The organism is Curtobacterium sp. VKM Ac-2889, assembly GCF_015350855.1.
In the GTDB taxonomy this organism is placed as follows: domain Bacteria; phylum Actinomycetota; class Actinomycetes; order Actinomycetales; family Microbacteriaceae; genus Curtobacterium; species Curtobacterium poinsettiae.
Genome location: NZ_JADKSC010000001.1, coordinates 1 through 115,343, shown reverse-complemented (window position 1 = coordinate 115,343; position 115,343 = coordinate 1). Strand labels below are relative to the sequence as shown.

Annotated in this window: 99 protein-coding genes and 1 tRNA gene (1 of these 100 running past the window's edge); 63 read left to right on the top strand and 37 right to left on the bottom strand. The window is 71.6% G+C overall.

Annotated features, from left to right (window positions below; genetic code table 11):
• The 4 genes from ITJ50_RS00500 to ITJ50_RS00485 all read left to right on the top strand — a co-directional run.
• A protein-coding gene (locus ITJ50_RS00500; RefSeq protein WP_194589684.1) for a class I SAM-dependent RNA methyltransferase crosses the window boundary here: on the top strand, positions 1 to 755 show its 3' portion. It extends 505 nt beyond the left edge of the window; 755 of the gene's 1,260 nt are visible here — the last part of the coding sequence; the start codon falls outside the window, past its left edge; its stop codon occupies positions 753 to 755.
• Between the two features lie 176 nt (positions 756 to 931).
• The gene (locus tag ITJ50_RS00495; protein ID WP_017888757.1) at positions 932 to 1,651 is read left to right on the top strand and encodes a response regulator transcription factor; all 720 of its coding nucleotides are present in this window, start codon (positions 932 to 934) and stop codon (positions 1,649 to 1,651) included.
• A 5-nt stretch (positions 1,652 to 1,656) separates the two neighbouring features.
• Positions 1,657 to 2,892 carry a sensor histidine kinase gene (locus ITJ50_RS00490; RefSeq protein WP_194589683.1) on the top strand — a complete coding sequence of 412 codons (1,236 nt, stop codon included), beginning with the start codon at positions 1,657 to 1,659 and terminating at the stop codon, positions 2,890 to 2,892.
• Positions 2,889 to 3,938, top strand: a complete 1,050-nt coding sequence (locus ITJ50_RS00485) for a hypothetical protein (RefSeq protein WP_071252227.1) — start codon at positions 2,889 to 2,891, stop codon at positions 3,936 to 3,938. Before ITJ50_RS00490 ends, ITJ50_RS00485 begins: the two co-directional genes overlap by 4 nt.
• Before the next feature lie 600 nt (positions 3,939 to 4,538).
• Here ITJ50_RS00485 and ITJ50_RS00480 read toward each other — a convergent pair.
• Both ITJ50_RS00480 and ITJ50_RS00475 read right to left on the bottom strand, forming a co-directional pair.
• Entirely contained in the window at positions 4,539 to 4,793 is a 255-nt protein-coding gene (locus ITJ50_RS00480; RefSeq protein ID WP_017888760.1) for an acyl-CoA carboxylase subunit epsilon, read from the bottom strand.
• Positions 4,793 to 6,388: an acyl-CoA carboxylase subunit beta gene (locus ITJ50_RS00475; protein ID WP_017888761.1), complete on the bottom strand. Its 1,596-nt coding sequence runs from the start codon at positions 6,386 to 6,388 to the stop codon at positions 4,793 to 4,795. Before ITJ50_RS00475 ends, ITJ50_RS00480 begins: the two co-directional genes overlap by 1 nt.
• Positions 6,389 to 6,462: 74 nt before the next feature.
• On the opposite strand from ITJ50_RS00475, the gene ITJ50_RS00470 reads away from it, so the two are divergent.
• The 3 genes from ITJ50_RS00470 to ITJ50_RS00460 all read left to right on the top strand — a co-directional run bounded on the left by ITJ50_RS00470 (position 6,463) and on the right by ITJ50_RS00460 (position 9,194).
• A complete protein-coding gene (locus tag ITJ50_RS00470) occupies positions 6,463 to 7,263 on the top strand; it encodes a biotin--[acetyl-CoA-carboxylase] ligase (protein WP_056070837.1) in 801 nt (266 codons plus the stop codon).
• Positions 7,264 to 7,267: 4 nt separating this feature from the next.
• Positions 7,268 to 7,816, top strand: coding sequence for a PH domain-containing protein (locus ITJ50_RS00465; protein ID WP_017888763.1), 549 nt, complete (start codon positions 7,268 to 7,270; stop codon positions 7,814 to 7,816).
• A gap of 70 nt (positions 7,817 to 7,886) precedes the next feature.
• Positions 7,887 to 9,194 carry a UDP-glucose dehydrogenase family protein gene (locus ITJ50_RS00460; RefSeq protein ID WP_194589682.1) on the top strand — a complete coding sequence of 436 codons (1,308 nt, stop codon included), beginning with the start codon at positions 7,887 to 7,889 and terminating at the stop codon, positions 9,192 to 9,194.
• Between the two features lie 71 nt (positions 9,195 to 9,265).
• Here ITJ50_RS00460 and ITJ50_RS00455 read toward each other — a convergent pair whose 3' ends face one another.
• Complete coding sequence (locus ITJ50_RS00455; RefSeq protein ID WP_194589681.1) at positions 9,266 to 10,468, bottom strand: glycosyltransferase; 1,203 nt, start codon at positions 10,466 to 10,468, stop codon at positions 9,266 to 9,268.
• Between the two features lie 48 nt (positions 10,469 to 10,516).
• Between ITJ50_RS00455 and ITJ50_RS00450 the strand changes: the two genes are divergently transcribed.
• A complete protein-coding gene (locus ITJ50_RS00450) occupies positions 10,517 to 11,740 on the top strand; it encodes a polysaccharide pyruvyl transferase family protein (RefSeq protein ID WP_159556674.1) in 1,224 nt (407 codons plus the stop codon).
• 206 nt (positions 11,741 to 11,946) lie between these two features.
• Here ITJ50_RS00450 and ITJ50_RS00445 read toward each other — a convergent pair whose 3' ends face one another.
• On the bottom strand, positions 11,947 to 12,945 hold the full coding sequence (locus tag ITJ50_RS00445; protein ID WP_228499948.1) for a GH25 family lysozyme: 999 nt from the start codon (positions 12,943 to 12,945) through the stop codon (positions 11,947 to 11,949).
• 125 nt (positions 12,946 to 13,070) lie between these two features.
• Positions 13,071 to 14,354: an acyltransferase family protein gene (locus tag ITJ50_RS00440; RefSeq protein WP_017888768.1), complete on the bottom strand. Its 1,284-nt coding sequence runs from the start codon at positions 14,352 to 14,354 to the stop codon at positions 13,071 to 13,073.
• 106 nt (positions 14,355 to 14,460) lie between these two features.
• Here ITJ50_RS00440 and ITJ50_RS00435 point away from each other — a divergent pair, with 106 nt between their 5' ends.
• Both ITJ50_RS00435 and ITJ50_RS00430 read left to right on the top strand, forming a co-directional pair.
• Positions 14,461 to 16,332, top strand: a complete 1,872-nt coding sequence (locus ITJ50_RS00435) for a hypothetical protein (RefSeq protein ID WP_139179874.1) — start codon at positions 14,461 to 14,463, stop codon at positions 16,330 to 16,332.
• A 101-nt stretch (positions 16,333 to 16,433) separates the two neighbouring features.
• A complete protein-coding gene (locus ITJ50_RS00430) occupies positions 16,434 to 17,465 on the top strand; it encodes a lysylphosphatidylglycerol synthase domain-containing protein (protein ID WP_194589680.1) in 1,032 nt (343 codons plus the stop codon).
• Between the two features lie 278 nt (positions 17,466 to 17,743).
• Here the strand turns inward: ITJ50_RS00430 and ITJ50_RS00425 are convergent, their stop codons facing one another.
• Both ITJ50_RS00425 and ITJ50_RS00420 read right to left on the bottom strand, forming a co-directional pair.
• A complete protein-coding gene (locus tag ITJ50_RS00425) occupies positions 17,744 to 19,300 on the bottom strand; it encodes a DUF2142 domain-containing protein (RefSeq protein WP_194589679.1) in 1,557 nt (518 codons plus the stop codon).
• A 15-nt stretch (positions 19,301 to 19,315) separates the two neighbouring features.
• Positions 19,316 to 19,804 carry a GtrA family protein gene (locus ITJ50_RS00420; protein ID WP_017888771.1) on the bottom strand — a complete coding sequence of 163 codons (489 nt, stop codon included), beginning with the start codon at positions 19,802 to 19,804 and terminating at the stop codon, positions 19,316 to 19,318.
• Positions 19,805 to 19,917: 113 nt separating this feature from the next.
• Between ITJ50_RS00420 and ITJ50_RS00415 the strand changes: the two genes are divergently transcribed.
• The 6 genes from ITJ50_RS00415 to ITJ50_RS00390 all read left to right on the top strand — a co-directional run bounded on the left by ITJ50_RS00415 (position 19,918) and on the right by ITJ50_RS00390 (position 25,930).
• Positions 19,918 to 21,054: a 5-(carboxyamino)imidazole ribonucleotide synthase gene (locus ITJ50_RS00415; protein ID WP_017888772.1), complete on the top strand. Its 1,137-nt coding sequence runs from the start codon at positions 19,918 to 19,920 to the stop codon at positions 21,052 to 21,054.
• Positions 21,055 to 21,260: 206 nt separating this feature from the next.
• Positions 21,261 to 22,916 carry a glycoside hydrolase family 6 protein gene (locus ITJ50_RS17220; RefSeq protein WP_214518762.1) on the top strand — a complete coding sequence of 552 codons (1,656 nt, stop codon included), beginning with the start codon at positions 21,261 to 21,263 and terminating at the stop codon, positions 22,914 to 22,916.
• A 50-nt stretch (positions 22,917 to 22,966) separates the two neighbouring features.
• On the top strand, positions 22,967 to 24,067 hold the full coding sequence (locus tag ITJ50_RS00405; protein WP_052481762.1) for a hypothetical protein: 1,101 nt from the start codon (positions 22,967 to 22,969) through the stop codon (positions 24,065 to 24,067).
• Positions 24,068 to 24,076: 9 nt separating this feature from the next.
• A complete protein-coding gene (purE, locus tag ITJ50_RS00400; RefSeq protein ID WP_259575879.1) occupies positions 24,077 to 24,589 on the top strand; it encodes a 5-(carboxyamino)imidazole ribonucleotide mutase in 513 nt (170 codons plus the stop codon).
• Between the two features lie 61 nt (positions 24,590 to 24,650).
• Positions 24,651 to 24,923 carry a hypothetical protein gene (locus ITJ50_RS00395; RefSeq protein WP_056070860.1) on the top strand — a complete coding sequence of 91 codons (273 nt, stop codon included), beginning with the start codon at positions 24,651 to 24,653 and terminating at the stop codon, positions 24,921 to 24,923.
• Between the two features lie 239 nt (positions 24,924 to 25,162).
• Positions 25,163 to 25,930, top strand: a complete 768-nt coding sequence (locus ITJ50_RS00390; protein ID WP_017888776.1) for a family 16 glycosylhydrolase — start codon at positions 25,163 to 25,165, stop codon at positions 25,928 to 25,930.
• Positions 25,931 to 25,943: 13 nt separating this feature from the next.
• On the opposite strand, the gene ITJ50_RS00385 is transcribed toward ITJ50_RS00390, so the two are convergent.
• The 5 genes from ITJ50_RS00385 to ITJ50_RS00365 form a co-directional block, all read right to left on the bottom strand.
• Positions 25,944 to 27,086, bottom strand: a complete 1,143-nt coding sequence (locus ITJ50_RS00385) for a glycosyltransferase family 4 protein (protein WP_056071081.1) — start codon at positions 27,084 to 27,086, stop codon at positions 25,944 to 25,946.
• Positions 27,087 to 27,290: 204 nt separating this feature from the next.
• Positions 27,291 to 28,142 (bottom strand): dTDP-4-dehydrorhamnose reductase, encoded by an 852-nt coding sequence (gene rfbD, locus ITJ50_RS00380; protein WP_017888778.1) that lies wholly within the window; start codon positions 28,140 to 28,142, stop codon positions 27,291 to 27,293.
• Positions 28,143 to 28,153: 11 nt separating this feature from the next.
• On the bottom strand, positions 28,154 to 29,140 hold the full coding sequence (gene rfbB / locus ITJ50_RS00375) for a dTDP-glucose 4,6-dehydratase (RefSeq protein ID WP_017888779.1): 987 nt from the start codon (positions 29,138 to 29,140) through the stop codon (positions 28,154 to 28,156).
• A gap of 90 nt (positions 29,141 to 29,230) precedes the next feature.
• On the bottom strand, positions 29,231 to 32,185 hold the full coding sequence (locus tag ITJ50_RS00370; protein ID WP_194589678.1) for a hypothetical protein: 2,955 nt from the start codon (positions 32,183 to 32,185) through the stop codon (positions 29,231 to 29,233).
• Positions 32,175 to 33,116, bottom strand: coding sequence for a glycosyltransferase family 2 protein (locus tag ITJ50_RS00365; RefSeq protein WP_017888781.1), 942 nt, complete (start codon positions 33,114 to 33,116; stop codon positions 32,175 to 32,177). Before ITJ50_RS00365 ends, ITJ50_RS00370 begins: the two co-directional genes overlap by 11 nt.
• Before the next feature lie 85 nt (positions 33,117 to 33,201).
• Between ITJ50_RS00365 and ITJ50_RS00360 the strand changes: the two genes are divergently transcribed.
• From ITJ50_RS00360 to ITJ50_RS00350, 3 genes are read left to right on the top strand one after another with little or no spacing between them, the layout of a single operon-like run.
• Entirely contained in the window at positions 33,202 to 33,810 is a 609-nt protein-coding gene (locus ITJ50_RS00360; protein WP_194589677.1) for a dTDP-4-dehydrorhamnose 3,5-epimerase family protein, read from the top strand.
• A 10-nt stretch (positions 33,811 to 33,820) separates the two neighbouring features.
• A complete protein-coding gene (gene rfbA, locus ITJ50_RS00355; protein WP_017888783.1) occupies positions 33,821 to 34,684 on the top strand; it encodes a glucose-1-phosphate thymidylyltransferase RfbA in 864 nt (287 codons plus the stop codon).
• Between the two features lie 8 nt (positions 34,685 to 34,692).
• Positions 34,693 to 36,540: a glycosyltransferase family protein gene (locus ITJ50_RS00350; protein WP_194589676.1), complete on the top strand. Its 1,848-nt coding sequence runs from the start codon at positions 34,693 to 34,695 to the stop codon at positions 36,538 to 36,540.
• Between the two features lie 191 nt (positions 36,541 to 36,731).
• On the opposite strand, the gene ITJ50_RS17215 is transcribed toward ITJ50_RS00350, so the two are convergent.
• From ITJ50_RS17215 to ITJ50_RS00320, 6 genes are all read right to left on the bottom strand, one after another.
• Positions 36,732 to 37,133 carry a DUF805 domain-containing protein gene (locus ITJ50_RS17215; RefSeq protein ID WP_194589675.1) on the bottom strand — a complete coding sequence of 134 codons (402 nt, stop codon included), beginning with the start codon at positions 37,131 to 37,133 and terminating at the stop codon, positions 36,732 to 36,734.
• Positions 37,134 to 37,283: 150 nt separating this feature from the next.
• A complete protein-coding gene (locus tag ITJ50_RS00340; RefSeq protein WP_042538805.1) occupies positions 37,284 to 38,138 on the bottom strand; it encodes a glycosyltransferase family 2 protein in 855 nt (284 codons plus the stop codon).
• Positions 38,135 to 39,286, bottom strand: coding sequence for a glycosyltransferase family 1 protein (locus ITJ50_RS00335; RefSeq protein ID WP_323749870.1), 1,152 nt, complete (start codon positions 39,284 to 39,286; stop codon positions 38,135 to 38,137). The genes ITJ50_RS00340 and ITJ50_RS00335 overlap by 4 nt, the downstream gene beginning before the upstream one ends.
• Before the next feature lie 74 nt (positions 39,287 to 39,360).
• A complete protein-coding gene (locus ITJ50_RS00330; RefSeq protein WP_194589673.1) occupies positions 39,361 to 40,377 on the bottom strand; it encodes a glycosyltransferase family 2 protein in 1,017 nt (338 codons plus the stop codon).
• Between the two features lie 59 nt (positions 40,378 to 40,436).
• Entirely contained in the window at positions 40,437 to 41,666 is a 1,230-nt protein-coding gene (locus tag ITJ50_RS00325) for an ABC transporter ATP-binding protein (RefSeq protein WP_017888789.1), read from the bottom strand.
• A 3-nt stretch (positions 41,667 to 41,669) separates the two neighbouring features.
• Positions 41,670 to 42,572, bottom strand: coding sequence for an ABC transporter permease (locus ITJ50_RS00320; RefSeq protein WP_017888790.1), 903 nt, complete (start codon positions 42,570 to 42,572; stop codon positions 41,670 to 41,672).
• Between the two features lie 189 nt (positions 42,573 to 42,761).
• Between ITJ50_RS00320 and ITJ50_RS00315 the strand changes: the two genes are divergently transcribed.
• Positions 42,762 to 43,367 carry a hypothetical protein gene (locus tag ITJ50_RS00315; RefSeq protein ID WP_194589672.1) on the top strand — a complete coding sequence of 202 codons (606 nt, stop codon included), beginning with the start codon at positions 42,762 to 42,764 and terminating at the stop codon, positions 43,365 to 43,367.
• Positions 43,368 to 43,444: 77 nt separating this feature from the next.
• The gene (locus ITJ50_RS00310) at positions 43,445 to 45,937 is read left to right on the top strand and encodes a hypothetical protein (protein WP_052481761.1); all 2,493 of its coding nucleotides are present in this window, start codon (positions 43,445 to 43,447) and stop codon (positions 45,935 to 45,937) included.
• 80 nt (positions 45,938 to 46,017) lie between these two features.
• Here ITJ50_RS00310 and ITJ50_RS00305 read toward each other — a convergent pair whose 3' ends face one another.
• A complete protein-coding gene (locus tag ITJ50_RS00305; RefSeq protein WP_194589671.1) occupies positions 46,018 to 47,304 on the bottom strand; it encodes a glycosyltransferase family protein in 1,287 nt (428 codons plus the stop codon).
• Between the two features lie 138 nt (positions 47,305 to 47,442).
• Here ITJ50_RS00305 and ITJ50_RS00300 point away from each other — a divergent pair, with 138 nt between their 5' ends.
• Together ITJ50_RS00300 and ITJ50_RS00295 are read left to right on the top strand one after the other, a co-directional pair.
• On the top strand, positions 47,443 to 49,929 hold the full coding sequence (locus ITJ50_RS00300; RefSeq protein ID WP_042538799.1) for a glycosyltransferase: 2,487 nt from the start codon (positions 47,443 to 47,445) through the stop codon (positions 49,927 to 49,929).
• The gene (locus ITJ50_RS00295; RefSeq protein WP_194589670.1) at positions 49,926 to 50,672 is read left to right on the top strand and encodes a polyprenol monophosphomannose synthase; all 747 of its coding nucleotides are present in this window, start codon (positions 49,926 to 49,928) and stop codon (positions 50,670 to 50,672) included. The genes ITJ50_RS00300 and ITJ50_RS00295 overlap by 4 nt, the downstream gene beginning before the upstream one ends.
• A gap of 155 nt (positions 50,673 to 50,827) precedes the next feature.
• Here the strand turns inward: ITJ50_RS00295 and ITJ50_RS00290 are convergent, their stop codons facing one another.
• On the bottom strand, positions 50,828 to 52,114 hold the full coding sequence (locus ITJ50_RS00290) for an O-antigen ligase family protein (RefSeq protein ID WP_194589669.1): 1,287 nt from the start codon (positions 52,112 to 52,114) through the stop codon (positions 50,828 to 50,830).
• Positions 52,115 to 52,221: 107 nt separating this feature from the next.
• Here ITJ50_RS00290 and ITJ50_RS00285 point away from each other — a divergent pair, with 107 nt between their 5' ends.
• Positions 52,222 to 53,574: a hypothetical protein gene (locus ITJ50_RS00285; protein WP_194589668.1), complete on the top strand. Its 1,353-nt coding sequence runs from the start codon at positions 52,222 to 52,224 to the stop codon at positions 53,572 to 53,574.
• Positions 53,575 to 53,587: 13 nt separating this feature from the next.
• Here the strand turns inward: ITJ50_RS00285 and ITJ50_RS17710 are convergent, their stop codons facing one another.
• Positions 53,588 to 54,967 (bottom strand): O-antigen ligase family protein, encoded by a 1,380-nt coding sequence (locus tag ITJ50_RS17710; protein ID WP_017888797.1) that lies wholly within the window; start codon positions 54,965 to 54,967, stop codon positions 53,588 to 53,590.
• A 66-nt stretch (positions 54,968 to 55,033) separates the two neighbouring features.
• Here ITJ50_RS17710 and manA point away from each other — a divergent pair, with 66 nt between their 5' ends.
• The 5 genes from manA to ITJ50_RS00255 all read left to right on the top strand — a co-directional run bounded on the left by manA (position 55,034) and on the right by ITJ50_RS00255 (position 62,271).
• Positions 55,034 to 56,242 carry a mannose-6-phosphate isomerase, class I gene (manA, locus tag ITJ50_RS00275; RefSeq protein ID WP_017888798.1) on the top strand — a complete coding sequence of 403 codons (1,209 nt, stop codon included), beginning with the start codon at positions 55,034 to 55,036 and terminating at the stop codon, positions 56,240 to 56,242.
• Between the two features lie 126 nt (positions 56,243 to 56,368).
• Positions 56,369 to 57,331, top strand: a complete 963-nt coding sequence (gene galE, locus ITJ50_RS00270; RefSeq protein WP_031260600.1) for a UDP-glucose 4-epimerase GalE — start codon at positions 56,369 to 56,371, stop codon at positions 57,329 to 57,331.
• Positions 57,332 to 57,519: 188 nt separating this feature from the next.
• Positions 57,520 to 57,852 carry a WhiB family transcriptional regulator gene (locus tag ITJ50_RS17705; RefSeq protein WP_416354611.1) on the top strand — a complete coding sequence of 111 codons (333 nt, stop codon included), beginning with the start codon at positions 57,520 to 57,522 and terminating at the stop codon, positions 57,850 to 57,852.
• Positions 57,853 to 58,027: 175 nt separating this feature from the next.
• The gene (locus ITJ50_RS00260; protein WP_140449320.1) at positions 58,028 to 60,865 is read left to right on the top strand and encodes a glycosyltransferase; all 2,838 of its coding nucleotides are present in this window, start codon (positions 58,028 to 58,030) and stop codon (positions 60,863 to 60,865) included.
• Complete coding sequence (locus tag ITJ50_RS00255) at positions 60,862 to 62,271, top strand: DUF5719 family protein (RefSeq protein ID WP_159556652.1); 1,410 nt, start codon at positions 60,862 to 60,864, stop codon at positions 62,269 to 62,271. The genes ITJ50_RS00260 and ITJ50_RS00255 overlap by 4 nt, the downstream gene beginning before the upstream one ends.
• A 95-nt stretch (positions 62,272 to 62,366) precedes the next feature.
• On the opposite strand, the gene ITJ50_RS00250 is transcribed toward ITJ50_RS00255, so the two are convergent.
• Positions 62,367 to 62,807, bottom strand: coding sequence for a metallopeptidase family protein (locus ITJ50_RS00250; protein ID WP_017888803.1), 441 nt, complete (start codon positions 62,805 to 62,807; stop codon positions 62,367 to 62,369).
• 59 nt (positions 62,808 to 62,866) lie between these two features.
• On the opposite strand from ITJ50_RS00250, the gene ITJ50_RS00245 reads away from it, so the two are divergent.
• Positions 62,867 to 63,082, top strand: coding sequence for a DUF3499 family protein (locus ITJ50_RS00245; RefSeq protein ID WP_017888804.1), 216 nt, complete (start codon positions 62,867 to 62,869; stop codon positions 63,080 to 63,082).
• A 102-nt stretch (positions 63,083 to 63,184) separates the two neighbouring features.
• Complete coding sequence (ahcY, locus tag ITJ50_RS00240) at positions 63,185 to 64,663, top strand: adenosylhomocysteinase (RefSeq protein WP_017888805.1); 1,479 nt, start codon at positions 63,185 to 63,187, stop codon at positions 64,661 to 64,663.
• Between the two features lie 116 nt (positions 64,664 to 64,779).
• On the opposite strand, the gene ITJ50_RS00235 is transcribed toward ahcY, so the two are convergent.
• Positions 64,780 to 65,649, bottom strand: coding sequence for an RDD family protein (locus ITJ50_RS00235; protein ID WP_017888806.1), 870 nt, complete (start codon positions 65,647 to 65,649; stop codon positions 64,780 to 64,782).
• Positions 65,650 to 65,691: 42 nt separating this feature from the next.
• Between ITJ50_RS00235 and ITJ50_RS00230 the strand changes: the two genes are divergently transcribed.
• Positions 65,692 to 66,690: a stage II sporulation protein M gene (locus ITJ50_RS00230; RefSeq protein ID WP_194589667.1), complete on the top strand. Its 999-nt coding sequence runs from the start codon at positions 65,692 to 65,694 to the stop codon at positions 66,688 to 66,690.
• A gap of 13 nt (positions 66,691 to 66,703) precedes the next feature.
• Here the strand turns inward: ITJ50_RS00230 and ITJ50_RS00225 are convergent, their stop codons facing one another.
• From ITJ50_RS00225 to ITJ50_RS00205, 5 genes are read right to left on the bottom strand one after another with little or no spacing between them, the layout of a single operon-like run.
• Positions 66,704 to 68,056 carry a DUF58 domain-containing protein gene (locus ITJ50_RS00225; RefSeq protein WP_194589666.1) on the bottom strand — a complete coding sequence of 451 codons (1,353 nt, stop codon included), beginning with the start codon at positions 68,054 to 68,056 and terminating at the stop codon, positions 66,704 to 66,706.
• Positions 68,056 to 69,063: an AAA family ATPase gene (locus ITJ50_RS00220; protein WP_371831414.1), complete on the bottom strand. Its 1,008-nt coding sequence runs from the start codon at positions 69,061 to 69,063 to the stop codon at positions 68,056 to 68,058. The genes ITJ50_RS00225 and ITJ50_RS00220 overlap by 1 nt, the downstream gene beginning before the upstream one ends.
• Before the next feature lie 5 nt (positions 69,064 to 69,068).
• Positions 69,069 to 70,328: a DUF4350 domain-containing protein gene (locus ITJ50_RS00215; protein ID WP_194589665.1), complete on the bottom strand. Its 1,260-nt coding sequence runs from the start codon at positions 70,326 to 70,328 to the stop codon at positions 69,069 to 69,071.
• Positions 70,325 to 70,966, bottom strand: coding sequence for a DUF4129 domain-containing protein (locus ITJ50_RS00210; RefSeq protein WP_194589664.1), 642 nt, complete (start codon positions 70,964 to 70,966; stop codon positions 70,325 to 70,327). The genes ITJ50_RS00215 and ITJ50_RS00210 overlap by 4 nt, the downstream gene beginning before the upstream one ends.
• On the bottom strand, positions 70,963 to 72,237 hold the full coding sequence (locus ITJ50_RS00205; RefSeq protein WP_194589663.1) for a glycerophosphoryl diester phosphodiesterase membrane domain-containing protein: 1,275 nt from the start codon (positions 72,235 to 72,237) through the stop codon (positions 70,963 to 70,965). The genes ITJ50_RS00210 and ITJ50_RS00205 overlap by 4 nt, the downstream gene beginning before the upstream one ends.
• Before the next feature lie 331 nt (positions 72,238 to 72,568).
• Here ITJ50_RS00205 and mtrA point away from each other — a divergent pair, with 331 nt between their 5' ends.
• From mtrA to secA, 6 genes are all read left to right on the top strand, one after another.
• Complete coding sequence (gene mtrA / locus ITJ50_RS00200; RefSeq protein WP_017888813.1) at positions 72,569 to 73,243, top strand: MtrAB system response regulator MtrA; 675 nt, start codon at positions 72,569 to 72,571, stop codon at positions 73,241 to 73,243.
• Positions 73,244 to 73,248: 5 nt separating this feature from the next.
• Entirely contained in the window at positions 73,249 to 74,955 is a 1,707-nt protein-coding gene (gene mtrB / locus ITJ50_RS00195; protein ID WP_017888814.1) for an MtrAB system histidine kinase MtrB, read from the top strand.
• Positions 74,955 to 76,637, top strand: a complete 1,683-nt coding sequence (locus ITJ50_RS00190; protein WP_194589662.1) for a GerMN domain-containing protein — start codon at positions 74,955 to 74,957, stop codon at positions 76,635 to 76,637. The genes mtrB and ITJ50_RS00190 overlap by 1 nt, the downstream gene beginning before the upstream one ends.
• 97 nt (positions 76,638 to 76,734) lie before the next feature.
• Positions 76,735 to 77,397 carry a ComF family protein gene (locus tag ITJ50_RS17700; RefSeq protein ID WP_156463840.1) on the top strand — a complete coding sequence of 221 codons (663 nt, stop codon included), beginning with the start codon at positions 76,735 to 76,737 and terminating at the stop codon, positions 77,395 to 77,397.
• Positions 77,398 to 77,556: 159 nt separating this feature from the next.
• Entirely contained in the window at positions 77,557 to 78,273 is a 717-nt protein-coding gene (gene hpf, locus ITJ50_RS00180) for a ribosome hibernation-promoting factor, HPF/YfiA family (RefSeq protein ID WP_017888817.1), read from the top strand.
• A 171-nt stretch (positions 78,274 to 78,444) separates the two neighbouring features.
• Positions 78,445 to 81,225 (top strand): preprotein translocase subunit SecA, encoded by a 2,781-nt coding sequence (gene secA / locus ITJ50_RS00175; RefSeq protein ID WP_194589661.1) that lies wholly within the window; start codon positions 78,445 to 78,447, stop codon positions 81,223 to 81,225.
• Positions 81,226 to 81,314: 89 nt separating this feature from the next.
• Here secA and ITJ50_RS00170 read toward each other — a convergent pair whose 3' ends face one another.
• The gene (locus tag ITJ50_RS00170) at positions 81,315 to 81,755 is read right to left on the bottom strand and encodes an Rv3235 family protein (RefSeq protein WP_194589660.1); all 441 of its coding nucleotides are present in this window, start codon (positions 81,753 to 81,755) and stop codon (positions 81,315 to 81,317) included.
• A gap of 118 nt (positions 81,756 to 81,873) precedes the next feature.
• Between ITJ50_RS00170 and ITJ50_RS00165 the strand changes: the two genes are divergently transcribed.
• Positions 81,874 to 83,376: a sensor histidine kinase gene (locus ITJ50_RS00165; protein WP_042538784.1), complete on the top strand. Its 1,503-nt coding sequence runs from the start codon at positions 81,874 to 81,876 to the stop codon at positions 83,374 to 83,376.
• Positions 83,377 to 83,549: 173 nt separating this feature from the next.
• Here the strand turns inward: ITJ50_RS00165 and ITJ50_RS00160 are convergent, their stop codons facing one another.
• On the bottom strand, positions 83,550 to 83,798 hold the full coding sequence (locus tag ITJ50_RS00160; RefSeq protein ID WP_017888820.1) for a WhiB family transcriptional regulator: 249 nt from the start codon (positions 83,796 to 83,798) through the stop codon (positions 83,550 to 83,552).
• A gap of 261 nt (positions 83,799 to 84,059) precedes the next feature.
• Between ITJ50_RS00160 and ITJ50_RS00155 the strand changes: the two genes are divergently transcribed.
• On the top strand, positions 84,060 to 84,491 hold the full coding sequence (locus ITJ50_RS00155) for a hypothetical protein (protein ID WP_017888821.1): 432 nt from the start codon (positions 84,060 to 84,062) through the stop codon (positions 84,489 to 84,491).
• Between the two features lie 79 nt (positions 84,492 to 84,570).
• On the opposite strand, the gene bcp is transcribed toward ITJ50_RS00155, so the two are convergent.
• Positions 84,571 to 85,041, bottom strand: coding sequence for a thioredoxin-dependent thiol peroxidase (gene bcp / locus ITJ50_RS00150; RefSeq protein WP_042538782.1), 471 nt, complete (start codon positions 85,039 to 85,041; stop codon positions 84,571 to 84,573).
• A 95-nt stretch (positions 85,042 to 85,136) separates the two neighbouring features.
• Between bcp and ITJ50_RS00145 the strand changes: the two genes are divergently transcribed.
• Positions 85,137 to 85,209 (top strand) — tRNA-Lys (locus tag ITJ50_RS00145).
• A 138-nt stretch (positions 85,210 to 85,347) separates the two neighbouring features.
• Here ITJ50_RS00145 and ITJ50_RS00140 read toward each other — a convergent pair.
• The gene (locus tag ITJ50_RS00140; RefSeq protein WP_228499959.1) at positions 85,348 to 85,998 is read right to left on the bottom strand and encodes a YigZ family protein; all 651 of its coding nucleotides are present in this window, start codon (positions 85,996 to 85,998) and stop codon (positions 85,348 to 85,350) included.
• Between the two features lie 100 nt (positions 85,999 to 86,098).
• On the opposite strand from ITJ50_RS00140, the gene ITJ50_RS00135 reads away from it, so the two are divergent.
• From ITJ50_RS00135 to ITJ50_RS00105, 7 genes are all read left to right on the top strand, one after another.
• Positions 86,099 to 86,539, top strand: a complete 441-nt coding sequence (locus tag ITJ50_RS00135; RefSeq protein WP_017888824.1) for a hypothetical protein — start codon at positions 86,099 to 86,101, stop codon at positions 86,537 to 86,539.
• Complete coding sequence (locus ITJ50_RS00130) at positions 86,536 to 86,997, top strand: ImmA/IrrE family metallo-endopeptidase (RefSeq protein ID WP_159556636.1); 462 nt, start codon at positions 86,536 to 86,538, stop codon at positions 86,995 to 86,997. The genes ITJ50_RS00135 and ITJ50_RS00130 overlap by 4 nt, the downstream gene beginning before the upstream one ends.
• Complete coding sequence (locus ITJ50_RS00125; protein WP_194589658.1) at positions 86,994 to 87,920, top strand: hypothetical protein; 927 nt, start codon at positions 86,994 to 86,996, stop codon at positions 87,918 to 87,920. Before ITJ50_RS00130 ends, ITJ50_RS00125 begins: the two co-directional genes overlap by 4 nt.
• A gap of 157 nt (positions 87,921 to 88,077) precedes the next feature.
• On the top strand, positions 88,078 to 88,290 hold the full coding sequence (locus ITJ50_RS00120) for an SCO4848 family membrane protein (protein WP_017888827.1): 213 nt from the start codon (positions 88,078 to 88,080) through the stop codon (positions 88,288 to 88,290).
• Positions 88,291 to 88,439: 149 nt separating this feature from the next.
• Positions 88,440 to 89,117: a response regulator transcription factor gene (locus ITJ50_RS00115; protein WP_017888828.1), complete on the top strand. Its 678-nt coding sequence runs from the start codon at positions 88,440 to 88,442 to the stop codon at positions 89,115 to 89,117.
• Entirely contained in the window at positions 89,110 to 90,519 is a 1,410-nt protein-coding gene (locus ITJ50_RS00110; protein WP_159556632.1) for a sensor histidine kinase, read from the top strand. The genes ITJ50_RS00115 and ITJ50_RS00110 overlap by 8 nt, the downstream gene beginning before the upstream one ends.
• 48 nt (positions 90,520 to 90,567) lie before the next feature.
• Positions 90,568 to 91,245: a PepSY domain-containing protein gene (locus ITJ50_RS00105; RefSeq protein WP_194589657.1), complete on the top strand. Its 678-nt coding sequence runs from the start codon at positions 90,568 to 90,570 to the stop codon at positions 91,243 to 91,245.
• 10 nt (positions 91,246 to 91,255) lie between these two features.
• Here the strand turns inward: ITJ50_RS00105 and ITJ50_RS00100 are convergent, their stop codons facing one another.
• Together ITJ50_RS00100 and ITJ50_RS00095 are read right to left on the bottom strand one after the other, a co-directional pair.
• Positions 91,256 to 91,555 carry a hypothetical protein gene (locus tag ITJ50_RS00100; RefSeq protein WP_042538775.1) on the bottom strand — a complete coding sequence of 100 codons (300 nt, stop codon included), beginning with the start codon at positions 91,553 to 91,555 and terminating at the stop codon, positions 91,256 to 91,258.
• A gap of 79 nt (positions 91,556 to 91,634) precedes the next feature.
• Entirely contained in the window at positions 91,635 to 93,179 is a 1,545-nt protein-coding gene (locus tag ITJ50_RS00095) for an amino acid permease (protein WP_017888832.1), read from the bottom strand.
• A gap of 138 nt (positions 93,180 to 93,317) precedes the next feature.
• Here ITJ50_RS00095 and ITJ50_RS00090 point away from each other — a divergent pair, with 138 nt between their 5' ends.
• A complete protein-coding gene (locus tag ITJ50_RS00090; RefSeq protein ID WP_056070955.1) occupies positions 93,318 to 94,487 on the top strand; it encodes a mechanosensitive ion channel family protein in 1,170 nt (389 codons plus the stop codon).
• 188 nt (positions 94,488 to 94,675) lie between these two features.
• On the opposite strand, the gene ITJ50_RS00085 is transcribed toward ITJ50_RS00090, so the two are convergent.
• On the bottom strand, positions 94,676 to 94,864 hold the full coding sequence (locus ITJ50_RS00085; RefSeq protein ID WP_042538771.1) for a hypothetical protein: 189 nt from the start codon (positions 94,862 to 94,864) through the stop codon (positions 94,676 to 94,678).
• A gap of 93 nt (positions 94,865 to 94,957) precedes the next feature.
• On the opposite strand from ITJ50_RS00085, the gene ITJ50_RS00080 reads away from it, so the two are divergent.
• Entirely contained in the window at positions 94,958 to 96,109 is a 1,152-nt protein-coding gene (locus ITJ50_RS00080) for an SLC13 family permease (RefSeq protein WP_042538770.1), read from the top strand.
• Positions 96,110 to 96,127: 18 nt separating this feature from the next.
• Here ITJ50_RS00080 and ITJ50_RS00075 read toward each other — a convergent pair whose 3' ends face one another.
• Complete coding sequence (locus ITJ50_RS00075; protein ID WP_042538769.1) at positions 96,128 to 97,099, bottom strand: magnesium transporter CorA family protein; 972 nt, start codon at positions 97,097 to 97,099, stop codon at positions 96,128 to 96,130.
• 114 nt (positions 97,100 to 97,213) lie between these two features.
• The gene (locus tag ITJ50_RS00070; protein ID WP_194589656.1) at positions 97,214 to 99,967 is read right to left on the bottom strand and encodes a hypothetical protein; all 2,754 of its coding nucleotides are present in this window, start codon (positions 99,965 to 99,967) and stop codon (positions 97,214 to 97,216) included.
• A gap of 238 nt (positions 99,968 to 100,205) precedes the next feature.
• On the opposite strand from ITJ50_RS00070, the gene otsA reads away from it, so the two are divergent.
• The 13 genes from otsA (at position 100,206) to ITJ50_RS00005 (ending at position 114,935) form a co-directional block, all read left to right on the top strand.
• Entirely contained in the window at positions 100,206 to 101,798 is a 1,593-nt protein-coding gene (gene otsA, locus ITJ50_RS00065; protein WP_017888838.1) for an alpha,alpha-trehalose-phosphate synthase (UDP-forming), read from the top strand.
• Positions 101,791 to 102,573, top strand: a complete 783-nt coding sequence (gene otsB, locus ITJ50_RS00060) for a trehalose-phosphatase (RefSeq protein WP_017888839.1) — start codon at positions 101,791 to 101,793, stop codon at positions 102,571 to 102,573. Before otsA ends, otsB begins: the two co-directional genes overlap by 8 nt.
• A gap of 70 nt (positions 102,574 to 102,643) precedes the next feature.
• Entirely contained in the window at positions 102,644 to 104,338 is a 1,695-nt protein-coding gene (gene ilvD / locus ITJ50_RS00055) for a dihydroxy-acid dehydratase (RefSeq protein WP_194589655.1), read from the top strand.
• 45 nt (positions 104,339 to 104,383) lie between these two features.
• Positions 104,384 to 106,207 carry an acetolactate synthase large subunit gene (locus ITJ50_RS00050; protein ID WP_031260624.1) on the top strand — a complete coding sequence of 608 codons (1,824 nt, stop codon included), beginning with the start codon at positions 104,384 to 104,386 and terminating at the stop codon, positions 106,205 to 106,207.
• Positions 106,204 to 106,704 (top strand): acetolactate synthase small subunit, encoded by a 501-nt coding sequence (ilvN, locus tag ITJ50_RS00045; protein ID WP_017888842.1) that lies wholly within the window; start codon positions 106,204 to 106,206, stop codon positions 106,702 to 106,704. The genes ITJ50_RS00050 and ilvN overlap by 4 nt, the downstream gene beginning before the upstream one ends.
• Before the next feature lie 70 nt (positions 106,705 to 106,774).
• A complete protein-coding gene (gene ilvC / locus ITJ50_RS00040) occupies positions 106,775 to 107,800 on the top strand; it encodes a ketol-acid reductoisomerase (protein WP_017888843.1) in 1,026 nt (341 codons plus the stop codon).
• Positions 107,801 to 108,009: 209 nt separating this feature from the next.
• Positions 108,010 to 109,200: a mannitol-1-phosphate 5-dehydrogenase gene (locus ITJ50_RS00035; RefSeq protein WP_194589654.1), complete on the top strand. Its 1,191-nt coding sequence runs from the start codon at positions 108,010 to 108,012 to the stop codon at positions 109,198 to 109,200.
• 73 nt (positions 109,201 to 109,273) lie between these two features.
• Positions 109,274 to 109,738: a hypothetical protein gene (locus tag ITJ50_RS00030; RefSeq protein WP_042538764.1), complete on the top strand. Its 465-nt coding sequence runs from the start codon at positions 109,274 to 109,276 to the stop codon at positions 109,736 to 109,738.
• Positions 109,735 to 110,115, top strand: coding sequence for a hypothetical protein (locus ITJ50_RS00025; RefSeq protein WP_194589653.1), 381 nt, complete (start codon positions 109,735 to 109,737; stop codon positions 110,113 to 110,115). Before ITJ50_RS00030 ends, ITJ50_RS00025 begins: the two co-directional genes overlap by 4 nt.
• A 217-nt stretch (positions 110,116 to 110,332) precedes the next feature.
• Positions 110,333 to 111,922, top strand: coding sequence for a phosphoglycerate dehydrogenase (serA, locus tag ITJ50_RS00020; protein WP_056070972.1), 1,590 nt, complete (start codon positions 110,333 to 110,335; stop codon positions 111,920 to 111,922).
• 13 nt (positions 111,923 to 111,935) lie between these two features.
• Positions 111,936 to 113,009, top strand: coding sequence for a 3-isopropylmalate dehydrogenase (locus ITJ50_RS00015; RefSeq protein ID WP_031260625.1), 1,074 nt, complete (start codon positions 111,936 to 111,938; stop codon positions 113,007 to 113,009).
• A 15-nt stretch (positions 113,010 to 113,024) separates the two neighbouring features.
• A complete protein-coding gene (locus ITJ50_RS00010) occupies positions 113,025 to 114,134 on the top strand; it encodes a branched-chain amino acid aminotransferase (protein WP_017888850.1) in 1,110 nt (369 codons plus the stop codon).
• Positions 114,135 to 114,164: 30 nt separating this feature from the next.
• Complete coding sequence (locus tag ITJ50_RS00005; RefSeq protein ID WP_017888851.1) at positions 114,165 to 114,935, top strand: fumarylacetoacetate hydrolase family protein; 771 nt, start codon at positions 114,165 to 114,167, stop codon at positions 114,933 to 114,935.
• Positions 114,936 to 115,343 lie beyond the last annotated feature (408 nt).

Here is a 115,343-nt window from a genome sequence, read left to right as displayed (position 1 = left end):
TCCCCGTCGCCAGCCTGCCGCTCGCGACCGCCGTCGTGCAGCAGAGCGCCCCGCTCGGCCGTGGTGCGCTGCCGGGCTCGTCGGTCATCGACGTCCTCGCGCCGAGCGGTTCCGAGGGGGCACGGCTCGTCATCGACGACCAGAAGCCCACCGTGGTGACCGAGGTCGTGGGGGAGCGCACCTTCCAGGTCGACGACAACGGGTTCTGGCAGGTGCACCGTGCCGCCGCTTCCGTGCTGACCGAGGCCGTGCAGGACCTGGTCGACCGCGACCGCCTCGACCCCGAGGGCACCCACCTCGACCTGTACGGCGGTGTCGGTCTGCTCGCCGCCGCACTCGGCGACCTGGTCGGCCCGAAGGCGCGCATCACGAGCGTCGAGAGCGCCGCCCGTGCCACCGAGCACGCGCAGGAGAACCTGTCCGAGTGGCTCGGCGCACGTGCCGAGACCGGCCGGGTCGACCGCTGGCTGACGAACACCGTGGCCAACGCCTCGCGCGCCGAGAAGGACCGCTTCCGCGCCGGCACGGTCGTGCTCGACCCGCCGCGCTCCGGCGCCGGGCGGGACGTGGTCGTGCAGATCGCCGCGCTCCAGCCGGAGCAGGTCGTCTACGTGGCGTGCGACCCGGTGGCACTGGCACGCGACGTCGCGACGTTCGCCGACCTGGGGTACCGGCTCGAGGCCCTGCGGGCCTTCGACCTGTTCCCGCACACCCACCACCTGGAAGCCGTCGCGCGCCTGGTCCCCACGCGCTGAGGGCCGGGGCTCGTTCGACCGCCGTTCCTTGCGTGTCGGGGTGTCCACCAATAGGCGGACCGACCAGCGTGGCGCGGCCGAGACGCCCCGCACCTGAGTCCGGGCTGGGTATCCTGGGTCGTTGATGGCACTCCGGTTTCAGGGGCCGGCGTCGCGCATCGGAACGAGAGGCCACAGTGGCAGCAGGAACGACAACCACCAGCACCGAGACGTCAGGGGCGGCCACCAGGCCGGTCCGGGTCGCGATCGTCGACGACCACGAGTCCGTCCGACTCGGGATCCAGGCGGCGTGCCAGAACGAGGGGTTCGAGGTGGTGCTCACCGCCGCCAGCGTCCCCGAGTACGTCCAGAACCTCGACGGGCGAGAGGTCGACGTCGTCGTCCTCGACCTGTCCCTCGGTGACGGCTCGACCGTCACCGAGAACGTCAAGGGCGTGCAGGGGACGGGATCGGCGGTGCTCGTGCACTCCATCGCGGACCGGGTCGCCAACGTGCGTGAGGCGCTCGCAGCAGGGGCTGCCGGCGTCATCCCGAAGTCCTCCGCCACCAAGACGGTGATGGCCGCGGTCGCCACCGTCGCTCGGGGCGACGTGCTCAACAACCTCGAGTGGGCGAGCGCCATCGACGCCGACCGTGACTTCGCGAAGGCGCAGCTCGGCCGCCGCGAGCGCGAGATCCTGCACCTCTACGCCTCGGGGCTCCCGCTCAAGCTCGCCGCCCAGCAGCTCGGCATCGGCTACTCGACGGCGCGTGAGTACCTCGACCGGATCCGGGTGAAGTACGTCGAGGTCGGCCGTCCGGCCCCGACGAAGGTCGACCTGCTGCGTCGGGCCGTCGAGGACGGGATCCTCCCGGGGCTCGACTCGGGCATCGACCCCGACGGCGACGGTCGCTGACACGGATGGTCACCGCGGCTGAGCCGGGGCGGACGGCCGTCGAACCGGCACCGTTCGGTGCCGATCCGGCGCGCAGCGTCCGCGCCTCGATCACGCAGGCATCGGTGGAGCGGGCGTTCGCGATCCTCCTGGCGATGGCCGCGATCGGGCTCGGCATCGTCGACGCGCCGGCGGTCGTGCAGCAGCTGCCGTACCTCGACCCGTTCTGGGGGCCGACGCTGATGCTCGCGCTCGCGGCGTCGTTCGTGCTCATCGGCGTAGCGGCCTTCGTGCAGCGGGTCGCCCAGATGGCGCAGATCATCTGCGCGCTGCTGTTCCTCGTCGCGCTCGTGACGTGGACGGCGACCGTGCAGGAGCCCATCCCGTCGTCGCAGCAGCCGTGGCCGTGGTGGTTCTGCACGGTCGGCTGCACGGCGGCGGCGATGGGCTTCGCCACGTGGCGTGCGACGGTCTACACCGCGCTCGTGCCGGCGGTGTACGTCGTCGTCCGGCTCAGCCCGCTCGGCGGCGACGTCGGCGTCCTCGCGGTGCTGCTCGACGGGGTCTACACGGCGCTCCTCAGCGCGGTGGTGCTGCGCCGCGCGGCCACGGCGGTCGACACGGCGCAGTCCACGGCCGTGCGGCGGTACTCGCTCGCCATCCGGGAGCACGCGACGGAGGTCGAACGGGTCCAGGTGGACGCGATCGTGCACGACAGCGTCCTGACGACGCTGCTCTCCGCTGCACGTGCCGACACGCTCGAGGCCAAGACCCTCGCGGCGAGGATGGCCCGGAACGCGATCGACCACCTCGAGGCCGCGGCCACCGACGGCCCGGGTGACGTCGAACCCGTCGCGCTCGGGGAACTCCGGGCGCGCATCCGCGAGGGGATCGGCGCCCTCCCCGCGCCCGTCCGCCTCGTCCCGACGACGACCGGGTCGGTCCGCCTGCCCGCGTCGGTCGCGGACGCGCTGGCCTCGGCGGCGCTGCAGGCCGCGGTGAACAGCGTGCAGCACGCCGGCGACTGCGACGTCTCCCGCTGGGTCAGCATCGAGCAGCAGGGGCAGGGCGTGCGCGTCGAGGTCGGCGACGACGGCCGCGGGTTCGACGTCGCGGCCATCCCCGCTGAACGCCTGGGGGTCCGCCGCTCCATCGTCGAGCGGATCGCGACCGTCGACGGGCACGCCGAGGTGCACACCGCGCCGGGCGAGGGCACCCGCATCGTGCTCACGTGGTCGCCGGCTGCGAGGACGACCGCATGAAGGTCTCCCTGCCGGCGAGCATCGCCCTCGGACTCGCGTCGCTGTTCTCCGTCTACCACCTGGTCCTCGCTGCGGCCACGCTCCCGCGGGTCGACCAGGTCGCCCCGATCATCGCCTGCATGGCGCTCTACGCCGCGGCCACCGGCCTCGCACTGTTCGTCCCCGGCAAGGTCCTGCCGGTCTGGACGGCCTGCTTCTCCCTCGCCACCGCGATCGTGATGCCGGTGATCGCCGCCCCGGTCGTCGTCGAGGGTCGCGGACCCGGCTCCGCCACCTGGTGGATCGCGGCGATCGGCACGCTCATGGTCGTGCTCGTCGTGCGCGGCCGGGGTCCGTTCGCGTGGGCCGGCGTGCTGTTCCTGACCGTGTACACCGTCGCCTGGGCCGGCCTCGGCTCGCTCGGCGGTCTGGGCGTGGTCGGCAGTGTCGCCTGGGTCGCGATCGCCACCGTCTTCGCGGCCGCGATGAGCCGCGCCATCCGCAACACCCGTGAGCTCGTCCTCGCCGAGCAGGAGACCGCCGACTGGCAAGCCGCGCAGGACGCCCACGTGTTCGAGCGGCAGTTCCGGCTGAGCCAGACCACCCGGATGGCCCTGCCGATGCTCCAGCGCATCATCGACTCCTGCGGGGACCTGGACGAGGCCGACCGTGCCGAGTGCCTGCACCTCGAGCAGGCCATCCGTGACGAGATCCGCGGCCGGTCGCTGCTGTCGGACGACGTCCGCGACGAGGTGATGCGCCTGCGTCGCCGTGGAGCGACCGTCCAGCTGCACGACGACGGCGGGCTCGACGACCTGGATGCTCCGGACATCCGTCGCATCCACGCCCGCGTCGCCGAGGCGCTGCGGCAGGCCCGCGACGCCGACAACGTCATCGTCCGGACCGTCGGCGAGGGCTCCGACTCCGCGGTGACCGTCGTCGGGCTCCGCCTCGACGTGGCGGCGAGCGAGTCGGCCGCGCTCGGAGCGGGGCTGGACGACGACGACGGCGACGAGGACGACTCCGTCGCGCTCTGGCTCGAGATCCCGCGGCACGAGCCGGCGTAGCGCGCGGCCACGCGGCCGCGCGCGTGTCGCGACGATGCACCACGTGATCGACGCGTGGATCGTCGCGAACGTGGTACGGACGCGCGCGCTGCCCTGGACGTGATGGGGGACAGCCGGGAGGCGCGCGGCGGCCCCGACATGGGCCTCCCGGCCGTCAGGGGGGCGCGCCGGGCTGGCGCGTGCGTGGAAGCGACCACGTCGCTGTCGTACGACGTCGACGCTGTCGTTCCGCATCGGCCCCGCGAGCCGCACCGACGCCCGCCGGCCCGCGCCGGTCGCCCCGGAAACGGGGAACGGGCCGGTCGGATACCGACCGGCCCGTTCGCGACCCGAGGCTGAGCGACAACCCGAATGTCGCCCTGCCCCGCAGCGGGCGGTGGCTTCGTACCCTAGTCGGCCACCGACCAGCGATGTCTTTCGTTGAAGGACACCGAACACCAACTACTATGCCCACGCACCAGCTGCATGTCAGTCGTCATTATGGGGGACAATTTCGGCATTTCCGGTCCGCATCCGCAGATCGTGTCCCCCGAGCGAGGGGATACCGACCGGGAAGTGCGCCCCGTGACCGTCATGATCGGCCGCGCACCGAGGGGTACATCAGCGGAGCGATCGGCCCCAGGCGCCCGGTCCGTCCTCGAGCGGGCGGCGGAGCCCCCGAGCCGCCACGTCCCAGCCGGTGCGCGGTTCGACGACGACGGCAGCGCGTCCGGCCGCCGCGGCCTCGTCGGCCTGCCGCTGCAGGACGGCCACGACGGCGGCGAGCTCCTCGGGGGTGGGTTCGCCGGAGACCACCCGGACGTCCGCCACCGAAGCGGGCTCGTCCGAGGGCACGGGTGCTGCGTGGCGTCCCATCAGAGCGGGATGTTCCCGTGCTTCTTCGGCGGCAGCGTTGCACGCTTGCCCCGCAGCGACCGGAGGGCCTTGATGACCGACACGCGGGTGGCGTGCGGCTGGATGATGCCGTCGAGCTCACCACGCTCGGCCGCCAGGTACGGCGACGCCACGTTGTACGTGTACTCGTTGGCGAGCTTCGTCCGGACCGCGGCGACGTCCTCGCCGGACTCCTCGGCCCGCTTGATCTCGGCGCGGTACAGGATGTTGACGGCGCCCTGACCGCCCATCACGGCGATCTCGGCGGTCGGCCACGCGAGGTTGATGTCGGCGCCGAGCTGCTTCGAGCCCATCACGATGTACGCGCCGCCGTAGGCCTTGCGGGTGATGACGGTGACGAGCGGGACGGTGGCCTCGGCGTAGGCGTAGAGCAACTTCGCGCCGCGGCGGATGACGCCGGTCCACTCCTGGTCGGTGCCGGGCAGGTAGCCGGGCACGTCGACCAGGGTCAGGATCGGGATGCCGAAGGCGTCGCAGAACCGCACGAAGCGGGCGGCCTTCTCGCCGGCGTCGATGTTCAGCGTGCCGGCCATCGCCTGCGGCTGGTTCGCGATGATGCCGACCGTTCGGCCCTCGACCCGGCCGAAGCCGATCAGGATGTTCGGCGCGAAGAGCGGCTGGACCTCGAGGAACTCACCGTCGTCGACGATGTGCTCGATGATCGTGGTGACGTCGTACGGCTGGTTCGTGGAGTCCGGGATCACGACGTCGAGCTCGTGGTCGGCGTCCGTGGTCTCGAGCTCCGGGGCGACGTCGTACGCGGGCGGGTCGGACAGGTTGTTGTCTGGCAGGAACCCGATCAGCGAGCGGGCGTAGTCGAGCGCGTCGGTCTCGTCCTCGGCCATGTAGTGGGCCACACCGGAGACCGCGTTGTGCGTCTGGGCGCCGCCGAGCTCCTCGAAGCCGACGTCCTCGCCGGTGACGGTCTTGATGACGTCCGGACCGGTGACGAACATGTGGCTGGTCTTGTCGACCATGATCACGAAGTCGGTGAGGGCGGGGGAGTACACCGCACCGCCGGCCGCCGGGCCCATCACGATGGAGAGCTGCGGGATGACGCCGGAGGCCTGGGTGTTGAGGCGGAAGATCTCGCCGTACTTGCCGAGCGCGACGACGCCTTCCTGGATGCGGGCGCCGCCGGAGTCGAGGATGCCGATGATCGGCACGCCGGTCTTGAGCGCGTGCTGCATGACCTTGATGATCTTCTCGCCGGCGACCTCGCCGAGCGACCCGCCGAAGACCGTGAAGTCCTGCGCGTACACGGCGACGTTCCGGCCGTGGATCGTGCCGACGCCGGTGACGACCGCGTCACCGTAGGGGCGCTTGGCATCCATGCCGAACGACGTGGTGCGGTGCCGCACGAACTCGTCGAACTCCACGAAGGAGTTCGGATCGAGCAGCTGCTCGATGCGTTCGCGAGCGGTGCCCTTGCCCTTCGCGTGCTGCTTGGCGATGGCGGATTCGCCCGCGGCGGTCACGGCCTCGTGGTACCGGTCGCGGAGGTCGGCCAGCCGGCCGGCCGTCGTCGACAGATCGGGGGTGTCTCCTGAAGTCACCCGCTCACCCTACCGGCGGGTGGGACGCTGCCGGTTGGAGGACCCCCACGGTTCCTGCCCGTACATTTGCGTGCATGTCCACATCCCCGTCGCCGTCGTTCCCCGCCACCAGCGAGGCGGTCCGGTCGACGGGCGCGACCATCACCGCCCCCGCCGAGACCGGGTCCACCAACGCGGACCTGCTCGCCGCAGCGCCCGAGCAGCAGCACGGCAGCGTCGTCGCGACCCTGCACCAGACCGCGGGGCGGGGCCGGCTCGACCGCACCTGGACCGCTCCGGCCGGTGAGACGCTCGCCGCCAGCGTGCTCGTCCGCGCCGACCTCGACGACCACGACCGCGGCTGGCTGCCCCTGGTCGCCGGTGCGGCGATGCGCGACGCGATCGCGTCGGTGCTCCCCGCCGGCGCGGACGTCGTGGTGAAGTGGCCGAACGACGTGCAGGTCGGCGGGCACAAGGTGTGCGGGATCCTCTGCCAGGTCGCCGCCGACGGCAGCGTCGTGGTCGGCGCCGGCGTCAACCTGACGATCCCGGCCGACCGGCTGCCCACCCCCACGTCCACCTCGCTCCTGCTCGCGGGCGCGGCCGACGACGCACCCGCCCTGGCCGACGCGGTCCTGTCCGCGTTCCTGCGCTCCGTCCTGGAGGCGGTGGCCGGCCTGGTCGCGGGTGGTCACGCCGCCGAGACGGTCCGGACCCACGTCCGCGCCGCGTGCGGCACGATCGGTCGCCGCATCCGCCTCGAGCTGCCGGACGGCAGCGTCGAGGAAGCCGACGCGACCGGCATCGACGACGCCGGTCGCATCACGATCCGGGACCAGGCGGGGCGCACCAGGGGCGTCGCGGTGGGGGACGTCACCCACCTGCGGTATGCATGACGGCATGACCGCCGAGCCCCCGCCCGAACGTGTCGTCGCACGCCTGCGACCGCACGCCCGTCGGCTGGTGCGCCCGGCGGTGTTCGTCGTGCTCGTCACCGCGGCCGGCGGGTTCGGCTTCGGCGTGTTCCAGGCCCAGCTGGCGTGGCTAAACGCCGTCGTCGCGCTCGTCGTCCTGGTGCTCGTCGTGTTCGGCGGCGCGGTCCCGCTGTTCCGGTGGATGTCGGAGCGGTACGTGGTCACCACCCGTCGTCTGGTCGTGGTGGGCGGCCTCGGCACCCGGACGCGGCGGGAGCTCCTGCACTCCCGCGGCTACGACGTCACGGTGCGGCGTCGGGGCCTGCAGGGCCTGTTCCGCTCCGGTGACGTGCTGGTGTTCCCCGGGGACGACCCGGCGGTGGTCCTCGCCGACGTGCCGCACGCCGACCTCGTCGTCGCCGTGCTGCACGACCTGGTGGAGGCGTACGAGGCCAGGCGTCGGCACCGTGAGCCGGACTGGGACGAGATCGTCGGCGGTCCGGACCGTCCGCCGTGGGGCGACGTGCGGGCCTGACCGCGGACGCCGCGACACCCCCTGGGGAGCAGTGGTGAGACTTCGGCGAGAAACCGGTACCGTCTTCGACGTGCGTATCTCTGTCATCGGCTGCGGCTACCTCGGTGCCGTGCACGCCGCCTCCATGGCCAAACTCGGACACGAGGTCGTCGCTGTGGACGTCGACCCCACCAAGATCGAGCGGCTCGCTGCCGGCGAGGCCCCCTTCTTCGAGCCCGGCCTGCCCGAGATCCTGACCGAGGCTCTCGAGTCCGGTCGGATCCGCTTCACCACCGACATGGCCGAGGTCGCCGGTGCCCGCGTGCACTTCCTCGCCGTCGGCACCCCGCAGGGCCCCACCGGCGCCGCGGACCTGACCTACGTGAACGCCGCCGTCGCCGCGCTCACCCCGCACCTGTCCGCCGGCGAGTTCGTCGTCGGCAAGTCGACCGTGCCCGTCGGCACCGCGGCGCGCCTGGCCGCCGAGGTCAGCGAGGCCGTCCCCGGTGCCACGCTCGTCTGGAACCCCGAGTTCCTGCGTGAGGGCTTCGCGGTGCAGGACACCATCGCGCCGGACCGCTTCGTGTACGGCGTGCCCGACGGTGCGGCCGGCGAGCAGGCCGTCGCCGCCCTCGACGAGGTCTACGCCGAGGCACTGTCCACCGGCACGCCCCGACTCGTCGTCAACCTGCCCACCGCCGAGCTCGTGAAGATCAGCGCCAACGCGTTCCTCGCCACGAAGATCTCCTTCATCAACTCGATGGCCGAGATCGCCGAGGTCGCCGGTGCCGACGTCACGGCGCTCGCCGACGCGATCGGCCACGACGCCCGCATCGGCCGCAAGTTCCTGAACGCCGGTCTCGGCTTCGGTGGCGGATGCCTGCCGAAGGACATCCGCGCGTTCCAGGCGCGGGCGAACGAGCTGGGCGTCGGGGAGTCCCTGGCGTTCCTGGCCGACGTCGACGCCACGAACCTGCGCCGTCGCGCGCACGTCGTCGAGCTGGCGCAGGAGCTGCTCGGTGGGGTCGTCAGCGGCAAGCGCGTCGCCGTGCTCGGTCTAGCCTTCAAGCCGAACTCCGACGACGTCCGCGACTCGCCGGCACTCGACATCGCCGCTCGCCTGCACGAACTCGGCGCCGTCGTCTCGGCGTACGACCCCGAGGCCGTCGTCACCGCGCGCCGCGTGCACCCCGAGCTCGACTACGTCGAGAGCGCTGCCGAGGCGCTGGGTGGAGCGGAGCTCGTGCTCGTGCTGACCGAGTGGACCGAGTTCCGCGAGCTCGACGCGACGGCCGCTGCCGCGCTCGTTGCGTCGCCCGTCGTCATCGACGGCCGCAACTGCCTCGACCGCGAGGCGTGGACCGCCGCCGGCTTCACGTACCGCGGCATGGGGCGCTAGCCGCGACCGACAGGAGGCCCGGTGCCGGTCCGTGGGACCGGCACCGGGCCTCCTGTGCGTTCATCGCGTCGTCAGCCGATGGCTGCGCGCAGCACCGCGCGGTACCGCTCGCCGATCCGTTCGGTGGAGAACTCCGCCGCCGAGACGACGGCCTGCTCCTGGTAGCGCGTCCGCGCCGTGTCGTCGGTGAGCACGCGCTGCAGTGCCGCGCGGAGTGCCGGGACGTCGCCCGGGGGCACGAGCACGCCGGACACGTCGTCCTGCACGACGTCCCGTATGCCGGGCAGGTCGCTCGCCACGATCGCGGCGCCGACCGCCGCGGCCTCGAGCAGGGTCACCGGCAGGCCCTCCTGGTCGCCGTTCGCCGCCGGGATCGACGGAACGGCGACGACGGTCGCCGAGGCCAGGGTCTCGAGGACCTCGGTGCGGCCACGCTGGCCGAGGAACGACACCGGCAGCCCTGCAGCCTGCTGCTCGAGCTGGGTCCGGTACGGGCCGTCACCGACGACGGTGAGCCGCCACGGCACGTCGTCGCCCAGGCCGCGGAGCGCCTCGATCAGGTTGCCGAAGCCCTTCTTCTCGACCAACCGCCCGACGGCGACCACGTGGTGCTCCTGTGGCGCGACGCGCGCGCGGGTGTCGCGGGCCGGGCCCAGGTCGACACCCATCGGGATCACGGTCGAGCGTGACTCGGGCACGCCCCACTCGGTCAGCCGATCACGCATCTCGGAGTTGACGGTGGTGACGTGCGCTGACCGCCCGAAGATCCACCGCTTGAGGCGGACGAGGGGAGCCGCACGGAGCGCGTAGATGTCCCCGCCGTGGGTGGTCACGACGACAGGCACGCCCGGAGCGGCCAGGGTCGCGACGAGGGCCTGGGGGATGGCCCAGTGCGCGTGGATGACGTCGGGCTTCGCGGAACGCACCACGCGCCGCACGGCCAGGTACTGCGCGAGCACCAGGGCGGGCACCTGCACGATGCGGGAGCGGCGTTCCTTGAGGTTGTCGAGGATCGCGCCGTCGGCCAGGTCCTCGAAGCGACGCGGGAAGTACGGGTAGCGACGGACCGCGACCTCGCCGATGCGCTCCTTCGTGGCACCGCCGGGCACGCGGGGCGTGAGGACGAGGGTGTCGAACTCGGTCGCCTCTTGGTGGGCGAGGTCGAGCACGAACGCCGGCACCCCGTCGTCCGGTCGGGCCGGGAACGTCGAGCCCAGGACGAGCAGGCGGGGGCGTCCCTGGGGGGAGCGGGCGGAGCGAGTGGTGCGGGACATCGTGCCTTTCCGGGGGTGGCGGGGGACGGTCCGGTAGGCTCTCACCCCGTGCGCGTACTGATCCACAATAGCGATTCGCCCCACAACCGCGGGGACCGGGCGATCCTCGCCGGCAACGTCGAGCTCGTCCGCCGCCGGTGGCCCGACGCCGAGATCGTGTCCCTGTCCCAGTACCCCGAGCGGGACGCCGCGTGGTTCGGGATCCGGTTCCTGCCGGTCTCCCCGTACAGCACGGGCATCGGCGACCTGTTCGCCCTGCTGCGTGCCGCCCGCGGCGCCGACGTGGTGCTCTGGGGTGGCGGCGAGATCCTGAAGGACTACACGAACAAGCTCGGCCTCGTGTACTGGTTCGGCAAGATGCTGCTCGTCCGTGCGGTCAACAAGAACCTCGTCGGGGCGTTCCAGGGCATCGGCCCGACCACCGCCGGGGTCAGCAAGCGCCTGATCCGCGCCACCGTCGACCTGTGCAGCGCGTTCGCCGTCCGTGACGACGAGTCCCGCGAGAAGCTCCTGTCCTGGGGCGTGACGACGCCGATCGTGTCGTCCTTCGACCCCGCCGTCGTCGGGACGGTCACCCCGCCCGACGCCGAGGTGCTCGAGCGGCTCGAGCGCACCACCGGCCTGACCGCCGAGCAGCTCGACGGCTCGATCGGCTTCGGCGTCCGCCGCTGGTTCCACTACAAGCGCAGCGGCTGGATCCCGTTCCGGTTCCTGCCGAAGCGTTTCCGCCAGACCGGTGTCGACAGCGACAAGCTCGTGACCTACCGCCAGGCCGTCGCCGACCTGGCCGACCGCGTCATCGACCGCTGGGACGCCGACGTGGTGTTCTACCCGATGCACATGGAGGCGTCCGAGGGTGACGCGGCGTTCGCCCGCGAGGTCATCGCGCTGATGCGGCACGCCGACCGCACCCACGTGGTCGAGGCCGACGAGTTCTCGCCGTCCGAGTACGCCGGGCTGATGTCCCGCAGCCGCCTGTTCCTGGCGAGCCGCCTGCACTCGGCGATCGTGGCGACCATCGCCGGGGTGCCGGCCGCGGTGCTCTACTACGTCGACAAGGGTCGGCTGTTCTTCGAGCAGATGGGGCAGCAGGCGTACTCGAAGCCGATCGAGGCCGCGCTCGAGCCCACGTTCGTCGACGACGTCACGGCGCAGCTCGAGGCGCTCGACGCGGACCGCGACACGGTCCGTGCGCAGCTCGCCGAGGGCGTGGCCCGCATGGCGACCGCACTCGACGCCGACTTCGCCGAGGCGACGCGCGACGTCCGCTGACACGACGGGCGCGAACGCGCGCCCGTGACGGACAGGAGGCCCGTGGCGACACCGCCACGGGCCTCCTGTCCGTCGTGCGCACGGTGCGGGCTGCGCTGTCCGGTGCTGGGCCGTCCGCTCCGTGCGCGCTTGCATGCTCGCTCGGAGCGAGCAACGGCGCACGGACTGACCAGGTGCGCACGGTGCAGCCGCGTGCCTGACGGACGTCAGCTCGTCCGGGAGGCGAAGCGCTTCAGGTAGGTGATGTCGTTGCGGTAGACGTCCTGGTCGCCGGGGAGCGTGCCGCTGGACGCCCACTGCCAGAAGGTCCACTTCGACCAGCTGCGGCCGAGGGTGCCGGGCGTGGTGAAGTCCTTCACCGGGTAGATCGCGACGAACAACGGGTTCTTCGAGAACTGGTTGCTGTTGTTCGTGCAGCGCTTCCACCAGTCGGTCGTGGTGTAGATCGCGGGGTACCGACCCGTCTTGGCGACGACCGTCCGGTTGAAGTCCTTGATCCAGCTGCGCATCGACGACCACGACTTGCCGTAGCAGGTGCCCTGGGCGGCGCTGCCGTACTCGATGTCGAGCAGCGGCGGCAGGGTCTTGCCGTCCTTGCTCCACTGGCCGCCGTGCGCGAAGAAGTAGTTCGCCGTCGCGGCGCCGCTCGCCTGGCTCGGCTGGGCGTAGACGTAGCCACCGCGGTACAGGTTGCGCTGCTTCGCGGTCGCGTACTGCTGCTTGTACGTCGAGCTGACGTACGAGGTGCCCTCGGTCGCCTTGACGTACACGAACCGGGCGCCGTTGCCGGACGCCTGCCGGAAGTTCACGCTCGGCTGCCACGCGCTGATGTCGAAGCCCTGCACCCGGCCCGGGGGCGGACCGCCGGCGGAGGCGGCAGCGGCGGAGGAGCTGAGGGCCTGCGCGCTCACGCCGCCGGACAGGGCGTCGGGCGAGGCGGTCGTGACGTGGGACTCGCCGGCGTGCGCGGCGATGCCGGCACCCATGGTGTGGTTGCCGGTGCGGTCCATCTCGGCGATGGACAGCTGCTCGGTGGGTGCCTCTGCCGCCGGCGCCGCTGCCGACGTACCCGCCGTGGGGGCCGGTGCCGCGGTCGCGGGGGCGGTCGTGGTGACGCCGACGGCCGGGCCGCTGGCGAAGGTGATGGCCCCGGCGACGACGGCGGCGGTGCCGAGTCCGAGGAGTCTGCTGATCGGTGCGCGCATGTGGTCTCGTCTTCCCTGTCGAGATGCCGTGGGCCTGATCTCCCACGCCGAGGTCCGAGTGATGCTACCCGGCCTCGGCGACACATGTCCGTCAGGCGCACACGGGCGGCACCCGCCGCGGTGGGCTACCGCCGCCGGCGCGGCGCTGTGTCGGTGTCGTCGGTCTCGACCTCCGGCAGGCGCCCGCGCGAGGCGACCTCGCGCGTGGCGTGCTTCTGCCGGCGGTTGAGGAAGTTGCGCTCGACGAGCCACCACATCCCGACGCAGATGGCCAGGGTGACCGGGATCACCACGAAGACCATCAGCAGGAACTGCCACTTCGGGTACAGGCCCATCGGCAGGAGCAGCAGGTTGCCGAGTCCGAGCAGCGGGCTGTGGAAGAGGTAGACCGAGTACGACACGAGGCCGGCGAGCACGAACGGCTTCCAGGCGAAGAACCGTGCCAGCCAGGTGTGCTGCCCGGACACGGCTCGGCGTCCCATCCAGGTCAGCAGGATGCCGGCGAAGATGCCGAGGACGACCTCGGACGGCCAGGTCTGGTGCTGCCAGTAGTCGCGGTTGCGGAAGAAGACGAGGAGCATCCCGACGAACATCGCGGCGACGAACACGCCGCCCTGCCACCGCGGGCCGCCGAGCTTCGAGGCGTTCAGCTTGCCGGTCAGGTGCTCGTCACGGGCCTTCACGGTGAGTTCGGCGGCCAGCATGCCGACCGCGAAGAGGCCGACGAACCACGGGTGCATCCACGAGTAGCGGCTCTCGGAGCCCATCCACATGCCGATCAGGACCAGCGAGGACGCCGTCGCCCAGCCGCCGAAGACCTTCCAGAGCGGCAGGATCAGCAGCGGCATGAGGAAGTAGATCTGCCACTCGACGGCGACCGTCCACATCGGGCCGTTGATCTTGCCGATGTACTGCGGGAAGAAGTCGTGCACCAGGAAGAAGTGCGTGAGGAAGGTTCCCCACCCCATCGGCAACTTCGTGTCCCACTGCGTGCCACCCGGCTGCCCCATCACGGGGACGAACAGGATGATGAGCGCGAAGACGACGAGCGACGCCCAGTACGGCGGGATGATCCGTCGTGCGCGGCGCCAGATGAACTTCCAGAAGCCGCCCGGCAACCGGTAGCGGTCGAACCGGGTCACGACGGGGAGCATCAGCACGTAGCCGGACAGCACGATGAACAGCGGGACGCCGAGGTAGCCCCACCCGATGAACGGACGGAGCCACGGCAGCTCGGTCGGACCGGTGCCCCGCATCCCCGTGAAGAGGTACGCGTGGTAGAACACCACGGCGAGGGCGGCGAGTCCGCGGAGACCGTCCAGGTACGGGAACTCGAGACGGCCCCCGGCTCGGGGAGCGGCGGCCCTCGGTTCGGCTGCGGTTTCGGCTGCGCGGGTTTCGGTGGCCAACGAACGTCCTCGTGGTGGTCGGAGCGGGGTCCCCGGCAGTCTCCCACACGCCGAGCGTCCCTCGCGATCCGGCCCGGTGCGGTCCGACAAGCGATCGGATGTCATGATGAAGCACGTGACCGTGACGACGCCCGCAGCACCGCAATCCGCCCACGAGCCCGTTCGAGGCCGTTCGGGGACGGCTTCCCGACGGTACCGGCACCTGGTCGCACCCCTGCTCCTCGCGGTCCTCACGGTGGTCGGCGTCGTCCTCTGCGCTGCGGTGGCCTACCACAACCGTCTCGGCGTCACCAACGTCGACGGCATCTCCTACATGGGCATCGCGCGCGAGTACGCGAACGGCTGGCTGCCCGATGCGATCAACGCGTACTGGTCGCCGCTGGTCTCGTGGATGATGGCGCCGTTCGTCGCGCTCGGCCTCGGCCTGCAGACGGCCTTCGCGATCGTCAACTGCTTCGCCGCGGCCGTGGTGCTCGGCATCGGCGGGTGGCTCGTCTGGTCGCAGAACCACCGCATCGTCCCGGCCCTGGTCTTCATGGTCACGGCGATCCCCGCGCTGATGAGCGCCGTGCCGGTGCAGACCCCGGACCTGCTCGTCGTCGCGTGGGTCGTCGGGTTCCTCTGGGCACTCCGGTGGGCCGACCAGGCGCTGCACGGATCGACGCGGGCGCGGGTCGTCTCCGGGGCCGTGCTCGGTGCCGTCGCAGCCCTCGGCTACTTCACCAAGCTGTTCCTGCTGCCGGTGGCCATCGGTGCCGTGATCCTCTGGCTGCTGCTGCGCGTCTGGTCCGCCCGCCGTCGCCACGAGCCCGTGCGGCACTGGTGGACGGCGCCCGTCGCGACGATCGTCGTGTTCGTCGTCGTCATCGCCCCCTGGGTCGGTGCGCTGACGGCCAAGTACGACACCGTGACGCTCGGGTCGTCGCTGTCGGTCAACATCGGATCGAAGTTCGACGACGGCGGTCGAGCCACGGACTGGCCGTTCCTGCCGGTCCCGCCCAACGACCACGCCTTCTCGCCGAACGAGGACTTCACCCCGTCGGTCTACAAGCAGGGCCCGATGGACAACCCGGACCCCGCCGTGGTGCCGCCGGCCACCTCGTCGTCCAGCGACGACACCGCGCCGAAGGTCACGAAGGAGTCCGGCATCGCCGCCCGCGCCGGCTACTACCTGCACGAGCGCATGCTCGCCCTGCCGTACTACCTGCAGAAGATCAGCACGTTCGCCCCGTTCGCGGCGCCGATCGCGCTGCTCTTCGCCGCCGCACTCGTCATCGGTGTCGTGCGCTTCCGCCGCTACGCCTTCACCTGCATCGTCGCCGCGACGACCCTGGTGTACTTCGTCGGCTACGGCATGATCACGTCGTCGTCGAGCGGCGGCGGCAACGCGCGCTACTACTGGCCGCTCTTCTACCTGACCGCGATGATCGGTGCGCTCATGCTGCCGGCGGTCTGGCGACTGGTGCGCCGTCGTGGCGTGGTGCGGACGATCGTCGCGTGCCTGGCGATCGCCGTGGTGCCCCTGGCGTCGTACACGCAGAACTGGCTCGGATCGCCGGCGCCGTTCTACCCGTCGGTCAACCGGACCGAGCCGCTGCGCGTCCTCGGCCCGACCCGGGTGCCGGAGATCGTCCGGCTCGCCGACCAGATCCGGGCGAGCGGCGCGCTCCCCGAGGACGCCACCGTCATCGGGTCGAACTACCGGTCGCTGGCGTCGCTCGCCTTCCTGACCGACACGCGTGTGTACGGTCGCTCAGGTCAGGGGTACACCTACCAGTCGGACGCGATGCGCAAGCTGTTCCTCGACCAGGGCGTGCAGTACTTCGTGCAGTTCGACGCGGCCACCGCCCCGGCGCGCGACTACTCGGCGGCCGGCAAGGTCGTCGGCACGTACAACGCGACGATCTCGTGCAGCACCGACCGGTCGACCGACCCCGAGGTCCCCTGCCGCGTCCAGGTCATCAAGCTCGCCCGGTAGCGCGAGCGACGGGGCGAGCGAGGGCCGCAGCGGCACCGCAGGGAGCGGCCCGCCCCACCGTCTACCATGACCTGAGCCCGAGACCTGAGCAGGAGACCCGTTTGTCCGTCAGCACCAGCGACACCCCCGCCCCCGAGGGGAAGCGTCCGTCGAAGCGACGACGGTTCCTCGGCAAGGCGATCCCGATCGTCTTCTACGTCCTGCTCGCGGTGTTCCTCGTGCTGTACGTGCGCGGCGTCGACTGGGGGCAGCTCGCCGGACTCGACTGGCAGTGGTCGTGGGTGGCCCTCGCGACGGTGATCAGCCTCGGGTTCCGCTACTGGGGCGTCGGCATCTGGTTCTACCTGCTGCGACGACTCGGTGCGACCGGGCTGAAGGGCAGTGGCGTCACCCTGACCTACGTGTACGCGAAGTCCTGGATGGGCCGCTACATCCCGGGTGCTGCCACCTGGATCATCGGCAAGGTCTACTTCGCCTCGAAACACGGCGTCTCGAAGGCCCGTCTCGGTGTGAGCGGCCTGCTCGAGGGAGCCCTGCAGATCGCCGCGACCCTGGCCCTGGCGCTCGTGCTGCTGCTCATCGACCCGCGCACCCACAACCTCGACCCGTGGCTCATCGTCCTGATGATCGCGGCGTTCGTCGGCTGTGTCGTCTGCCTGATCCCGCGGGTCTTCGTGTTCCTGATCGGGATCGCGCTGAAGATCCTGCGCCGCAAGCCGCTCGAAGCCGACGTCCGCCCGAACCTCGGCACCGTCCTCGGCGGGGCCGGTCTCTACGTCGCCGGAGCGGTGCTGTCCGGCACGGCGTACTACTTCATCACCCTCGGGGTGTACCCCTCGCTGAAGATCACCGACGCGGCCTTCGTGATCGGTGCCGCCAGCATGGCCTCGGCGATCAGCATGCTGGCCGTCTTCGCGCCCGGCGGGCTCGGTGTCCGCGAGGGCGTCCAGGCCCTCCTGCTGGCCCTCGTGATGCCGGTGCCGATCGCCCTCGTGGTCGTCGTCGTCACCCGTGTCTGGAGCCTCGCGGTCGACGGACTCTTCCTGCTCTGCGCCGCGGCCCCCACGTGGTTCCGGCGCAACCGGCCGACGGACGACCCCTCCGCGGTCGAGGGTGGCGTCCCCGCCGCCTGACGCGGCAGCGAGTGTGCAGAAGACGTCGGGTCCCGTGTCGGGACTCGACGTCTTCTGCTCACTGGGCGGCCGTGGCGCGCCTGGCGACGGACGGGAGGCCCGTGCCAGCTGGCACCGGGCCTCCCGTCCGTCTCGCAGGGGCGTCCAACCCGCGCCGTGCGCCGTCCGCCGAGTGGTCACGAAGTGTCGCCTGGAGACGCTCCAGACGACGGTTCGCGACCCCTCGGGGCCGCGCCTGCGGCACGTCGTGCCCGCCCGGCGCTCCGCGGCCGGGCGTGTCAGCGGACGGGAACCGTCGTCGACAGGGCGCGACGGTCGGCGCGCGCGACCTGCACGACCGAGGCGACGAGGCCCACCGCGACCAGCGCCACGACGGCCACGAGCACCGCGGGTGGCACCGGGCCGATCTCGGAGTAGCGCAGCAGCCCACGCCCCGTCACCGGGAACACCGCCGCGTTCCAGAACCAGGCGGACGCCACCGCGAAGCCGTACACGCCCACGGCGGGCAGCACGACGGCCAGCGCCAGCGCGACCCAGGCGCGTGCCCGGCCGGCCGGTACCAGCCGCCGCCACGCGAGCGCGCTCAGCACGATCAGGCAGACGATCGCGGGGAAGTAGTACCGGCCCTGGGTGGCGGCGACCTCGGTGGTGGTCAGGTACGAGTGCGCGCTCGTGCGGTTCTGGATGCCGATCAGGAGCGCCGGGAACACCGCGAGGCAGAGCGCCGTCCGCAGGTCCGGGCCGCGGCGGAACGCCCAGCCGACGAGCACCACGAGGGCGACCAGGGTGAGGACGGCGGTGAGCAGATCACCGATCGTGACCTGTGCCCGGCCGCCGAAGCTGCCCCAGAACGTGCGGGCGAGGGTGCCCCAGCTGACGTCGAGGAAGTGCCCGAGCGTGGGGCTCTCACCCGGCGGGAAGTCCTTCGGGGGCCGCATGGCCGTGTAGCCGTTCGGCTGGATCCGCCCGTACGACACCAGGTTGTGCAGCCACCACCACGCGCCGATGCCGCCGGAGACCGCCATCGCGACGACCGAGCGCACGATCCGTTGCCGCAGGGACAGCACCCCGGCGCCGGCGAACAGCACCACCACCGCGACGAACGGCACCGCCGGCAACCCCGTGCCCTTGATCCAGACCAGGGCCCCGAGGACCGCAGCCAGTGCGATCGTGGTGCGCCAGCGGGTGTCCCCGGTGAGCAGACGCGTGGCGAGCCAGACGACGATCCCGGCGACGAGCAGGACGGGGGCGTCGTTGGAGAACGACGAGCCGATGGACGCGAGCTCGGGCGTCGCGAACACGGCGAGGGCGCCGATCAGCGCGGCGCGGGGGCTGCGGGTCACCCGGCGCACCGACGCCCAGGCGAGCAGCGGCAGCGCGGTCACGGCCAGCACGTCGGCCAGGCGGAGGGCGATGAACGCGTGGTCCCAGCGGAGCTCGCCGAAGTCGACGGCACGGAGCACGGCGGCTCCGGCCAGGTAGGCGGTCGGCGGGTGCTGGGTCATCTGGTTGACCGTCGCCGAGGGGCCGGGGGCGTTCTGCAGCAACTCGCCCACCGTCGACCACTCGTCGGACGGTTTCGTCGCCTGCTCGACCTTGGCGGCCTGCACGGCGTTGGTGACGAACAGCTCGCCGGGGGCCGCCCACGCGTCGCCGACGGCGAGGTGCACCGAGGCGTCGATGTGCGCGGTCTCGTCGGGCGCTTCGAACACCGGGACGATCAACGCCCACGCCACGAGCCACAGCCCGAAGGTCGCCGTGATCACCGCGATCGCGACACGTTCCCAGCGCGCGGTGCGGGGTGGAGCAGGGGTGGTGGTCGTCTCGGCCGTCACCCCACCGATCCTAGGTCAGGCGTCGTGGGGGACCCGCGGCCCGTCGGACACCGACTCGTCGGCGGTGGCCGGCTGCGTGGCGGTGCGCTCGGGGTGGTAGACCCAGACCTTGTAGAGCCAGAACCGGAAGACCGTGCCGAGCACGAGCCCGACGATGTTCGCGACGTTGTCGGCGAGCACCGAGGTGAGCCCCATGGCGTAGTGCGAGACCCCGAGGCAGGCGAGGGCGATGACCATGCCGCCGAGCGAGACGACGACGAACTCGACACCCTCGCGGGTGGCCACGGCGCGACGCTGCTCACGGAACGTCCAGTACCGGTTGCCCATCCAGTTGACGAAGATCGCCACGACGGTGGAGATGACCTTCGCCCAGAACGGGCCCGAGTGGACGTCCTCGGGGTTCAGGACGGTGATGCGCAGCACGTTGAACACCGTGGTGTCCACGACGAAGCCGACGGCACCGACGACGCCGAAGCGTGCCAGCTGGGCGATGAGGCGCCGCACGAGCCCTCCAGGATCCGTAGAGTTGTGACCGGTCGTCCAGAGCACGACCCGAACAGCGATTGTAGACAACGCGTTCCCACCGCGCGGTGGGAGCGCCGGAAGGATCACACAGCATGGCGTTGCGCGTCGGGGTCATCGGTGGGGGACAGCTGGCACGGATGATGGTGCCGGCCGCGGTCGAACTGGGGATCGACATCCGGGTGCTCGCCGAGGGGCCGGGCATGTCGGCGAGCATCGCCGCCACCGCCGAGGGTGACTACCACGACGCCGCCACGGTGCTCGAGTTCGCCCGACAGGTCGACGTCGTCACCTTCGACCACGAACACGTGCCCCAGGACGTTCTGCGCACGCTGGTGGACGCGGGCGTGGCGGTCCACCCCGGCCCCGACGCGCTGGCCGTCGCGCAGGACAAGATCACGATGCGTCGCCGGCTGAGCGACCTCGGCCTGCCGGTGCCCGACTGGGCGGCCGTGCACGACCCCGACGAGCTCCGCGGGTTCCTGGCCGACCACGGTGGCCGAGCCGTCGTCAAGACCCCGCGGGGCGGGTACGACGGCAAGGGTGTCCGGGTCGTCTCCGACGCCGCCGAGGTCGACGACTGGTTCATCGCCGTGGCCGAGGCCGGCGGCGACCAGGCCCTCCTGGTCGAGGAGCTCGTCCCCTTCACCCGCGAACTCGCGCAGTCCGTGGCACGCCGCCCCTCCGGGCAGGTCGTCGCCTGGCCGCTCGTCGAGACCGTGCAGCGCGACGGCGTCTGCGCCGAGGTCATCGCTCCGGCCCCGGACAGCGCCGGCCGGATCGCCGACCTGACCGAGTCGATCGCCGTCCGCATCGCCGAGGAACTCGGGGTCACCGGTGTGCTCGCCGTCGAGCTGTTCCAGACCGACGACGAGCGCATCCTCATCAACGAGCTCGCGATGCGTCCGCACAACACCGGGCACTGGACCATCGACGGCGCCACCACGAGCCAGTTCGAGCAGCACCTGCGTGCCGTCCTCGACCTGCCGCTCGGTGCCACCGGCTCGTTCGCCCCGGCGTCCGTCATGGTCAACGTGCTCGGCGGACCCGCCGACGGCGACCTCGCCGCCCGGTACCCCGCCGCACTCCAGGCCTTCCCCGAGGCCAAGTACCACTTCTACGGCAAGGCACCCCGGGCCGGACGGAAGATCGGGCACGTCACGGTGCTCGGTGACGACGTCGACGACGTCGTCTACCGCGCTCGCGCGGCCGCTGCCCACTTCGACGACTGAGGTCGCGTCCTCGACGTGACCGGATGACGACACGGGAGGCCTGTGGCGACGCCGCCACGGGCCTCCCGTGTCGTGTCGGCGCGGGACGCACTTGTCGGCCGGTCTGCGGACACCCCCTCGGGTGGCACCCGCTCGGGAGGCTGGTGGGGGACGGGAACGCGTGTTCTCCTGGAGCAGTCAGGGAACACACGTCCAGGGGAGTCTCCATGCGCCGCCGTCCGCGCCGTACCGCCGTCCGCGCCGCCGCAGTCGCCCTCGTCGCTGCCGTCGCCGGCCTGCTGCCGACCGCGACCGCGTCGGCAGCGACCTCGGCATCCGCCATCCGCTCGGCGACGTCCGCGTCGCTCTACGGCGCCGGGCCGTACCGGTCGCCCACGAGCGAGGCGGCGAAGGCCCAGACCGCCCTCGCAGCCACCGACCCTGCCGGTGCCGCGGCGGCGGGGACCATCGCCCGCTACCCCGTCGCCACCTGGCTCGGCGACTGGACGCAGGGGACACAGTTGACCAAGACCATCAGCACCGCCCTGACCGGGGCCGAGCAGTCCGGCACCACACCCGTGTTCGTGCTCTACGCGATCCCCGACCGTGACTGCGGCGGGTACTCGGCCGGCGGGTTCGACGAGCGTTCCTACGACGACTGGGTCGACCAGGTCACCGCGGCGCTCACCGGGCACCGTGCAGCCGTCGTCGTCGAACCGGACTCGCTCGCGATGCTCAGCAACGCCAAGTGCAGCACGGCGCTCGACGAGCAGCGCTACCGGATCCTCTCCCGCACCGTCGCCGGCCTGACCGCTGCCGGGGTCCCCGCGTACCTGGACGCCGGCAACTCGAACTGGGTGCAGCCCGCACTGATGGCGTCGCGACTGAACAGCGCGGGGGTGCAGCAAGCCCGCGGCTTCTTCACGAACGTCGCGAACTACTACCCGACCGCCCAGGAGCAGGCGTACGCGCAGAAGGTGTCCGCCGCGACCGGGGGTTCCCACTACGTGATCGACACCTCGCGCAACGGGCAGGGCTGGCGCGGCACGTGGTGCAACGGACCCGGCGCCGGACTCGGTACCTCGCCCCGGGTGGTGTCCGACGGCACGGCGCTCGACGCCCTGCTGTGGGTGAAGACCCCCGGCGCGAGCGACGGCACCTGCAACGGTGCCCCGGCCGCCGGCAAGTGGTTCTCGGCCTACGCGCAGGCCCTCGTCGCGAACGCACGCCTGGGGGCACCCGCTGCCGACATGACACCCCGTGGGTCGCTCGAGGCCGTCGCCGGCACCGGCGGCGGCGTCCGCGTGTCCGGGTGGGCCTACGACGAGGACGACCCCACGCAGCCCGTGCGGGTCCGTGCCACCGTGGACGGGGCCGCGGCCGGCGTCGCCACCGCCGGGCTCGACCGTCCCGACGTCGACGCCCGTGCCGGTGTCGGCGCGACCCACGGCTTCGACGTCGTGCTGCCCACCGCGGCCGGCGCTCGCCGTGTCTGCGTCACCGCGGTGAACATCGGCGCCGGATCGGACACCGCGCTCGGCTGCTCGACCGTCCGCGCGTACCGGCACGACCCCTACGCCGGGCTCGAGTCCGCCACGGCCGTGGCCCGCGGCATCGCCGTGCGCGGCTGGGCGTTCGACGGCGACGCGGTGACCGCGGCGACCCGGGTGGCGATCACGGTCGACGGCAGACGGGTGACGTCACTGGACGCCGGCCGGAAGCGTGCCGACGTGGACGCGACCTGGGGCTCCGGCCGTTCGCACGGCTTCGCGGGCACGGTCCGGGTGGCGGCCGGCAAGCACACGGTCTGCGCGGTCGCGCACAACACCGGGACCGGAGCGGACCGCACGGCGTCAACGTGCCGGACGGTGCGGGTGCGCTGAGTCGGCGTGCGGCGTCCGGTGCGAGGTTCCGGGTGCGAGAGGATGGACGCATGCCGCGTGATCTCGTCCGCCGGGCCGCCCGACGCCTGCGCCGTGTGGTCGTCGGGGCCCCACCGCAGCCGGTGCCCCTGCCCGTGCTCGGGTACGTCGTCGCCGGCGGTGGGGGCGCGCACCCGGCCTCGGCACACGTCCGTGTCGTCCGGCGCACCGAGCACCTGGCGTCGAGCGGCACCGCCGAGGCCCGTCAGGTGGACCCGGCCGCGTTCGTCGACGGCTCCGACACGACGCCGTACGCCGCACTCCTGGTGCAGCGTGACATCCTGCCGCGTGACGACGTGCAGCCCTTCCTGGCGGCCGCCGCGGCCCGGGGGATCCGCGTCGTGGCCGAGGTCGACGACGACTTCTTCACCGATTCCGGGCGCGAACGACTGGCCCGTGCCGAGTACGACCCCGACCGGCTCGCCTCGATCGACGCCCTGGTGCGGGGTGCCGACACCGTCGTCGTGAGCACGCCCGAACTCGCCGACGTCGTCCGTCCGGTCGCGCGGGACGTCGTCGTCGTGCCGAACGCCCTCGACCCGGAGATCTGGACCGCCGGCCCGACGGACGACGATGACGACGAGCGCCCCGAGGGGGAGCACCGCGTGCTGTACATGGGCACGCTCACCCACGCCGCCGACCTCGAACTGCTCCGTGACGTCTTCGCCGACCTCGCCACTGCGGACGGCACCCCGATCCGGCTCGAGGTCATCGGCGTGACGGACGAGGGCGGCGCGGACTGGTTCCGCCGGGTCGACGTCCCCGACGGGCACTACCCGGCCTTCTCCCGCTGGCTCGTGGCGCACCGGGAGCGCTGGCGAGCGGGTGTCGCACCCCTGCGCGACGAGGAGTTCAACCGCGCGAAGAGCGACCTGAAGTTCCTGGAGTACACCGCGCTCGGACTGCCCGCCGTGGTCTCGGACCGGCCGTCGTACGCGGTGGCACGGGCGCACGGCGCCGTGGCCGTCCCGGATGACGTCGGAGCGTGGCGGGACGCCGTGCGGACCGCTGTCGAACGCGGCCGACCGGACGAGCGCGCTGCGCGCTGGGTCGCCGGGGACCGCACGATCGGCCACGACGGCGACACCTGGCGGCGGGTCCTGCTCGGCTAGGCTCGTCGCGTGACCGACACCGCCGCACCCGCACAGCCGCTCGTCTCGATCATCATGGGGTCGGACTCCGACTGGCCGACCATGCGGGCCGCGGCGGAGATCCTCGCCGAACTCGGCATCCCGTTCGAGGCGGACGTCGTGTCGGCGCACCGCACCCCGGACAAGATGACCCGCTTCGCCCGCGCCGCCGCCGAGCGCGGCATCCGGGTCGTCATCGCCGGGGCCGGCGGCGCAGCACACCTGCCCGGCATGGTGGCCTCGATGACCACGCTGCCGGTGATCGGCGTCCCGGTGCAGCTCGCGCGCCTGGACGGCCTCGACTCGCTGCTCTCGATCGTGCAGATGCCGGCGGGCATCCCGGTGGCGACGATGGCGATCAACGGTGCCGCCAATGCCGGTCTGTTGGCGGCGCGCATCATCGGTTCCTCGGAGCCGGCCGTCGCCGCTCGGCTGACGGAGTACGCCGACGGGCTCGAGCGCCTGGTCGAGGAGAAGGCTGCGCGCCTCCGCGACGCACTCTGACGCGGCGGGGCAGGGCTGGGCTGGGCCGCGATCGGGTCCTGGGCCGCGCTACGGTAGCGGGATGCGCCGCGCCGTCCCCGTCCTCGTCCTCGCCGTGATCGCCGTGGTCGCCGCGGTGGTCTGCGGGTTCGCCCTGCACGCCGCCGGTCCGTTGAACCCGGTGTCCGGCTGGTCCGGCCCTGCTGAACGGGGCTTCGTCTCGACGAAGTCGCAGTACGACTCGATGCTCACCTCGGTGCACGTCGCCGAGGTCGCGGCCGTGGTCGTCGTCGTCGCGGTGCTGGCAGCCGTCGTGGTCGCGCTCGTCACGCGTCGTCGTCGCGCCCGGCCCTGATCGGACGGCGCAGACGACGACCCCTGCTCGAGTCGACGGGGCTCCCGGTCGCGCCACGCGCTCTGACCAGGACTCCCAGCCGACGGTTCGGTCATCGTGCAAGGCCCGCGCACTGGGGGTACGCAGCTGTGTCAACCCCCGGACGCACATCGTGGACAGCAACTACCGTGAACGCCGGGCAGCCGAGATCCGGTCGCCCGGCACCCACACCGAACGGGTGCGAACCGTCACGTCAGGGAGTGACCGAGCCCATGCAGGAACGCGCCACCAGGAGAGCCGCACTCGCCGTCGTGCTCCTCGGAGCAGCACTCGTCGCCGGCCCGCTCGGCCAGGGGACCGCAGCGACCGCCAGCTCGGCACCGCTCGGCGACGTCGGGAAGTTCAAGCAGACCTTCCGCGAGCAGTTCAGCACCCCGGCCAGCGCCAAGGGGGCCTTCGCGAAGCAGTACGCGAGGTCGTGGCAGCCGTACCCGGACGGCACCGGCGGCATGTACTACTCGGGGTCGCAGATCAGTTCGCACCACGGGTACATGGACGTCAAGCTCGACGGCAAGCACGGCGCCGCCGGCACCTTCGGCACGCCGACGGGCGCCTGGGGCCACAAGGGCGGGAAGTTCATCGTCCGCGCCAAGGCAACCGGTGGTGCCGGCAACGGCGCGGCCTTCATGCTCTGGCCGTCGTCCGACCGCTGGGCCGACGGGGAGATCGACTACCCCGAAGCCAACTTCGACCAGCAGCCGATGCTGCACCACCACTCGATGATCGCGGGACAGGAGGCGAACGCGGTGAGCGTGGGCACCGGTGTCTCCTGGCGGTCGTGGCACACGTACTCGATCGAGTGGATCCCCGGGAAGTCCGTCCGCTACCGCCTCGACGGCAAGGTGATCAAGACGGTCACCAGCCATGTGCCGAAGACGGCGCACCGGTACATGTTCCAGGTCGGCGACTGGGGCGACGCGGGGCACCTGTACATCGACTGGGTCAGCACCTACACGTACAAGGGCTGACGCGGTCCGACCGTCAGAGGTCGGCGTGCAGCTGCCAGGTCTCCGCCGCGGAGTCCGACCAGTCGTACATGCGTGCGCGGTCCGGACCCGCCACCGCCAGTCGGCTGGCCAGGTTCGGGTCGTGCACGACCTGGTAGACCGCCTGGGCGAGTCGTGCCGGGTAGGACTCCCGCGGCGACCGGGCGACGGTGACCCCGGCGTCCGAGGCGACCTCGGCCACGGCGGGGTCGTCGGAGTGGATCACCGGGGTACCGAAGCTCATCGCCTCGATCACGGGCAGGCCGAACCCCTCGGCGAGGCTCGGGAACACGAACACCGTCGCGCGGTCGTAGACCACCGCGAGGTCTGCGTCGTCGATGCGGCCGAGGACCTTCACCCGGTCGCGTGACAGGCCCGCACGCTCCGCGGTGCCGTACACGTCGACGTCTCCCCAGCCGTCCGGGCCCGAGATGACGAGGGGGATGTCGGCCGGAGCGTCCGGGTGGGCCATCGCCTCGATCAGGGAGGCCAGGGCCTTGCGGGGCTCGAGCGTGCCGACCGCGAGCACGTAGCGGTCGGGCAGGCCGAGACGTTCCGCGCGCAGGTCGGCGTCGACGGGCAGCCGGAGGCGTCCGCTCGGGGCGCCGCCGATGACGCGGAGCCGGTCGTCGAAGCGGTGGATCTCGTTCAGGGCCCCCGCGACGGCGTGGGTCGGCACCACGACGGCGTCGGCGTGCTTCCACGCTCGCTTCACCATCGCCTTGTGGAAGTGGACGCCGCGCGGCGTCAGGGTCTCGGGGTTGGTCCACGGCACGACGTCGTGCACGGTGACCACGGTCTGCCGACCCGGGTCCTGGAAACGGTCGTGCTTGACCAGTGGTGCGAGCACGCTCGGCGCGTGCACCATGCCCTTCGCGATGCCGCCGACGAACCCGCCCTGCCAGGCGAGCGACAGCTCGCGCCGCGGCAGCGGGAGCCGCTGCAGGTCGGATAGCCCCGGCAGGAGCTTCCGCAGGTGCGCCATCTCGTCGGACCCGACGGCGGAGACCACGCCCGCGACCTCGCACCCGCTCGGCGCGTGCTCGACGAGGTGCCGCGCCAGTTCCTCGGCGTAGCGCCCGATGCCGCCCGGCACGGGAGCGACGATCTGGTCGACGATGACGTGGAGGGTGGTCATGGTGCTGTGCTCCTCGTCGTGGTTCGTGGACCGGTGGTCCGTGGACCCCTGGTCAGGGGCCGAGAGCCGGCCCCGCGCTCGGCTGCCCGACACTACCAGGGTGGTCCCGGCGCCCCCTGGGCGCGGTCGGTGGGCGGTCTGGAGGCGCGGGTCGGGTTCCCGACGTCCCGGGACCGACCCGCGCCTCCTGGCTGAGAGCCGCGCCTACGCGGTCAACGCACCCGCCGCGACGGCGGCGTGCAGCGCCTCGCGCCAGTCGCGCATCGGCGCGAGGCCGGCGCGCGACCAGCCGTCGTGGCCGAGCACGCTGTACGCCGGACGCGGCGCCGGTCGGACGAACGCCGCACTGTCCGTGGGCAGGACGCGTTCCGGGTCGAGCCCGAGCTCGCGGTAGATGGCCTGCGTGAAGTCGAACCAGGACCCCTGGCCCGCGTTCGTGCCGTGGTAGATGCCGGCCGGGGCGTCCCCGTCGACGAGTTCGACGATCCGGGCGGCGAGGTCGCCGGTCCACGTCGGCTGGCCGACCTGGTCGGTGACGACGCTGACGGTGTCGTGCGAGCCGGCGAGCCGGAGCATCGTCGCGGCGAAGTTCGGCCCGTGTGCGCCGTAGATCCACGCGGTGCGGACGACGTACGAGGTGTCCGGGGCGATCGCGCGCACCAAGGCCTCGCCGGCGGCCTTCGTGCGGCCGTAGGCGTTGATCGGGTCGGTCGGGGCGTCCTCGGCGTAGGGCGCCGTGCCGTTGCCGTCGAACACGTAGTCGGTCGACACGGTGACGAGCTTCGCGCCGTGGCGGACGGCGGCCTCGGCGAGGAGCTTCGGCCCGGTCGCGTTCACCGCGTGGGCGTCGTCCTCGTGGTCTTCCGCGTCGTCGACCTTGGTGTACGCGGCCGAGTTGACCACGACGTCGTGCCCGGCCACGGCGGCGTCCACCGCGGCCGGGTCGGTGATGTCGAGGTCGGCCCGCGACAGCGCGGTGACGTCGCGGCCCGCGAGCGCGGCCTGGAGGTCCTGGCCGAGCATGCCGGCCGCTCCGGTGATGAGGTACCTGGTCACGGTGTGCCGGTTCAGCTCAGGGCCGCACGCTGCTTGAGCGGCTCCCACCAGGCGCGGTTCTCGCGGTACCACTGCACGACGTCGGTCAGGCCCTGCTCGAACGGGACCTGCGGCTCGTAGCCGAGCTCGGCCTGGATCTTCGAGATGTCGACCGAGTAGCGCAGGTCGTGCCCGAGACGGTCGGCGACGCGGTCGACGTACGACCAGTCCTTGCCGGTGGCGTCGAGGAGCAGCTGCGTGAGCTCCTTGTTGGTCAGCTCGGTGCCGCCGCCGATGTTGTAGATCTCGCCGGCGCGGCCGCGGGTCAGGACCATCGCGATGCCGCGGGTGTGGTCGTCGACGTGCAGCCAGTCGCGGATGTTGTTGCCCTCGCCGTACAGCGGGACGTGCACGTCGTCGATCAGGTTGGTGACGAACAGCGGGATGACCTTCTCGGGGAAGTGGTACGGGCCGTAGTTGTTCGAGCAGCGCGTGATCGAGAGGTTCAGCCCGTGCGTGCGGTGGTAGCTGCGGGCGAGCAGGTCGCTGCCGGCCTTCGACGCCGAGTACGGCGAGTTCGGCTCGAGCGGGCGTTCCTCGTCCCACGAACCCTCGCTGATGGAGCCGTAGACCTCGTCGGTGGAGACGTGCACGAAGCGCTCGGTGCCGTGGCGGAGTGCCGCGTCGAGCAGACGCTGGGTGCCGACGACGTTGGTCTCGACGAAGATGCCGGAGTCGCGGACCGAGCGGTCGACGTGGGACTCGGCGGCGAAGTGCACGATCGCGTCGACGGTCGGGACGACCTCGTCGAGCTTCGCGGCGTCGCGGATGTCACCGTGGACGAAGGTGTAGCGGGGGGAGTCGGCGACCGGGGCGAGGTTCGCTTCGTTGCCGGAGTAGGTCAGCGCGTCGTAGACGACGACCTCGGCGCCCTCAAGGCCGGGGTACGCGTCCTCCAGCGTGCGGCGGACGAAGTTCGAGCCGATGAAGCCGGCTCCTCCGGTGACGAGGATCTTCACGAGGTCTCTTCCTTTGCGTTGTCGACGGCGACGCGGATGGCGGCACCGGCGGGGTCGTCGGATCGAAAGCCGATTGTACGGGGCCGAGGCTCAGTCGGCCGTGCGGGCACGTCGACGTCGACGACGGCCGACGACGAGCACGGTCACGGTCGTGAGCACGGCGATCCCGACGGTCCCGCCCGTGACGAGCCACCCGGCGGTGAGCCCGGGCACCGAGTAGGACACCCGGACGGTGTGCGAGCCCCGCGGGACCCAGACCGCGCCACCGGCGTTGTCCGCGGCGACGAGGTCGGTCGGCTCGCCGTCCACCGTGGCGTGCCAGCCCGGACGCCGGAGCGAGTCCGCGACCACGAGCCAGCCGCCACCGGTCGCATCGACGTCGGCGACGGTCTCGCTCGGGGCACTCGGCCGTAGCCGGACCACGGCGTCACCCGTCCGGTCGGCCCGGTGGTCGGTGGACGTGCTGAGGACGACGGTGTCGTCGGAGAGCGCGTGCCCGGCGAGTGCCGCGAGCCGGTTGTCCGTCGATGCGAGCACCCGCTGGTCGGACGCCCACCGCACCCGGTCGAGCGCCGAGCTGCGCTGGTAGATCGTTGCGTCGCCGGTGTGCACGACCGACACGCCCTGGCCGGCGACGGGCCGGACGGTGTCCAGGACGGCCTTCCCGCCGGTGCCCGTGCCGATCGCGACCGGCTGCGACTGCCCGGTGACCGTGATCTCGGCGTGCCACTGCACACGCGACGGGATGCTCGACCCCGCGACGGCGACGTTGCGGGGGCCGCCGAGGGCGGGCACCCAGCTCTCGGTCTCGGCGAGGGTCTTCCCGGTGCCGTCCGCGACGATCGCGACGGTGAGGGTCATGCCCCGAGCCGACGTCGTGAGCTGCGGCGGGCCGGTGAGGGTCACGCCGTTCACGGGACCGGAGTTGCTCGGCCCGTCGACGGACGGTCGCCTCGTCGTCAGGTCCGTCCACCCCGTACGGCGGGCGCCGGCCTCGGGGGTCCCGGCGATCGGGGCGGAGGGGTCGGCGACGACGTACTTCGTGGCGACGCGGTCGAGGACGGCGGAGTCGACCAAGTGGGTCATCTCGTCGGGCGCGAACGTCAGGTACGTGGCCGTCGGGTACGTCGTCGGGTCGACGGTCCGCATGAGCTGCTTCCACTCCCGCGTCTGGAACGCGTGCCCGGTGGTCGAGCGGATGCCGTAGTACGAGGCCGACCCGGGCAACGTCGCGGTGCCGGCGGTGGCGAAGCGGTCCTGGGCGGACACGTGCTCCTGCAGGTAGTCGATCGCCGGCGACGACGGGTAGAACGTCGAGTTCGGCGCGATGGGCCACCAGCGGACCGTCGCGGCGACGGCGGGCACGCAGACCGCGGCGACGATGCCCATCGCGGCGGCGACGCGGAGCGAACGGATCCGCAGGAGCCACGGGACGAGGACGAGGACGGCCGTCCCGGCACCGACGACCCCGGTGGCGAGGACGAGGAGCTTGGTCCGGTGCAGCACGTCGGCCGGCACCGTGTCGAGCGCCAGCGCCGTCTGCAGCCCGACCGACGCGGTGAACAGCACGACGAGGACGACCGTCGCGATCCGGCCCGCGCGCCGGAGCGGCGTGGCACGGCGGAACCGTGCGAGTTCGTCGCGCAGCGTCTCGGGCTCGACGACGCGTCCGAACCCGATGCCGGCGAGCACCGCGGCGAAGAAGCCCACGACGACACGCGCTCGACCGATCGGACTCGAGTCGAACACCGGGAGTTCCCGGACCGCGGCCAGGAGCGGGCCGCCGAGGAACACCAGCACGACGCTGAACGCCAGCAGCGACGCGACGATCGGCACGACACCGCGCCGCCGACGCCGGACCAGCGCGGCGTCGGCGTCGCGCACCGGTGCGGTGGCGGGCGCAGCGTCGACGGTGGGCGCTGCGTCGACGGCGGGCGCTGCTCCGCCGGCGGACGCTGCGTCGCGTCGATCCGGGCGGATCAGGACGGCGGCGGCGATGAGCACCACCGCGGCGATGCCGATGTACGAGTACTCCTCGACCGGGTTGCGGAGGCCCCACGCGCGGCCGGTGCTCGCCAGCGACGTGATGTCCGGGATCCAGGAACTCACCAGGGGCGCGGACCCGATGCCGGCACCGCCGCGCTGACCGCGACCGCCGAAGTCGACGACGTTCGCGGCGCTGATCGCGAACGGCACGAGTTGCCAGGCGGCGAGCAGGACACCGAGGACGATCCCGCCGAGGGCGATCCCCGCACTGACGAGCACCTGGCGGAGTGCGCGGTGGGCCACGATCGTGCGGGCCAGGAAGAAGAGGCCACCGACGAAGAGCCCGTAGCCGACGATCGCCGGGAAGCCCCCGAGCAGCATCGCGGTGACGACGAGGCCGACGCTGAACAGGTCGCGTGCACGGAGCTCGACGGCGGCCCGGTCGATGGCCCAGAACAGCAGCGGCAGGAAGGCGGCCACCCGGGTCTGCGGCCAGTTCGACCACGCGACCATGAAGCCGGACGACGCGAAGACGAGCGAGGCGATCGGCCACGCGGCCCGCGGGACGCCCCACCGACGCAGCAGCAGGGACATGCCGGCCGTGATCGCGACGATCTCGAGGAGTTTCACCGCGCCGGCCGCGGCCGAGAACGGCAGGATCCACCAGGGGAGCGACAGCGGGGACCACGCCCCGGAGTTCGGCACGCCGCCGAGTTCGACGCCCCCGGCGACGTACGGGTTCCATGACCCGAACACGCCTTCGTGCGCGAGCTTGACCAGGAGCGTCGTCTGGGGTGTGACGCTGTCGAGGGTGTCACTGCTCAGGATGTTCGTCGAGTTCCGCAGGGTCTCGAGCGACTCACCCCACGGGGTGTACCGGCTGAGCATGCCGGTGTTCAGGAACGTGCCCTGACCGATCAGCGCGGGCCCGATGGTGCAGGCGATGAACGCCACGAGCGCGGCCCAGGCGACGATCTCGACCCAGGACGAAGGGCGACGGAGCCAGAGCGCGAACCGCGTTCGGCCCTTCAGCATCGCCGACGCCGGGTCAGTCGCCATACCGCTGCAGTTTCTGCAGGTCGAGCTGCTCCTCGGCCAGCGTGCGGTTCAGGCGGGTGAGGTCGGCCACGACGCCGATGACGATCGACAGGAGCGCGGTGATGAGCAGGACGACACCGAGGATGATCGACTGCAGGTGGTTGCCGCCGGTGTGCATCGCCAGGAGCACCAGGTACCGGATGAGCGGCCAGAGTCCGAGTGCTCCGAGCACCGCCGCGACCCAGAGAAACAGCGCCATCGGCCGGTACATCAGGTAGACGCGGGCGATCGCCGAGCCGGACTCGAACATGTGCTGGAAGATGTTGTTGAAGAGCCGCGACTCGCGGGTCTTCGGGTTCGTCGTGATCGGCACCGACGCGATCGCCAGGCGCTTGTACCCGGCCTGCACGATGGTCTCCATGCAGTAGCTGAAGCGCGTCACGATGTTCAGGCGGATGAGCGAGTACTTCGAGTACGCGCGGAACCCGCTCGCCGCGTCGGGCAGGTCGAGCCCGGCCGCACGGCTCGCGACCCACGAGCCGAAGCGCTGCATGGCCTTCTTGAAGCCGGAGAAGTGCTCGATGGTGCGCGTCTGCCGGTCGCCGATGACGATCTCGGCTTCCTTCCGCAGGATCGGCTGCACGAGCTCGGCGATCTGTGCCTGCGGGTACTGGTTGTCCCCGTCGGTGTTCACGACGATGTCGGCACCGTGCAGCAGCGCGTAGTCGACGCCGTCACGGAACGAGCGGGCGAGGCCCATGTTCGTGGTGTGGTGCACGAAGTGCTTGACGCCGTGCTCCTTGGCGACCTCGACGGTGCGGTCGGTGCTGCCGTCGTTGATCACCAGGATCTCGATCTCGTCGATGCCGTCGATCTCCCGTGGGATGGAGTCGATGACGCTGGCGAGGGTGTTCTCCTCGTTGAGGCAGGGGATCTGGACGAATAGCTTCACGGGCTCGCTTGGTCTCGTTTCGGGAGTCGGCAATGCGCAGAACCATGACAGCCTATGCGAACTCACGGCTTGCTAGGCTTCCCCGGTGCAGATCCGCGAACTGAAGATCCCTGGCGCGTGGGAGTTCACGCCCGTCCAGCACGGCGACGCACGAGGAGCATTCCTCGAGGCGTACCGCGCCGACGTCCTCGAGGAGACCGTCGGTCACCCGCTCGACCTCCGCCAGGTGAACATGTCGATCTCCGCGGCCGGTGTCGCCCGCGGCATCCACTACGCCCTCGTCGCACCGAGCCAGGCGAAGTACGTCACCGCCGTGCGCGGGGCGTTCATCGACTACATCGTCGACATCCGCGTCGGGTCCCCGACGTTCGGCCAGTGGGACTCGGTCCGCATCGACGACGTCGACCGCAAGGCCGTCTACCTGTCCGAGGGGCTCGGCCACGCGATCGTCGCGCTCGAGGACCAGTCGACGGTGAACTACCTGGTCAGCGCGCACTACGACCCCGAGCGCGAGAAGGGGATCGCCATCCTCGACCCGACGGTCGGGCTCGACCTGCCCGAGGGTCTCGGCGAGCTGGTGCTGTCCGAGAAGGACACCAGCGCCCCCACCCTCGAAGAAGCCGCGGCCCAGGGGCTGCTGCCGACGTACGAGGAGTGCGTCGCGTACACCGAATCGCTCCGGACGAAGAAGTAAGGGGAAAGCGATGAAGGGCATCATCCTCGCCGGCGGTTCCGGCACGCGCCTCTGGCCGATCACCAAGGGCATCAGCAAGCAGCTCATGCCGATCTACGACAAGCCGATGGTCTACTACCCGCTGTCGACCCTGATGATGGCGGGCATCCGACAGGTGCTGGTCATCACGACGCCGGAGTACAACGACCAGTTCCGGGCCCTGCTCGGCGACGGCTCGGCGTTCGGCATGGAGATCGAGTACGCCGTGCAGCCGTCCCCGGACGGTCTCGCCCAGGCCTTCGTCATCGGTGAGGAGTTCATCGGCGACGACAGCGTCGCGCTCGTCCTCGGCGACAACATCTTCCACGGCACCGGCCTCGGCACGAACCTGCGGAAGAACACCGAGGTCGACGGCGCGACGATCTTCGCCTACCACGTGGCCGACCCGAAGGCGTACGGCGTCGTGGAGTTCGACGACGACTTCACCGCCGTCTCCATCGAGGAGAAGCCGGCCGAGCCGAAGTCGAACTACGCCGTCCCCGGCCTGTACTTCTACGACAACAAGGTCATCGAGATCGCCAAGACCATCGAGCCGAGCGCCCGCGGGGAACTCGAGATCTCGACGGTCAACGAGCGCTACCTCGAGGCCGGTGAGCTCGGCGTCCAGGTCCTCGACCGCGGCACGGCGTGGCTCGACACCGGAACGTTCGAGTCGATGATGCAGGCGTCGGAGTACGTGAAGGTCATCGAGGACCGTCAGGGCTTCAAGATCGGGTGCATCGAGGAGATCGCCTGGCGCAACGGCTGGATCGACGACGCGCAGCTCGCCGAGCTCGCCGCGCCGCTGGTCAAGGGCGGCTACGGCGTCTACCTCCAGCGACTCCTCGGCGTCTAGCACCGCCCGTGGCCTCCGGTTCCGGGTGGTTCGGTCGCCGTCGTCGCGACGCGACGGCTGCCGACCACCCCGACCGGGAGGCCCGTCCCGCGCCCGCGACGACGGCTGAGGTCGTCCGCGTGGCCGGGTTCCCGGACCCGCTGCCGCGGCTGGACCACGACGTCACGGTGCTCGTGACGACCCGCTCGGACCGGCACGCCGAGGTCGCCCGGCTGGTGTCGGTCGCCCACGATGCCTTCGGTCGTGGCGCTGACGTCCGGGCCGTGAGCTACGTCGCCGATGCGTCGCCGGTCGACCCGTTCGGGCGTCGCCTGCCGTGGGTGCGGACCGTGCCCGTGGACGGCATGGGGTCCGCGATCAACGCCGGCCTCGCCGCCGGGGTCGGACGGGTCCTCCTGCTGGTCGACACCTCGGTGACGATCGATGCCGGCGGTCTCCTGGCACTCGCCGAGACCGGAGTCCACCGCCTGGTGCAGGCCTCGGTGCGCACGGCGGACGGTTCGGCGAGGAACGGTGCACTGCTCATCCGTCCCGGCGCACTCCCGTGGTCGGACGACCGTCCGTTCGGCACGGGGGACTCGGTGTTCGGTGCCGATCAGCCCGTGCTCGCTGTGCCCCGGGCCGCGATCGTCCCTGCGCCCGTGCTCACGGACGAGCCGACGACGCTCGTCGGGTGGACGCACGCGTGCGCTGTGCGCCAGCGACCGCAGTCGGGTCCCACGATCCTGGTGGAGGACGTCGGTGAGACCGTCCGACTCACTGAACCCGGGCGGACGATCGACGCCGCCACCGTGGACGCGTTCTCGGCCTGGCGGGACGCGAGACGGGACTCGGTCGACGGCCGGGGTGCTGCAGTCTCCGCCGGGCCGCCGTTGCCACCGTGGGGAGCGCGCCCGGTGACCCCGGTCCGTCAGACGCCTCGTCGCGCCAGCGATACGCTCGCCTGGTCGCTGAAGATCGCCGCGCCTGCCGGGCCGGAGGGCGACGGGTGGGGCGACGTGCACTTCGCCGCCGAGCTGGCCGGTGCCCTCGAACGGTTCGGGCAGCGCGTCCGGATCGACCGGCGGGACGCCCACGTGCGCGACGACGATGCTGCGGACGACGTGACGCTGGTGATCCGCGGGCTGGATCGGGTGCCGCCGAACCCCGCCTCGGTGAACCTGCTCTGGGTGATCAGCCACCCTGATGACGTCGCCGACACCGAGCTGCGGTCGTTCGACGTCGCCTTCGCGGCCGGTCCGGTGTGGGCGGCTGCCGCGGCCGATCGTTCGGGCGTGCCGGTCCGGACGCTGCTGCAGGCGACCGACCCCGCGGTGTTCCACCCGGGCTCGCGGGCGGCGACGAGCCCCGATGCCGACCGCGTGGTGTTCGTCGGCTCGACCCGCGGCGCCGCGCGCCCCATCGTGTCCGACGCGGTCGGGCTCGGTGCCGACCTGCGCGTGCACGGTCCGGGGTGGGACGAGGTCGTCCCCGCGGAGTCGCTCGGCGAATCGTCGCTGACCCGGCCCGAGGTCGCGGCGGCCTACGCCTCGGCGCGTGTGGTACTCAACGACCACTGGCCGGACATGGCCGCCGGGGGCTTCGTGTCGAACCGGGTGTTCGACGTGCTGGCGTCCGGGGGAGTCGTCGTCACCGACGAGGTCGCCGGGCTGTCCGACGTGCTCGACGTGCCGACGCTCGCGGTCGCGCGCTCCCGCGACGAACTCGCCGCGCTGCTGGACCCGTCGTACGCCTGGCCGACTGCTGCCGAGCGGGCCGTCGTGGCCGAGTACATCGCCGCCGAGCACTCCTTCGACGCCCGTGCCGCCGTCCTGCTCGAGGCAGCTCGAACCGAACGCACCCGCCTCCGCTCCTGACCCGACTCCTCGCGAACCAGGTTCCGGCGCGGGCGGGGTTCGGCTCAGGCGGGTCAGGCGGCGCGGTGGGCGACAGGGAGTTCGGCGCCTGACGGGTCCGGTTCCGGTGGGAGCGTCGGGCGCCAACTACGTCGGAGCGCGCCGAGTAGGAGGAACCAGTCGATGACCGGGAAGGCGCCGAAGAACGCCATTCACGCCGGGGTCCCGATGTCACGGAGCCGCCGTGCGCCGAGTGCCAGGTTCGGGATCGCGGTGACGATGCACCACGCGAAGAGCACCCACTGCGACGGGGAGCCCTCGGCGAGGATGCGCCATCCGTGGTCGCTGCCCTCGAGGATCAGGACGGACTGTCCGATCCCGAGGAACCCGGGGGTGTTCTGGAAGTCGGTCATCGAGTCGTCGGCGCCCCGGACACCGGTGATCATCGGCACGAGGGTGAGCACGAGCCAGACCACGAGCAGGTCGGCCCCGCGTGCCCACCAGAACTCGGCGCGGCTCGCACGGCCGCTGCGGAACGTGAAGGCTCCGGTCCAGTAGCGGCGGGCGGCGTCGATCGGGCCGCAGCCGAGCCAGGGTCCGGGATCACGTTGCACGGCGCCGAGCCTAGTGGCGCCGGGTACCCGCCAGACACCGGTGTTCGCACGTCGAACACTCCCAGATCGCGGTGTAACACGTGGACACCGGTGTTTTGCGACCTGGGCGACCTGGGCGACCGGGGCGACCGGGGTACCGGTGGGCGGGGGCTACTTGCGCGTCACCCAGCGGGCGCGGAGCGACAGGCCTGCGTGCAGGGCGACCCGCAGGGGCCAGAGCCACCACGCCCGGTACTTCCGCGACAGGAACCGGTAGGCGCTCCGGTGGTGCTCGATCTCCATGCGGCGGCGGTTGGACGACGTCGAGTGGGCACCGGTGTGGGTGACGACCGACGACGGCACGTACACGTTCGCCCGGCCGGCACGACCGATGCGCTGCCCGAGGTCGACGTCCTCGAAGTACATGAAGTACGACTCGTCGAAGCCCCCGAGCTGGCGGAACAGGTCGGTGCGGATGAGGAAGCACGCACCCGAGAGCCAGCCGGCCTCGCGTTCGACGACCTTCGTGGTGGACCAGTACCGCTGGCTCCACGGGTTCGCGGGCCAGAACCGCGAGAACGCCGCGTGGCCGAGGCCGGTCCGGAGCGAGGGGAGCTGCCGGGCGGACGGGTAGGTCTCGCCCTGGTCGTCGAGGATCCGGGGGCCGAACGACCCACCGGACGGCATCCGGTCGGCCGCGGCCACGAGCTCGTCGATCGAGCCCTCGCCGAGCACCACGTCGGGGTTCGTCACGAGCAGGAACTCCGGTCGCACGTCGGGCAGTACGTCGTCGAGGGCGCTCAGGGCTGCGTCGATCCCGCCGCCGTACCCGCGGTTGCCGCCGGAGGACACCACGACGGCGCCGTAGGACTCACCGATCGCCCGGAGCGCGTCGATGTCGGCCGAGCCGTTGTCCGCGATGACGACGGCGACCGGGTCCTTCGAGGCGCCGGCGACGCTCGCCAGGAACGGCCGGATGGTCTCACCGGTGTTGTAGGTGACCGTGAGCACCGCGACCCGGATCACCGCGTCCTCCCACCGACGGACTCGTACGCCTCGACGTGCACGGCGGCGGTGGCGTCCCAGGTGAACTCGTCCGCCCGCGCCAGCGCCGCCGCACGGTGCGAGGCCACGAGCGCCGGGTCGTCGAGCAGCGCTGTCATCGCGGCGGCCAGTGCCGTCGCGTCGGGCTCGGTGTAGACGGCCGCGTCGCCACCGACCTCGGGCAGCGACAACCGCCGGGTGGTCAGGACGCAGGCGCCGGAGGCCATCGCCTCGACCACGGGCAGGCCGAAGCCCTCGCCCAGGGACGGGTAGACGACGAACTCCGCACCGCCGAGGAAGCCGGCGAGGTCCTCGAGCGGCAGGTACCCCGCCTCGATGACGTGGTCGGTGGGCTGCAGGGCGTCGAGGCGTGCGATCGCGGTCTCGTCCCAGCCGCGCGCCCCCGACAGGACCAGCCACGGCGTGTCCGCGCCGCCGGCCGCACGCGCGGACCGCACCGCGGCGTACGCGTCGAGCAGCGCGGTGACGTTCTTCCGCGGTTCGATGGTGCCGAGGAACGCGATCCACGGAGCGCCCTCGGGCAGGGTGGCGGCGATCCGGGCGTCCTCGACCGCGGCGACGTCGGGCTCGTGGAACACCGTGCGGTCGACGCCGAGCGGTGCGACCCGGACGTCGGCACGGATGCCGCGGACGACCCGGGCGGCCTCGGTCGCGGTGGCCGCGCTCGGCACGATGACGACGGGCCGGGTGCGCAGCGAACGACGGCTCCACCACGTGAAGAAGGTGCGCTTCAGGCGCGAGTGCCACTCGGGGTTCGAGAAGAACGTGGCGTCGTGCAGCGTGACGACGGACCCGCCGCGCCAGCCGAACGGGAACGTGTAGTGCGGGGAGTGCAGCACCCGCGCACCGAGCCGACGGCCGAGCGCCGGCAGTCCGGTCTGCTCCCACAGGAACCGCAGCGGTACCGAGTCGGTCCACGCCGGCGCCGTGTGCACGGTGGCGTTCGGCGCGAGCGAGCGGAAGTGCGCGGCGTGCACGGGACGGACGACCAGGTGGACGTCGAGCGACGGGTCGCTCAGGTGCGACACGACCCCTTCGACGTAGCGTCCGACGCCGCCGAGCGCCTGCGGTACCGCGGTCCCGTCGACGAGGACGGTGAGCTGCGGCACGCGTGGTTCCTTCCGGGCGGGGGCGTCGTGGCCGTGGCCGTCGACGGGGGAGTGTCCAGGATAGCCCGCTGCGCTCATGCGCCCGGGTCCACGCGGCGGCGCGGGACGGACGCGCGCCGGGTCTCGCGCAGCCGGCGCGCGAGGTGGACCGGCAGGGTCCCCGCGACGTCCGCGAACGCTGCCAGGACGAGCCGCGCCTCCCGGCGGGTGCGACCGGAGGCCAGCCCGCGCAGGCCGCGCACCAGCGTGCGGACGCTCGCCCGCGCGACGGTCGGCCAGGGGGCGTGCCAGAGGGCGACGACGATGCGGTTGCGGGCGTTCCGGAAGACGAACAGGTCGCTCTGCACGCCGGACGACGCCGAGTGGTCGTGCTCGACGACCGCGTCGGCGGCGTGCTCGACGCGCCAGCCGCGGCGGCGGAGCCGCCAGGCGAGCTCGGTGTCCTCGTAGTACATGAAGAGCGACTCGTCGAGCAGGCCGACGTCGTCCAGGGCCGTGCGCCGCAGCGCGGAGGCGCCGCCGGAGAACCCGAAGACGTCGACGTCGGCGACCCGGTCGACGGGCGCGAACCAGTCGCGGTCCATGCCGTTACCGTCGCGGTCGACGCGGACGCCGGTCGAGTTGAGCCGGACCTCGCCGTCCGCCGACGGCGTCCAGCGCCGCCCGTCGTGGTCGCGCATGACGCGCGCATCGGGCGCTGGTTCCGCACCGGCCGGGAGGACCGTCCAGCGTCCGGCGAGCACGATGCGGCCCGTCACCGCCGCGACCTCGGGCCCGGCGTGCGCCAGGTGGTCGCGGAGCGCCGCGACGAAGCCCGGCGCGGGCACGGCGTCGTTGTTCAGGAGCACGACGACGTCGGCGTCCGTGTGCCGGATGCCGGTGTTCGCGCCGGCCGCGAACCCGCCGTTGTCGTCCCGCGCGACGACGGTCGCGTCCGGCAGTGCCTGGCGGAGCACGGCGACCGAGTCGTCCGACGACCCGTTGTCGACGACGATGACGTCGTCGGCGGTGCCCTCGTCGAGCACGGCGCGGACGGCCGCGGTGGTCAGGTCGGCGCGGTTCCAGTTGACGACGACGACCGCGGTGCGCAACGTGTCGTCGGCTCGGGGAGCGCCGACGGCACGGGCCCCGGTGTCGCCGTCGACCGGGGTCAGTCGAGCTCCTCGACCGTGGGCTGCGCGTAGACGGTGCCGACGGCGTTGCCGAACGAGGGGACCTCGAACGAGTCGCACTCCGGCATGTCGTGCAGGTGGCGGCCCGCGGAGTCCATCATCGACACGTTGATGAAGTACTTGCCGGTGCCGAAGGCGGTGTCCGCGATGCGGAGACGGAGCTTCCGGCGGCCGTGCAGCGGGTGCAGTTCGAGGCCCATGATGCCGGTTGTGGTGCCGTAGACGACCTGGCCGCCGGCGTTGTTGATCTGGACTGCGGCCTCCCAGTCGGCGATGCCGTCCAGGTGCTCGAACTCCATGTCCACGACGAGGTCGTCGCCGGGCATGACGTCCGCGCGGGGCTCCTTGCCGTCGACGTGCACGCTCGCACCGAGGACCTTGCCGCGGCCGACGGCGACGTCGGTGCTGAGCTCGCCCTGGCGGCGTTCCTCGAGCACCTCGCGGAACATGCTCACGGCCTGCACGGGGTCGCCGTCGTGCAGCACCTTGCCCTTGTTGAGCAGGACGACGCGGTCGCACATCTCCTGCACCTGGCTGAGCGAGTGCGTGACGATGATGATCGTCTTGCCGGCTTCCTGGAAGGTGCGGATGCGGTCGAGGCACTTGCGCTGGAAGGCCTCGTCACCGACCGCCAGGACCTCGTCGACGAGCAGCACGTCGGGGTCGGTGTGCACGGCGACGGCGAAGGCGAGCCGCACGTACATGCCCGATGAGTAGAACTTCACCTGGGTGTCGATGAAGTCCCCGATGCCCGAGAACGCCAGGATGTCGTCGAACTTCTCGTCGGTCTGCTTGCGGCTGAGGCCGAGCAGGCTCGCGTTGAGGTACACGTTCTCGCGGCCGGACAGGTCGGGGTGGAACCCGGCGCCGAGCTCGAGCAGCGCGGCGAGGCGACCGCGGCGGGACACCGTGCCGGACGTCGGCTGGATGATGCCGCCGATCGCCTTGAGCAGGGTCGACTTGCCGGAGCCGTTCTGACCGATCAGTCCGACGGTCGAGCCGGCCTGGATCGACACGGTGACGTCGTCGAGGGCCCAGAAGTCCTGGCGGTGCTTGCGGCCGGCGCGACCGAGGGTGACGATGCGCTCGCGCAGGGTGTTGTCCTTGCGCACCGTGAAGCGCTTGCGCACGTGGTCGATGACGATGACGTCGGGACGGTCGGCGGTGTCGCCGGTGGTCGTCGGGGCGACGGGGGTGCTGATGGCCATGGTCTAGAGCTCCTGCGCGAAGTTGCCCTGCAGGCGGGAGAAGATCCGCTGCGCACCGATGAGGCAGAAGAGCCCGATCACGAAGGCGATCCCCAGCCGCAGCATCAGGTGTTCCGGGTACGTGACGTCGGCCGGGTCGTGCAGCCAGATCGCGTTCTGCAGGCCGAGCACCGCCAGCGTCAGCGGGTTGTTCGTGTACGCGGTGATGAGCCAGTCGGCGTTCACCGTGGCGACCACGCGCGCGTAGGAGTAGACGATCGGCGAGGCCCAGAGCAGGACCATCAGGCCGACGTCGATGACGAACTGCACGTCGCGCAGGTACACGTTGAGCGCGGACAGCACGAGACCGATGGCCGCGCCGTAGACCAGGATGACGGCGAGCGAGGGGATCAGGTAGACCAGGCCCTCGTGCCAGGGGAAGACCCCGATCACGACCGTCGCGGCGAGCAGGATCGCGAACTGGATGGTGAAGTTCACCAGGGCCGCGCCCACACTGGCGAGCGGGAAGACCTCGCGCGGGACGTAGACCTTCTTGATCAGCCCGGAGTTGCCGACGATCGAGCCCGTCGACCCGGCGACGATCTCGCTGAAGAGCGTGTAGGCGGTCAGGCCGGTGAAGACGTAGATGGCGAAGTTGTCGATGCCGTTGGCGGCGCCGAGGACCTTGCCGATGACGAAGTAGTAGATGAGCAGCTGGGTCAGCGGGCGCACGAGCGTCCAGACGAACCCGAGTGCCGAGTCCTTGTACCGGGCCTTCAGGTCACGTCGGACGAGCATGCCGAGCATCTCGCGCTGCCGGAAGACGTCGCGCAGCTCGCGGAAGGTTCCGCGGAAGGCGCTCGTCGGAGCGCCGATCACGACGAGGGGTTCCTTCGCGAGCGCGGTCATGCGGGCTTGGTCGACCATACGTCTCTTCGTTCGTGGGGGCAGGACCGGAACAGCATACTCACCGGGCCCGCGTGGCGGGGTTGGGCGACGGCCGTCGTGCACCCCGAGTGGGGGTGATTCCGGCCGATCCAACCCTCAACCTTCACTTTCGAGTTACCGTTGTTGCAACCCGGACCCTTGTCAACATCCTCAGGACGGCCCGTCAGCATGCTCCTCGCATCCAGGCCGATCGCTGCGTTCGCGGTGGTCGGTGCACTCAGTCTCCTCGTGGCCGGTTGTTCCGGTGGTGGCGACGACGCCACCACGTCGCCGTCGGCCTCCGCCACGCGCACCCCGAGTGCGACCCCGACCGGCGACGCCTCGGCGACCGCGGCGCCCACCGGAGTGGCCCCTTCGCCGACCGACGGTGCGTCCGGCGACGGCGGCACCGACTCCGGCGCCGGCGACGACGACACCCCCGGTCCGTTCCCGGGCAGCGGCGCGACGAACCAGCCGGACACCGACCCGTCGGAGTTCCCGGCCACGGCCGTCGTGACCTACGCCGGCTGGGACACCGGCTCGAAGACGCTCCAGGCCGGTGGCCTGGTCTCCGGCACCACCGACACGAGCGGGAAGTGCACCTTCACCGCGACGAAGAACGGCGTCACGCGGAAGGCCACGAGCACCGCGCAGGCGAGTGCCTCGTCGGTGAACTGCGCGCAGGTGTCGTTCCCCGCGGCGAAGGTGCCGAGCGGCACCTGGTCCGTCACCCTGACCTACGCCATCGGCTCCGCGTCGACGACGTCCGACCCCCTGACCGCCGAGGTCCCGTGATGCGTCCCACCCGTTCCCCCCGTCCCGACAGCGATGACCGCCCCGTCCGGCGGTCCCTCCGCAGCTCCCTCGCGCTGGTGGCGTCCCTCGCCGTCGCGGTGAGCGGTCTGACCTTCGGCACGGTGCTCTCGGAGCAGACCACGACCCGGTCGGCGTCTGCCGCCGTCGCCTCGGACTTCGACCCGGGCAACATCATCAGCGACGCGAACTTCTACAACGGCTCGGCCATGAGCGCCGCAGCCGTGCAGTCGTTCCTGACGAGCGTCGCACCGAACTGCCGCAAGGCCTCGGGTGGGCCCGCCTGCCTGAAGGACTTCTCGCAGAAGATGAGCTCGATCGGCGCGGTCTCCGGCCGGTGCAAGGCCATCGCCGGCGGCACCAAGAGCGCCGCGACGATGATCGCCCAGGTCGGTGCCGCGTGCGGCATCAGCCAGAAGGTGCTGCTCGTGCTCCTGCAGAAGGAGCAGGGCATCGTGACGACGTCCTCGCCGACGTCCTACATGTACCTGCACGCCACCGGCTTCGCGTGCCCGGACACCGCCCCGTGCGACCCGGCGTACTTCGGCTTCGGCCAGCAGGTCTACGCCGCCGCGCTGCAGTTCAAGCGGTACCAGGCGACGCCGACCTCGTGGGCGTACCAGGCGGGCCGGACGAACTCGATCCTGCTCAACCCGAACGCCGCGTGCGGCCGCAAGTCCGTCTACATCCAGAACCAGGCCACCGCGGCGCTCTACATCTACACGCCGTACACGCCGAACGCCGCGGCGATGTCGAACCTCTACGGCAGCGGCGACGGCTGCTCGGCCTACGGCAACCGCAACTTCTGGCGCATGTACACCGACTGGTTCGGCGCCTCCAGCGGCAGCGGCAACCCGGTCGGCAACGTCGACGCGGTGACCGCCACCGCCACCTCGACCCTGACGGTCCGGGGATGGGCCGCCGACCCCGACACGACGAACCCCCTGCGCGTCGCGTTCTACGTCGACGGTGACGGCGCGAAGACCATCACCGCCGACGCGAACCGCAGCGACCTGGCGGGCACTCTCGGGGCGAACAACACCCGGCACGGGTTCTCGACGACCCTGACCGGGCTGAGCCTCGGCAAGCACAACGTCTGCACGTACGCCATCAACCAGGGCCGCGGCGGCAACACCCTGCTCGGCTGCTACACCCGCACCGTCACGAGCGAAGCGCCGAAGGGCGTCCTCGACTCGGTGACCGGCGGCGTCGGCACGATCTCGGCGAGCGGCTGGGTCCTCGACCCCGACTCGTCGAAGCCCGGCTCGTGGAAGATCCTGGTCGACGGCGTGAGCAAGGCGACCGGCACGGCCGACACGACCCGCACCGACGTGGCGAAGGTCTACCCGGGCGTCGGCAGCACCCTCGGCTTCTCGAAGACGATCGGTGGGATGTCCGCCGGCAAGCGCGCGGTGACGCTCTACGTGGTGGACAAGCCCGGTACGAAGTACGTCAAGGTCGCGTCGAAGTCCGTCGTCGTCGACGCCCCCACCACCGGCAAGACCGGCAAGACCGGCAAGGTCCGCGGCTCGTACGACTCCGTCACCGGCGGCGTCGGCACGGCCACCGTGCGGGGCTGGGCGATCGACCCGGACGTCTGGGACCCGGTCAAGTACAAGATCCACGTCGACGGCGTGAGCACGAACAGCGGTGTCGCGGACGCCACGCGCACCGACGTCGCGGCGGACCACCCCACCTGGGGCTCGGACGTCGGCCTGACGCTCCGGCTCACCGGACTGAAGGCCGGCAAGCACACCGTGCGCGTCTACTTCCAGGACCTGCAGGGCGGCAAGTACGTCAGCTTCGGCACCAAGTCCGTGACCGTGACCGCCGCATCGTCCGCCGAACCCGACGCGTCGGGGACGACGGGCAAGACGGGCAAGACGGGTTCGGTCAAGGGCGCGTACGAGTCCGTGACCGGCGGCGTGAACAGCGCCACGGTGCGCGGCTGGGCGATCGACCCCGACGTCTGGGACCCGGTGCAGTACAAGATCCACGTCGACGGTGTCGCCATCGCCCCCGGAGCCGCGAACGCGAAGCGGACCGACGTCGAGGCCGTGCACCCCGCCTGGGGTTCCGACGTCGGCCTGTCCCTGAAGATCCCCGGGCTGACCGCCGGCACCCACTCGGTGCGGGTGTACTTCCAGGAGCTGCCGAGCGGCACCTACAAGAGCTTCGGCACGAAGAGCGTGCGGGTCACCGACCCGCCCACCACCGGCAAGACGGGCAAGACCGGTTCGGTCAAGGGCCTGTACGAGTCGGTCACCGGCGGCGTCGGCACCATCACGGTCGCCGGCTGGGCCATCGACCCGGACGTCTGGGACCCGGTCGGCTACAAGATCCACCTGGACGGCGTGGCCGTCTCGCCGGGCACCGCGAACGCGACCCGGACCGACGTGCAGGCCGCGCACCCGGACTGGGGGTCGGACGTGGGACTGTCGCGGAAGTTCACCGGGCTGAAGAAGGGCACGCACACCGTGCGCGTCTACTTCCAGGACCTGCCGAGCGGCACCTACAAGAGCTTCGGCACCAAGACCGTCACCGTGCAGTAGACGGTCACCACGACGGACGGGAGGCCTGGTACCAGCTGGTACCGGGCCTCCCGTCCGTCTGTTGGTCGCGTCGACCGCCGTCAGCGGCGTGCGCGCCGCGCCATCAGACCGACGCCGTGCAGCAGCCGGTACTCGGGCGAGCGCGTGAGGCCCTCGAAGCGGGCCGCGATCTGGTCGCGCTCCGCCTCGGCCCGGCGGCGTGCGGTGTCGTACGCGCCGACCTGCTGCTCCGACGCGACCAGGCGTGCGTTGATGTCGTGCACGCCGGACAGGTGGACGTCGCGGTCGTGCTCGGCCTGCCGGAGCGTCTCGCGCTGGGCGGTGGCCCAGCGCAGGAACGCGCCACGCTCGCCGCTCCGACCCGAGGCGGCGGCGACGGCGGCGTCGAGCGACGGGCCGACCTGCTCGGCACGGGCGCGGAACGAGTGCCGCTCGAGCACCACGGCGCGGAGCCGGGCGACCAGGGCCGTGCGCTCGTCGCGGGGCATCGCGAGCACGCGCTCGAGCGAGTCGGCGTCGTCGAACACCGGCACGTCGGACAGGCCGAGCTCGTCGAGCCCGAGCGCGCAGTCGGTGACGGGCAGCGCGCCGGACGCGAGCGACTCGTACAGGCGGGAGTTCAGGGTGCCGTACTCGGCGGCCGGCTCGATCACGTCGTCGACGACGAAACCGGCTGCGCGGTAGACCTCGGGCAGCGCGAAGTAGGACACCGCTGGGCGGAGCTCGACGCCGGCCGAGGCCTCGACGTGGTCGACGTTCGCGGCGAACCAGACGATCGGTTCGGTCGGGGCGACCTCGGCCAGGACGTCCTGCACACGGCGGCGGACACCCCAGAAGTTGACGGTGGTGACGGCGCGGTCGGTACGTTCGCGCGGTGCGGTGGCGTCGGTCGTGAACAGCTCGGTGTCCACGCCGATCGGGACGACCTCGACGGGGCCGCTGTAGGCCGCGGCGACCGCGTCGCGGGCGGCCTCGGACGAGGTCCAGACGGCGTCGAACTCGTCCAGGTAGGGCAGGGCTGCCCACTTGGCGGTCCAGTTCCGCACCCACGCCACCAGGGCGGTGCCGGCGGGGACGTAGCCGGGCACGAAGGACTCGATCATGCTGACCACGACGGCGGTGTCGGCGGGGAGTTCCTCGCCCCAGCGCGCCAACGGCCACATCGCCACGCCCCAGCCCTCGGCCCGGAGTGCCCGCGCGAGGCCGAGCGCGACGAACAGGTCGCCCTTGCCCTCGGCCGGATCGGCGGTCGAGACCGCGAAGCGGATCGTGCCGCGGGGGCCCTCGGCGTGCTCGTCGGCCGCGAGGGCCGCGTAGTCCTCGCGGAGGGGGGAGGGCATGGGGGTGCTCGGGATCACAGCGGTCACGCACGCCATTCTGCACGAATCCGCAGCGGCGGCAGGGAGTCCGTGGGCGCGCCTTGTAGGGTGTCATCGGCCCGCGGCACCCCGCTGGCCGAGCCACCTACCCGCGCCCGGTGCGCGGCAGCTGCTGGAGGAACTCGCGTGACAGAGCGCAAGCCGGGAGTCGTTTCCGTCATCCTCGTGAACTACAAGGGCACGGACGACACCCTGACGAGCATCGCGGAGCTCCGCAAGCAGGACTGGCCGCAGGACAAGCTCGAGGTGATCGTCGTCGAGAACGGTTCGGGCCCCGAGCACCTCGGTCGGCTGAAGGCCTCGTCCCTCGACTTCACCCTGATCGACGCTGGTGCGAACCTCGGGTTCACGGGCGGGTGCAACCTCGGCGTCGAGAAGTCCTCCGGCGAGGTCGTGGCGTTCCTCAACAACGACGCCCGTCCGGACACCGGCTGGGTGCGCGAGGCCATGGCCACGTTCGCCTCCGGTGCCGACATCGGTGCCGTCGCCTCGAAGGTCCTCGACTGGGAAGGCGTCAACGTCGACTTCACCGAGGCCGCGATGACCTGGTACGGCATGGGCTACAAGCCCTTCGCCGGGTCGCCGGACACCGGCCGGTGGGAGAGCGAGACCGACGTCCTGTTCGGCACCGGCGCCGCGATGTTCATCCGCGCCGAGCTCTTCGAGCAGCTCGACGGCTTCGACGACCGCTACTTCATGTTCTACGAGGACGTCGACCTCGGCTGGCGGCTCAACCTGCTCGGCTGGCGCTTCCGGTACCAGCCGAAGTCCGTCGCGTTCCACAAGCACCACGCGTCGATGAACAAGTTCGGCGACTTCCGCGAGACCTACCTGCTCGAGCGCAACGCACTGTTCACGCTCTACAAGAACCTCGGTGACGAACAGCTCGCCGCGGCGCTGCCCGGTTCGCTGGCGCTCGCCGTCCGCCGTGCCGTGGGCCGCGGGGAGCTCGACTCCACCGAGCTCGACCTGCGCAACCCCGGCGACGACAGCGTCCCCACCATCCCGGTGCCGAAGACGAGCATGGCGGGCATCTACGGCGTCGACCAGTTCGTCGAGCAGCTGCCGTCGATGACCGAGTCCCGCCGCCAGATCCAGGCGACCCGTGTCCGGTCCGACCGCGAGCTCCTCCGCCTGTTCGGCAACCGCGACGAGCCCGCGTACCCGATCGAGAACTACCTGGCCGGCTACGACAAGATCGTGCACTCCCTCGGCGTGCTCGAGGTCGGCACCCGTCGCCGCGTCCTCATCATCACGGGCGACTCGATCGGCGCGAAGATGGCCGGTCCGGCGATCCGTGCCACCCAGATGGCGAAGCAGCTGGCATCGGAGCACGACGTCCGCGTGGTCAGCCTCACCCGCTCGTCGCCGATCGACCCCTCGTACGAGGTCGTCACGGTCCCGCACCGCCACCCGCGCCAGATGGTCGAGCACGAGGGCTGGGCCGACGTCATCATCGTGCAGGGCCACGCGCTCCGGCTGTTCCCCGTGCTCGAGTCGACCAGCAAGATCCTGGTCGTCGACGTCTACGACCCGCTGCACCTCGAGCAGCTCGAACAGGGCCGCAGCGACGACGTCGACAAGTGGAACCGCCAGATCCTCGACGCCTCGGACACGCTGAACCACCAGCTCGAGCTCGGCGACTACTTCATCTGTGCCTCGGAGCGTCAGCGGATGTTCTGGCTCGGGCAGCTCGCCGGCTCCGGCCGCGTGAACGCCCGCACGTACTCGCGTGACGCCGACCTGCGCTCGCTCATCGGCGTCGTGCCGTTCGGCCTGTCCTCGACCCCGCCGGTGCACGACCAGCAGCGGGTCAAGGGCGTCGTGCCGGGCATCGGCAAGAACGACAAGCTCGTCGTCTGGGGCGGGGGGATCTACGACTGGTTCGACCCGATCACCCTGGTCCGCTCGATCGCCCGGCTCGCCGAGCGCCGTCCGTCGGTCAAGCTCTTCTTCATGGGCGTGCAGCACCCGAACCCAGACGTCCCCGAGATGGACATCGTGGCGAAGGTCCGCGCCGAGGCGGACGCCCTCGGGCTCACCGGCAAGCACGTGTTCTTCAACGACCAGTGGATCCCGTACGAGGAGCGCGGCGCCTACCTGCTCGAGGCCGACGCCGGCGTCTCGACGCACTACGAGCACCTCGAGACGACGTTCTCGTTCCGCACCCGCATCCTCGACTACCTGTGGGCACGTCTGCCGATCGTCACGACGGCCGGCGACTCGTTCGGTGACCTCGTCGCGGAGCAGAAGCTCGGCATCGCGGTGCACGAGCAGGACGTCGACGGCCTGGCGACCGCGCTCGAGACGGCGCTCTTCGACAAGAAGGCCCGCACCGAGTTCATCGGCAACGTCGACCGTGTGCGCGAGCAGTTCACGTGGGAGAACGTCCTCGCCCCGCTCGTCGAGTTCTGCCGGAACCCGATCCGCGCTGCGGACAAGTCGGTGCGCGACACGACGTCCTCGATCGAGCCGCACAAGATGCGCGTCCGCGTGCCGGAGCGCAAGAAGCTCTCCGGTGTCCGCTACGACCTCGGTCGCGCCGTGCACTACCTGCGCACCGAGGGCCCCCGCAGCGTCGCTGGCAAGGTGAAGCGGCGCCTGAACCGGTGACCCCGGGGGACACCGCCGCCCTCGTCATCGTCCCGACCTACGACGAGGCCGAGAACATCCGCGCGATCACGGCCGCCGTGCTGGCGGCGGTGCCCGGTGCCCACGTGCTCGTCGTCGACGACGGCAGCCCGGACGGCACCGGGGACATCGTGCGGTCGCTGGCCGCCGCTGACGACCGCGTGCACCTGCTGCAGCGTCCCGGCAAGGCCGGGCTCGGCACGGCGTACGTCGCCGGCTTCCGGTGGGGTCTGGAGCGCGGCTACCCGCTGCTGGTCGAGATGGACGCCGACGGCTCGCACCCGGCCGACCGGTTGCCGGCCATGATCGACGCCGTGACCGCGTCCGAGGACGTCCTGCTCGCGATCGGGTCCCGCTGGGTGCCGGGTGGCTCGGTCGTCGACTGGCCGCTCCGACGCCAGGCGCTCAGCCGCGGGGCGAACACCTACGCCCGCCTCGTGCTCGGCCTGGACGTGCGCGACATCACCGCCGGGTACCGCGTGTACCGCTCGTCGGCGATCGCGCGGATGGACCTCGCATCGGTGGACTCGAAGGGGTACTGCTTCCAGGTGGACATGACGCTGCGCGTGGACGCCCTCGGCGGCCGCATCGTCGAGGTGCCGATCCGGTTCCGCGACCGCGTGCACGGGGTCTCCAAGATGAGCCGGTCCATCGTGGTCGAGGCGATGCTCCGTGTCACCCGGTGGGGTGTGCAGCGCCGTCTGGGTCGCCGCACGCGCCCGTAGCGCGAGGCCCGGAGCGCGCGCTCGCTTCGTGCGCAGGAACGGTCGCGTCGCGTCTACTGGGGCGACCGTTCCTGCTCACGATGCGCGGGCCCGGAACGTTCGGCGTGACGGCCTGGAGGCGCGGTGCGGGGCCGCCACGGGCCTCCGGTCCGGCGCTACACGCGCGGCAGGTGCCGGCGCCACGATCGCCGCCGCGCGGCGATCACGAGCACCGTCACGAAGAACATCAGCCCCGCGCCGTGCAGCAGGTAGCTCTCCGCCGTGCTGGTGACGGCGAGCAGCACGAGCACCGCGGCCGGCCACACGTACGCCACCCCGGGGAACGTCGTCGCCGTCACCCAGGCCCGTGCGAACGCGAGCAGCGCCGTGATCCCGAGGATGAGCGTGCCCGCGAAGCCGATCTGCAGCCAGGCGTCCACGAAGGCGTTGAGGCCCGAGGTGAAGCGGACGCCGGCGGGGTCGATGAGCGTCACGTACGGCACCACCGGCTCGGTCGGCCAGGTCCCCACCCAGCCCCAGCCCTGGATCGGGTAGCGCTCCACCAGGACCCGGATCTGGGACCACAGGTCCGTGCGCGTCGCGGTGCCGCCGGCCGCCCCGATCTCGGCGAGCAGCCGGTGCCGCGCGAGCACCCCGACGGCCAGGGTCAGCAGGACGACCGCGCCGAGGACGCCGTTGACCACCGGTCTGGTCGCCGGTCGCGCGTGCCGGAGTGACCAGAGCGCCAGTGCGGTGACGGCGAGTGCGATCATCGCCAGGCCGGTGATGGGGGACTGCACGAGCATCAGGGCGATGACGGCGAGCGAGGTCGAGGCGATCGCGCGCCAGAGCGTGACGGACCGGGTGAGGAACTCGATCACGAAGGTGACCAGTGCCATGGCGGCGATGAAGCCCATGAAGTTGCGTGTGCCGCCGATGCCCTGGATCGGGCCGCCGTACGCGATGTCACCGCGGATGCCGAACGCCGGGAACGGGACGTCGAGCACCAGGCCGGACAGGACCTCGAGCCCGAGGGCGGTCACGAGCAGGATCCGGAAGGCGTCGCCCGAGGCCCGGATCACCTGCACCAGGTCGCGGCCGAGCGCCAGGTACAGCCCGAGGCCGATGAAGCACACGGTCTGCACGAGCCCGCGGAGCGCGAACCAGGAGTACTCGCTCCACAGCACGCTCAACGCGCAGTAGCCGACGAAGGCCAACAGCGAGAGGGGGAGGACCCCGTGCCACTCGATCCGGTAGCGCTGTCCCAGCAGGCTCAGCCCCGCGAGCACGAACAGCGTCACGAGCACCGCCCAGGTCCCCGCCTGACCGACGAGTGTCTCCACCGTGGGCTGGCCGAACCCGAACAGCACGATGACCGTCGCGAGCGCCTGGCTGAACCGTCCACCGGCCGAGAATCCGATCCAGGCGGAGAGGTACCGGCGCCCGAGCACCTGTCTGCTCACCCGGCCGTCCGTCACGCGTCCATCTTGGCGCACGACCTTGTGACGAGCACACCACATCGCGGTGTGGCTGTATCGACGATGCGCGATGAGCGATCTATCCTCACCGAATGGACGTCGCGCGCAGGGTCGTCGGCGTCCCGCTCGTCGCGGTCCTCGTCGGCCTGCTCACGACCGCACTGGCCTGGTACCGCCTCGGTCCGGTGACGCGGAACACCGTCTGGGCCGAGGACGGCGGCGTGTTCCTGCGCGAACGGATCGCGATGGGGCCCGTCGACACGCTGCTGCACCCCTACGCCGGCTACCTGCACCTGCTGCCCCGGCTCATCGTCGACCTCGGCTACGCGCTGCCGCCCGAACGGTACGCGCAGGTGGTGGCACTGGCGTCCTGCGCGGTGGTGGGCGGGGTCTGCGCCCTGGTGTTCGTGCTGTCCCGCGACGTCGTCCGCCCGTGGCCGTTCCGGCTGGTGCTCGCCGCCGTCCCCGTCGTCCTGCCGCTCGCCCCGTACGAGATCAGCGGCAACGCGGCGAACCTGCACTGGTTCCTGCTCGTCCTGGTGCCGTGGGTCTTCACCTTCCGCAGCCGCTCCTGGTGGGGCGCTGGCGCGCTCGCCGTGGTCGCTGGTGTCGCCGTGCTCACCGAACCCCTCACCGCACTGTTCGCGCCCCTGCTGCTCCTCGCGTGGACGCCCCGAGGCCGAACGCCCGGCTCATCCGGTCGGTGGTCCGCGCTGCCCGTCACGGTCGTCGTGGTCGTCGCCCTGGCCGCGCAGGGCGTCACGGCCCTGACGAACCCGCGTGCCCTCGCCACGGGGTCGCCGGCGGTCGGGGACGTGCTCGCCGGGTACCTGCTGCGTCCCGTGGCGGGTGCCTGGGGTCCGGACCTCGGCGCCGCGCTGACGGCGGTGGTGGAGCACGGCTGGGCCGTGGTCCTGGTCCCCGCCGCCCTGCTGCTGGTCGTCCTGGTGGCGGCCGTGGTCGTCGGGCCGACAGGCACCCGGTGGATGGTCACGGCACTCGCCGCCGGTTCGGTCGCGGTGTGGTGGGTGGCCGTCCTCGCCAACCACGGTGCCGGCGTCCGCTGGTCCGCGCCGGTGAGCGCGATGGCCGCCCTGCCGCCGCAGCGCTACGCCGCCGCTGCCGGCCTGCTGCTCGTGAGCGCCGCGGTGGTCGCCGCCGCCGCGCTGGTGGACGCGCCCCGCTGGTCGCGCGTGGCGGCACGGACAGGAGGCGCGGGTCGCCTCGTCGGTGCGCTGGCCGGTTGGTGCGTGGTCACCGCCGTCGTCGCGTCGGCCGTGCTGCACGTCGCGCCGGCGGACACGCGGCGCAGCGACGGCCCGGTGTGGGCCGGGCAGTTGCCGGCGGCGGTCGAGGCGTGCGACGCGGACCCGTCGCTCGAGGTCGCCCGGGTGCGGTCGAACCCGTGGTCGTCCCCGGTGGCGTGCTCCTGGCTGTCGCGCTGAGGGAGCGCCCGGGTCAGCGCGTGCCGGCCCAGCGGAACTCGCGCTTGGCCAGCGGCGTGCGGGGGCCGTCGCCGGTGGACACGGGTTCCTCGCCGGTCAGCACGATGCGGGTCTTGATCGCGAGCAGGGCGAAGAGCACCCAGTTCCCCTGGTAGAGCAGGCGGGACTCGGCGACGGACTGCACGAGCAGCGCGACGACGACCAGGAGCGGCAGGAGCGACACCGGGTCGAACGACCGCGGACGCAGCGTGGCGTCGTACCCGATGCGGGTCGCGCAGGCCCACGAGCGCGACAGCGTCGTCACCACGTAGATCGCGAAGAGCACCAGGCCGATGATGCCGGTCTGCATCCAGACGTCCAGGTAGGCGTCGTGGGCCTGCAGGTAGGTGACACCCTTGCGGTGCGCCAGGTCGGCGAGCGTCGGGATGCCGGGCCACCAGTACCCGATCCAGCCCCAGCCGCCGACGGGGTGCTGGTCGATCAGCCCGAGCACCTTGCCCCAGATCTCGCCCCGACCGGTGGCGTCCGAGCCCTTGCCGAGCAGCTCGGAGACCGGACCACGCAGCACGGCCGCGGCGACGGCGACGACGATCGCGCCCACCGCGAGCAGCAGGTAGCGCGGGGTGCGGCGCTCGGTCGGCACTCGGCGCATCCACACCGCGACCAGGGCGACCACGGCGACCACGAGGGCAGCGGCGATGACCGTCGACGAGCGGGTGAGGACGAAGCCGAGTGCGGCGACGAGGAGCCAGCCGATCGCCTGGTTGCGGCGGATCCGGCCCTCGGCGAACTGCACGGCGACCACGATCGCGACGAGCAGGGCGACCATGGCGAGCAGGTTCGCGTTGCCCGGCAGGCCCTGGATCCGGCCACCGGTGAAGAGCTCGGCGCGCGAGAAGTAGAACGCGTCGGGGACGTCGCGGTCGCCGTAGTCGGTCCAGATCGGCGCGATCGGGTGGCGGACGAACACCGCGACGACGGCTTCGAACAGCAGCGAGAGCATCAGGACCCAGCGGAGCGCGAGGCTCATGGCGTCGGTGATCCGCCGCCACGTCAGGGTCGAGGCGATCGTGAACGCCACGGCGGCGCAGATCACCTGCACGGTCAGGCTCGAGATCGTCGCGAACCGCCAGTGCGACCAGACCAGCGTCACCAGGCACCAGCCGAGGAACGCCCAGAGCGCCCAGGGGGTGCGGACGAGCGGCGGCTTCGCCCGGACCAGGATCGTGGTGCCCCAGGCGGCGACGAGGGCCCAGAGGACACCGGCCCCGACCCAGGTGAGGGTGTTCGGCACGGCGTCGCCCGCGAACAGCACGAACAGGGTCGTCGCCCCGAAGGCGAACGCCTCGCGCTCCGGTACGGCCCCGCGCGCCAGCGGCCAGGTGTTCGTCACGACGCCAGGGTACCGGCCGGTCGCCGTCCGCAGGACTCCCTCGGCGGCGCCGGTAGGCTCTGGCCCATGTTCCTCGGCATCACGAACACCCCCCGCGACTACGCCTGGGGCTCGGTCACCGCGATCCCGGAGCTCCTCGGCCGCACCGTCACGGGTGCCCCGCAGGCGGAGCTCTGGCTCGGCGCCCACGCCGGCAGCCCCAGCGTCGTCGTCAACCCCGCCATGGTGGGCGGAGCCGACACGCTCCGCGACTGGATCGCCGACGAGCCGGAGACCGCCCTCGGTCCGGACCGCACCGACCTGCCGTTCCTGCTCAAGGTGCTCGCGGCGGCCGCACCGCTCTCGCTGCAGGCGCACCCCACCCCGGAGCAGGCGGCGGAGGGCTTCGCCCGTGAAGAGCGCGAGGGCATCCCGCTCGACGACCCGGCTCGCAACTACAAGGACCCGTTCCCGAAGCCCGAGCTCGTCGTCGCGCTGAGCGAGCGGTTCGAGGCGCTGAGCGGCTTCCGCCCCGTCGAGGAGACCCTCGCCGAGGTGCGCGTGCTCGACGCCGGCACCGGACGGCTCGGTCCGCTCGAGGTGCACCTGCTGCACGGGCTCGAGGACACCGTCCGCTGGCTCGAGACCGCCGACGAGTCCGCACTCGCCGTGGTGCAGGCCGCGAGCGACCTGGCCGTCGCCCTCGACGACGACCTGCTCACCCCGAACACCGCGACCGTGCGCGACCTGGCGACCAGCTGGCCGGGCGACCCCGGCACCGTGGTCTCCCTGCTCATGCACCGTGTGACGCTCGGTGCGGGGCAGGCGATGTACCTGCCCGCCGGCAACATCCACGCGTACCTCGACGGGCTCGGCATCGAGCTGATGGCGCCGTCGGACAACGTGCTGCGCGGCGGGCTGACGCCGAAGCACGTCGACGTGCCGGAGCTCCTGCGGGTGCTCGACTTCACCGCGTACCCGGCCCCGGTCCTCGAGCCGGAGCGCATCGCCGGCGGCGTCGACCGGTTCGCACCGGACGGCGTCGGCTTCGCGCTGCTGCGGGTGGACGGCGACGGCCGCCCGGCCGGCCTGAGCACGGGCGGGGTCGCGCCGCTCGTCGGACCGTCGATCGCGATCTGCACCGAGGGCGTCGTCACGCTCGTCGGCGCGCAGTCGGCCACCCTGCTCCGCAAGGGCGAGTCGTGCTTCATCACGCCGGACGAGGGCGACGTGACCGTCGAGGCGGACTCGTCCGACGGCATCACGTCGACGGTGTTCATCGCCACCGGCGCCTAGGACCGGCGCCCAGGACAGGCGTCCTGGCCGGGGACGCCGTCGCGGAACCGGCGCGGAACCGCACGCGGCGGCGCGGACCCGCACACCGCCACCGTGGCGTCGCCGACGTCCGCTAGCGTGGCGAGCATGAGTTGGCTGGTCACCGGCGGTGCCGGGTACATCGGGTCCCACGTCGTCCGAGCACTGCGCTCGGCCGGCATCGACACGGTCGCGTTCGACGACCTCTCGAGCGGCTTCCGCGCGTTCGTGCCGGACGACGTGCCGTTCGTCGAGGGCACGATCCTCGACGGGGAGCTCGTGGCGCGCACCCTGCGCGAGCACGAGGTCACCGGCGTGGTCCACGTCGCGGGGTTCAAGTACGCCGGCGTCTCCGTCGAGCGCCCGCTGCACACCTACGAGCAGAACGTCACCGGCATGGCGACCCTGCTCCGCGCGATGGCCGAGACCGGCGTCACCAAGGCGGTCTTCTCGTCGAGCGCGGCGGTCTACGGCACGCCGGACGTCGAGACCGTGGTCGAGTCCACCCCGAAGAACCCGGAGTCGCCGTACGGCGAGTCGAAGCTCATCGGCGAGTGGCTGCTGCGCGACATGGAGGTCGCCGCCGGATTCGCCACCACGTCGCTCCGGTACTTCAACGTCGTCGGCTCGGGGGAGCCCGACCTGTACGACGCCAGCCCGCACAACCTGTTCCCGCTGGTCTTCGACGCGCTGCTCGCCGGCCGGACCCCGCGGATCAACGGCGACGACTACGCCACCCCGGACGGCACCTGTGTCCGCGACTACGTGCACGTGGCCGACCTGGCGCACTCGCACGCCGTGGCCGCACGGAAGCTCGAGGCCGGGGAGCCGCTCGAGCGTGCCTACAACCTCGGCAGCGGCGACGGCGTGAGCGTCCGGCAGATCATGGACGCGATGGCTGCCGGCACCGGGATCGCCTTCGACCCCGAGATCGCACCGCGGCGCCCCGGCGACCCGGCCCGCATCGTCGCGACCGGCGAAGCCGCCGCCCGAGACCTCGAGTGGGCGATGCGGCACTCCCTGGACGAGATGGTCTCGAGCGCGTGGGAGGCCCGCCGCAGCGCCTCCTGAGCGCCTGAGGACGAGTCAGTTGTCCCCCGGAAGGCCCACCCGAGCGGCGCGACACGCCCAAACGGGGGACATGACACGCTGGAGCGGTCAGTGCCTTCTATGATCCGCGACTTGACTCAGGCGAATGACACCGCTGTAATTACAGGCAACGGCCGCAAGAGTTGGGGTTCGTTGTCGAGGCGGCAGGGGTGATCAGGGTGAACGGTTCCGAGTTCCACGCCGGAGTTCCGGAGGACTGGCACGTCGATCCCGTGGCGCTCGGCGTCCCCGGGGTCCGACGTCCCGAGGTGGACGACGAGGAGAACCCGCTCGCCTGGCAGGTCGACTCGCTGTGCGCACAGACCGACCCCGAGGCGTTCTTCCCCGAGAAGGGCGGCTCCACGCGCGAGGCGAAGAAGATCTGCACCTCGTGCGAGGTCCGGGCGCAGTGCCTCGAGTACGCGCTCGAGAACGACGAACGCTTCGGCATCTGGGGTGGCCTCTCCGAGCGGGAACGCCGCAAGCTGCGGAAGCGCGCCTGAGCGGTCACGGCGCGCCAGCGCTGTGCGAGGGCGCGCCGAGGAGCCTGCGACGAGGACGCCGGGACCAGCCGTTCTCCGCCCGTCCCGCACCGCGCGGTGAGCGCGTCCACAGCTTCACGGCGCGCCGCCGTCCGCAGCCGACACCGCGCCTCCAGACCGTAGAGTGACGCCCGTCATGCAGCCCAGAGTCACCGCGATCCTCGTCGCCGCCAACGGGGCGGCCCACCTCGACCGGACCCTGGACGCGCTCGCCGCCCAGACCCGCCACCCCGAGAACCTCGTGGTCGTCGACGTCGGCACGACCGACGGATCGACCGCCGAACTGTCCTTCGGTGGGTCCGCGCAGCTCGTCCGCCTCCCGGCGGGCCGGTCGTTCGGTGACGCCGTCCGGCAGGGCGAGCGCAGCGCGCCGCCCGCCGCGACCGACGAGCCGGTCGACGAGTGGCTGTGGATCCTCGGCCACGACAACGCGCCGGCACCGACCGCGCTCGCCGACCTGCTGGGCGCCGTCGAGATCGCGCCGTCGGTCGTCGTCGCCGGTCCGAAGCTCGTCGCCGACGACGATCCGTCGCTGATCCGTGCGTTCGGCGAGAGCATGACCCGCTTCGGCCGCTCGATCGTCCTGGTGCAGGACGAGCTCGACCAGGGCCAGCACGACCGCAACACCGACGTGCTCGGCGTCACCGCCGGCGGCATGCTCGTGCGTCGCTCGGTCTGGAACGAACTCGGCGGCTTCGACCCGGCACTGCCGGACGTCGACGCGGCGCTCGACTTCTCGGTCCGGGTCCGCCTCGCCGGACACCGCGTGGCCCTCGTGCCCGAGGCCAGGGTCACCAGCGCCGGACCGATCGAGGAGTTCGGGCGCAAGCGTGTGTCCGAGGCGCGGCGCGTCCGGATGCACCGGCAGGCGCAGCTGCACCGTCGGATGACGTACGCCCCCGTCGCGCTCGTCTGGCTGCACTGGCTCACGCTCGTGCCCTTCGCCGTCGGCCGCGCCCTGGGGCACCTGGTCGCGAAGCACCCCGCCGCCGTGGTCCCCGAGCTCTCCGCCGCGTTCGCGGTCGCGTTCGGCGGCGGCACGGGCCGTGCACGCAAGAACCTCGCCCGCACGAAGCAGCTCGGCTGGGCGGCCGTCGAACCGCTCCGGGTGAGCTGGCGTCGGGTGTACGAGCACCGCACCACCTCGCGCGACGTCGAACTCGCCCGCGTCGAGGACGCCCCGATCGCCAGGGCGTCGTTCCTCGGTGACGGCGGGATCTGGGTGGTCCTGGCTGCCGCGGCGCTCAGCGTCGTGACGCTCTACCCGTTGCTCGGCTCGCCGGCCCTGACCGGCGGCGGACTCCTGCCGCTCTCCGCGACCCCCGGTCAGCTCTGGCAGAACGTCGGGTACGGCTTCCACTCGCTCGGCACCGGCTTCACCGGCCCGTCCGACCCCTTCACCGCGGTGCTCGCCGTGCTCGGCTCGATCGTCTTCTGGTCGCCGTCCACAGCGGTCGTGCTCGTCATGCTCGTCGCGTTCCCGCTGTCCGCCCTCGGTGCCTGGTTCGCGGTCCGCAAGGTCACGACCCGCACCTGGGTGCCGGTCATCGGCGCGTCGCTCTACGCCATCGCCCCGTCGCTCGTCGGCGCGGTGACGACCGGGCACCTCGGCGCCGTGATCGCGCACCTGGTCCTGCCGTGGCTGTTCGTCGCCGTGCTCGAGGCGCACCGCTCGTGGGCCTGGGCCTCGGGTGCGTCGCTGCTGTTCGCCGTCGTCGCCGCCTCGGCTCCGTCACTGCTGCCGGTTCTGCTGATCGGCTGGCTCGTGGCGCTGCTGGTCGGCTGGCGCCGGGCCCACCGTCGCGTGTTCATCCCGGTGCCGACCGCGGTGCTGTTCCTGCCGCTGATCCTGGCGCAGGCGGCACGCGGCAACCTGCTCGCCGTGTTCGCCGACCCCGGGGCGCCGTCCGCGACCCGGGCACCGTCCGCCCTGCAGCTGGCCATCGGGCAGCCCCTGCCCGACTGGAGCGGCTGGCTGCCCGCGACCTCCGGGCTGACGCTCGTCGTCGGGGCCCTGCCGATCGTGATGGCCGTCCTGGCACTCCCGGTCGCCGTCGCCGCGATCGGGGCGGTGCTCGGCCACCGCTGGGCGGTCGCCGGCTCCGCGCTCGTCATCGCGCTCCTCGGCTTCGCCACGGCCTTCGCCGCCACCCACGTCACCGTCACCGGTGTCGGTTCGACCACCACCATCGTCTGGCCCGGCAGCGGGTTGTCCGTGTACTGGCTCGCCCTCGTGGTGGCGGCGTGCATCGGCATCGACGTGCTGCCGAAGGCCGCACCGGTCACCGGACTCGTCGCGACCGTGCTCGCCGGGATCGCCGTCGCGCCGGCGTTCGCGGCGTTCTACCTCGGCACCGCCACGATCGAGCCGACCACGGGCCGCGTGCTCAGCGCCTACGTGAACGCCGAGGCCCAGGCGAACCCCGACGTCGGCACGCTCGTGGTCGTGCCGCAGGACGACGGGTCGCTCGCCGTCACGCTCGAACGCGGGCAGGGGTCCACCCTCGACGACCAGTCGACGCTCGACGCGACCGCGCTCCGGCTGAGCGAGTCCGGCTCGCGGCTGACCACGCTCGCGGGCAACCTGGCCAGTCGCAGCGGGTACGACCCCCGACCGGCGCTCCGCGAACTCGGCGTGAGCTTCGTGCTCATCGACGACGCGGGCGACGACCCCGAGGCGCAGACGGTGCACGACCGGGCCGCCGGTGCCATCGGCCAGAACGCGCTCTTCACCAGCATCGGCGAGACCACCAACGGGCAGCTGTTCCACTACGACGGCGAGGTCGACCGCACGCGCTCCGGCTCCGCGGCGACCCAGGCCACCCACGTGCTGTACCTCGTCGTGCTCGGCGTGGTCTTCGGCGCCGCAGCCCTGCTCGCGGTCCCGACGGCCCCGCGCCGCCGCCGTGCCACCTCGAACGTCATCGAGGCCGAGGAACCCGCCACCACCTTCGACGAGGAGCGCGACGAATGAGCACCACCCCCTCCTCCGTCCGGCGCTGGATCGTCCGCGGCACCGCCACGGCCGTCGCCGTCGTCGTCGCGGCCTGCGCCGTCACCGCGGCCCACGCCATCGGCACCGAGTCGGAACCCGGCCGACCCGCCGGGCGCACCGTCACGCCGGTCCCGGCCGCCGCCGAACGTGTCTGCGCCGGCAGCGCACTGCGCCTGTCCGACGACGCGGGCAACGACGCGACGCAGGCGAGCACCGTCGGCACCGCCACCGTCGCGACCGCGACGACCGGTTCCACGGTCGAGCGGTCCGCGCTCGACGCCTCGACCACCGGCGGCAGCGACCCCCGGCTCCTGACGGCGCCAGCGGGGGAGACGACCCCACAGGTCGCGGGCAGCAGCTTCCAGAGCGTCTCGAGCGGTGACCTGGTGGGGGCCGGAGCGGCCTCGTGCGACGACCCCACCCAGTCCACGTGGCTCGTCGGCGGATCGACCGAGACCGGTCGCACGAGCCTCGTGACGCTCTCGAACCCGACGGACGTCAACGCCACGGTCGACCTGGCGATCTACGACGGCGACGGGACGGTCAGCGCCCCCGGGACCACCGGCATCGTCGTGGCACCGAACACGCAGAAGGTCGTCCCGCTGTCGGGCTTCGTGTCCGACGCCGCGTCGACGGTCGTGCACGTCACGTCGTCCGGCGGGCAGATCGTCGCGCACATGCAGGAGACCGTCGTCCGCACCCTGACCCCGGGCGGCTTCGACATCGTCTCCGGCGGCGCTGCGCCGTCCCGGTCGCAGGTCATCCCCGCCGTCGTCCTCGCCGACGCGCAGGCCGCCCAGCGTGGTGACGACACGGCCGACGCGGCACCGGTCGTCCGACTGTTCGTGCCGGGCACGAAGTCGGCCCGCGTCACCCTCGGCATCAGCACGGCCGACGGCGGCGGCACGACCGTCAACGCCACCGCCGAGCCCGGCGTCGTGACCGACGTCCCGCTCGACGACTTCCCGGACGGCCGGTACTCGTTCACCGTCACGTCGACCCAGCCGATCGTCACCGGGGCGCGCACCACGACGCCCACCGACGGCACCAGCGCCGGCACCGACCTCGGGTGGTTCGCCTCCGCCGAGCCGCTCGGCGACGAGACCATCACCGCCATCGCGCCGGGCGAGGGTGTGCGGCTGAACTTCGTGAACCCCACGAGCGAGGACCGCACGGTCACGGTGCGGTCGGGCGACGAACGACGCACCCTGACGCTCCTGTCCGGCGCCACCGGGACACTGTCTGTGCCGACGGCGAAGCAGCTCACGCTGACCGGGACCGACGGCGTCGTCGCGGGGGTCACGTACCGCGGTGCCGACGGGATCGCCGGGTTCCCGGTGCGCCCGGCCACCGACGTGTCCACGCCGGTCCGCGTCTACCCCTGACGGGCGGACCGGCGGCCCCGTTCAGTGGCTGATCGGCACGGTGCAGTCGGTCCGGCTCACCGGCCTGTCGGCGCGGTGCGGCCGGTCGGTCCGGCTCACCAGTGTCGGTAGCGGTCCGGTGCCAGGTCCCACGGGTCCTTGCCGATCAGCTCGCCCACCGCGCGGAACACCGCGGTCTCGATGATGATGCGGCGGTCGGAGTCGTCCTTCTCGGGGCTCCGGTTCACCCGCTCCACGGGGATGCGGAACACGGTCACGCGGCGGGTGTCACGGTCGATGCGCCAACGTGGCATCTCGTCCGGCAGGGTCTGGTCGCTCGGCATGTCCGCCACCTGGAAGACCACGCCCGCGAGTTCCTCGGGCCACAGGCCGAGCAGGTAGTGCGCACTGTCACCGACGATGCGGTCGAACGCCTCGGCGCGGGTGATGATCGGCGCGAGTTCGGGTCCGGTGACGCTCGAACGCCCGCCACGGCCGTGCCGGGAGCGCCCCCGACCGCGGTCGACCGGGGTGACGAGGCGAGGCTTCCGACGCATCCCCACATCGTACGCGGGGACGGGTGCACGCCGGACGCTCCGCTAGGCTCCCTGACGACATGGACGTGCGGATCTGCAGCAAGGTGGCGTGTGCCAACAGCGCTTCGTCGACCCTGACCTACGACTACGGCGACTCCATGGTCGTCATCGGTCCGCTGTCGACCCGGGTCGAACCGCACGGCTACGACCTCTGCGCCCGCCACGCGGCAACGCTGCGCGTCCCGCGCGGCTGGCAGGTGGTGCGGCGCGAGCCGCTCCCGCGCGACGCGGACTGACGGCGCGCGTCCGCGGCGTGGGTGAGGGCGATCTGGCGGCCCGGGAAACGTGACCGGGATCGGCTGGTGACCCGCGCCTCCCGGCATGGAAGACTGGCGGGCATGCCCACCGAAACCCGCACCGCTGCTGTGTTCCGCGTCGCCGACCTGTCCCTCGCCGAGGCGGGCCGGCACCAGATCCGCCTCGCCGAGAACGAGATGCCGGGCCTGATGTCACTGCGTGACGAGTTCGCCGCGGCGCAGCCGCTCGCCGGCGCGCGCATCGCCGGGTCCCTGCACATGACGGTGCAGACCGCCGTGCTCATCGAGACGCTCGTCGCCCTCGGCGCGCAGGTGCGCTGGGCCAGCTGCAACATCTTCTCCACCCAGGACGAAGCCGCCGCAGCCGTCGCCGTCGGACCCACCGGCACCCCGGACGCCCCCGCCGGCGTCCCGGTGTTCGCGTGGAAGGGCGAGACGCTCGAGGAGTACTGGTGGTGCACCAGCCGCATCTTCGACTGGAGCGACGAGGCCGCCGCGGCCGGTGCCGACTGGACCGGCCCGAACCTGATCCTGGACGACGGCGGCGACGCCACCATGCTCGTGCACACCGGCGCCGACGCCGAGGCCGCCGGTGCCGCCCCGGTCGCCGAGCCGGACGCCAGCGCCGAGTGGAAGATCGTGCTCGACACCGTCGCGCGGTCGCTCGAGACCTCGTCCGACCGCTGGACCCGCATCGCGGCCGACATCCAGGGCGTCACCGAGGAGACCACGACGGGCGTGCACCGTCTGTACGAGCTGTTCCGGAACGGCGAGCTGAAGTTCCCGGCGATCAACGTCAACGACTCCGTGACGAAGTCGAAGTTCGACAACAAGTACGGCATCCGGCACTCGCTGCCCGACGGTCTGAACCGCGCCACCGACGTGCTCATCGGCGGCAAGGTCGCCTTCGTCGTCGGCTACGGCGACGTCGGCAAGGGGGCGGCCGAGGCGCTCCGCGGGCAGGGCGCCCGCGTCATCGTCAGCGAGGTCGACCCCATCTGTGCGCTGCAGGCGGCGATGGACGGCTACCAGGTCGCGCGCCTGGCGGACGTCGTCGACACCGTCGACATGGTCATCACATGCACCGGCAACCTGGGCGTGGTCGGGGTCGACGAGATGCTCGGGCTGAAGCACCTGGCGATCGTCGCGAACGTGGGGCACTTCGACAACGAGATCGACATGGCCGGGCTCGAGGCGCTGCCCGGCGTCTCGAAGGTCGAGATCAAGCCGCAGGTGCACGAGTGGCGGCTGCCGACCGGGCGGTCGATCCTGGTGCTGTCCGAGGGGCGGCTCATGAACCTCGGCAACGCGACGGGCCACCCGTCGTTCGTGATGAGCAACTCGTTCACGAACCAGGTGCTCGCGCAGATCGAGCTGCACACCCGGCGCGACGAGTACCCGACCGGCGTGTACGTGCTGCCGAAGCACCTGGACGAGAAGGTCGCGCGCCTGCACCTCGACGCCCTCGGGGTGCAGCTGACGTCGCTGCGTCCGGAGCAGGCGGCGTACATCGGTGTCCCCGTCGAGGGCCCCTTCAAGCCGGACCACTACCGCTACTGAGGTCGGCGTTCCTGCGCTCCCGCACGACACCGGTGTTCGCACGTTGCACCCCTGCACGCGGGTGTTCGGCGCGCGAACACCGGTGTCTTGCACGCAGCCCGGCGCCGCGCGCTGCGTCAGCGGGGGAAGCCCGGCGGGCGCGCCGACGCCGTGGACCCCGCTGCGGTGAGCAGCTCGGCGCGGGCGCCCAGCGCCCGGACGTCCCGACGACGTCGCAGCACGACGACCCCGGCCAGGAACACCTCGGGCGGCACGGGCGGCACGGGGTGGGCGAACGCCGACACCTCGGCCGCGAGCGACTGCGCCGCTGCCTCGCGCAGTTCCGGTCGCATCAGCGCCGCCCCGCGGAAGAACGCGCCGAGCCGGTTCTCCAACCGCTGCGGCAGCGCCGAGACGTCCGCGACGCCGGCCCACGCCGCCAGTTCCGGTGGCAGGAGCACCTCGGGGTCGCGCTGTTTCGGCAGGCGCTCGTGCTGCACGATCGTGCCTGCGAGCAGGTCCCCGAGGCGCCTCGGCCGGGTGCCGAACAGCGCGACGAGCAGGGCGACCGACCCGAACGTCATCCAGAGCTCGAACAGGCCGACGAGCGACCGGGTGAAGGCGTGCCGGAACCCGATCGAACCGCCGTCGAGCCGGACCACCCGGGTGCCGGTGGCGAACCGTCCGACGCTCCGCCCCTTCGTCACCGTCTCGACCGCGGCGGGGACCAGCACCAGCACGACGACGAGCAGCACGATGTTCAGCGCAGCACCCCAGGCGGGTTCGAGGCCCCGCGGCCAGAGTCGTGCGACCCCGAACATCGCGAGCACGAACAGGACGAGGACGCACAGGCCGTCCAGCAGGGCCGCTGCGAGCCGCAGCACGAGTCCGGCGGGTTGGACGTCGAGCGCGACGCCCTCGCCCACCACGAGCTCGTCGGCGGTCTCGTCGAGATCGCGCGAGAACCGGGCGTCGGCGAGGTCACGCGGCGTGCGGGGCTTCGGCATGGGATCATTCTGTCGGAGATCGCGCGACCTGAGGGGGAACTCGTGGACCTGGATGCCTACGCCGAGGTGCATCGTGACCGGTGGCAGGAGCTCGACCGGCTGGCGCGTGCCCGGCACCGGTCCGGTGCGGACGTCGACCGGCTCGTCGCCGGCTACCAGGAGGCCGCCACCGACCTCGCCCGCATCCGCGGTGCCGCACCGCGCACCGTGACCGGCGACCGGCTCTCGCTCACGCTGTTCCGCGCCCGACTGCGCTTCACCGGCACCCCCGTCGACCCGCTGACCGCGGTCGCACTGTTCTTCACGCGGCAGCTCCCCGCGGCGCTCTACCGGATCCGCTGGGTGACCATCTGGGTCGCGCTCGCGACGGTGGCGATCGGGGCGATCGTCGCGATCTGGATCACCACGACCCCCGGTGCGACGGCGACCTTCGGCAGCGACGAGGCCCTGCGCCGGTACGCCACGCAGGACTTCGTCGACTACTACTCGAACCGCGGTCTCGGGGCGTTCACGGCGCAGGTCTGGACGAACAACGCGTACATCGCCGCGACGATGGTCGCCTTCGGGATCACCGGGGTCTTCGTGCCGTTCTCGATCATGCAGAACGCCGTCAGCCTGGGGGTGTCCGCGGCGATCATGCACTCCCAGGGACGCCTGGCCGACTTCTTCCTCTACATCTCCCCGCACGGGCAGCTGGAGCTCTACTCGGTCTTCCTGGCCGGTGGCGCGGGGCTGATGATCTTCTGGTCGTGGGTGGCACCGGGCCCCGGTCGCACCCGCGCCCAGGCCCTCGCCGAGGACGGCCGGGCACTCATCACCATCGCGATCGGCCTGACCCTGACCCTGCTGCTGTCCGGCATCGTCGAGGGCGTGGTGACGCGGCAGGACTGGCCGTGGCCGATCAAGATCGGCATCGGCACGATCGCCCTGGTCGCGGTGCTCGCGTACCAGTGGGTGCTCGGCGGTCGCGCCTACCGGGCGGGGGAGCGCGGCGACCTCGAGGAGTTCGAGCGCGGCTCCACCGCCCTGGTGGCGGGCTAGGGCCTGCCCCGGTTCAGAGTCGGCCGGAGGCCTTCGCCCGGATGTAGGCGTCGGCGACGAGCGGCGGGACGTCCGCCGGCGCGCCACGGACGACCTCGGCGCCGGATCGGCGTGCGACGTCGGCCGCTCCGTCCGCGTCGAGCAGCGTGCGTTCCGCGGCGGCGCGTCGGTAGACGTCGCGCTCCGCGCCGGTGGGGAGGCCCGGCACCCGTCCGCCCCGCGCGGTGCGGATCGACGTGGTCGGGTCCACCCCGCCGTGTGCCATCCGCTCGACGGCCGGGTCCTCGATGCTCGTCACGACCACCGCGTGCCGTCGTGACAGCCGGGGGAGCACGGCGAGCAGGTCACCCGAGGCACCGACGGAGTCCAGGCTCGAGGCGAGGACGACCAGTGCGCGCGAGGTCGTGATCGAGTCGACGAGTGCGGGCACGGACGCCCAGTCGGTCGCGGCGAGCCCGGGTTCGGCCATCGCGAGTGCTTCGCCGAAGCGCTGCACGACGTCGGTGCGGGTGGCGCCGTGCACGCGGTCGTGCGCGGTGTCGTCGAGGACGACCAGGTCGACCCGGTCACCGGCGGCGGCAGCGAGCGCGCCGAGGAGCAGCGCCGACTCGATGAACGTGTCGAGCCGTGGCTCGTCGGCGACACGGCCGGCACCCGCTCGCCCCGCGTCCACCACGACGACGACGCGCCGGTCGCGCTCCGGCCGCCACGTGCGGACGACGAGGTCCTGTCGCCGAGCGGTCGCCCGCCAGTCGATGGAGCGCACGTCGTCGCCGCGGACGTAGTCGCGCAGCGAGTCGAACTCGGTGCCGTGCCCGCGGAGCTGCAGGGTGGTCTCGCCGTCGAGCTCGCGGAGCCGTGCCAGGCGTGACGGCAGGTGCCGCCGCGACCGGAAGGGCGGCGTGACGACGAGTTCGCCCGGTGCTGCCACGACCCGCTGGCGCGCCGCGAGGCCCAGGGGGCCGAAGGACCGCACGGCGACCCCGGTGGTGCGACGTCGGCCGCGGCGGAACGGTGTGAAGCGCATCTGCGCCGTCCGTCGCTCCCCGCCGGGCACCGTCATCCGGATCCGCCGGGGGCGGTGGCCGGCCGACGGCTCCCACATGTCGCGGACCACGCCACGGACCGTCCGGGTCCCGTCGTTCGCGAGCACGAGCGTGCCGTCGGCGGTGCTGTCACGTCGGGCGAGCCGCGGCATCCGGCGTTCCACCCGGACCCGGCGCAGGTCGGCGGCGAGCAGGACGTCGAGCACGGCGGCGAGCAGCACCACCCCGACCCACGCCAGGCCCGCCCACCCGCTGCCGAGCAGCACGGTGGGGACGAGGGCGACGGCGAGGAGCGCGACGAACCGACCGGAGACCGCCACTAGATCGGCACCCGCACCTGCTCGAGCACCTGCTGGAGCACGCCGTCGGCGCCGACGCCCTCGAGCTCGGCGTCCGCGGCGACCCGCAGGCGGTGCCGCCAGACCGGCAGGGCCATCGCCTGCACGTGGTCCGGGGTGATCGCGTCGTAGCCGGTGAGCCACGCCCAGGCCTTCGCGGCCGCGAGCAGGGCCGTCGCGCCACGGGGACTGACGCCGACCCGGACCGAGGGCGCCTGACGCGTGGCCCGGGCCAGGTCGACGATGTAGGCGAGCACGTCGTCGCGGGCACCGACGCCGCGGACTGCGCGCTGCGCCCGCACGACCTCGTCGACGCCGACCACCGGGGTGATGCCGGCCGACCGCACGTCGCGCGGGACGAACCCGTCGGCGTGGCGTCGGAGCACCTGCCACTCGACGTCACGCGGGGGGATGTCGAGGGTCAGCTTCATCAGGAACCGGTCGAGCTGCGCCTCGGGGAGCGTGTACGTGCCCTCGAACTCGATCGGGTTCATCGTCGCGGCGACGAAGAACGGGTCGGGCAGCGCACGGGCGTCGCCGTCGACGCTGACCTGGCGTTCCTCCATCGCCTCGAGCAGGGCCGACTGGGTCTTCGGGGGCGTCCGGTTGACCTCGTCGGCGAGCAGGACGTTGGTGAACACGGGGCCCTCGCGGAACGGGAACGTGCCGGTCGACGCGTCGTAGACGAGCGATCCGGTGACGTCGCCGGGCATCAGGTCGGGCGTGAACTGGATGCGCTTCGTGTCGAGCGTCATCGCGGCGGCGAGGCTGCGCACGAGCAGGGTCTTGGCGACACCCGGGACGCCCTCGAGCAGCACGTGCCCCTGGGCGAGGAGGCCCACGATCATGCCGGAGACCGCGCCCTCCTGGCCGACGACGGCCTTGGCGACCTCGGTGCGGACCCGGCCGAACGCGTCGCGCAGGTCGGTGCCGGCGGCGCTCGAGTGGTCGGGCTCCGCCGCGGCGTGCTCGGTGGTGGCAGGGGGCAGGTCGGTCACGGTCGTGCTCCTGGTCGGTCGGGGTCAGAGGTCGGGTGGTCGCCGGAGGTCACCCGGCGGACGGCGCGTTCGAGGTCGTCGAGCGCCGCGGTGCCGTCGACGAGCGCGCGGTCGTCGTCGGTGGTCCCGCCGACGAGCACGGCGCCGACACGGGTGTGCGGCATGCCGGTCGCCTGCGCAGCGGCGCGGACGACCTCGTCGACGTGGGCGGAGCGGGGGAGCCCGAGCAGCCGGGCGATCCGTCGGACGGCGGCGACGCGCAGGGTGTCCAGCGCGTGGGTGCGGTCCCGCGTGCGGGCGTACATCCGGGCGCGTCCCTCGGTCGTCTCGGCGGCCCGGACGACGACGGGCAACCGCTCGACGACGAGCGGGCCGAGGCGCCGACCACGCCAGACGCCCGCAGCCACGGCGACGAGGGCGAGCAGGGCGAGGGCACTCGGCACCCACGGCGGGGCGAGCTCGCCGAGGGTCGGAGCGGCGTCGGGTGTCCCGACCGTCGGGGTGTACCAGACGAGCCGCTCGTCGCCGCCGAGCAGCCCGAGGGCCAGCGCGGCGTTCCCGGCGGTGGCGATGGTGTCGTTCCGGAACGCCGAGGTGGTGCCGACCAGCGTCACGTCACCGCCCGGGGTGGTGGTGCGGACGAGACCCCAGACGCGGGAGCCGCCCGCACCGGTCGGCGCGCACCGCTCGGCGCTCTCGTCCTGCACGGTGTACCCGGAGCCTGCGGTCGTGACCCGCGCTGCCGAGGCCGCCGCGGGGATCCCGCACGAGGTCGTCGAGACGGTGGCGTCGCCGTCGATCTGGCCGGGCGGGTCGATCGGGAAGCCGAGCAGCGCGTCGAGGCCGGCGCCGCTCGTCCCCACGACCACGACGTGCCGGGCGGTGCGCGCGATCCGTTCCGCGACGGCGGGGTCGAGCGCGCCGTCGGCGTCGTCGATGAACACCGTGCCGCCGTTGATCGCGCCGGTGCCGTCGAGGGTGTCGGTCACGGTGACCGCGGTGCCGCGCTGCTCGAGGACGCGCACCAGGGCGGCGGATCCGCTCGCCGTCGTCGAGGTCGGGTCGAGTGCGCGCGGTGCGCCCTTCTCGGTGCCCTGCACCACCGCCGTCAGGGCGGCGAGCAGGACCCCGACCAGGACGATCACGACCCAGAAACCGAAGCGGAACCGGCGTCCCTCGGCCGGACCGGAAGCCGGATCCGAGGCCGGAGCCGAGGCCGGGGCGGCGCTCGTCCGGGTGGCGGTGTCGGCCGTCATGCCGGCACCACCGGTGCCTCGACCCGCGCCGGGCGGGCCTGTCGGACGGCCTGCTCGGTGTCGAGCACGCGGAGGGCGGTGTCCTGGTCGGCCTCGGCACCGAGGTACCGGACCGCGTCGAAGGACGTCGCCGCGGCGTCGAGCGCACCGGCTGACGCGGGGAACGGCACGGCGCCGCGTGCGGCGATCGTGCGGGCGGTCGCACCGGGCACGTCGGGCACCAGGTCGCGCTCACCGAGTCCGCGGGCGATCGCGCGGAAGCCGTCCAGCACCGCTGCCGACCAGTCGGCGCGGCGCACTGCGGCCTGGGCCGCCTCGAGGAGTTCGCGGGCGGAGCGCAGGTCGTCGGCGTCGAAGACCCCGCCGGTGTCGCCGTCGCCGGCCCGGGCGCGCCGGCGGGGGAGCCCCCGCGCGACGACGACGAGCACGACGACCGCGACGAGCACCACGATCGCGATCACCAGCGCGGTGCGGGCCGCGGCGGGGGAGTCGAGACCGTCGGCGCGGAGCGAGCCGAGCCAGTTGAGGAAGGACCGCGAGGCACGGTCCCACCACGTCGGCTGGGCGCCGTCGTAGGCGGACCGGTCGAGTTCGCGTTCGAGCAGACGACGCGCCTCGTCCGGGTCGACCGCCGTCACGCGTTGCCGTTCGGCGGCGACTGGCCCGGACCCTGCTGCCAGGGCGGCTGCTGCGACTGGGACTGCGGCTGTTGCTGCCCCGGCTGCCACGGCTGCTGGGTGGGGTGCCACTGCGGTTGCTGCTGCTGTGCGGGCTGCCACTGCGGTTGCTGCTGCCCGGACCACTGCTGCTGCCCCGGCCACTGCTGCTGCTGCCCCGGCCACTGCTGCTGCTGCGCCTGCCACTGCTGGCCGCCCCACTGCTGCTGCGGGGGCCACGGCGGCCGCGCGACGGGCTGGGACGGCGCGAACGGGTCGGTCGGCTGCCCGGAGTCCAGGTGCGACGCGATCCGCTGGTCCAGGGCCTCGGTGCGGATCCGCCGGTCGATGGCCAGGAACGTGGTGACCGACGCGCTCAGGACGTCGGTGATGCACTGCACCGCCATCGCGAGCAGGCTGCCGATGACGATCGCGATGACCGCACCGGCGCCGGCGCCCGACGGACCGCCGGTCTGCCCGAGCGGGTCGAACGTGCCCCCGACGAGCACGGTGCCGACGGTGAGCGGGATCGACGCGATGGACGCCGCGAAGCCGAACATCAGCTGCACGAGCAGCAGGATGCCGAAGGTCCGCCAGAAGGCCCCGCGGGTGAGGCGCCACGACTGGGCGGCAGCGGCGAAGACCGGTCGGCCCTCGAGCGCGATCGTCGGGACGGTGAACACGAAGCGGATGCCGAGCCACACGACCACGACACCGAGCCCGAGCACGAAGAGCACGAGCGCCAGCACGAACCAGCCGGTCCCGGAGCCGGCGGCACCGATCGTCGCGAAGACCCCGAAGAAGACGAGCCCCGCGACGATCGCGATGACGACGCCGGCAGCGGTCTGCACGAGCATCCACGCGACGACCGGCCAGCGGCGTCCGGCCAGCAGCGCCCACAGCCCGCGGAACGTGGCGCGGCGGCCGAGCACCCGCTGCCCGGTGTCCGCGGCGACCGGCGCGACGAGGAACCCGCGACCGAGGTAGGCGAGGAAGGGCAGCCCGATCGACATGAGCGCCGTGAGCGTCAGCGTGCCCGCGGCCACCGAGCCGGCGCCGCTGCCGCCGTCGAGGGCGGAGAACATCCGCGACTGCAGTGCCTGCTGCCCGAACGTGCTGGCCAGCGTCGACAGCAGGCCGAGCACACCGCTCAGCAGCACGCTCCAGAGCAGCAGCACGCGAGCGTTCCGACGGAAGACCGTGAACGCGCCGGCCAGGACGTCGCCGAGACCGAGCGGGCGCAGCGGGATCACCGGACGCGAGCCGCCGGACGGACCGCCCGGTCGCCCCGGACCCGACCCCGGGGCGGGCTGCGGCGGCACCGAGAAGCGGGGCGGGCCTCCTGGCTGGGGTCCGGGTCCCTGTGTCGGTCCGGACGCCGGCGGTGTCGGCGCACCCTGCTGCCCACCGCCCGGTGTGTGCCAATCGGACATGACTCCAGCCCCCTCGTCGTGTCGGACCGTGCCAGCGATGCACGTCCCACCCCCATCCTGTCGGAAAACCCCGCGCGGCGGGGCCTCGGCTATCGTGTGGGGACACGTGCCGACCACGGCACTCCCGCACGCCACCCGGAGTCCAGATCACATGACACCGCGCATCCTCGTCGTCGACGACGACCAGGCCCTCTCCGAGATGATCGGCATCGTGCTCCGCTCCGAGGGGTACGAACCCGAGTTCAGCGCCGACGGCAACGACGCCGTCGACGCGTTCCACGCCACCAAGCCGGACCTCGTCCTGCTCGACGTCATGCTGCCCGGCATCGACGGCATCGAGGTGTGCAAGCGCATCCGTGCCGAGAGCGGCACGCCGATCATCATGCTCACCGCGAAGAGCGACACCGCCGACGTCGTCCTCGGGCTCGAGAACGGCGCCGACGACTACGTCGTGAAGCCCTTCAACCCGAAGGAGCTCGTCGCGCGCATCCGCACCCGACTGCGGCCCAGCGCATCCGACGCCACCGTGCTGCACGTCGGCGACGTCACGGTCGACGTCGCCGGGCACGAGGTGCGCCGCGGCGACACCGTGATCGCGCTCACGCCGCTCGAGTTCGACCTGCTCCGGGCGCTCGCCGAGAAGCCCAACCAGGTCTTCACCCGCGAGATGCTGCTCGAACAGGTCTGGGGCTACCACTACAAGGCGGACACCCGGCTGGTGAACGTCCACGTGCAGCGGCTCCGCGCGAAGATCGAGCACGACCCGGACAACCCGAAGACCGTCACCACGGTGCGCGGCGTCGGGTACCGCGCCGGAGGAGCCTGAGCACCGTGCCGCCCTCGACGCGCCCGTCGGGCCCGGCCCGCGGTGTCAGCGGCGCCACGGTCTCGATCGGTGTCGTCGACCGTGGCCGTCGCCGGATGCGGCGCTGGCTCCGACGGGGCTGGCGCCCGATCGCGTACCTGTGGCGGCGCTCGCTCATGTTCCGCTCGGTCGCCATCACCGTGATGACGACGGGGCTCGCGGTGGGGATCATCGGCACCGCGGTCATGGTGAGCATCTCGACGAACGTCTACTCGCAGCGCCGTGACCAGATCGAGTCGGAGTCGGCCCGGGCCACCATCGTCGCCCAGGGGATCTTCGACGCGGCGACCGCGGCCGAGGACAACAACCAGTCCGAGCTCGAGACCCTGCAGAACGAGGCGCAGCAGGCGATCCTGTCGAACACGACGAGCCCCGGCGGGACGAGCATCGCGATCGAGCGGAGCCCGGGCCAGTCCACCCCGCAGACGCTGCAGACCATCGCCAGCCAGGACTTCCCGGACGCGGTGATCACCGACGACCTGCGGAAGGAAGTGGGGCAGAACACCGGTCGGCTCAGCCTGCAGCCCGTCCAGCTCGACGACGACGGGCGCCGCGTGCCGGGGCTCGCCGTCGGGTCAACCCTGCAGATCCCGAGCGCCGGGCAGTACGAGCTCTACCTGGTCTACGACCTCTCGGACGCGCAGCAGACCCTGGACTTCGTGTCCCAGACGCTGTCCATCGGCGGTGTGGCGCTCATGGTGCTCATCGCCCTGGTCACCTCGCTCGTCGTCCGGCTCGTCGTCGTGCCGATCCGCGGTGCCGCCGAGACGAGCCGGAAGATCGCCGCTGGTCGCCTTGACGAACGCATCCCGGTGCGCGGCCAGGACGACCTGGCGACCCTGGCGCGGAGCTTCAACGGCATGGCCGAGGCGGTCAGCCGCCAGATCACCCAGCTCGCCGAGCTCTCGCGCGTGCAGCAGCGGTTCGTCTCCGACGTCTCGCACGAGCTCCGCACCCCGCTCACCACGATCCGGCTCGCCGGCGACATGCTCTACGACTCCCGGCACGCGTTCGAACCGTCGGTCGGTCGGTCCGCCGAGCTCCTGCACGCCCAGGTGGAGCGCTTCGAACTGCTCCTCGCCGACCTGCTCGAGATCTCCCGCTACGACGCCCAGGCGGTCCAGCTCGACACCGCGCCCGTCGTGCCGGCGTCCATCGCCGCGGACATCGTCGACGAGTTCCGTCCGCTGGCCGAACGCGCCGGCATCGACCTGCAGCTCGCCACGCCCGGCGGCCACACCACCATGCGGCTCGACGCCAAGCGCGTCCGCCGGATCCTCCGCAACCTGGTCGGCAACGCGATCGAGCACGGCGACGCCAAGCCCGTGCAGGTCGTCGTCGACAGCGATGCGCGCACCGTCGCCATCGCCGTCCGTGACCAGGGGGTCGGCATGCCGCCGGAGGACGCTGGACGGGTGTTCGACCGTTTCTGGCGCGCCGACCCGAGCCGCAAGCGCACCATCGGCGGCACCGGGCTCGGTCTCGCGATCAGCCTCGGCGACGCCAAGCTCCACGGTGGCCGCATCGACGTGTGGTCCCGGCCGGGCGAAGGGTCGACGTTCGTGTTGACCCTGCCCCGCAACGAACAGGGGACGACCGCCACCTCGGCCATCCCGCTGCCCGAACTCGACGAGTCGTACGACGGCCCCCGCGCCGTGCGAGAGGAGTCCTGATGCGCCACCGGATCCGCCACGTCCTCGTCGTCGCGCTCGCCGCGGTCAGCCTGTTCGCGGTCACCGCCTGCGCAGCGATCCCCACCGACGGCGCCGTGCGCACCGGGCACACCATCAAGGACGAGTCGCTCTCGGGCGTCGACTTCCGGCCGGACAAGCCGATCACCGGATCCGACCAGACGGCCATCCTCCGCGGGTTCATCGCCGCGGCCACCGGCGCCCAGGACAACTACGCGATCGCCCGGCAGTTCCTGGCGGACGACTTCGCCCAGCGGTGGAACCCGCGGCAGGGCGTCACGATCCGCGACGGCAGCGGCACCGTCGAGCGCGCCGACGACCGTGAGCTCACGTACACGATGACGGCCAGCGCCACCGTGGACGCCGAGGGGGAGTACACCCAGGCCGTCCGCCCCACCTCGTCGACGCTGACGTTCCAGTTCGTCCGCGAGGACGGCGAGTGGCGCATCGCCTACGCCCCGGACGGCATCATCCTGTCGCCGGTCAGCTTCGAGTCGGTGTTCCAGCCGCACGCGCTGTACTTCTACGACCCCACCTACCGCTTCCTCGTGCCCGACCAGCGCTGGTTCCTCGCCCGGTCCTCCACCAGCACCCGCATCGCCAGCGCCCTGCTCGCCGGCCCCGCCGACTGGCTGAAGGGGGCCGTCGTCTCGTCGTTCCCGGAGGGCACCCAACTGTCCCTCAACGCGGTGACGATCGACAGCGGCACGGCCCTCGTCGACCTGTCGAGGGACGCCCTGGGCGCGAGCACCATCGACAAGGTCCGGATGCGCGAACAGCTCAGCAAGTCCCTCGCCTCGGTCGCCACCATCTCGTCGGTGTCGATGACGATCGAGGGCGCGACGCTGTCGGTGCCGGACTCCGGGGGAGCGGACGCCCAGCAGAACCCCGACGTCGACCCCAGACCGCTGGTCGAACACGACGGCGTCGTCGGCTACGCAGCCTCGGGCACCGGCAAGGTCGCCGAACTCGGCAGCGGCGTCGGTGCGGCGATCGCCGGCCTCGACCCGACCTCGATCGCCCTGTCGGCATCCGGCACCACCGCGGCCGTCGGCAACCGGGACGGCGCGGTCGTCGTGCGCGGCAAGGACCGCCTGCGCGTCGACGCGCGCGAGGACCTCGTCGCCCCCGCGGTCGACGACCTCGGCTTCGTGTGGGTCGGAGAACAGTCCGACACCCGCCGCATCACCGCGTACGGCCTCGGCGGCGACCCGCACGAGGTCCGCACCACCCTGCCGCGCGGCGACCTCGTGTCGTTCCAGGTGTCCCGCGACTCCACCAGGGCGCTCGCGCTCATCGAGACCGCCGACGGGCCCGGCCTGTACGTGATGGCGATCATCCGCGGGTCCGACCGGTCACCCACCTCGTTCGGTGCCCCCGTCCGGGTGCAGGCCGCCAGCGGCACCGCCGTGGACGCCACGTGGGTGAACGACACCGACGTCGCCTCGGTCGGACAGACCACCAGCGGCCCGAACATCGTGCGCACGACCATCGGCGGCAAGTCGAGCACCCTGCCGAAGCCCGACGGCCGTGCGACCGCGATCAGCGGGGGCAGCGGCGGGGCGCTGCTGCTCCGGATGTCGAGCGGTGACGTCCTGCAGTCCACCGGTGGTGGCTGGGACACGACGGGCGTCACCGCCGACGTGCTCGGCGTCCAGCGCTGACGGCACCCTCCTCCACACCGCACCCGGCCTGGAGGCCCGTCCACAGCCCGGCACACCGGCCCACCGTCGTCGTCCGGTCACCGCCACGATCGTGGTCGTGCCCCCTGACGACGCCCCCACCCCGTGGCGTGACGCCCTGCTCGCCGTGCTCGGACTGTTCCTGCCCGTCGCCTGCCTGGGCTGCGGCCGCCCGGACCGCGCGCTCTGCCCGCCGTGCCGCGCGGCGCTCGACGCACGCCCCGGGCGCGTCCGGCTCGTCGCCGGCGTCCGGCTCGACGCCGCCTTCGAGTACGAGGGGCTGGTCCGCACCCTGGTCCTCGAGCTGAAGCTGCGCGGCCGGGTCGACGTCGCCCGTCCGCTCGGTGGCCGGTTCGGCGCACTCGTCCGGACGGCGCTCGCCGCGGCACCGGACGGCACCGTGGTGCTCCGCGTCCCGCCGTCCCGTGCGGGTGCCCGGCGCCGCGGGTTCGACCCGGTGGTGCTCCTGCTCGCCCGCGGCGGTGTCCGGCGGACGGGGCGGCTCGTCCGGACCCGGGCCGGACGCCGGGGTGCGGGGCCCGGGCAGAAGGAACGATCGGCGGTGGAGCGGGTCGCCGCCACCGTCGGCACCCTGCGCGCGGTCGGGGTCGCCGGCCGCCACGTGGTGCTCGTCGACGACGTCGTCACGACCGGCGTGACGATGGCCGAGGGTGTCCGCGCCGTGCGGTCGGCGGGTGGTCGGGTGGTGCGCTGCGTCGCCCTGGCGAGCGTCGACGACTGACGGCTCCGTGAACACCCGGTGTCCACTGTGCGTCCGGTGAGTGTCCGACAGACTCGCCGACGCCCCGTGACGCCGAGGGTGCGCCGGGTCTAGCCTCGCGGCAAGGCGTTCGGGTCGCCGGACGGAGGCGACGCGCCGACACTGGATGGGAGCCGCCACATGGACGTGACGATCACGGGCCGGAACGTCGGGGTCACCGACCGTTTCCGCACCTACGTCGAGCAGAAGTCCGAGAAGATCGACGTGCTCGCCGACCGCGCCCTCGCCTTCGAGGTGCGCATCAGCCGCCACCACGAGAAGTCGAGCGGCAGCCAGGGCGAGGACCGCGTGGAGCTCACGCTGATCGGACCGGGGCCGCTCGTGCGGGCCGAGTCCGCGGCGTCGGACAAGTACGCCGCCTTCGACCTCGCCTTCGCGCGGATCATGGAGCGCCTCCGTCGGGCGCGTGACCGCCGCAAGGTGCACCACGGCCGCCACCGTCCCACCTCGGTCGCCGAGGCCGCCGGCAGTGCGTTCGACGGCATGGGTGTCGTCCCCGCCGACGGCAAGCTCATCGAGGAGGTCGCGACCGGTGCGGTCCCGGTCGTCGACCAGGACACCGCCGAGGACGAGAACGAGGTGTACAGCCCGGTCGTCATCCGGCACAAGGTGTTCGAGGCCGCCCCGATGACGGTCGACGACGCCCTCTACCACATGGAACTCGTCGGGCACGACTTCTACCTGTTCCTCGACGCGGAGACCCGTCGTCCGAGCGTCGTCTACCGACGGAAGGGCTGGGACTACGGCGTGATCGGGATCGACGAGGTGCCCGCCGGCCAGGCGCAGGCCTCGGCCACGGCGGACTCCGACGCGGAGCGCGCAGCGGCGATCGCCTGACGTCCTCGCGGAGCCTCCGGTTCCGCTCCGTGTGCGCGGTCCGTTCGCGGGCCGCGCACACCCGTGTCCGCGGCAGCCGCGGCGCTCACAGCGCCGAGCGTTCGCGGGTTGCTAGCATGACTGGTCGATCGGGCGTGCAGGTCGCGCGCGACGACCCCGTAAGGAGTTCACGTGGCAAACGTGCTGGAGAAGGTCCTCCGCATCGGCGAAGGACGAACCCTCCGTCGGCTGAAGGCGTACGCCTCGGCCATCAACGACCTCGAGGACGACTTCTCGAGCCTCACCGACGAGGAACTCCACGGCGAGACCAAGGAGCTGCGCGAGCGGTACGCCAACGGCGAGACCCTCGACGACCTCCTGCCCGAGGCGTTCGCCGCCGTGCGTGAAGCCGCGAAGCGCACCCTGGGCATGCGGCACTTCGACGTGCAGCTCATGGGTGGCGCGGCCCTGCACCTCGGCAACATCGCCGAGATGAAGACCGGTGAGGGCAAGACCCTCGTCGCGACGACCGCCGCGTACCTCAACGCGATCCCGTCGCGCGGCGTGCACGTCATCACGGTCAACGACTACCTGGCCTCGTACCAGTCCGAGATCATGGGCCGCGTCTTCCGCGCGCTCGGCATGACCACCGGCTGCATCATCGCGAACCAGAGCCCGCCGGAGCGTCGCGAGCAGTACGCCGCCGACATCACCTACGGCACGAACAACGAGTTCGGCTTCGACTACCTGCGCGACAACATGGCGTGGCAGGCCTCCGACATGGTGCAGCGCGGCCACTTCTTCGCCGTCGTGGACGAGGTCGACTCGATCCTCATCGACGAGGCCCGGACGCCGCTCATCATCTCCGGTCCGTCGTCGGGCGAGGCCAACCGGTGGTTCACCGAGTTCGCCTCGATCGCCACGCGCCTGACCCCGGGCGAGGACTACGAGGTCGACGAGAAGAAGCGCACCGTCGGCGTCCTCGAGCCCGGCATCGAGAAGGTCGAGGACTACCTCGGCATCGACAACCTGTACGAGTCGGCGAACACCCCGCTCATCTCGTTCCTGAACAACTCCATCAAGGCCGTCGCCCTGTTCAAGAAGGACAAGGACTACGTCGTGATGAACGGCGAGGTGCTCATCGTCGACGAGCACACCGGCCGCATCCTGATGGGTCGCCGCTACAACGAGGGCATCCACCAGGCGATCGAGGCCAAGGAAGGCGTCGAGGTCAAGGCCGAGAACCAGACCCTCGCCACCGTCACGCTGCAGAACTACTTCCGCCTGTACCAGAAGCTCTCCGGCATGACCGGTACCGCCGAGACCGAGGCGGCCGAGTTCATGTCGACCTACAAGCTCGGCGTCGTCGCCATCCCGACGAACAAGCCGATGCAGCGCATCGACCAGACGGACCTCGTCTACAAGAACGAGAAGTCGAAGTTCGAGCAGGTCGCCGAGGACATCGCGGAGCGTCACGAGAAGGGCCAGCCCGTCCTCGTCGGTACCACGAGCGTCGAGAAGTCCGAGTACCTGTCGAAGCTCCTCGCCAAGCAGGGTGTGAAGCACGAGGTCCTCAACGCGAAGAACCACGCCCGTGAAGCCGCGATCGTCGCCCAGGCCGGTCGCTTCGGCGCTGTGACCGTCGCGACGAACATGGCCGGTCGTGGTACCGACATCATGCTCGGTGGCAACGCGGAGTTCCTCGCCGTGCAGGAGATGCACGCCAAGGGCCTGTCGCCGACCGAGACCCCCGACGAGTACGAAGCCGCGTGGGACGACGTGTTCGCCCGCGTCAAGGCCGAGGTCGAGGAAGAGGGCGACAAGGTCCGCGCAGTCGGCGGCCTGTACGTGCTCGGCACCGAGCGCCACGAGTCGCGACGCATCGACAACCAGCTGCGTGGTCGTTCCGGCCGCCAGGGTGACCCGGGCGAGAGCCGCTTCTACCTGTCGCTGACCGACGACCTGATGCGCCTGTTCAACTCCGGTGCCGCCGAGAGCCTGATGGGCCGCTCGAACGTCCCGGACGACCTGGCGATCGAGAACAAGCTCGTCGGCCGCGCGATCCGGTCCGCCCAGGCGCAGGTCGAGGGCCGCAACGCCGAGATCCGCAAGAACGTCCTGAAGTACGACGACGTCCTGAACCGTCAGCGTGAGGCGATCTACAGCGACCGCCGCCACATCCTCGAGGGCGACGACCTGCACGACCGCGCGCAGGCGTTCCTCAAGGCGGTCATCGACGACGTCATCGACACCCACACGGGCGAAGGCTCCCCGGACGACTGGGACCTCGACGCCATGTGGACCGAGCTCGGCACCCTCTACCCGATCTCGATCTCCATCGATGAGGTCATCACCGAGGCCGGCTCGAAGGGCAAGGCGTCGCGTGACTTCCTGGCCCGCGAGATCCTCTCCGACGCCAAGCTGGCCTACCAGCAGCGTGAGGAACTCCTCGGCGACGAGGCGATGCGCGAGCTCGAGCGTCGTGTGGTGCTCTCGGTGATCGACCGCCGCTGGCGCGACCACCTGTACGAGATGGACTACCTGAAGGACGGCATCGGCCTCCGCGCGATGGCGCAGCGTGACCCGCTGGTCGAGTACCAGCGCGAGGGCTACGCACTGTTCCAGACGATGATGGGGCAGATCCGCGAAGAGTCCGTCGGCTACCTGTTCAACCTCGAGGTCCAGGTGCAGTCCGACGGCGAGAACGCGGTCATCGAGGCCAAGGGGCTCGGCGAGGACGAGGTCTCCGGCCTCGAGTACTCGGCACCGTCCATCGACGGCGAGGTCGAGGTCCGCGACGAGAAGGGACGCCTCGAGCAGGCCGCCACCGCTCGTGCGCAGCGCGCCCAGGCCGAGGCCGAAGCGGCTGCCGAGCCGGAGCAGGGCTCCGCGTTCGGCAACGCGGCCACGGCCTCCGGTCAGGCTGCGGCGAGCAACCGCGCCGAGCGTCGACAGGCCACCAAGAAGAACTAGCGTCCCGCGCGCGAGCGCTGCGTGCCGCCTGCCGGATCGGAGGCCCGTGGCGGCGCCGCCACGGGCCTCCAGGTCGGCAGCGGGCGCGCCTACAGGACGCCGATGGCGGTCGCCTGCCACCGACCGTGCCGCGTCTCGAGCCGCATCGCGACCGCTCGCGCGTGGCTGCGCGTGTGCACGATGACCGTTGCCTCTGCGACGCCGTCCGCGGGGCGGCAGACCCGGACGCTGCCGACCCGGAGCACCGGGCGCCCTCGGGCCCGCTGGCCGGATCCCCGGGCGTGCGCCGCCACCGCGGCCCGCTGCTGCAGGTGTCGCTGCACGTCGTCGCTGATCCACCGGGCGATGCTGTCGACCTCGCGTGCCCCGGTGAGCACCTCGGCGACGCAGCGCCCGAGCGCCCGAGCGGTCGACTCGGGCTCCGGGGGACCGGACGCCGCGGCTGGTTCCGGTGCCGGTTCCACGATCCGCAGGGGCGGTGGGTGCACCGCCGTCGTCTCGTGATCGATGCGGCGTGCCTGCTCTGCCACCCCTGCCCCTTCCGTCGTTGGAGCGAGCGTATGGGGCGTACGACATACGAAATACAACGCTGTCTCCCCTGTGGAGAGGGCGACGTTCTCCACAAGGCGGCGGACCTAGACTGGCTGGGTGTCGACCCTCAGTGACCTCGTCCTCGCGCAAGGCCGTTCCTCGGAAGCAGACGTGGAGTGGCTCCACCTGCTCGTGGGGGACTGGCAGCTCCTCGCTGACCTGTCCTTCGCCGACATGGTGCTCTGGGTCCCGACCGCCGAGGACGGCTCGTTCGTGGCCGTCGCGCACGCCCGCCCGAGCTCCGCGGCGACGCTGTTCTACCGGGACATCGTCGGGCAGGAGATCCGCGAGGAGTGGCGCGGCCAGGTGACCGAGAGCTTCGCTGGTTCCCGCGTCGTCGACTCCGCCGAGCCGGACTGGTACGAGGACACCCCGACCCGCGTCCGCGCGATCCCGGTGCTCCGCCGCCTGAGCCCGAAGAGCGCCGAGACCACCGAACGGCCGATCGCCGTCGTGACCCGGCACTCCAACCAGGACGAGATGCGGACCCCGAGCCGCCAGGAGCTCAACTTCACCGCGAGCGCGAACGACCTGTTCGGCATGATCGCGACCGGTGACTTCCCCGACCTCGGCGCACCGGCGGGCCCCCGCCGTGGGGCGCCCCGCGCCAGCGACGGCCTGCTGCGCCTGGACACCGCCGGCACCGTGACGTTCGCGAGCCCGAACGGCCTGAGCGCCTTCAACCGGATGGGCTTCGAGGGGGAACTCGAGCGGAAGTCCCTCGCCGAGGTCACCACCGAGCTCATCGGCGCCCAGCTCGACGTCGACGAGTCCCTGCCGCTCGTGGTCACCGGCCGGGCGCCGTGGCGGGCCGACATCGAGTCGAAGGGGGTCACAGTGTCGCTCCGCTCGATCCCGCTCCGCGACCACGGTGAGCGCATCGGTGCCATCGTGCTGTGCCGCGACGTGTCCGAGCTGCGGCACCAGGAGCGCGAGCTCATCACCAAGGACGCCACGATCCGCGAGATCCACCACCGCGTGAAGAACAACCTGCAGACCGTCGCCTCCCTGCTGCGGATCCAGGCACGACGCACACACTCGGACGAAGCGCGGACCTCGCTGCAGAACGCCATGCGCCGTGTCGCCGCCATCGCCGTCGTGCACGACACGCTGTCGAGCGGCCTCAGCCAGACGGTGGACTTCGACGAGGTGTTCGACTCGGTCCTCAAGCTGGTCACCGAGGTCGCCGCGTCGCACAACACGACCGTGCACCCGAAGAAGACCGGTGAGTTCGGGGTGCTGCCCTCCGAGGCCGCGACGCCGCTCGCCCTCGGCCTCACCGAACTCGTGACGAACGCCGTCGAGCACGGGCTGGACGGCCGCGACGGCGAGGTCGAGATCGTCGCCCGCCGTTTCGACGACCACCTGGAGATCGAGGTCCGCGACAACGGCGTCGGGCTCCCCGAGGGCAAGGTCGGGTCGGGCCTCGGGACGCAGATTGTCCGCACGCTCATCCAGGGTGAGCTCGGCGGCACCATCGACTGGCACACGCTGACGGGCAGCGGCACCGAGGTGACGATCAGCATCCCGTTCCGCTGGCTGACCGCCCCCGCCGCCTAGTCCGAGCGCCGCACAACACCGGTGTTCACCGGACGAACACCCGTGTCCCGGTGTTCGATGCGTGAACACCGGTGTTTTGCATGACGACCCCCGCGCATGCCGATCCCCGCGCGCACCACGACGCCCGCCGTCCCCGAAGGGACGACGGGCGTCGTGGTGTCAGACGACCGGGGTCAGGACGCGCGGCGGGCGCGAGCGGCGCGACGCTTCAGCGCACGACGCTCGTCCTCGCTGAGACCACCCCAGACACCCGAGTCCTGGTTGTTCTCGAGTGCGTACTGCAGGCACATCTCGGTGACCGTGCAACGCGCACAGACCGACTTGGCCTTCTCGATCTGGTCGACGGCGGGCCCGGTGTTCCCGACGGGGAAGAAGAGCTCGGGGTCTGCGGTGAGGCAGGCAGCCTTGTCACGCCAGTCCATGTGTGGTGCTCCTTGATGTCGATGCTCGAACGGCAGGCCGGGGCCGTGGTTCGGGGGATCGGAACGCTGACCATGCATGCGGCATGGAGGGGACAACTGTGGGGAGGAGTCCGCATGAAGCGAATCTGACGCCCGCGAGACGCTCGGGGGAGGAGCGATGAACCACGGGAGACGCACACCACATCGTGCCGTCCAAACGACCTCCAATATCGTTCCATACTGGTAGGGCCAAATCAAGGGTTCCGATGCTGGAGGATCACTGTGCACGACGACACCCCGAACGACACCGAACCCTCCGCCCCCGTCGCGCGCCGGTCGCCAGCGATGCTGGGGTTGCTCGTCGTGGTCGGCCTCGAGTTCCTCGCACTGGTGGTCGTGACCGTCGTGTTGGTCGTCGAACTGCTCGTCGCGCCGGCCACGAGCATCGCGTCGGGCATCGCCCTCACCGTCCTCGTCGCCATCGCTGCGCTCTGGCTCGGTGCGCTGCTGAACGGCCTGTGGCACGGCCGGTCGTGGGTGCGCTCGGGCATCATCGTCTGGCAGGTCCTGCAGGGCGCCATCGCGATCGGGGCGTTCCAGGGCGTCTTCCGGGTCGCCGCGGTCGGCTGGGTGCTGCTCATCCCGGCCCTGCTCGGCATCACGCTGGTGCTGTCGCGGTCGGTGACGGCCGCGCTCGCGCGCCCGGTCGAGTAGACGGTCTGGTCCGCCACACACCGGAGGCCCGGTGCCGGTTCTCGGAACCGGCACCGGGCCTCCGGTGCGTGGCCGGCTCTCAGACCAGGCCGAGCTTCTTCCGCAGGCTCGCCACGTGCCCGGTGGCCTTAACGTTGTAGAGCGGCAGCTGCACGGCGCCGTCCTCGTCGACCACGATCGTGGAGCGGATCGTGCCGGTGACGATCTTGCCGTAGTTGTTCTTCTCGCCCCAGGCCGCGTACGCCTTGTGCACGGCGAGGTCGGGGTCGCTCAGCAGCGGGAAGGTCAGCGCCTGCTCGTGCTGGAACGTCTTGAGCTTCGCCTGGTCGTCCTTCGAGACGCCGAGCACCTCGTAGCCGGCGGCCTGCAGCGAGGACATGTTGTCGCGGAAGTCACAGGCCTCGGTGGTGCAGCCCGGGGTGGAGGCCGCCGGGTAGAAGTACACGATGACCTTCTTGCCGCGCAGGGCGGCCAGGGAGTGCTGGACGCCGTCCTGGTCGGGCAGCGTGAAGTCGGGGGCGGTGTCGCCGGGGACGAGACGGTCGGTCATGGTGCTCCTGTTCGCGTCGTGCGCCCGCGAGTGGTCGTGGGCGCGCGAAACCCATGCTATTGTTGATTCCCGTTGCGGCACGGAAGCCGGAACATGCACCTCTAGCTCAATTGGCAGAGCAACTGACTCTTAATCAGTGGGTTCTCGGTTCAAGTCCGAGGGGGTGCACCGCAGGACGAACGCCCCGGCTCATCGAGTCGGGGCGTTCGTGCGTTGCAGGGGTCTTCGCGCTCCGGCACCTGGACACGCCCGAGGTGCGCCGGAGCGCAGAAGTCAGTCCGGACCGGGCTTCGGTCGGACCGGACGTCAGCCGGTTGGCACGTCGACGATCCGTTCCTCGCCGACGACGGGTTCGAGCGCGCCGGCCGACGCCGCGGCGAGGTCTGCGGTCAGCGCCCCGAGCGCGTCGTGGGGGACCCACACCTCGAAGGTCGCCGCCTGCCCGTACTCGGTCGGGCGGAGCGTGGCGTGGTGGTGCCGGACCCAGTCGCGCAGCACGTTGTCGAGCCGCCCGGCATCGGCGTGGTCGACGTCGAAGCGCACCTGCGTCAGGGCCTCGCGACGAACGGGCACGGCGGTGTCGAGCGCTTCGGAGACCGAGGTCGAGTAGGCCCGGACGAGCCCGCCCGCGCCGAGCTTCACCCCGCCGAAGTAGCGCGTGACGACCACGACGACGTCGGTCAGGTCGCGGCGGCGCAGGACCTCGAGCATCGGGACGCCGGCCGTGCCCGAGGGTTCCCCGTCGTCCGAGGAGCGGGCCTGGTCGCCGAGCACGCCCGTGACCATCGCCGTGCAGTTGTGCCGGGCGTCCCAGTACCGTCGGCGGACCTCGGCGATCACGCGGTCGGCGTCCTCGACGCCGGACACGGGCGCCACGGTGGTGATGAAGCGCGACTTCGTGATGACGATCTCGTGCTCGATGCGTGCCGCGACGGTGGCGGGGAAGCGGCGGGGCATGCCCACGAGGGTAACGGCGCGGTGTCGGGTGTCCGCGCTAGCATGGCGTCCACGCGCCGGACCGACACCCCGCGCGGACACGGCTGGGGAGGAGTCCGAGATGGACACGGGTGATCTGAAGGGCGGGGCGCTCGACGCCGCCGAGCTCGCACGCCGCCTCAACCTGCTCCTCGACTTCGAGGAGTCCCAGCGCGGTGCCCCGGTGCCGTTCGCCTCGATCGAGGAGTACGTCGCGGCCCACGGCGGGTCCCTGTCCCGGGCCAAGTGGACCTACATGCTCTCCGGCGACGGCCGCCGCAACCGCGACACCGAGCTCCTGCGCCTGCTGGCCGGGTTCTTCGAGGTCGACGAACGCTTCCTGCTCGAGGACAGCGAGGTACCGGAACGCATCGGCGCCCAGCTCGCCCTCGTCCGGTCCCTGCGGTCCGCCCGCGTGAGCGGCTTCGCGGCGCGGACCTTCCCCGGCGAACTGTCGCCCGACGCGCTCCGACGCATCGCCGAGGTGCTCGAGGAGGAATCGCAGCGGGGGAGCGTCGCATGACCGACGCGCTCGTCGATGCGTTCTGGGCTCGTGGTGCGGCAGAGGGCTGGTCGGACGTCGACCAGGCCGTCGCTGCCGCGGCCGACGTCGTCGGCAAGCCGATCGTGGTGCGCGAGGAGTCGTTCCTGGCTGCCGAGCCCGTCTGCGGCTTCGTGGCCACGCTCGACCACGCGCACCTCGTGATGATCTCGCCGACCGCGTCGCCGACCTTCCGGTCGTTCGTCATCGGCCACGAGCTCGGCCACGTCCTGCACCGGCACCAGGAGCACGCCCCGCAGAGCGCGTACATCCGCGACGTCATCCCCGACCTGCCCGAGTACAAGGTCGAACGGGCGCTGGCCCGTGGGCTGTTCTCGAACACGTACGAGCACGAGGCCGAGGTCTTCGCCGACCGCCTGGCCACCGTGATCCGCCAGCACCGCGGCCGCCCGAGTGCCTTCCGCGGGGTCTTCGGGTGATCATCGCCGTCGTCCAGGCGGTGCTGCTCCTCGTCGGGACGATCGTGCTGCTGGTCCTGCAGCGCGGGCAGGACCGCACCCTCGCGTTCACGTTCCTGCTCTTCGCCGCCACCATCGTCACGAACGTCGACCCGCTGTACCGCTGGCTCGATCCGCGGCTCGGTGGGTTCAACGTCGTGACCGTGATCAGCGACTGCCTCATGGTGGCCGGCACGAGCACGCTGCTGTGGGGCGTGGCGAAGGCGGTCGGGGCGGCACGACCCTGGCTCCGGAACGCGGTCCTGGTGTCCTTCGTGGTGGTGGTCGTGGTGGTCCTCGTCGCGTTCACCGTGCTCGACAAGCCCGCGACCACGACGACCTTCATGCTCGACGCCGGTTCGCACCCGGCGGCCACGGTCTACTCGATCGCGCAGACCGTCTACCTCGGTGTGGCACTCGGCGCGACGGGGTTCATCTGCGTGCTGCGCCTGCGTGAGGCCCGGACGACCACGGACCTGGTGGGGTTGTGGGTCCTGATCCTCGGCGGTGTCCTCGGGGTCGTCCGCATGGTCGTGGTCGTCGTGATGGACGTCGCCCACGTCGTCGGCGACCTGCAGGTCACGCACGCGCTCTCGCTGCCCTACGACGTCACCACGCCGGGAGCGGTGCTGTGCGTGGCGTCCGGGATGCTCCTGCTCGTGTTCGGGCACCGGATCTCGCGCCGAGGCCGTGCCCGCAGGGTGGACGCCGCGCTGCAGCGTCTGGCGCCCCTGCGCGAGCGGCTCGGGGTGGACAACGCCTACCCGCCGACCGACGACCCCGCGACGCTCCTCAGCCGCCGCATCGTCGAGATCAACGACGGGGTCCGCGGTGCACGGGCGTCCCTGACCGAGTCGGAGCGTGCCGTCCTCGCCGATGCCGAGGCCGCCCTCGAGACCGCGTAGCCGTTCGGTGCTCGACGCTGTGGGGCATGCCGTGTACAGTCTGTAGCAAGTGCTACAGATCCTGTGGCCTCGCCGGGTCGGGACTCGGCCGCGTTGGGGGCGGCCGAGCACCACCTGCCCGGTCTCGTCCCGGTCGTGGGTTGTCTAGGATCGGACCGTGCTCGTCTTCGCCGCAGTCGTCCTGTTCCTCGGTGCCGTGTTCAACGTCATCACCTGGCCGCGCTTCTTCCAGCGCGTCGCGAAGGACACGCGTGCCCGTGACGCCGCCGGCAAGCCGACGACGTTCTACACGGTGCACCTCGTGCTCCTGCTCGTCGCGCTCGCCATCGCCGTCGCCTCCGTCATCGCGGGGATCCTGCTGCTGGTCTGAGCCCGCGCAGGCGGGCCGCGCGGCCCTGGTCCGGACCACCGCCGGACAGGAGGCGCGTGGCGGTGCCGCCACGGGCCTCCCGTCCGCCCCTGGCCACCATCGCGGCCCGCTTCAGCCCTGCTTCAGCGGGACACGGCAGGATCGGTGCCATGCGTGTGCTGGTGGTCGACGACGAGGTCCGGCTCGCCGACGGGGTGCGCCGCGGGCTCGAGGCCGAGGGGTGGGCGGTCGACGTCGCGAACGACGGCGTGGACGGCCTGTGGCACGCGCGGGAGTTCCGCTACGACGCGATCGTGCTCGACCTGATGATGCCCGGCCTGAGCGGCTGGGCCGTGTGCGCCCAGCTCCGTGCCGACGGTGACTGGACCCCCGTGCTGATGCTGACCGCGAAGGACGGCGAGTGGGACCAGGTCGAGGCACTCGACGCGGGGGCCGACGACTACGTCACGAAGCCGTTCTCGCACCCGGTGCTCGTCGCCCGGCTCCGGGCGCTCGTCCGCCGCGGCGCACGGGAGCGCCCCACGGTGCTGACGCTCGGCGACCTGGTGGTCGACCCCGCGGCGCGCACCGTGGCCCGGGGCGGGACCCAGGTCGAGCTGACCAGCCGCGAGTTCGCCGTGCTCGAGTACCTCGCACGGCACCCGGGGCAGGTGCGGTCGAAGCGGGACGTCATCGAGAACGTCTGGGACGTCGACTTCGAGGGGGACCCGAACATCGTCGAGGTGTACGTCGGGCACCTCCGCCGGAAGCTCGACCGGCCCTTCGGGCGTGCCGCGATCGAGACGGTCCGCGGCGCCGGGTACCGGTTGGCGGCCGACGGTGGCTGACGGGTCGAGCCCGGGCACGCGTCCCGGCGCGCCGACCCGACCACGGCGCTTCCGGTCGGTCCGCGCCCGGACCACCCTCGGCGCGGGGCTCGTCGTGCTCGCGGCCCTGGTCATCGGCGCGGTGGCGTTCGTCGTCGTGCTGCGGCTCGTGCTGCTCGACGGCGTGCGCACCTCGGCCGAGGCCGGGCTCGAGCAGGTGTCCTCCCGGGTCGAGGCGGACGGCGCGTCCGCGGTCACCGACTACGAGGACGTCCTGGTGCAGGTGATCGGCGACGGCGGAGCGGTCCTGGCGCACGGCGAGGACGCCGACGGCGACGCCCTGCCCACCGCCGACGAGTCCCGGTGGTCCCACGACGGTGAACGGTGGCTGCTCGTCGCGGACGACGTGGACCTGCCGGGCGGCGGCGAGGCGACGCTCGTCTACGGCGCCTCGCTCGACCAGGCCGACACCGCGGTCCGCACCGCCGTCGCGCTCCTCGCCGTCGGGGTGCCCGTGCTCGTGCTGCTGCTGGTGGCGGTCACCTGGGCCGTCACCGGGCGGTCGCTGCGGCCCGTGGAGCGGATGCGCACCGAGGTCGAGACGATCCGTGCCGCCCACCCGGACGCCCGGGTCGAGGTGCCGGACACCGGTGACGAGGTCGCGCGGCTCGCGACGACGATGAACGCGATGCTCGACCGCCTCGACCGGTCCGCGGAGAGCCAGCGGCGGTTCGTCTCCGACGCCTCCCACGAGCTCCGGTCACCGATCGCGTCGATCCGGCAGCACGCCGAGGTCGCCGTCGCCCACCCGGAACGCTCCGACGTGGCCGACCTCGCCGACGTCGTCAGGTCCGAGGCGGTGCGCCTGCAGGACCTCGTCGCCGGGCTCCTCGAGCTCTCCCGCCTCGACGAGGGCGGGATCCGGGCACGGCGCCCCGTCGACCTCGACGACCTCGCCCTCGACGCCGTGGCCCGCGCACGAGCACGGGCCACGACCGGGGCAGAGGCCGGGGCCTGGTCCGGACCGGACGGCGCCGTGCGCGCGGTCCGGGTGGACGGCTCGGCGATCTCGGCGGCGCGGGTCCTCGGCGACGAGCGCGTGCTGGCCGGAGTGGTCCGGAACCTCGTCGACAACGCCGTCCGGCACGCGAGCACCCGCGTCGCAGTCTCGCTCACCGAGCACGACGGGTCGGCGGTGCTCACGGTGGACGACGACGGCGCCGGCGTGCCCGAGGGCGAGCGGGAACGCGTCTTCGAGCGGTTCGTCCGTCTCGACGAGGCCCGCAGCCGCGATGCGGGCGGCGCGGGCCTCGGACTCGCCATCGTGCGGGACGCCGTCCGTGCGCACGGTGGTGACGCGACCGTCGTCGCGTCGCCGCTCGGCGGCGCCCGGTTCGTCGTCCGCATCGCACTCGGCGGCTGAACAGGTCGCTTCAGGCCTGCTTCAGCACCCCGACGAGATGCTCGTCACATGAACTTCCGCACCCAGCACCAGAAGCCCGCCGCCCGCCGCATCGCCGCGTTCGCCGCCCTGCCGATCGTGGCGGCACTCGCCCTCACCGGTTGCGCCAGCGACGACTCCGACGACGACACGGGCTCGGCCGGCTCCGGCTCGGTCGGCTCGTCGGCCACGGACTCCGCCGGCAGCGGCAGCGGCACCGGCAGCGGCAGCGGCGACGGCTCGTCCTCGCCCGGCGCGGCGGCGGTCGGCTCGAACAAGGCCCTGCTCGCAGCGGTCGCCACCGCACGCGGCGAGGTCGGCTCGGGCACCGTCATCTCGGTCGAGCAGGAGCAGGGCGCCTCCGCCTACGAGGTCCTCGTCGTGACGAAGGACGGCACCGAGCACGAGGTGCACACGAACGCCGACGGCACCTCGGTCGCCGGCACCCCGCAGACCGAAGCCGGCGACGCGGACGACACGGCCGAGCACGAGCGCTTCGTCGCAGCCGCCGACCTGAGCGTCAAGCAGGCCGTCGACGCCTTCCAGGACCTGCACGCCGGGACCGTCACCGAGCTCGGGCTCGACGACCACGTCGGCACGGTGGTCTGGGAGGGCGACGTGCTCGACTCGTCCGGCACGAAGCACAGCGTGCGCATCGACGCCGGCTCCGGTGAGGTCGTCACCGACCGTGTCGACACCGACGACTGACCCTGCGTCCTCAGGACTCCAGCGGGGGCCCGAGCACCTTCCGGATCGCCAGCGCAGCGAGCTGCTCGTCCGGGGTGTCGAGCAGCACCCGGTAGGTCTCCTGCTCCGCGACGAACTCGACGCAGACCGCGTCCTCGTCGCACGGTCCGAGGCGCCACCCCTGCACGGCGTCCATCGGCACCACCGTGCGCGCCTCGCGCTGGTAGTCGGTCTCGGCCTCGAGCCGGTCCGCGAACACCCGGAGGCGTCCGAACGCGCCCCGCCAGCTGAGCTGCAGGTCGAGGGTGGGGGAAACAGAACGGTCCGGCACCCGCTGATGGTAGCGACGGGTGCCGGACCGTTCGTGATCGCGCGGTGCGGCCTTGCGTTCCGGGGACAACCGGGGCGTGCTAGACCCCGTCTCCGTTCCGGTCGTCGTCACGGCGGACCTGGGCAGCCGGGTTGCGGACGCCGATCGGGTACGGACCCGTGACGCCCTCGCGCAGGGCGGCGATGCGCAGGATGCGGTCGCGCTGCAGGAACCAGCCGACGATGAGCAGCGGGATGATGACCACGAGGGACGCGATCGTGTACGTGCCGACCGGGTAGTCGATCGCCATCAGGACGATGACCGAGGCGAGGAACGCCAGGGTCAGCCAGGCGGTGACCGGAGCGCCGGGCAGCTTGAACGAGGGTTCCTTCGCCAGACCCTGCTTGGCCCACTGGCGCAGCCGCATCTGGCACAGGATGATCGTGCCCCACGCGGTGATGATGCCGAGGCTGGCGATGTTCAGCGCGATCTCGAACGCCTGCTTCGGGACGAAGTAGTTGAGCACGACACCCGCGACGGTGAAGGCCGCCGTGAGCAGGATGCCGGCGTACGGCACACCGCCCTTCGACATCTTCGTGGTCCACTTCGGCGCGGACCCGTTCATGCCCATCGAGTGCAGCGCCCGGCCGGTCGAGTACAGGCCCGCGTTCAGCGACGACAACGCGGCGGTGAGCACGACGAAGTTCATGATGCCGCCGACGATCGCGCCGACGTGCGGGTTGCCGAGCGACGAGAAGAACGTCACGAACGGGCTCTCGCCGTCCTTGTACGAGGTGTACGGCAGCAGCAGGGAGAGCAGGACGATCGACCCGACGTAGAACACGGCGATGCGGAAGACGACGGAGTTGATCGCACGCGGGATGACCTTCTCGGCGTTCTGCGTCTCACCCGATGCCGTGCCGACGAGTTCGATCGCGGCGTAGGCGAAGACGACGCCCTGGATCACGATCACCGCGGGGAGCAGCCCCTTCGGGAACAGCCCGCCGTTGTCACCCCAGATCGTGAACCCGGTCCGGACGGCCTCGCCACCGGCCTCGACGGGGAACGCGAAGACGAGCCAGACGATCGCGACGACCAGGAACGCCACCAGCGCGGCGACCTTGATCAGGGCGAACCAGAACTCGAGCTCGCCGAACACCTTCACGGCGACCATGTTCGCCGCGAGGACGACGATCAGGGCGATCAGTGCGAGCAGCCACTGCGGCGCCGCGGTGAAGGCGGACCAGTACTGCAGGTAGATCGCGACGGCGGTGGTGTCGACGATGGAGGTCATCGCCCAGTTCAGGAAGTACATCCAGCCGGCCGCGTACGCGAACTTCTCGCCGTAGAACTCTCGGGCGTACGAGATGAAGGACCCCGAGGACGGCCGGTGCAGCACGAGCTCGCCGAGTGCACGCAGGATGAAGAAGGCGAAGACGCCGGCGACCAGGTACGTCAGCGCGAGCGCGGGGCCCGCGGTGTGCAGTCGTGCGCCGGCACCCAGGAAGAGCCCGGTTCCGATCGCGCCGCCGATCGCGATCATCTGCAGTTGCCGGGGCTTCAGACCGTGCTGGTAGCCCTCCTGCTCGTGCGAGAAGTCGTTCGCCGGCGCTCGGTTCACACCCGTGTCGTTCTGCGCTGTCATGCGCGACAACCTACATGCGCTCCGGACCGGGCCGTCACGCAAACCCCCGTTCCGACGAACGGAAGCTGCTGAACGTCCGCACAGCCGACGGCGGCCCGAACCTGAACGACGGCCGTCGTCCGTTGCTTGCATGGAGGGATGGACATCCTCCTCCGACTGCTCGTCGCGACCGGGTTCGCCCTGCTCGTCACCGCCGTCGTCGCCCTCGTCCTGCACCTGGTCCTGCGGGCGGTCGCGCGCCGGGAACGCTGGGCCGGCGTGCTCTCTCGCCGGACGAAGCACCCGTTCCGGACCGTGCTGCTGGTGGTGCTGCTCTGGATCGCGTTCACCTCGAGCATCCCGCGGGACCCCGACGCCTACCCGTGGCGGGACGAGGTCGTGCACGGCTTCCTCATCGTCACGATCGCGGTCGGCTGCTGGCTCGCGTGCCACGTCGCGATCTTCCTCGAGGACCTCGGGCTGCACCGCTTCCGCATCGACGTGCCCGACAACCGGCAGGCGCGCCGCATCCGCACCCAGGTGCTCATCATCCGTCGGCTCACGGTCGCCCTGCTCGTCATCATCGCCGTCGGAGCGATCCTGCTGACCTTCGACGGGGTCGAGGCGGCGGGCGCGAGCGTGCTCGCCAGCGCCGGCCTCATCTCCGTCGTCGCGGGCCTCGCCGCGCAGTCCACACTCGGCAACGTGTTCGCCGGCATGCAGCTCGCCTTCTCCGGGTCGATCCGGGTGGACGACGTCGTCGTGGTCGAGCAGCAGTGGGGGCGGATCGAGGAGATCACGCTGACCTACGTCGTCGTGCACCTGTGGGACGACCGGCGGTTCGTGCTGCCGTCGACGTACTTCACGAGCACCCCGTTCGAGAACTGGACGCGGACCGGCAGCGAGCTCCTCGGCGCCGTCGAGTTCGACCTCGACTGGCGGGTGAGCCCGGCCGACATGCGCGCCGAGCTCGACCGGATCCTCGAGACGTCGACGATCTGGGACCGCCGGGTCAAGGTGCTCCAGGTCACCGACGCCGTCGGGGGACTGGTCCGCGTCCGCATCCTCGTGACGGCGCCGGACGCCGGCGGCCTGTTCGACCTGCGCTGCTACGTCCGCGAGGAGATGGTCGAGTGGATCCAGCGCACCCACCCGGATGCCCTGCCGGTCCAGCGGGTGCAGCTCACCGAGCCGACCGCACCGGCCCTGCGCCGACGCGGACGCGGTCGCGCGACCGAGGGCGACTCGCAGCTGTTCGGCGACGACGAGCGCGGAGCGCTCTTCACCGGACCGATCCAGACCTCCGGCATCCCGGATTCCGAGCGCTGACCCGGTTGCGGCACCGGTTGCCGTGGACGGCACGGAAGACGGACGGGAGGCCCGGTGCCAGCTGGCACGCCTCCCTCGCAGGCTCGGTCGGCGCGCCCCGCGCAACGCTTCGCGTCGCCGCTGAGCGGGGCGCGCCCGTCCGTCCGTCCGTCAGTGGGTCGCGACCGCGGCCCCTTCGGCCTTCCGACCTACTGGCGCGCCTTGACGGCGCGGTCGTCCTCGACGACCGTGCCGATGGCCACGATGGTGGTGGCGATCCACGCGACCCAGGTCAGCGCGAGCCGCCAGTCACGCGGTCCTTGTCGGGTGGTCTGCAGCACGCTGTAGCCGCTGATGAGCGAACTCCACACCGCACCGTTGAACATGAACTTGCGCACAGAGGCCTCCTGTCGTCGTGCTGACAACGCTACCGGCCCGTACATTGGAGCGCCGCCGGTCACCCGGCCGCGGCACCGGGTGAAGGAGCGTTCGTGCGTCAAGCGGTCATCGGAGCGGCCCTGCTCGTGGTCGGCGCGGTCTGCGTCGTGTTCGGGTTGCTGCCCCTCGACGACCTCGCCGTGCTCGCCGACCGGGTCCTGCCGGTCCTCGGGTTCGTGCTCGGGCTGACGATCGTCGCCGAGCTCGCTGCGGACGCCGGGGTCTTCGACCGCCTCGCCGACGTCGCCGCCCGGGTCGGTGGCGGGCGCACCATCGGCCTCTGGGGCGCGGTCGTCGTGCTCGCCGTCCTCTGCACCGTCTTCCTGTCGATCGACACCACCGCGGTGCTCCTCACCCCCATCGTGATCTCGCTCGCACGGCGCGTGGGTCTGCCCCCGATGCCGTTCGCGCTGACCACCGTCTGGCTCGCGAACACCGCGTCGCTGCTGCTGCCGGTGTCCAACCTGACCAACCTGCTCGCCGTCGACCGGATGGGGCTCGCCGGCCCGCTGGCCTTCGCCGGACTGATGGCCTGGCCCGCGGTCGCCGGTGTGGTCGTGCCGTGCGTCGTCCTGCTGGTGGTGTTCCGGGGCAAGCTCTTCGGCCGCTACACGCCGGTGTCCGTCCGCAAGCCGAGCGACCCGGTGTCCTTCTGGGCTGCCTCCGCCGTGCTCGTCGCGCTCGTCGTCGCCCTGACCGCCGGGGTGACCGTGTGGATCGCCGCGGTCCTGGCCGCCGTGGTGCTCGTCGTGGTCGCGGCCTTCCGGTCGCCGTCCGAGCTCCGGGTGTCCCGCGTGCCGTGGTCCACCCTGGTGTTCGCCGCCGGGCTCTTCGTGGTGGTCGAGGCGCTCCACACGACCGGCATCACCGACCCGATCGTGCACGCGCTGCAGGGTGGAACCGGCACGGGGCCGCTGCTGCTGCTCGGTGGTGCCGGCGCGGTGGCGGCCAACGGCATCGACAACCTGCCGGCGTACCTGGTGCTCGAACCAGCTGCCGGGCACGAGGCCCTGCGGTACGCGGCACTGCTGATCGGTGTGAACGCCGGTTGCCTCATCACGCCGTGGGCCTCGCTCGCGACGCTGCTGTGGCACGCACGGCTGTCGGCCGAGGGTGTGCACCTGTCGTGGGGCCGGTACATGGCGCTCGGGTGCATCGTGGCGCCGCTCACCGTCGTCGCCGGGGTCCTGGCGCTCGCCCTCTGACGCGGGCGGGGCCGTCGCTCAGAGCCAGTCGCGGGTCTTGAAGACGCGGTAGAGCACGAGCGACGACGCGGTGATGATCGCGAGCGACGCCCAGAGTCCGCTCCAGGCGCCCTCGCCCGGGAACGCGACGTTCTGCCCGAAGAAGCTCGTCACCCCGGTCGGGATCGCGATGATCGCCGCCCAGCTCGTGACCTTCTTCATCACGGTGTTCTGCCGGTTCGATGCCAGGTTCAGGGTCGTCTCCAGCACGCTCGACACGGCGTCGCGGAGCTGTTCGACCGAGTCGGCGATCGAGACGAGGTGGTCCTCGACGTCGCGGAAGTAGGGCCGGATGCCGTTCGAGATCGTCTCCGCGTCGCCGTGCAGCAACGACGCGACGCTGTCCCGCGTCGGCACGACCAGCCGCCGGAGCACCCCGAGGGTCTTGCGGAGCCGGAACGACCGTCGCTGGACCTGCTGCTCACGGGGATCGCCCGGCTCGAACAGGTCGTCCTCGAGCGCATCGATCTGCCGCTCCAGGTCCTCGACGGTGTCGGTGGCCCGGTCGACGACGGCGTCCAGCAGCGCCCACACCAGCCACGGCACGCCGTGTCCGGCCATGTCGGCGTTCGCGCTCAGACGGTGCTCCATCCGGGCGGTGTCGACGTCGGACCCGTGGATCGTGACGAGGGCGCGTTCCGTCACGAACGCCTTGACCTCGTGCGTGATCAGGTTGCCGGCGTCGTCCGTACCGCCCACGTCGTAGACGACCAGGAACAGGCTGTCCCGGTACCGGTCGAGTTTCGGGCGTTGGCCGTGCTCGACGGCGTCCTCGACGGCGAGGGCGTGGATCCCGAGTTCTTCCTCGATCTGCTCGAGGTCGGCCGACGTCGGGTCGGTGTGGTCGATCCACACGAAGGTGTCCGGGTCCGCGACGAGGTCGGAGATCCGGTCGACGGGGAAGTCCCGCTCGACCGTGTCGCCCTTGCACCACGCCCGTGTCCTGACCATGTCCGTCAGCCTACTGAGACGGCCGACCCGCGAGGATCGCGGGTCGGCCGTCGTGGTGCCGGGGAGTCGGTGCAGCGACTCCCGTTCAGCCTGAGCCGATCAGTCGGCTCCTGCTCAGTACGCCGAGACGAGCTTGCCGTCCTCGACCTTCAGGTACTCGCTCACGCTGAACGAGTCCTCGCCGCGCTTCTTGTCACCGAGGTAGGACTTGTAGTCGTACGAGACGCTCCCGTCCTTCGTGCTCGTCACCATCACGGTGCCGGAGCGTGATGCCTCGACCTCCAGCTCGGGCATCGACGTGACGTCGTACCGCACGCCGCCGTCGGCGTCGTACGGTCCGTACCAGGGGCAGCCGCTCAGGGCGCGGAGCTCGGTCTTCTCGGCGCAGTCGTCGATCAGGTCGGACACGTACTGCTCGGCGTCCTGCTCGAGGGCCTTGGTGGCCTTCGGCGCGAAGTCGACGTAGCCGGACGAGACCGCCCCGACGCTCACCTTCTCGGTGCCGCCGGTGAAGTACTTCGACCCGCCGACCGAGACCTCGTAGCTGCCGGGGTAGGCGAGGGACGTGAACTTGCCGTCGCTGATCTTCCCGATCTCCTTGCCGCCGACGGTCACCGGTGCACCCTCGAGCACTTCGGACGCCGTCAGGGTCACCTGCTGGGCGAGCGGCTGCGTGACACGCCACTCGTCCTTCACCAGGAACGAGGTGCCGGTCCGGCGCAACGTCACCTGACCGGAGCGGTTCTTGCCGTCCTGCGTGTAGCTCAGGGTGGCGATCGCCGAGTCCCCGGTCTGGGCGACCCGCCCGACGTGGATGTCGGACGGACGGTCCTTCGCGCTCCGCAGCACCTTCGTGTCGAGCATCGCGGCGTCGTCCGGCACGTCGCTCAGGTCGGCGGCGGTGTCGGCGTCACCGCTGGCGATGGCCTGCACGTACGACTTGACCGTCGGGGCCGGGCCCCACACGTTGGCGCGGAGGACGCTCGTCGTGACCGCACCCGCGACGACGACCACGATCACGGCACCGCCGGCGATGAGCGAACGGACCAGGATCTTCTTGGCCCGCGGGGACATCGGGGCGGGGGCCGGGGCGCCGCCGCCGATGAACGGCTGCGACCCGTACGCCGGCTGACCACCGGACGCCGGCTGCGCCCCGTAGGGCGGCAGGTTGCCCGCGCCGTAGGGCGGCTGCGACCCGTACGCGGACTGCGGGGCGGACCCGGACGGCGGGTACGGCGCCTGCTGGTCGGCGGCCGGGGGAGTGGTCCACGCGGCGGCAGCCGGATCGCCGGCAGCCGCCGGAACACCCGATGCACCGGGAGCATCCGGCACACCGGGCGCGGCAGGCGCACCGGGAACGGTCTGGTCGGCGGGAGCCGCCGGGGCAGCGGGCATGCCCGTGTCGGCGGGGGCTGCGGCCGGGAACGCCTGCGGCACCACGGGGCGGGGGTCCGCCCCGACCACACGCGACGTGCGGAGCACCACGGCACCGCCGAGACGGGGCAGGAGCACCGGAGCCAGGTACCGGGCGACGACCTCGATCGCGCCACCCCACAGGGCGAAGACGATCGGCGTCCAGGGCGCGATGCCGATCGACCCGGACCCGTCCACCGAACTCGTGCTGCTCACCTGGTACGAGACGACCCCGGTGCCGAGGACGAAGAACAGCAGGCCGAGTGCGAACCACACGAGCGGCGTGACGACCCAGTCCAGCGTCGAGCGCATCCGGTCGTTGCGGCGGACGGCGAGTGCGAGCCCGGCCATGATCGAGGTGACGACGACGAACAGCACGACGAGCCAGGTCCAGCCACCCGCTCCGCCGAACACCGAGGCGGTGTCGCTGGCGGACCCGAAGCCGGACGTGCCCACACCACCGAAGAACCCGAGCGCCGTGAGCCCGATCGCGACGTTGCCGAGCAACAGCGGCAGTGCGGAGCCGTAGGAGGGCTGGGCGATGAGCGCGACGACGATGACGACGACGGCGACCAGCACGACGAGGACCGTCAGCTGCGACGCGGCGACGCGGAGCGTGCCGAGCAGACGGGCGGCGAAGACGCTGCGACCGGCGAGCACGGAGGGCCGAGCGAGGAGCGCCGCCAGGGCACCGATGACGAACGCCCCGAGGATGCTGCCGACACCGACGGCGTGCACCGGCTCGATGACCGCACCGGACACCGACGGGAACCGGATCGCGAACAGTGCGGCTGCGACGTTCGTGAGCACCGTGGTCACCAGACCGGAGACCACCGCGGCGACGAGCACCTGGGAGCGACCGAGTGCACGGCTGCGGATCCGCCGGGTGAGCACGACGGCCAGCACGACCTGCGCGGCGAGCACCAGCGCCGGCACCACGGCGAGCGAGCCCGATCCGGAACCGAGGAACCCGATCGACCCGGACAGGTGCAGCCGGCCGAGGTCGGCGAGGGCGACGAGCTGCGCCGGCGCACCGAGCAGGACGCTCACGCCGGAGAGCAGGGACTCCACGTCGGGGGCCTGACCCGCGCCGAGGTCGGTGCCGGACCCGGTGGACGGAGCGGCCGAACCGCTGCCGCCGGACGCGAGCAGCCCGACGGTGATGAGCAGGGAGAGCCCCGCGACGACGTAGGCCGCGACCCAGCCGCCGACGGCGGCGAGGACGGCCGCCAGCCAGTCGCGACCGGACACGGACCGCAGGAAGCGACCGAACGCATCGGACGGCTGCGCGGCGGGGGCGGGCTGACCCGGCCACTGCTGCGGGCCTCCAGGCTGCTGTTGCTGCTGCCAGGCGGGCTGGCCGTTCCAAGCTGGCTGGCCGGGGCCGGGCTGGCCGCCGGGCTGGCCGCCGGGCTGCGACGGCGGGACGGGCTGATTGGGCGGGTTCTCGCTCACGGCTGGGGGTCCTCTCCGACCGGGAGGCCGGCGCCGCACTCCAGCACCCGTGTCCCCCCGACACGTGCCTGCAGCGTAGCGGAACCGCCGATCGCCCGTGAATGTGCTGTCCCCACGCTGGTAACTTCGGCAGCGCACCCGGCGCAGCACGCCGGACCCGGCACACCACGCCGGCCGACGCACCGACGCACCCGACGCACCCGGCTCCGGCCGGGCGGAACGGAGATCACACCACCCCATGCCTGCAGACCGCACCGAACAGACCCGCTACTCGTTCGTCGTCGCCTCCAACCGTCTCCCGGTGGACCGCGTCGTCGACCAGGACGGCAACGAAGGCTGGCGGCACTCGCCCGGCGGCCTCGTCACCGCCCTCGAACCCGTGATGCGCGCGAACGACGGAGCCTGGGTCGGCTGGGTGGGGCAGGCCGAGGTCGAGGTGGCACCGTTCGACAACGAGGGCATCCACATCGTGCCCGTGCCGCTCTCCGACGACGACGTCGAGGAGTACTACGAGGGCTTCAGCAACGACACGCTCTGGCCGCTGTACCACGACGTCATCGAGCACCCGAGCTACCACCGCGACTGGTGGAACGCGTACAAGCGGGTCAACGAGCGCTTCGCCGAGCAGATCGCCGAGATCGTCGAGCAGGACGGCATCGTCTGGGTGCAGGACTACCAGCTGCAGCTCGTGCCGGCCCTGCTCCGGGCGAAGCGTCCCGACCTGACGATCGGCTTCTTCAACCACATCCCGTTCCCGCCGGTCGGCATCTACGCACAGCTGCCGTGGCGTGCGCAGATCCTCGACGGGCTGCTCGGCGCCGACGTCATCGGCTTCCAGCGTCACGACGACGCCAGCGACTTCCTGCGCGCGGTGCGGCACATCAAGGGCTACACGACCAAGGGCACCACGATCGACGTCCCCGTCGACGACCCGGCCGCCCCGCGCAGCCGAAAGGGCATCACGGTCCGTCACGTCGAGGCACGGCACTTCCCGATCTCGATCGACGCCGAGAGCTTCGAGGCGATCGCCCGCAAGCCCGAGGTGCAGGAGCGTGCGCGGGAGATCCGCGCGAGCCTCGGCAACCCCAAGACGGTGCTGCTCGGCGTCGACCGGCTCGACTACACCAAGGGCATCCGGCACCGCATCAAGGCCTTCGGTGAGCTGGTGGAGGACGGCCGCATCGCGGTCGAGGACGCCACCCTCATCCAGGTCGCGAGCCCGAGCCGCGAGCGTGTCGACTCGTACGCGGCGCTCCGCGACGAGATCGAGCTGAGCGTCGGCCGCATCAACGGCGACCTCGGTGTCATCGGCCACCAGCCGATCTCGTACTTGCACCACGGCTACCCGCGCGAGGAGATGGTGGCGCTGTACCTGGCCGCCGACATCATGCTCGTCACGGCGCTGCGGGACGGCATGAACCTCGTCGCGAAGGAGTACGTCGCCGCCCGGTTCGACAACGACGGCGTGCTGATCCTGTCCGAGTTCGCCGGGGCAGCCGACGAACTCAAGCAGGCCGTGATCGTCAACCCGCACGACATCGGTGCGCTCAAGGACTCGATCGAACGTGCGATCCAGATGCCGCGTCGCGAGCGGTCGACGCGCATGCGTGCGCTCCGCAAGCGGGTCCGCGACAACGACGTTGCGCGCTGGTCGCGCTCGTTCCTCGAGGCGCTCGACCGCCACGCGCCGCGGAACGCCCAGATCGACCCGTCCGCCGCCGACCCGCGCGAGCAGCACCGTGAGGCGCAGACCGACAACATGTCGATCTTCGACCAGGACGCCCAGTCCGCCAGGGCTGCCGAGGACACCCGGGAGGCACGTGATGACTGAGACCACCACCGACCAGTCCGCCATCGACGCGGCCCTCGAGACGCTCGCGGCTGCGCCGCGACTCATCGTCGCCCTCGACTTCGACGGCACGCTGGCCCCCTTCGCCGACGACCCGTCGCAGGTCGGGGCGCTGCCCGGCTCGTGGGCGGCGGTGCTGACCCTGCACCGCGCGAAGGACACCGAGGTGGTGCTGGTGTCCGGGCGTCCCCTCGGCAGCCTCGCCGAGGTGACCCACGCGCCCGAGGACATGGCGCTCGTCGGCTCGCACGGCGTCGAGTGGCGCGTGGACGGCCACGACGAGGCCGCGCTGACGGACGACGAGGTCGATCGTGTCGCACGGATCGGTGCGGCGCTCGACGAGGTCGGGGCACGGTTCCCGGGCGTCGTCATCGAGCACAAGCCCGCCGGGCACGGGGTGCACACCCGACGTGTCTCCGCCGAGGTCGCAGCCGAGGCGGACGCGGCGGCGAGCCGTGCTGCGCACGAGGCCGACCCCGAGGTGCTCGAGCGCGGTGGCAAGGACATCGTCGAGTTCGCGGTGCGGCACGTCACGAAGGGTGACGCCATCGCCCGGCTCCGCGACCTGCACGGCGCCGACGCGGTGTTCTTCGCCGGCGACGACGTCACCGACGAGGACGCCTTCCGCGTGCTCGGCGACGGCGACGTCGGGGTGAAGGTCGGACCGGGCGAGACCCGGGCCGGGTACCGCATCGCCGACCCGGCGGCACTGACCGGGGTCCTGAAGCAGCTGGCGAGGCTGCGCGCCACCCGCTGATAACGGCCCCCGAGCATGAGAAAGCACGGGGGTGGACGGCTGGTATCCCAAACCGTCCTAGACTCATCCCATGCCTGATATCGACGTCAAGCCGCGCAGCCGGGTCGTCACCGACGGGATCGAAGCAACCACCTCGCGTGGCATGCTGCGGGCCGTCGGTATGGGAGACGAGGACTGGAGCAAACCGCAGATCGGCATCGCGTCCTCGTGGAACGAGATCACGCCCTGCAACCTGTCGCTCGACCGTCTCGCACAGGGTGCGAAGGAGGGCGTGCACTCCGGTGGCGGATACCCGCTGCAGTTCGGCACCATCTCCGTCTCCGACGGCATCTCGATGGGCCACGAGGGCATGCACTTCTCCCTCGTCTCGCGTGAGGTCATCGCGGACAGCGTCGAGACCGTCGTCAACGCCGAGCGCCTCGACGGCACGGTCCTGCTCGCGGGCTGCGACAAGTCGCTGCCCGGCATGCTGATGGCCGCCGCACGCCTCGACCTGGCGAGCGTCTTCCTGTACGCGGGTTCGGTCATGCCGGGCTACGTGAAGCAGGCCGACGGCACGATGAAGGAAGTCACGATCATCGACTCCTTCGAGGGCGTCGGCGCGTGCAAGGCCGGCACCATGAGCGAGGAAGAGCTCAAGAAGATCGAGTGCGCCATCGTCCCCGGCGAGGGCGCCTGCGGTGGCATGTACACCGCGAACACGATGGCCTCGGTCGCCGAGGCCCTCGGCATGTCGCTGCCGGGTTCGGCTGCTCCGCCGAGCGCGGACCGTCGCCGTGACTACTACGCGCACCGCTCCGGCGAGGCCGTGGTGAACATGCTCGAGCACGGCATCACCGCACGCCAGATCCTCACGAAGGAAGCCTTCGAGAACGCGATCGCCGTCGCGATGGCCCTCGGCGGTTCCACCAACGTCATCCTGCACCTGCTCGCGATCGCCTACGAGGCCGAGGTCGAGCTGTCGCTGGACGACTTCAACCGCATCGGCTCGAAGGTCCCGCACCTGGCCGACATGAAGCCCTTCGGCAAGTACGTCATGGTCGACGTCGACCGCAACGGCGGCATCCCCGTGATCATGAAGGCGCTGCTCGACGCGGGCCTGCTGCACGGCGACTGCATGACCGTGACGGGCAAGACCGTCGCCGAGAACCTCGCCGAGATCGACCCGCCGGCACTCGACGGCGAGGTCTTCCGCACCCTCGACAACCCGATCCACGAAACCGGTGGCCTGACCGTCCTGCAGGGTTCGTTCGCACCCGAGGGCGCCGTGGTGAAGACCGCGGGCTTCGACGCCTCGGTCTTCGAGGGCCCGGCTCGTGTGTTCGACCGTGAGCGCGCGGCGATGGACGCCCTGACCGAGGGAGGCATCCACAAGGGCGACGTCGTCGTCATCCGCTACGAGGGCCCCAAGGGCGGCCCGGGCATGCGCGAGATGCTCGCCATCACGGCGGCCATCAAGGGCGCCGGCCTCGGCAAGGATGTACTACTCTTGACCGACGGTCGATTCTCAGGCGGCACAACCGGCCTCTGCATCGGCCACATCGCACCGGAAGCAGTGGACGCAGGTCCAGTCGCTTTCGTTCGTGATGGCGACCGCATCCGTGTCGACATCGCGGCTCGTTCGCTCGACCTACTGGTCGACCCGGCCGAGCTGGAGGCCCGCCGTGATGGCTGGGCCCCGCTGCCCCCGCGCTACACCCGCGGAGTCCTCGCGAAGTACGCCAAGCTCGTCAAGTCCGCTGCCCAGGGCGCGGTCACGGGCTAGCGTCCGACACCCGCACCACCGCCACCACTCAGGCAAGGACCACTCATGCCCACGGAAGCAACTCCGTTGTCCGCGGCCGCCGGTGCACGCCGGTCGCCGGAGATCCTGACCGGCTCGGGAGCCGTCCTCCGGACGCTCGAGCACCTCGGGATCACCGACGTCTTCGGCCTGCCCGGCGGAGCCATCATCCCGTTCTACGACGAGCTGATGGCGTCCACCACGATCCGGCACATCCTCGTCCGTCACGAGCAGGGCGCCGGCCACGCCGCCGAGGGCTACGCCTCGTCGTCCGGCAAGGTCGGCGTCGCCATCGCCACGTCGGGTCCCGGCGCGACGAACCTCGTCACCGCCATCGCCGACGCCTACATGGACTCGGTGCCGTTCATCGCGATCACCGGCCAGGTGTTCTCGACGCTGATGGGCACCGACGCCTTCCAGGAAGCGGACATCGTCGGCATCACGATGCCGATCACGAAGCACTCGTTCCTGGTGACCGACCCGGCCGACGTGCCGGCGACCCTCGCCGCGGCGCACCTCATCGCGACGACCGGTCGCCCCGGCCCGGTGCTGGTGGACATCACCAAGGACGCGCAGCAGAAGTCCGCGCCCTACGTGTGGCCGCCCAAGCTCGACCTGCCCGGCTACCGCCCGGTCACCAAGGCGCACGGCAAGCAGATCACCGCGGCCGCCCAGCTGCTGTCCGAGGCGCAGCGTCCGGTGCTCTACGTCGGCGGCGGCGTCATCCGCTCCGGTGCGACCGCCGAACTCCTCCGCTTCGCGGAGGCGACCGGTGCGCCGGTCGTCACGACGCTGATGGCGCGCGGCGCGTTCCCGGACTCGCACCCGCAGCACCTCGGCATGCCCGGCATGCACGGCACGGTGCCGGCGGTGCTCGGCCTGCAGGACAGCGACCTGATCGTCGCCCTCGGTGCCCGCTTCGACGACCGTGTCACCGGCAAGGCCGACGAGTTCGCGCCGGACGCCAAGGTCGTGCACGTCGACATCGACCCCGCCGAGATCTCGAAGATCCGCTTCGCCGACGTCCCGATCGTCGGCGATGCCCGCGAGGTCCTGGTCGACCTGCTCGACGCCTGGGGTGGCATCGCGGTCGAGGACCGCGCCTCGACGGAGGAGTGGTGGGCGAAGCTCCACCAGCTCAAGACCGACTTCCCGCTCGGGTACGCCGAGCCGACCGACGGGCTGCTCGCCCCGCAGGGCATCATCAAGCGCATCGGGGAGCTCTCCGGCCCCGAGGCCGTGTACGCCTCCGGTGTCGGGCAGCACCAGATGTGGTCCGCGCAGTTCATCAAGTACGAGCGGCCCAACGCCTGGCTCAACTCCGGCGGTGCCGGCACCATGGGCTACTCGGTCCCCGCGGCGATGGGGGCGAAGGTCGCCCAGCCCGACCGCGTGGTCTGGGCGATCGACGGCGACGGCTGCTTCCAGATGACGAACCAGGAACTCGCGACCTGCGTCATCAACGACATCCCGATCAAGGTCGCGATCATCAACAACTCGTCGCTCGGCATGGTCCGGCAGTGGCAGACGCTGTTCTACGACGGCCGGCACTCGTTCACCGACCTCGAGACGGGGCACGCCTCGCGCCGTGTGCCGGACTTCGTGAAGCTGGCCGACGCGTACGGTGCCCTCGGCATCCGCGTCGAGAAGGCCGACGAGGTCGACGCCGCGATCGAGCTCGCCCTCGCCACCAACGACCGTCCGGTGGTCATCGACTTCGTCGTGAGCCGTGACTCCATGGTCTGGCCGATGGTCCCGCAGGGCGTCAGCAACTCGTCCATCGAGTACGCCCAGGCACTCGCGCCCACCTGGGACGACGAAGACGCCGACATGACGGGAGAAACCGCATGAGCCACGTCCTCTCCCTCCTCGTCGAGGACAAGCCCGGTCTGCTGACCCGTGTCGCCGGACTGTTCGCCCGACGCGGGTTCAACATCGAGTCGCTCGCCGTCGGCAACACCGAGGTGGACGGCCTCAGCCGGATCACGGTCGTCGTCGACGTCGAGGACCTGCCGCTGGAACAGGTGACGAAGCAGCTCAACAAGCTGGTGAACGTCATCAAGATCGTCGAACTGGACTTCTCGCAGTCGGTCCAGCGCGAGCACATGCTCGTGAAGGTGCGCGTCGACAACCAGACGCGTTCGGCGGTGCTCGAAGCAGTGAACCTGTTCCGTGCCCAGGTCGTCGACGTGGCGACCGACTCCCTGATCGTCGAGGTGACCGGCGACCCCGGCAAGATCCAGGCGATCCTCCGCGTGCTCGAGCCCTACGGCGTCAAGGAGCTCGCCCGTGCGGGTCTCCTCGGCATGGGCCGCGGACCGAAGAGCATCACCGATCGGGTGCGCTGAGCGCCCGTCACACCCTTCCCGGGCGCCGACGGTGCCCGGCACTCCCACAGAACCAAGGAGACACACCCTCGTGACTGACATCGTGTACGACGCTGACGCCGACCTGACGCTCATCCAGGGCAAGAAGGTCGCGGTCATCGGCTACGGCTCGCAGGGCCACGCCCACGCACTCAACCTCCGTGACTCGGGCGTCGAGGTGAAGATCGGCCTCAAGGAGGGCTCGAAGAGCCGGCAGAAGGCCGAAGAGGCGGGCTTCGAGGTCCACACGCCGGCCGACGCCACGGCCTGGGCCGACGTCGTCGTCATCCTCGCGCCGGACCAGGTCCAGCGCATCGTCTACGCCGAGGACATCCGCCCGAACCTCAAGCCGGGCGCGACGCTCGTCTTCGGCCACGGCTTCAACATCCGCTTCGGCTACATCGAGGCCCCCGAAGGCGTCGACGTGTCGCTCGTCGCGCCGAAGGGCCCCGGCCACACCGTCCGCCGCGAGTACGAGGCCGGCCGTGGCGTCCCCGTCATCGTCGCCGTCGAGGTCGACGCGTCCGGTTCCGCCTGGGACCTCGCGTGGTCGTACTCCAAGGCCATCGGCGGGCTCCGCTCCGGCGGCATCAAGACGACCTTCACCGAGGAGACCGAGACCGACCTGTTCGGTGAGCAGGCCGTCCTCTGCGGTGGTACCTCGCAGCTCATCCAGTACGGCTTCGAGACCCTGGTCGAGGCGGGCTACCAGCCGCAGATCGCCTACTTCGAGGTCCTGCACGAGCTCAAGCTCATCGTCGACCTCATCTGGGAGGGCGGCCTCACCAAGCAGCGTTGGTCGATCTCCGACACCGCCGAGTTCGGTGACTACGTCTCCGGCCCCCGCGTGATCTCGCCGGACGTCAAGGAGAACATGAAGGCGGTGCTCGCGGACATCCAGAACGGTGCCTTCGCGAAGCGCTTCATCGACGACCAGGACGCCGGCGCCCCCGAGTTCAAGGCACTCCGCGCCAAGGGCGAGGGGCACCCCATCGAGGCCACCGGCCGTGAGCTCCGCGCGCTCTTCGCGTGGAAGCAGAACGACGGTGACTACGTCGACGGCTCGGCCGCGCGGTAGTCTTCCGAGAACACTCGACGACGAGGCGGCGGTGCACCCTGCACCGCCGCCTCGCGATGTGACCCGAACGTTATGCAGCAGCTCTTCTCCAGCCCCCACGCCGCGGACCGGCATGCCTCCGCGCTCCCCGCGGCCGATTCCCGACACTCGTCGGCCGTGCTGCGCTCCGGCGGTCAGGACCGCCCCGACCAGCATGGGATGATCGTCGGATGGCGGTGACGAAGCGAGCGGTCCACATCGGCGCCGGCAAGATCGGGCGCGGGTTCGTGGGCCAGTTCCTCGTGGCGAGCGGCTACGAGCTCACCTTCGTCGACGTCGACGAACGCGTGGTCTCGGCCCTCAACGAAGCCGGACGCTTCGTGGTGCACGAGGTCGGCGAGATGCCGGTCGAGCACCTCGTCTACGGGTTCCGTGCCCTGAACAGCAAGACCGACCGCGAGCGCGTGGTCCGGGCCATCGCCGAGGCCGACGTCGTGACCACCGCAGTGGGGGCCCGCACGCTCCCGCTCGTCGCGCCGCTCATCGCCGAAGGGCTCGCGACACGACCGCTCGAGCACGGCGACGTCACGATCGTCGCGTGCGAGAACGCGTTCAACGCGACCGACTCCCTGCACGCCAGCATCCGCCGCGCTCCGATCCTCGAAGACCGCGACATCGCCGCCGTCTTCGCGAACTGCGCCATCGACCGCATCGTGCCCGACCAGTCCGGCGTCCTCGGCCAGTCGGGTGGCCTCGACGTCGTGCTCGAACCGTTCTACGAGTGGGTCATCGAGCGCACCCCGTTCCTGGGTTCCGACGCCGAACCGCCGACGATCGAGGGCGTCACCTGGGTCGACGACCTGCAGCCGTTCGTCGAGCGCAAGCTCTACACGGTGAACACCGCCCACGCCACGGCCGCCTACCACGGGTACGTGCGGGGCATCCGGCTCATCCGTGAAGCCCTGGAGGACGACGCCGTCCGCGCCGAGGTCGACGGCGTGCTCGCCGAGACCACCGCGCTACTCATCGCGAAGCACGGCTTCGACCCCGAGGACCACGCGCGCTACGTCGCCGCGAACCTGTCCCGCATCGCGAACCCGCACCTGCCGGACTCCACGGCGCGAGTCGGACGCAATCCGCTCCGCAAGCTCGGCCGTCGTGAACGCTTCGTCGGCCCCGCATCGCAGCTCGCCGAGCGCGGCCTGCCCGTCGAGCACCTGCTCGGGGCCGTCCGTGCGGCACTCGCCTTCGACGACGAGAACGACCCGGAGTCGATCGAGCTGCACGCGCTCCTGCGTTCCGGGGCGACCGCGCACGCGCTGACCGAGATCCTCACGGGCCTGATGGAGAGCCACCCGCTCTTCCCGGCAGTCCGTGACGTGGTCGCCGAGGTGCTCGCGACGCAGCCTGCCGACGTCTGACCGACGCCGCCGCCGCGCCACTCGCCGACACCTGCTGGTCCGCCCGACGTCGCGTCCCTCGTAGAATCGGGGCATGACCACGGCAGCATCCCCACCAGACGGGTCGATCGACCCGGACGTGCCGAACGCCGTCGACACCGACGACGCCGCCCTCAGCTGGGGTGACGCCGACGACGCCACGCACGTCGACGCGGCGCACAACCCGGTGGCGGTCCGCGACCGCGGAGCGCGCGACCCCGAGGCCCCCGAGACCTCCGGTGCACTCGTCGGGTTCGGCATCTTCGGTGGCCTCTACCTGCTCTACACGGTGGCCTGGCTCCTCACCGCGTCGACCGCGTACGTCTCCGGCGTCGACACGGTCCTGACGCTCTTCGTCGAGGTGCTCCGCTTCCTCGCGATCCTCGCGCCGGCACTCTGGTTCACGGTGGTGCTCTGGGCGGCGCGCAGCAGCCGCACGCGGACCCGCCTGCTCTGGATGCTCCTCGGTGCCGTCGTGCTCTTCCCCTGGCCCTTCCTCCTGACCCGGAGCTTCGGGTGACCGGGGCCGTCCCGACGACCCGTCGGGCCACCGCCCCCGTCGTCGCGAAGCTCGTGGTCTGGGTCGTGTTCGCGGCGCTGTTCGCGTACATGACGGTGCAGGCCGTCGGCAACCTGACGCAGATCAACCAGCGGGTGGACGCCTTCAACGCGTTCCTCCAGACGACCTCCGGTGGCGACTCGCTGCAGACCAGCACCCCGTGGCTGTGGCTCGTGCTCGACATCCTCATCGCGCCGGTCGCCTTCGTCGCGGCGATCCTCATCACCCGGCGTTCGAGCCTGCCCGTCACGATCGCGGTGTTCGTGGTCGCCTTCGCGGGCGCCGGCGCCCTCTGGCTCGACCTCCAGCTGTTCGTCCCGACGCTGCTGGACTTCTGACGCGACCCGCCGACGGCCAGGAGGCGCGGTGCGGCACCGCCCCGCGCCTCTCCCCACCGGCACGGCCGGACCGCCGCTGGCGCGGCGCTCCGGAACCGGCGGCGTGGGCCCTGGCCGTCGTGTGGTTCTCCACAGGACCGCTCCCGCGGTCGTCACCACCGGCCCGCGTCGATAGCATGGTGGGATACCAACCGTCTCGAGTGAGGAAACAGCTGCTGTGTCGAAGCCGGTCGTCCTGATCGCCGAAGAACTCTCGCCCGCAACGGTCGACGCCCTCGGGCCCGACTTCGAGATCCGGAACGTGGACGGCACCGACCGTCCGGCGCTCCTGGCGGCGCTGTCCGACGCGCATGCCGTCCTCGTGCGGTCCGCCACCAAGATCGACGCCGAGGCGATCGCCGCGGCACCGGTCCTCAAGGTCGTCGCCCGTGCCGGCGTCGGCCTCGACAACGTCGACATCAAGGCGGCGACGACCGCCGGCGTGATGGTCGTGAACGCACCGACCTCGAACATCATCTCGGCGGCGGAGCTCACGGTCGGACACATCCTGTCGCTCGCGCGGCACATCCCGGCCGCTCACGCCTCGCTGGCCGCCGGTGCGTGGAAGCGCTCGTCGTACACCGGTGTCGAGCTCTACGAGAAGACCGTCGGCATCATCGGCCTCGGCCGCATCGGCGCGCTCATCACCCAGCGGCTGCAGGCCTTCGGCGTGACGGTCATCGCGTACGACCCCTACGTCACCACGGCACGTGCGCAGCAGCTCGGGGTCGAGCTCGTCTCCCTCGACGACCTGCTGCGTCGGGCGGACTTCACCACGATCCACATGCCGCGGACGCCGGAGACGCTGGGCATGATCTCGGACGCCCAGTTCGCGCTCATGAAGCCGACCGCGTTCGTCGTGAACGTGGCCCGCGGCGGCCTGATCGACGAGGACGCCCTGCACCGGGCCCTCACGTCGAACACCATCGCCGGTGCCGGTCTCGACGTCTTCGTCGCTGAGCCCCCGAAGGACTCGCCGCTCCTGGCGCTGCCGAACGTCGTCGTGACGCCGCACCTCGGCGCCTCCACCGACGAAGCGCAAGAAAAGGCGGGCGTCTCGGTCGCCAAGTCGGTCCGTCTCGCCCTCGGCGGCGAGCTCGTCCCCGACGCCGTGAACGTCGCCGGCGGGGTCATCGACCCGTACGTGCGCCCCGGCATCCCGCTCGTCGAGAAGCTCGGCCAGGTCTTCACCGCGCTCGCGACCTCGCCGGTCACCAGCATCGACGTCGAGGTGCACGGCGAGCTGGCCGAGTACGACGTCAGCGTGCTGAAGCTCGCGGCACTCAAGGGTGTCTTCACCGACGTCGTGAGCGACCAGGTCTCCTACGTCAACGCCCCGCTCATCGCGGAGCAGCGCGGGGTCACCGTCCGTCTGATCACCGAGACCGACAGCCCCGAGTACCGCAACGTGCTCACCATCCGCGGCGCGCAGTCGGACGGCCCGGCGATCAGCGTGTCCGGCACGCTCACCGGCCCGAAGCAGGTCGAGAAGCTCGTCGAGATCAACGGGCACGACGTCGAGGTGCCGCTCGACCGGCACCACGTCGTGATGGAGTACACCGACCGACCGGGCATCGTCGCGGTCTACGGCAAGGAGTTCGGCCAGGCCGGCATCAACATCGCCGCGATGCAGATCTCGCGCGAAGCCGCGGGCGGCCAGGCGCTGAGCGTGCTGACGGTCGACTCACCCGTCCCTGCCGAGATCCTCGAGCACGTCCGCTCGGCGATCGACGCCTCCTCGCTCCGCGAGATCGACATCACGCTCTAGGGGAGTGGCGGACATGAGCACTGCGCAGACGATCCGACTCGCGGTCATCCGTGGCGACGGCATCGGCCCCGAGGTCGTCGCCGAGGCGCTGAAGGTCCTGCACGCGGTCCTGCCGGACGACCTCGTGGTGCAGGAGACCCCGTTCTCCCTCGGTGCCGCACGGTACCTGGAGACCGGGGACATCCTGACCGACGACGACATGGCGGCTATCGCGCAGCACGACGCGATCCTGCTCGGTGCGGTCGGCGGCGACCCGCGTGACCCGCGGCTCGCCGGCGGCATCATCGAGCGGGGGCTCCTCCTCAAGCTCCGCTTCGCGTTCGACCACTACGTGAACCTGCGCCCGACGACGGTGCACCCGGCCGTCCCGACGCCGCTCGCCGACCCCGGCGAGGTCGACTTCGTGGTCGTGCGCGAAGGCACCGAAGGGCCGTACGTCGGCAACGGCGGTGCGATCCGGACCGGTACCCCGCACGAGATCGCGACCGAGGTCTCGTTGAACACCGCCTTCGGTGTCGAGCGGGTCGTGCGGTACGCCTTCGCGTTGGCGGACCGACGCCCGCGTCGGCACCTGACCCTCGTCCACAAGAGCAACGTCCTGGTGCACGCCGGAGCCCTCTGGCAGCGCACCGTCGCGGCTGTCGGCGCCGAGTACCCGGACGTCACCGTCGACTACCAGCACGTGGACGCGGTCACCATCCACATGGTCCGTGACCCCGCACGGTTCGACGTCATCGTCACCGACAACCTGTTCGGCGACATCATCACCGACCTGGCCGGCGCGATCAGCGGCGGCATCGGTCTGGCGGCCTCGGGCAACATCAACCCGGACGGCACCTTCCCCAGCATGTTCGAGCCGGTCCACGGTTCCGCACCGGACATCGCAGGCCAGCAGCAGGCCGACCCCACTGCCGCGATCCGCTCCGTCGCCCTGTTGCTCGACCACCTCGGTCGCGGTGACCTGGCGGCGGCGGTGACGGCTGCGGTGGAGTCCGACCTCGCAGACCGGGGCACCACGCCGCGTCGCACGGCCGAGATCGGCGACGCGATCGCCGCCGCGGTCACGGCACGCACCACCACCGCCTGAGAAGGAGTCCTCCCCATGAGCACCGACACCGCCTTCGGACTCGAGTTCGCCAGCACCCCGTCCGCCGACCGCCGCGCAGCCGCGGAGCGGGAGCAGATCCTCGCCGACCCGGGCTTCGGCAAGCACTTCACCGACCACATGGCCACGGTCGAGTGGACACTGGACGACGGCTGGCACAGCGCGTCGATCCACCCGTACGGCCCGCTGTCCCTCGACCCGAGCGCGAGTGTCCTGCACTACGCCCAGGAGATCTTCGAGGGGCTCAAGGCATACCGGCACGCAGACGGCTCGGTCTGGTCGTTCCGGCCGGACGCCAACGCGAAGCGCTTCCAGCGGTCCGCCCGACGCCTGGCGCTCCCGGAGCTCCCGGTCGAGGCGTTCGTCGAGTCGATCCGGCAGCTCGTGCAGACCGACGTCGACTGGGTACCCTCGGCGCCTGAGACGAGCCTGTACCTGCGGCCGTTCATGATCGCGACGGAGTCGTTCCTCGGGGTCCGCGCCGCCCAGGCCGTGGCGTACCACTGCATCGCGAGCCCGGCCGGGGCGTACTTCACCTCGGGCCCGAAGCCGGTGTCGATCTGGCTGTCGACGCAGTACGCCCGAGCCGGCAAGGGCGGGACCGGCGCCGCGAAGACCGGCGGCAACTACGCTTCGTCGCTGCTGCCCCAGCAAGAGGCCTACGAGCACGGCTGCCAGCAGGTCATGTTCCTCGACTCGGTGGAGGGCAAGTACCTCGAAGAACTCGGCGGCATGAACGTCGTCCTGGTCAATTCCGACGGCACCCTCGTGACGCCCGACTCCGAGTCCATCCTCGAGGGGATCACGCGTGACTCGATCCTGCAGCTGGCCGAGGACCGCGGCCTGACGGTCGAGAAGCGCCGGGTGACGCTCGACGAGTGGCGTGACGGCGTCGCCGACGGCTCCATCACCGAGGCCTTCGCGTGCGGTACCGCCGCCGTGGTGACCCCGATCGCCGAACTTCGGGGCGAGGGCTTCACGATCGGTTCGCCGACCGTGGGGGCCGGGGAACTCACGATGTCCCTGCGCGACGAGCTCACCGACATCCAGTACGGCCGTCGTCCCGACCCGCACGGGTGGATGACCAAGCTGACCGACGCGTCCTGATCGACCGGCAGGCGTGGGTAGGGTCGAACGGTGAAGATCGCACGGTTCAGCAGCAAGGGTGAAGACCCCCGGTACGGAATCCTCGACGAGCGGCACCTGGTGGTGCTCGCCGGGGACCCGATGTACCAGGGGTTCGAGACCACGGGGGAGCGCGTCGCACTCGCCGACGCCAAGCTCCTCGCCCCCGTCATCCCGCGGTCGAAGGTGATCGGCGTCGGGCTCAACTACTCGGAGCACGCCTCCGAGATGGACGAACGTGCCGGTGACGACCCGGTGGTGTTCCTCAAGCCGAACACCTCGGTGATCGGTCCGGACGAACCCATCCGACTGCCGGCGGACATCGGCCGCGTCGACCACGAGGGCGAGCTCGCGATCGTGATCGGGTCGCTCGCCAAGAACGTCCGGCGCGAGGACTTCGCGAGCGTCATCCTCGGCTACACGATCGCCAACGACGTGACGGCCCGTGACCTGCAGGCGCGGGACGGGCAGTGGACCCGATCGAAGGGCTTCGACACGTTCTGCCCGCTCGGCCCGGTGATCGAGACCGAGATCGACCCGTCGGACATCCGCCTCGAGACCCGCGTCGACGGTGACCTGCGACAGGCGGCGTCGACGAACGAGATGGTGCACGACATCCCCTCGCTCGTCGAGTTCGTGTCCTCGATCTGGACCCTCCTGCCCGGCGACGTGATCCTGACCGGCACCCCGGCCGGCGTCGGCCAGATCCGCGACGGTGAGATCGTCGAGGTCACCATCTCCGGCATCGGCACGCTCAAGAACCCGGTCATCGCTCGGCACTGACAACGCTCTCGGACGGCCCGTTCCCCAGGTGGGGAGCGGGCCGTCCGTCGTTGTCGGGGGAGCCGTCGTCCCGGGCGGGATGACCGACACGCCCGGGATGTGGCCCGGCTTGGCGCTGCCGTTCACCTCTGCGTAAAGTAATCACTCGTTGCCGCTGAGGCGGAGAACGGAACGGCCGAGACGATCACCGGGTTGAACACCTGGAGATGCAGTCCGGACGGGGTCCCGCTCAGGCAACCAGCCCTCGGATCCATGACCTTCTGGTCGTGAGCCCGGGTGTTGTACAAGACGAATGCCTCTCTGGCGGAATCCTTTTGTGGGTCGAGCGGGGAGTGCGTCTGGTCCTTGAGAACTCAACAGCGTGCACATTGTCAATGCCAATTTATTGATTGACCTCGTGCCTGGTCG

Excerpts from the sequence above, each read along its gene's own strand:
- ITJ50_RS00490 (WP_194589683.1), top strand. The coding sequence starts at position 1,657 with ATGGTCACCGCGGCTGAGCCGGGGCGGACGGCCGTCGAACCGGCACCG.
- ITJ50_RS00485 (WP_071252227.1), top strand. The coding sequence starts at position 2,889 with ATGAAGGTCTCCCTGCCGGCGAGCATCGCCCTCGGACTCGCGTCGCTG.
- ITJ50_RS00480 (WP_017888760.1), bottom strand. The coding sequence starts at position 4,793 with ATGGGACGCCACGCAGCACCCGTGCCCTCGGACGAGCCCGCTTCGGTG.
- ITJ50_RS00470 (WP_056070837.1), top strand. The coding sequence starts at position 6,463 with ATGTCCACATCCCCGTCGCCGTCGTTCCCCGCCACCAGCGAGGCGGTC.
- ITJ50_RS00465 (WP_017888763.1), top strand. The coding sequence starts at position 7,268 with ATGACCGCCGAGCCCCCGCCCGAACGTGTCGTCGCACGCCTGCGACCG.
- ITJ50_RS00455 (WP_194589681.1), bottom strand. The coding sequence starts at position 10,468 with ATGTCCCGCACCACTCGCTCCGCCCGCTCCCCCCAGGGACGCCCCCGC.
- ITJ50_RS00445 (WP_228499948.1), bottom strand. The coding sequence starts at position 12,945 with ATGCGCGCACCGATCAGCAGACTCCTCGGACTCGGCACCGCCGCCGTC.
- ITJ50_RS00435 (WP_139179874.1), top strand. The coding sequence starts at position 14,461 with ATGAAGCACGTGACCGTGACGACGCCCGCAGCACCGCAATCCGCCCAC.
- ITJ50_RS00415 (WP_017888772.1), top strand. The coding sequence starts at position 19,918 with ATGGCGTTGCGCGTCGGGGTCATCGGTGGGGGACAGCTGGCACGGATG.
- ITJ50_RS17220 (WP_214518762.1), top strand. The coding sequence starts at position 21,261 with ATGCGCCGCCGTCCGCGCCGTACCGCCGTCCGCGCCGCCGCAGTCGCC.
- ITJ50_RS00405 (WP_052481762.1), top strand. The coding sequence starts at position 22,967 with ATGCCGCGTGATCTCGTCCGCCGGGCCGCCCGACGCCTGCGCCGTGTG.
- ITJ50_RS00395 (WP_056070860.1), top strand. The coding sequence starts at position 24,651 with ATGCGCCGCGCCGTCCCCGTCCTCGTCCTCGCCGTGATCGCCGTGGTC.
- ITJ50_RS00385 (WP_056071081.1), bottom strand. The coding sequence starts at position 27,086 with ATGACCACCCTCCACGTCATCGTCGACCAGATCGTCGCTCCCGTGCCG.
- ITJ50_RS00370 (WP_194589678.1), bottom strand. The coding sequence starts at position 32,185 with ATGGCGACTGACCCGGCGTCGGCGATGCTGAAGGGCCGAACGCGGTTC.
- rfbA (WP_017888783.1), top strand. The coding sequence starts at position 33,821 with ATGAAGGGCATCATCCTCGCCGGCGGTTCCGGCACGCGCCTCTGGCCG.
- ITJ50_RS00325 (WP_017888789.1), bottom strand. The coding sequence starts at position 41,666 with ATGGCCATCAGCACCCCCGTCGCCCCGACGACCACCGGCGACACCGCC.
- ITJ50_RS00320 (WP_017888790.1), bottom strand. The coding sequence starts at position 42,572 with ATGGTCGACCAAGCCCGCATGACCGCGCTCGCGAAGGAACCCCTCGTC.
- ITJ50_RS00315 (WP_194589672.1), top strand. The coding sequence starts at position 42,762 with ATGCTCCTCGCATCCAGGCCGATCGCTGCGTTCGCGGTGGTCGGTGCA.
- ITJ50_RS00285 (WP_194589668.1), top strand. The coding sequence starts at position 52,222 with ATGGACGTCGCGCGCAGGGTCGTCGGCGTCCCGCTCGTCGCGGTCCTC.
- manA (WP_017888798.1), top strand. The coding sequence starts at position 55,034 with ATGTTCCTCGGCATCACGAACACCCCCCGCGACTACGCCTGGGGCTCG.
- galE (WP_031260600.1), top strand. The coding sequence starts at position 56,369 with ATGAGTTGGCTGGTCACCGGCGGTGCCGGGTACATCGGGTCCCACGTC.
- ITJ50_RS00260 (WP_140449320.1), top strand. The coding sequence starts at position 58,028 with ATGCAGCCCAGAGTCACCGCGATCCTCGTCGCCGCCAACGGGGCGGCC.
- ITJ50_RS00255 (WP_159556652.1), top strand. The coding sequence starts at position 60,862 with ATGAGCACCACCCCCTCCTCCGTCCGGCGCTGGATCGTCCGCGGCACC.
- ITJ50_RS00250 (WP_017888803.1), bottom strand. The coding sequence starts at position 62,807 with ATGCGTCGGAAGCCTCGCCTCGTCACCCCGGTCGACCGCGGTCGGGGG.
- ITJ50_RS00245 (WP_017888804.1), top strand. The coding sequence starts at position 62,867 with ATGGACGTGCGGATCTGCAGCAAGGTGGCGTGTGCCAACAGCGCTTCG.
- ahcY (WP_017888805.1), top strand. The coding sequence starts at position 63,185 with ATGCCCACCGAAACCCGCACCGCTGCTGTGTTCCGCGTCGCCGACCTG.
- ITJ50_RS00235 (WP_017888806.1), bottom strand. The coding sequence starts at position 65,649 with ATGCCGAAGCCCCGCACGCCGCGTGACCTCGCCGACGCCCGGTTCTCG.
- ITJ50_RS00215 (WP_194589665.1), bottom strand. The coding sequence starts at position 70,328 with ATGACGGCCGACACCGCCACCCGGACGAGCGCCGCCCCGGCCTCGGCT.
- mtrA (WP_017888813.1), top strand. The coding sequence starts at position 72,569 with ATGACACCGCGCATCCTCGTCGTCGACGACGACCAGGCCCTCTCCGAG.
- ITJ50_RS00190 (WP_194589662.1), top strand. The coding sequence starts at position 74,955 with ATGCGCCACCGGATCCGCCACGTCCTCGTCGTCGCGCTCGCCGCGGTC.
- hpf (WP_017888817.1), top strand. The coding sequence starts at position 77,557 with ATGGACGTGACGATCACGGGCCGGAACGTCGGGGTCACCGACCGTTTC.
- ITJ50_RS00160 (WP_017888820.1), bottom strand. The coding sequence starts at position 83,798 with ATGGACTGGCGTGACAAGGCTGCCTGCCTCACCGCAGACCCCGAGCTC.
- bcp (WP_042538782.1), bottom strand. The coding sequence starts at position 85,041 with ATGACCGACCGTCTCGTCCCCGGCGACACCGCCCCCGACTTCACGCTG.
- ITJ50_RS00140 (WP_228499959.1), bottom strand. The coding sequence starts at position 85,998 with ATGCCCCGCCGCTTCCCCGCCACCGTCGCGGCACGCATCGAGCACGAG.
- ITJ50_RS00135 (WP_017888824.1), top strand. The coding sequence starts at position 86,099 with ATGGACACGGGTGATCTGAAGGGCGGGGCGCTCGACGCCGCCGAGCTC.
- ITJ50_RS00130 (WP_159556636.1), top strand. The coding sequence starts at position 86,536 with ATGACCGACGCGCTCGTCGATGCGTTCTGGGCTCGTGGTGCGGCAGAG.
- ITJ50_RS00115 (WP_017888828.1), top strand. The coding sequence starts at position 88,440 with ATGCGTGTGCTGGTGGTCGACGACGAGGTCCGGCTCGCCGACGGGGTG.
- ITJ50_RS00105 (WP_194589657.1), top strand. The coding sequence starts at position 90,568 with ATGAACTTCCGCACCCAGCACCAGAAGCCCGCCGCCCGCCGCATCGCC.
- ITJ50_RS00095 (WP_017888832.1), bottom strand. The coding sequence starts at position 93,179 with ATGACAGCGCAGAACGACACGGGTGTGAACCGAGCGCCGGCGAACGAC.
- ITJ50_RS00090 (WP_056070955.1), top strand. The coding sequence starts at position 93,318 with ATGGACATCCTCCTCCGACTGCTCGTCGCGACCGGGTTCGCCCTGCTC.
- ITJ50_RS00075 (WP_042538769.1), bottom strand. The coding sequence starts at position 97,099 with ATGGTCAGGACACGGGCGTGGTGCAAGGGCGACACGGTCGAGCGGGAC.
- otsA (WP_017888838.1), top strand. The coding sequence starts at position 100,206 with ATGCCTGCAGACCGCACCGAACAGACCCGCTACTCGTTCGTCGTCGCC.
- otsB (WP_017888839.1), top strand. The coding sequence starts at position 101,791 with ATGACTGAGACCACCACCGACCAGTCCGCCATCGACGCGGCCCTCGAG.
- ilvD (WP_194589655.1), top strand. The coding sequence starts at position 102,644 with ATGCCTGATATCGACGTCAAGCCGCGCAGCCGGGTCGTCACCGACGGG.
- ITJ50_RS00050 (WP_031260624.1), top strand. The coding sequence starts at position 104,384 with ATGCCCACGGAAGCAACTCCGTTGTCCGCGGCCGCCGGTGCACGCCGG.
- ilvN (WP_017888842.1), top strand. The coding sequence starts at position 106,204 with ATGAGCCACGTCCTCTCCCTCCTCGTCGAGGACAAGCCCGGTCTGCTG.
- ITJ50_RS00035 (WP_194589654.1), top strand. The coding sequence starts at position 108,010 with ATGGCGGTGACGAAGCGAGCGGTCCACATCGGCGCCGGCAAGATCGGG.
- ITJ50_RS00030 (WP_042538764.1), top strand. The coding sequence starts at position 109,274 with ATGACCACGGCAGCATCCCCACCAGACGGGTCGATCGACCCGGACGTG.
- ITJ50_RS00015 (WP_031260625.1), top strand. The coding sequence starts at position 111,936 with ATGAGCACTGCGCAGACGATCCGACTCGCGGTCATCCGTGGCGACGGC.
- ITJ50_RS00010 (WP_017888850.1), top strand. The coding sequence starts at position 113,025 with ATGAGCACCGACACCGCCTTCGGACTCGAGTTCGCCAGCACCCCGTCC.